Source organism: Blastococcus sp. SYSU DS0539, assembly GCF_054050855.1.
In genome coordinates this window covers 1-112163 of the sequence record NZ_JBJHAF010000009.1, presented here as the reverse complement: position 1 = coordinate 112163, position 112163 = coordinate 1, and the positions used below count along the sequence as shown (strand labels likewise).

Annotated in this window: 113 protein-coding genes, 4 tRNA genes and 4 pseudogenes (1 of these 121 running past the window's edge); 62 read left to right on the top strand and 59 right to left on the bottom strand. The window is 74.4% G+C overall.

Translation table 11 applies throughout. From position 1 onward, the window contains the following. The 19 genes from atpA to argS form a co-directional block, all read right to left on the bottom strand. A protein-coding gene (gene atpA, locus ACI790_RS12905) for a F0F1 ATP synthase subunit alpha (protein ID WP_456570168.1) crosses the window boundary here: on the bottom strand, window positions 1-1217 show its 5' portion. The gene continues 421 nt to the left of window position 1, outside the view; 1217 of the gene's 1638 nt are visible here — the first part of the coding sequence; it begins with the start codon at window positions 1215-1217; its stop codon lies off the left edge, out of view. 50 nt (window positions 1218-1267) lie between these two features. Further along, complete coding sequence (locus tag ACI790_RS12900) at window positions 1268-2140, bottom strand: F0F1 ATP synthase subunit delta (RefSeq protein WP_456570167.1); 873 nt, start codon at window positions 2138-2140, stop codon at window positions 1268-1270. Beyond that, on the bottom strand, window positions 2140-2712 hold the full coding sequence (locus ACI790_RS12895; RefSeq protein WP_456570166.1) for a F0F1 ATP synthase subunit B: 573 nt from the start codon (window positions 2710-2712) through the stop codon (window positions 2140-2142). The genes ACI790_RS12900 and ACI790_RS12895 overlap by 1 nt, the downstream gene beginning before the upstream one ends. 48 nt (window positions 2713-2760) lie before the next feature. After that, complete coding sequence (gene atpE, locus ACI790_RS12890) at window positions 2761-2985, bottom strand: ATP synthase F0 subunit C (RefSeq protein ID WP_456570165.1); 225 nt, start codon at window positions 2983-2985, stop codon at window positions 2761-2763. 98 nt (window positions 2986-3083) lie between these two features. Next, the gene (gene atpB, locus ACI790_RS12885; protein ID WP_456570164.1) at window positions 3084-3911 is read right to left on the bottom strand and encodes a F0F1 ATP synthase subunit A; all 828 of its coding nucleotides are present in this window, start codon (window positions 3909-3911) and stop codon (window positions 3084-3086) included. Next, on the bottom strand, window positions 3908-4237 hold the full coding sequence (locus ACI790_RS12880; RefSeq protein ID WP_456570163.1) for an AtpZ/AtpI family protein: 330 nt from the start codon (window positions 4235-4237) through the stop codon (window positions 3908-3910). Before ACI790_RS12880 ends, atpB begins: the two co-directional genes overlap by 4 nt. Window positions 4238-4251: 14 nt before the next feature. Next, window positions 4252-4743 carry a hypothetical protein gene (locus tag ACI790_RS12875; RefSeq protein ID WP_456570162.1) on the bottom strand — a complete coding sequence of 164 codons (492 nt, stop codon included), beginning with the start codon at window positions 4741-4743 and terminating at the stop codon, window positions 4252-4254. Beyond that, a complete protein-coding gene (locus ACI790_RS12870; RefSeq protein ID WP_456570161.1) occupies window positions 4740-5975 on the bottom strand; it encodes a glycosyltransferase family 4 protein in 1236 nt (411 codons plus the stop codon). Before ACI790_RS12870 ends, ACI790_RS12875 begins: the two co-directional genes overlap by 4 nt. 3 nt (window positions 5976-5978) lie before the next feature. Then, window positions 5979-7256 carry a serine hydroxymethyltransferase gene (locus ACI790_RS12865; RefSeq protein WP_456570160.1) on the bottom strand — a complete coding sequence of 426 codons (1278 nt, stop codon included), beginning with the start codon at window positions 7254-7256 and terminating at the stop codon, window positions 5979-5981. Window positions 7257-7507: 251 nt separating this feature from the next. Further along, window positions 7508-8149, bottom strand: a complete 642-nt coding sequence (locus tag ACI790_RS12860) for an L-threonylcarbamoyladenylate synthase (RefSeq protein ID WP_456570159.1) — start codon at window positions 8147-8149, stop codon at window positions 7508-7510. A gap of 23 nt (window positions 8150-8172) precedes the next feature. Further along, window positions 8173-9015, bottom strand: a complete 843-nt coding sequence (gene prmC, locus ACI790_RS12855; protein ID WP_456570244.1) for a peptide chain release factor N(5)-glutamine methyltransferase — start codon at window positions 9013-9015, stop codon at window positions 8173-8175. A gap of 11 nt (window positions 9016-9026) precedes the next feature. Further along, the gene (gene prfA, locus ACI790_RS12850; RefSeq protein ID WP_456570158.1) at window positions 9027-10106 is read right to left on the bottom strand and encodes a peptide chain release factor 1; all 1080 of its coding nucleotides are present in this window, start codon (window positions 10104-10106) and stop codon (window positions 9027-9029) included. 114 nt (window positions 10107-10220) lie between these two features. Beyond that, window positions 10221-10457 carry a 50S ribosomal protein L31 gene (gene rpmE / locus ACI790_RS12845; protein ID WP_456570157.1) on the bottom strand — a complete coding sequence of 79 codons (237 nt, stop codon included), beginning with the start codon at window positions 10455-10457 and terminating at the stop codon, window positions 10221-10223. Window positions 10458-10592: 135 nt separating this feature from the next. After that, complete coding sequence (gene rho, locus ACI790_RS12840; RefSeq protein WP_456570156.1) at window positions 10593-12830, bottom strand: transcription termination factor Rho; 2238 nt, start codon at window positions 12828-12830, stop codon at window positions 10593-10595. A 248-nt stretch (window positions 12831-13078) separates the two neighbouring features. Further along, window positions 13079-14032 (bottom strand): homoserine kinase, encoded by a 954-nt coding sequence (thrB, locus tag ACI790_RS12835; protein WP_456570155.1) that lies wholly within the window; start codon window positions 14030-14032, stop codon window positions 13079-13081. Beyond that, window positions 14033-15118 (bottom strand): threonine synthase, encoded by a 1086-nt coding sequence (gene thrC / locus ACI790_RS12830; protein WP_456570154.1) that lies wholly within the window; start codon window positions 15116-15118, stop codon window positions 14033-14035. Further along, window positions 15115-16407, bottom strand: coding sequence for a homoserine dehydrogenase (locus tag ACI790_RS12825; RefSeq protein ID WP_456570153.1), 1293 nt, complete (start codon window positions 16405-16407; stop codon window positions 15115-15117). The genes thrC and ACI790_RS12825 overlap by 4 nt, the downstream gene beginning before the upstream one ends. Continuing rightward, the gene (lysA, locus tag ACI790_RS12820) at window positions 16404-17897 is read right to left on the bottom strand and encodes a diaminopimelate decarboxylase (protein WP_456570152.1); all 1494 of its coding nucleotides are present in this window, start codon (window positions 17895-17897) and stop codon (window positions 16404-16406) included. The genes ACI790_RS12825 and lysA overlap by 4 nt, the downstream gene beginning before the upstream one ends. Window positions 17898-17955: 58 nt before the next feature. Beyond that, window positions 17956-19617 (bottom strand): arginine--tRNA ligase, encoded by a 1662-nt coding sequence (gene argS / locus ACI790_RS12815; protein ID WP_456570151.1) that lies wholly within the window; start codon window positions 19615-19617, stop codon window positions 17956-17958. A 300-nt stretch (window positions 19618-19917) separates the two neighbouring features. Between argS and ACI790_RS12810 the strand changes: the two genes are divergently transcribed. From ACI790_RS12810 to ACI790_RS12785, 6 genes are all read left to right on the top strand, one after another. After that, window positions 19918-20571 carry a DUF3105 domain-containing protein gene (locus ACI790_RS12810; protein WP_456570150.1) on the top strand — a complete coding sequence of 218 codons (654 nt, stop codon included), beginning with the start codon at window positions 19918-19920 and terminating at the stop codon, window positions 20569-20571. A 104-nt stretch (window positions 20572-20675) separates the two neighbouring features. Then, complete coding sequence (locus ACI790_RS12805; protein WP_456570149.1) at window positions 20676-21284, top strand: DUF305 domain-containing protein; 609 nt, start codon at window positions 20676-20678, stop codon at window positions 21282-21284. Between the two features lie 70 nt (window positions 21285-21354). Beyond that, window positions 21355-21426: transfer RNA gene (locus ACI790_RS12800), tRNA-Arg, on the top strand. A 191-nt stretch (window positions 21427-21617) separates the two neighbouring features. After that, a complete protein-coding gene (locus tag ACI790_RS12795) occupies window positions 21618-23252 on the top strand; it encodes a sodium-dependent transporter (protein ID WP_456570148.1) in 1635 nt (544 codons plus the stop codon). Next, on the top strand, window positions 23249-23383 hold the full coding sequence (locus tag ACI790_RS12790) for a methionine/alanine import family NSS transporter small subunit (RefSeq protein WP_456570147.1): 135 nt from the start codon (window positions 23249-23251) through the stop codon (window positions 23381-23383). Before ACI790_RS12795 ends, ACI790_RS12790 begins: the two co-directional genes overlap by 4 nt. 48 nt (window positions 23384-23431) lie before the next feature. Beyond that, window positions 23432-24328, top strand: a complete 897-nt coding sequence (locus ACI790_RS12785) for an alpha/beta fold hydrolase (RefSeq protein WP_456570146.1) — start codon at window positions 23432-23434, stop codon at window positions 24326-24328. 67 nt (window positions 24329-24395) lie between these two features. Here the strand turns inward: ACI790_RS12785 and ACI790_RS12780 are convergent, their stop codons facing one another. Further along, entirely contained in the window at window positions 24396-25166 is a 771-nt protein-coding gene (locus tag ACI790_RS12780; RefSeq protein ID WP_456570145.1) for an SDR family NAD(P)-dependent oxidoreductase, read from the bottom strand. 125 nt (window positions 25167-25291) lie between these two features. On the opposite strand from ACI790_RS12780, the gene ACI790_RS12775 reads away from it, so the two are divergent. The 4 genes from ACI790_RS12775 to ACI790_RS12760 are packed head-to-tail and all read left to right on the top strand — an operon-like array spanning window position 25292 to window position 28859. Beyond that, on the top strand, window positions 25292-26794 hold the full coding sequence (locus ACI790_RS12775; RefSeq protein WP_456570144.1) for a long-chain-fatty-acid--CoA ligase: 1503 nt from the start codon (window positions 25292-25294) through the stop codon (window positions 26792-26794). Continuing rightward, a complete protein-coding gene (locus ACI790_RS12770; protein ID WP_456570143.1) occupies window positions 26791-27243 on the top strand; it encodes a hypothetical protein in 453 nt (150 codons plus the stop codon). The genes ACI790_RS12775 and ACI790_RS12770 overlap by 4 nt, the downstream gene beginning before the upstream one ends. Beyond that, complete coding sequence (locus ACI790_RS12765; RefSeq protein WP_456570142.1) at window positions 27164-28300, top strand: alpha/beta fold hydrolase; 1137 nt, start codon at window positions 27164-27166, stop codon at window positions 28298-28300. The genes ACI790_RS12770 and ACI790_RS12765 overlap by 80 nt, the downstream gene beginning before the upstream one ends. A gap of 1 nt (window position 28301) precedes the next feature. Continuing rightward, entirely contained in the window at window positions 28302-28859 is a 558-nt protein-coding gene (locus ACI790_RS12760) for an N-acetyltransferase family protein (protein ID WP_456570141.1), read from the top strand. A gap of 5 nt (window positions 28860-28864) precedes the next feature. Here the strand turns inward: ACI790_RS12760 and ACI790_RS12755 are convergent, their stop codons facing one another. The 4 genes from ACI790_RS12755 to ACI790_RS12740 form a co-directional block, all read right to left on the bottom strand. Further along, the gene (locus ACI790_RS12755) at window positions 28865-30502 is read right to left on the bottom strand and encodes an ABC-F family ATP-binding cassette domain-containing protein (protein ID WP_456570140.1); all 1638 of its coding nucleotides are present in this window, start codon (window positions 30500-30502) and stop codon (window positions 28865-28867) included. 70 nt (window positions 30503-30572) lie between these two features. Further along, window positions 30573-31664 carry an adenylate/guanylate cyclase domain-containing protein gene (locus tag ACI790_RS12750; RefSeq protein ID WP_456570139.1) on the bottom strand — a complete coding sequence of 364 codons (1092 nt, stop codon included), beginning with the start codon at window positions 31662-31664 and terminating at the stop codon, window positions 30573-30575. Window positions 31665-31678: 14 nt separating this feature from the next. Continuing rightward, window positions 31679-32149 carry a universal stress protein gene (locus tag ACI790_RS12745; RefSeq protein WP_456570138.1) on the bottom strand — a complete coding sequence of 157 codons (471 nt, stop codon included), beginning with the start codon at window positions 32147-32149 and terminating at the stop codon, window positions 31679-31681. A gap of 10 nt (window positions 32150-32159) precedes the next feature. Further along, the gene (locus tag ACI790_RS12740) at window positions 32160-33326 is read right to left on the bottom strand and encodes an MFS transporter (RefSeq protein ID WP_456570137.1); all 1167 of its coding nucleotides are present in this window, start codon (window positions 33324-33326) and stop codon (window positions 32160-32162) included. Between the two features lie 199 nt (window positions 33327-33525). Between ACI790_RS12740 and ACI790_RS12735 the strand changes: the two genes are divergently transcribed. The 7 genes from ACI790_RS12735 to ACI790_RS12705 all read left to right on the top strand — a co-directional run bounded on the left by ACI790_RS12735 (window position 33526) and on the right by ACI790_RS12705 (window position 41838). Next, a complete protein-coding gene (locus ACI790_RS12735; RefSeq protein ID WP_456570136.1) occupies window positions 33526-34464 on the top strand; it encodes an ABC transporter ATP-binding protein in 939 nt (312 codons plus the stop codon). Then, a complete protein-coding gene (locus tag ACI790_RS12730) occupies window positions 34461-35216 on the top strand; it encodes an ABC transporter permease (RefSeq protein WP_456570135.1) in 756 nt (251 codons plus the stop codon). The genes ACI790_RS12735 and ACI790_RS12730 overlap by 4 nt, the downstream gene beginning before the upstream one ends. Window positions 35217-35292: 76 nt before the next feature. Then, the gene (locus ACI790_RS12725; protein ID WP_456570134.1) at window positions 35293-36102 is read left to right on the top strand and encodes an ankyrin repeat domain-containing protein; all 810 of its coding nucleotides are present in this window, start codon (window positions 35293-35295) and stop codon (window positions 36100-36102) included. Between the two features lie 139 nt (window positions 36103-36241). Then, window positions 36242-40039 carry a multifunctional oxoglutarate decarboxylase/oxoglutarate dehydrogenase thiamine pyrophosphate-binding subunit/dihydrolipoyllysine-residue succinyltransferase subunit gene (locus ACI790_RS12720; RefSeq protein ID WP_456570133.1) on the top strand — a complete coding sequence of 1266 codons (3798 nt, stop codon included), beginning with the start codon at window positions 36242-36244 and terminating at the stop codon, window positions 40037-40039. Window positions 40040-40122: 83 nt separating this feature from the next. Next, window positions 40123-40311 (top strand): DUF6104 family protein, encoded by a 189-nt coding sequence (locus ACI790_RS12715; RefSeq protein WP_456570132.1) that lies wholly within the window; start codon window positions 40123-40125, stop codon window positions 40309-40311. 10 nt (window positions 40312-40321) lie between these two features. Beyond that, window positions 40322-41062, top strand: a complete 741-nt coding sequence (locus ACI790_RS12710) for an AAA family ATPase (protein ID WP_456570131.1) — start codon at window positions 40322-40324, stop codon at window positions 41060-41062. A 62-nt stretch (window positions 41063-41124) separates the two neighbouring features. Continuing rightward, complete coding sequence (locus ACI790_RS12705; RefSeq protein WP_456570130.1) at window positions 41125-41838, top strand: metal-dependent hydrolase; 714 nt, start codon at window positions 41125-41127, stop codon at window positions 41836-41838. 12 nt (window positions 41839-41850) lie between these two features. Here ACI790_RS12705 and ACI790_RS12700 read toward each other — a convergent pair whose 3' ends face one another. Further along, the gene (locus ACI790_RS12700; RefSeq protein ID WP_456570129.1) at window positions 41851-42147 is read right to left on the bottom strand and encodes a hypothetical protein; all 297 of its coding nucleotides are present in this window, start codon (window positions 42145-42147) and stop codon (window positions 41851-41853) included. Window positions 42148-42223: 76 nt separating this feature from the next. On the opposite strand from ACI790_RS12700, the gene ACI790_RS12695 reads away from it, so the two are divergent. From ACI790_RS12695 to ACI790_RS12685, 3 genes are read left to right on the top strand one after another with little or no spacing between them, the layout of a single operon-like run. Beyond that, window positions 42224-43411, top strand: coding sequence for an RtcB family protein (locus ACI790_RS12695; protein ID WP_456570128.1), 1188 nt, complete (start codon window positions 42224-42226; stop codon window positions 43409-43411). Window positions 43412-43436: 25 nt separating this feature from the next. Then, entirely contained in the window at window positions 43437-44780 is a 1344-nt protein-coding gene (locus ACI790_RS12690) for an MFS transporter (RefSeq protein WP_456570127.1), read from the top strand. Then, complete coding sequence (locus tag ACI790_RS12685; protein WP_456570126.1) at window positions 44777-46231, top strand: pyridoxal phosphate-dependent decarboxylase family protein; 1455 nt, start codon at window positions 44777-44779, stop codon at window positions 46229-46231. The genes ACI790_RS12690 and ACI790_RS12685 overlap by 4 nt, the downstream gene beginning before the upstream one ends. On the opposite strand, the gene ACI790_RS12680 is transcribed toward ACI790_RS12685, so the two are convergent. Then, window positions 46221-47417: an NAD(P)-dependent malic enzyme gene (locus tag ACI790_RS12680; protein ID WP_456570125.1), complete on the bottom strand. Its 1197-nt coding sequence runs from the start codon at window positions 47415-47417 to the stop codon at window positions 46221-46223. The two genes, ACI790_RS12685 and ACI790_RS12680, sit on opposite strands and share 11 nt — an antisense overlap. 53 nt (window positions 47418-47470) lie before the next feature. Here ACI790_RS12680 and ACI790_RS12675 point away from each other — a divergent pair, with 53 nt between their 5' ends. After that, entirely contained in the window at window positions 47471-48073 is a 603-nt protein-coding gene (locus ACI790_RS12675; RefSeq protein ID WP_456570124.1) for a dTDP-4-dehydrorhamnose 3,5-epimerase family protein, read from the top strand. On the opposite strand, the gene ACI790_RS12670 is transcribed toward ACI790_RS12675, so the two are convergent. Then, window positions 48059-48433, bottom strand: a complete 375-nt coding sequence (locus ACI790_RS12670) for a S26 family signal peptidase (RefSeq protein ID WP_456570123.1) — start codon at window positions 48431-48433, stop codon at window positions 48059-48061. The two genes, ACI790_RS12675 and ACI790_RS12670, sit on opposite strands and share 15 nt — an antisense overlap. A gap of 51 nt (window positions 48434-48484) precedes the next feature. Between ACI790_RS12670 and sodN the strand changes: the two genes are divergently transcribed. From sodN to ACI790_RS12640, 6 genes are all read left to right on the top strand, one after another. Next, on the top strand, window positions 48485-48889 hold the full coding sequence (sodN, locus tag ACI790_RS12665) for a superoxide dismutase, Ni (RefSeq protein WP_179709562.1): 405 nt from the start codon (window positions 48485-48487) through the stop codon (window positions 48887-48889). 199 nt (window positions 48890-49088) lie between these two features. Continuing rightward, window positions 49089-50315 carry a PP2C family protein-serine/threonine phosphatase gene (locus tag ACI790_RS12660; RefSeq protein ID WP_456570122.1) on the top strand — a complete coding sequence of 409 codons (1227 nt, stop codon included), beginning with the start codon at window positions 49089-49091 and terminating at the stop codon, window positions 50313-50315. 50 nt (window positions 50316-50365) lie between these two features. Then, window positions 50366-51010, top strand: coding sequence for a phosphatidylserine decarboxylase (locus ACI790_RS12655; protein WP_456570121.1), 645 nt, complete (start codon window positions 50366-50368; stop codon window positions 51008-51010). A 12-nt stretch (window positions 51011-51022) separates the two neighbouring features. After that, on the top strand, window positions 51023-51850 hold the full coding sequence (gene pssA, locus ACI790_RS12650; protein ID WP_456570120.1) for a CDP-diacylglycerol--serine O-phosphatidyltransferase: 828 nt from the start codon (window positions 51023-51025) through the stop codon (window positions 51848-51850). Beyond that, window positions 51847-52329 carry an N-acetyltransferase family protein gene (locus ACI790_RS12645; RefSeq protein WP_456570119.1) on the top strand — a complete coding sequence of 161 codons (483 nt, stop codon included), beginning with the start codon at window positions 51847-51849 and terminating at the stop codon, window positions 52327-52329. The genes pssA and ACI790_RS12645 overlap by 4 nt, the downstream gene beginning before the upstream one ends. A gap of 24 nt (window positions 52330-52353) precedes the next feature. Then, complete coding sequence (locus ACI790_RS12640) at window positions 52354-53136, top strand: HAD-IIA family hydrolase (RefSeq protein WP_456570118.1); 783 nt, start codon at window positions 52354-52356, stop codon at window positions 53134-53136. 22 nt (window positions 53137-53158) lie between these two features. Here ACI790_RS12640 and ACI790_RS12635 read toward each other — a convergent pair whose 3' ends face one another. Further along, window positions 53159-53641: a hypothetical protein gene (locus tag ACI790_RS12635; RefSeq protein WP_456570117.1), complete on the bottom strand. Its 483-nt coding sequence runs from the start codon at window positions 53639-53641 to the stop codon at window positions 53159-53161. 90 nt (window positions 53642-53731) lie between these two features. Between ACI790_RS12635 and ACI790_RS12630 the strand changes: the two genes are divergently transcribed. After that, window positions 53732-54757: a diacylglycerol/lipid kinase family protein gene (locus ACI790_RS12630; protein ID WP_456570116.1), complete on the top strand. Its 1026-nt coding sequence runs from the start codon at window positions 53732-53734 to the stop codon at window positions 54755-54757. Window positions 54758-55035: 278 nt separating this feature from the next. Beyond that, window positions 55036-55287 (top strand): WhiB family transcriptional regulator, encoded by a 252-nt coding sequence (locus tag ACI790_RS12625; RefSeq protein WP_269193302.1) that lies wholly within the window; start codon window positions 55036-55038, stop codon window positions 55285-55287. Between the two features lie 124 nt (window positions 55288-55411). Here ACI790_RS12625 and ACI790_RS12620 read toward each other — a convergent pair whose 3' ends face one another. Beyond that, window positions 55412-56893, bottom strand: coding sequence for a sensor histidine kinase (locus ACI790_RS12620; RefSeq protein WP_456570115.1), 1482 nt, complete (start codon window positions 56891-56893; stop codon window positions 55412-55414). A gap of 42 nt (window positions 56894-56935) precedes the next feature. Between ACI790_RS12620 and ACI790_RS12615 the strand changes: the two genes are divergently transcribed. Then, window positions 56936-57433: a GNAT family N-acetyltransferase gene (locus ACI790_RS12615; RefSeq protein ID WP_456570114.1), complete on the top strand. Its 498-nt coding sequence runs from the start codon at window positions 56936-56938 to the stop codon at window positions 57431-57433. A 37-nt stretch (window positions 57434-57470) separates the two neighbouring features. Here ACI790_RS12615 and ACI790_RS12610 read toward each other — a convergent pair whose 3' ends face one another. After that, on the bottom strand, window positions 57471-57695 hold the full coding sequence (locus tag ACI790_RS12610) for a biotin/lipoyl-binding carrier protein (protein WP_456570113.1): 225 nt from the start codon (window positions 57693-57695) through the stop codon (window positions 57471-57473). Window positions 57696-57751: 56 nt separating this feature from the next. Further along, the gene (locus ACI790_RS12605; RefSeq protein ID WP_456570112.1) at window positions 57752-58801 is read right to left on the bottom strand and encodes a biotin carboxylase N-terminal domain-containing protein; all 1050 of its coding nucleotides are present in this window, start codon (window positions 58799-58801) and stop codon (window positions 57752-57754) included. Window positions 58802-58972: 171 nt separating this feature from the next. Here ACI790_RS12605 and ACI790_RS12600 point away from each other — a divergent pair, with 171 nt between their 5' ends. Continuing rightward, window positions 58973-59047 carry a 50S ribosomal protein bL37 gene (locus tag ACI790_RS12600; RefSeq protein ID WP_014377707.1) on the top strand — a complete coding sequence of 25 codons (75 nt, stop codon included), beginning with the start codon at window positions 58973-58975 and terminating at the stop codon, window positions 59045-59047. Window positions 59048-59129: 82 nt separating this feature from the next. Here the strand turns inward: ACI790_RS12600 and rsrA are convergent, their stop codons facing one another. Both rsrA and ACI790_RS12590 read right to left on the bottom strand, forming a co-directional pair. Beyond that, window positions 59130-59468 (bottom strand): mycothiol system anti-sigma-R factor, encoded by a 339-nt coding sequence (rsrA, locus tag ACI790_RS12595; protein ID WP_456570111.1) that lies wholly within the window; start codon window positions 59466-59468, stop codon window positions 59130-59132. Further along, the gene (locus ACI790_RS12590) at window positions 59465-60160 is read right to left on the bottom strand and encodes a sigma-70 family RNA polymerase sigma factor (protein ID WP_456570110.1); all 696 of its coding nucleotides are present in this window, start codon (window positions 60158-60160) and stop codon (window positions 59465-59467) included. Before ACI790_RS12590 ends, rsrA begins: the two co-directional genes overlap by 4 nt. A 196-nt stretch (window positions 60161-60356) precedes the next feature. Here ACI790_RS12590 and ybaK point away from each other — a divergent pair, with 196 nt between their 5' ends. Beyond that, window positions 60357-60830 (top strand): Cys-tRNA(Pro) deacylase, encoded by a 474-nt coding sequence (gene ybaK, locus ACI790_RS12585; protein ID WP_456570109.1) that lies wholly within the window; start codon window positions 60357-60359, stop codon window positions 60828-60830. A 2-nt stretch (window positions 60831-60832) separates the two neighbouring features. Here the strand turns inward: ybaK and ACI790_RS12580 are convergent, their stop codons facing one another. Continuing rightward, window positions 60833-62386, bottom strand: coding sequence for a fused MFS/spermidine synthase (locus ACI790_RS12580; protein ID WP_456570108.1), 1554 nt, complete (start codon window positions 62384-62386; stop codon window positions 60833-60835). 1 nt (window position 62387) lies between these two features. Then, a complete protein-coding gene (locus tag ACI790_RS12575) occupies window positions 62388-63134 on the bottom strand; it encodes an SOS response-associated peptidase (RefSeq protein WP_456570107.1) in 747 nt (248 codons plus the stop codon). Between the two features lie 137 nt (window positions 63135-63271). Between ACI790_RS12575 and ACI790_RS12570 the strand changes: the two genes are divergently transcribed. From ACI790_RS12570 to rsgA, 3 genes are read left to right on the top strand one after another with little or no spacing between them, the layout of a single operon-like run. Continuing rightward, entirely contained in the window at window positions 63272-64735 is a 1464-nt protein-coding gene (locus tag ACI790_RS12570) for an NAD-dependent succinate-semialdehyde dehydrogenase (protein WP_456570106.1), read from the top strand. Window positions 64736-64782: 47 nt separating this feature from the next. Then, window positions 64783-66066 carry a 3-phosphoshikimate 1-carboxyvinyltransferase gene (gene aroA / locus ACI790_RS12565; protein WP_456570105.1) on the top strand — a complete coding sequence of 428 codons (1284 nt, stop codon included), beginning with the start codon at window positions 64783-64785 and terminating at the stop codon, window positions 66064-66066. Between the two features lie 26 nt (window positions 66067-66092). After that, the gene (gene rsgA / locus ACI790_RS12560) at window positions 66093-67082 is read left to right on the top strand and encodes a ribosome small subunit-dependent GTPase A (protein ID WP_456570104.1); all 990 of its coding nucleotides are present in this window, start codon (window positions 66093-66095) and stop codon (window positions 67080-67082) included. Here rsgA and ACI790_RS12555 read toward each other — a convergent pair. Then, window positions 67076-67798, bottom strand: a complete 723-nt coding sequence (locus ACI790_RS12555; protein ID WP_456570103.1) for a hypothetical protein — start codon at window positions 67796-67798, stop codon at window positions 67076-67078. The genes rsgA and ACI790_RS12555 overlap by 7 nt on opposite strands. A gap of 86 nt (window positions 67799-67884) precedes the next feature. Then, a complete protein-coding gene (locus tag ACI790_RS12550; RefSeq protein ID WP_456570102.1) occupies window positions 67885-68421 on the bottom strand; it encodes a DUF2087 domain-containing protein in 537 nt (178 codons plus the stop codon). Window positions 68422-68475: 54 nt separating this feature from the next. On the opposite strand from ACI790_RS12550, the gene ACI790_RS12545 reads away from it, so the two are divergent. Both ACI790_RS12545 and hisN read left to right on the top strand, forming a co-directional pair. After that, window positions 68476-68658 (top strand): DUF2795 domain-containing protein, encoded by a 183-nt coding sequence (locus ACI790_RS12545; RefSeq protein WP_456570101.1) that lies wholly within the window; start codon window positions 68476-68478, stop codon window positions 68656-68658. A gap of 52 nt (window positions 68659-68710) precedes the next feature. After that, window positions 68711-69493, top strand: coding sequence for a histidinol-phosphatase (hisN, locus tag ACI790_RS12540; protein WP_456570100.1), 783 nt, complete (start codon window positions 68711-68713; stop codon window positions 69491-69493). 46 nt (window positions 69494-69539) lie between these two features. On the opposite strand, the gene ACI790_RS12535 is transcribed toward hisN, so the two are convergent. Then, window positions 69540-70604 carry an aldo/keto reductase gene (locus ACI790_RS12535; protein ID WP_456570099.1) on the bottom strand — a complete coding sequence of 355 codons (1065 nt, stop codon included), beginning with the start codon at window positions 70602-70604 and terminating at the stop codon, window positions 69540-69542. A 102-nt stretch (window positions 70605-70706) separates the two neighbouring features. On the opposite strand from ACI790_RS12535, the gene ACI790_RS12530 reads away from it, so the two are divergent. The 4 genes from ACI790_RS12530 to ACI790_RS12515 all read left to right on the top strand — a co-directional run bounded on the left by ACI790_RS12530 (window position 70707) and on the right by ACI790_RS12515 (window position 75471). Further along, entirely contained in the window at window positions 70707-71657 is a 951-nt protein-coding gene (locus ACI790_RS12530; RefSeq protein WP_456570098.1) for an SRPBCC family protein, read from the top strand. Between the two features lie 28 nt (window positions 71658-71685). Beyond that, entirely contained in the window at window positions 71686-72858 is a 1173-nt protein-coding gene (locus ACI790_RS12525) for a zinc-dependent alcohol dehydrogenase (RefSeq protein WP_456570097.1), read from the top strand. Window positions 72859-72934: 76 nt separating this feature from the next. Then, a complete protein-coding gene (locus ACI790_RS12520; protein WP_456570096.1) occupies window positions 72935-74329 on the top strand; it encodes a cystathionine beta-synthase in 1395 nt (464 codons plus the stop codon). Beyond that, complete coding sequence (locus ACI790_RS12515) at window positions 74326-75471, top strand: cystathionine gamma-synthase (RefSeq protein ID WP_456570095.1); 1146 nt, start codon at window positions 74326-74328, stop codon at window positions 75469-75471. Before ACI790_RS12520 ends, ACI790_RS12515 begins: the two co-directional genes overlap by 4 nt. Here the strand turns inward: ACI790_RS12515 and map are convergent. Further along, complete coding sequence (gene map, locus ACI790_RS12510) at window positions 75455-76225, bottom strand: type I methionyl aminopeptidase (protein WP_456570094.1); 771 nt, start codon at window positions 76223-76225, stop codon at window positions 75455-75457. The two genes, ACI790_RS12515 and map, sit on opposite strands and share 17 nt — an antisense overlap. A 46-nt stretch (window positions 76226-76271) precedes the next feature. Between map and ACI790_RS12505 the strand changes: the two genes are divergently transcribed. Continuing rightward, window positions 76272-76541: a helix-turn-helix domain-containing protein gene (locus ACI790_RS12505; RefSeq protein WP_456570093.1), complete on the top strand. Its 270-nt coding sequence runs from the start codon at window positions 76272-76274 to the stop codon at window positions 76539-76541. 12 nt (window positions 76542-76553) lie between these two features. Continuing rightward, complete coding sequence (locus ACI790_RS12500) at window positions 76554-77435, top strand: glycosyltransferase family 2 protein (protein ID WP_456570092.1); 882 nt, start codon at window positions 76554-76556, stop codon at window positions 77433-77435. Here the strand turns inward: ACI790_RS12500 and ACI790_RS12495 are convergent. Next, complete coding sequence (locus ACI790_RS12495) at window positions 77413-78282, bottom strand: polysaccharide pyruvyl transferase family protein (protein WP_456570091.1); 870 nt, start codon at window positions 78280-78282, stop codon at window positions 77413-77415. The genes ACI790_RS12500 and ACI790_RS12495 overlap by 23 nt on opposite strands. 104 nt (window positions 78283-78386) lie before the next feature. On the opposite strand from ACI790_RS12495, the gene ACI790_RS12490 reads away from it, so the two are divergent. After that, a complete protein-coding gene (locus ACI790_RS12490) occupies window positions 78387-78896 on the top strand; it encodes a VOC family protein (RefSeq protein WP_456570090.1) in 510 nt (169 codons plus the stop codon). Between the two features lie 94 nt (window positions 78897-78990). Here ACI790_RS12490 and ACI790_RS12485 read toward each other — a convergent pair whose 3' ends face one another. The 4 genes from ACI790_RS12485 to ACI790_RS12470 form a co-directional block, all read right to left on the bottom strand. Beyond that, window positions 78991-79281, bottom strand: coding sequence for a GNAT family N-acetyltransferase (locus ACI790_RS12485; protein ID WP_456570089.1), 291 nt, complete (start codon window positions 79279-79281; stop codon window positions 78991-78993). 8 nt (window positions 79282-79289) lie between these two features. Then, a complete protein-coding gene (locus tag ACI790_RS12480; RefSeq protein ID WP_456570088.1) occupies window positions 79290-79508 on the bottom strand; it encodes a ferredoxin in 219 nt (72 codons plus the stop codon). Next, window positions 79505-80821 carry a cytochrome P450 gene (locus tag ACI790_RS12475; protein ID WP_456570087.1) on the bottom strand — a complete coding sequence of 439 codons (1317 nt, stop codon included), beginning with the start codon at window positions 80819-80821 and terminating at the stop codon, window positions 79505-79507. The genes ACI790_RS12480 and ACI790_RS12475 overlap by 4 nt, the downstream gene beginning before the upstream one ends. A gap of 137 nt (window positions 80822-80958) precedes the next feature. Beyond that, a tRNA-Met gene (locus ACI790_RS12470) sits at window positions 80959-81032 on the bottom strand. Between the two features lie 115 nt (window positions 81033-81147). Here ACI790_RS12470 and ACI790_RS12465 point away from each other — a divergent pair. The 5 genes and pseudogenes from ACI790_RS12465 to ACI790_RS12445 form a co-directional block, all read left to right on the top strand. After that, on the top strand, window positions 81148-81681 hold the full coding sequence (locus tag ACI790_RS12465; RefSeq protein ID WP_456570086.1) for a hypothetical protein: 534 nt from the start codon (window positions 81148-81150) through the stop codon (window positions 81679-81681). A 165-nt stretch (window positions 81682-81846) separates the two neighbouring features. Continuing rightward, window positions 81847-82872 (top strand): SDR family oxidoreductase, encoded by a 1026-nt coding sequence (locus ACI790_RS12460; RefSeq protein ID WP_456570085.1) that lies wholly within the window; start codon window positions 81847-81849, stop codon window positions 82870-82872. Window positions 82873-82875: 3 nt separating this feature from the next. Further along, window positions 82876-83268, top strand: a pseudogene (locus ACI790_RS12455) (trehalase-like domain-containing protein); the annotation flags it as partial. Window positions 83269-83443: 175 nt separating this feature from the next. Next, window positions 83444-84403 (top strand): annotated as a pseudogene (locus ACI790_RS12450) (glycoside hydrolase family 15 protein); the annotation flags it as partial. A 97-nt stretch (window positions 84404-84500) separates the two neighbouring features. Further along, a pseudogene (locus tag ACI790_RS12445) lies at window positions 84501-84569 on the top strand (hypothetical protein); the annotation flags it as partial. A 212-nt stretch (window positions 84570-84781) separates the two neighbouring features. Here ACI790_RS12445 and nrfD read toward each other — a convergent pair. The 3 genes and pseudogenes from nrfD to fdh form a co-directional block, all read right to left on the bottom strand. Beyond that, window positions 84782-85825 carry an NrfD/PsrC family molybdoenzyme membrane anchor subunit gene (gene nrfD, locus ACI790_RS12440; RefSeq protein ID WP_456570084.1) on the bottom strand — a complete coding sequence of 348 codons (1044 nt, stop codon included), beginning with the start codon at window positions 85823-85825 and terminating at the stop codon, window positions 84782-84784. Beyond that, window positions 85822-86859, bottom strand: a complete 1038-nt coding sequence (locus ACI790_RS12435; RefSeq protein ID WP_456570083.1) for a 4Fe-4S dicluster domain-containing protein — start codon at window positions 86857-86859, stop codon at window positions 85822-85824. Before ACI790_RS12435 ends, nrfD begins: the two co-directional genes overlap by 4 nt. After that, window positions 86856-90152, bottom strand: a pseudogene (gene fdh, locus ACI790_RS12430) (formate dehydrogenase). The gene ACI790_RS12435 and the pseudogene fdh overlap by 4 nt, the downstream one beginning before the upstream one ends. Before the next feature lie 191 nt (window positions 90153-90343). On the opposite strand from fdh, the gene ACI790_RS12425 reads away from it, so the two are divergent. Together ACI790_RS12425 and ACI790_RS12420 are read left to right on the top strand one after the other, a co-directional pair. Next, a complete protein-coding gene (locus tag ACI790_RS12425; protein ID WP_456570082.1) occupies window positions 90344-91813 on the top strand; it encodes a phytoene desaturase family protein in 1470 nt (489 codons plus the stop codon). 98 nt (window positions 91814-91911) lie between these two features. Beyond that, a complete protein-coding gene (locus ACI790_RS12420) occupies window positions 91912-92322 on the top strand; it encodes a phage holin family protein (RefSeq protein ID WP_456570081.1) in 411 nt (136 codons plus the stop codon). Window positions 92323-92335: 13 nt separating this feature from the next. On the opposite strand, the gene ACI790_RS12415 is transcribed toward ACI790_RS12420, so the two are convergent. From ACI790_RS12415 to ACI790_RS12375, 9 genes are all read right to left on the bottom strand, one after another. After that, window positions 92336-93244 carry a cytochrome c oxidase assembly protein gene (locus ACI790_RS12415; RefSeq protein WP_456570080.1) on the bottom strand — a complete coding sequence of 303 codons (909 nt, stop codon included), beginning with the start codon at window positions 93242-93244 and terminating at the stop codon, window positions 92336-92338. Beyond that, window positions 93241-93639 (bottom strand): hypothetical protein, encoded by a 399-nt coding sequence (locus ACI790_RS12410; RefSeq protein ID WP_456570079.1) that lies wholly within the window; start codon window positions 93637-93639, stop codon window positions 93241-93243. Before ACI790_RS12410 ends, ACI790_RS12415 begins: the two co-directional genes overlap by 4 nt. Next, window positions 93636-94874 carry a cytochrome c-type biogenesis protein CcmH gene (locus ACI790_RS12405; RefSeq protein ID WP_456570078.1) on the bottom strand — a complete coding sequence of 413 codons (1239 nt, stop codon included), beginning with the start codon at window positions 94872-94874 and terminating at the stop codon, window positions 93636-93638. The genes ACI790_RS12410 and ACI790_RS12405 overlap by 4 nt, the downstream gene beginning before the upstream one ends. Next, window positions 94871-95410: a TlpA family protein disulfide reductase gene (locus ACI790_RS12400; protein ID WP_456570077.1), complete on the bottom strand. Its 540-nt coding sequence runs from the start codon at window positions 95408-95410 to the stop codon at window positions 94871-94873. The genes ACI790_RS12405 and ACI790_RS12400 overlap by 4 nt, the downstream gene beginning before the upstream one ends. After that, a complete protein-coding gene (locus ACI790_RS12395) occupies window positions 95407-97404 on the bottom strand; it encodes a heme lyase CcmF/NrfE family subunit (protein ID WP_456570076.1) in 1998 nt (665 codons plus the stop codon). Before ACI790_RS12395 ends, ACI790_RS12400 begins: the two co-directional genes overlap by 4 nt. Beyond that, window positions 97401-97811: a cytochrome c maturation protein CcmE domain-containing protein gene (locus tag ACI790_RS12390; RefSeq protein WP_456570075.1), complete on the bottom strand. Its 411-nt coding sequence runs from the start codon at window positions 97809-97811 to the stop codon at window positions 97401-97403. The genes ACI790_RS12395 and ACI790_RS12390 overlap by 4 nt, the downstream gene beginning before the upstream one ends. An 82-nt stretch (window positions 97812-97893) precedes the next feature. After that, complete coding sequence (gene ccsA / locus ACI790_RS12385; protein WP_456570074.1) at window positions 97894-98637, bottom strand: cytochrome c biogenesis protein CcsA; 744 nt, start codon at window positions 98635-98637, stop codon at window positions 97894-97896. 79 nt (window positions 98638-98716) lie between these two features. Then, the gene (locus ACI790_RS12380) at window positions 98717-99400 is read right to left on the bottom strand and encodes a heme exporter protein CcmB (RefSeq protein WP_456570073.1); all 684 of its coding nucleotides are present in this window, start codon (window positions 99398-99400) and stop codon (window positions 98717-98719) included. Further along, window positions 99397-100047, bottom strand: coding sequence for an ABC transporter ATP-binding protein (locus ACI790_RS12375; RefSeq protein ID WP_456570072.1), 651 nt, complete (start codon window positions 100045-100047; stop codon window positions 99397-99399). The genes ACI790_RS12380 and ACI790_RS12375 overlap by 4 nt, the downstream gene beginning before the upstream one ends. Window positions 100048-100192: 145 nt before the next feature. On the opposite strand from ACI790_RS12375, the gene coxB reads away from it, so the two are divergent. From coxB to ACI790_RS12330, 9 genes are all read left to right on the top strand, one after another. Continuing rightward, complete coding sequence (gene coxB / locus ACI790_RS12370; protein WP_456570071.1) at window positions 100193-101149, top strand: cytochrome c oxidase subunit II; 957 nt, start codon at window positions 100193-100195, stop codon at window positions 101147-101149. After that, window positions 101146-103050: a cytochrome c oxidase subunit I gene (gene ctaD / locus ACI790_RS12365; protein WP_456570070.1), complete on the top strand. Its 1905-nt coding sequence runs from the start codon at window positions 101146-101148 to the stop codon at window positions 103048-103050. Before coxB ends, ctaD begins: the two co-directional genes overlap by 4 nt. Beyond that, the gene (locus ACI790_RS12360) at window positions 103047-103655 is read left to right on the top strand and encodes a cytochrome c oxidase subunit 3 (protein WP_456570069.1); all 609 of its coding nucleotides are present in this window, start codon (window positions 103047-103049) and stop codon (window positions 103653-103655) included. Before ctaD ends, ACI790_RS12360 begins: the two co-directional genes overlap by 4 nt. Further along, a complete protein-coding gene (locus ACI790_RS12355) occupies window positions 103652-104122 on the top strand; it encodes a hypothetical protein (RefSeq protein WP_456570068.1) in 471 nt (156 codons plus the stop codon). Before ACI790_RS12360 ends, ACI790_RS12355 begins: the two co-directional genes overlap by 4 nt. After that, window positions 104119-104499: a c-type cytochrome gene (locus ACI790_RS12350; RefSeq protein ID WP_456570067.1), complete on the top strand. Its 381-nt coding sequence runs from the start codon at window positions 104119-104121 to the stop codon at window positions 104497-104499. The genes ACI790_RS12355 and ACI790_RS12350 overlap by 4 nt, the downstream gene beginning before the upstream one ends. Continuing rightward, window positions 104496-105326 (top strand): c-type cytochrome, encoded by an 831-nt coding sequence (locus tag ACI790_RS12345; RefSeq protein WP_456570066.1) that lies wholly within the window; start codon window positions 104496-104498, stop codon window positions 105324-105326. The genes ACI790_RS12350 and ACI790_RS12345 overlap by 4 nt, the downstream gene beginning before the upstream one ends. Next, window positions 105323-106147: a QcrA and Rieske domain-containing protein gene (locus ACI790_RS12340; RefSeq protein ID WP_456570065.1), complete on the top strand. Its 825-nt coding sequence runs from the start codon at window positions 105323-105325 to the stop codon at window positions 106145-106147. Before ACI790_RS12345 ends, ACI790_RS12340 begins: the two co-directional genes overlap by 4 nt. Continuing rightward, window positions 106144-107418 (top strand): cytochrome b N-terminal domain-containing protein, encoded by a 1275-nt coding sequence (locus ACI790_RS12335; protein WP_456570064.1) that lies wholly within the window; start codon window positions 106144-106146, stop codon window positions 107416-107418. The genes ACI790_RS12340 and ACI790_RS12335 overlap by 4 nt, the downstream gene beginning before the upstream one ends. A 164-nt stretch (window positions 107419-107582) precedes the next feature. Then, window positions 107583-107873, top strand: a complete 291-nt coding sequence (locus ACI790_RS12330; protein ID WP_456570063.1) for a hypothetical protein — start codon at window positions 107583-107585, stop codon at window positions 107871-107873. A gap of 109 nt (window positions 107874-107982) precedes the next feature. Here ACI790_RS12330 and ACI790_RS12325 read toward each other — a convergent pair. Together ACI790_RS12325 and ACI790_RS12320 are read right to left on the bottom strand one after the other, a co-directional pair. Next, window positions 107983-108059: transfer RNA gene (locus ACI790_RS12325), tRNA-Met, on the bottom strand. An 81-nt stretch (window positions 108060-108140) separates the two neighbouring features. After that, on the bottom strand, window positions 108141-109730 hold the full coding sequence (locus ACI790_RS12320; RefSeq protein ID WP_456570062.1) for a BCCT family transporter: 1590 nt from the start codon (window positions 109728-109730) through the stop codon (window positions 108141-108143). Window positions 109731-109909: 179 nt separating this feature from the next. On the opposite strand from ACI790_RS12320, the gene ACI790_RS12315 reads away from it, so the two are divergent. Continuing rightward, window positions 109910-111247 (top strand): threonine/serine ThrE exporter family protein, encoded by a 1338-nt coding sequence (locus ACI790_RS12315; RefSeq protein WP_456570061.1) that lies wholly within the window; start codon window positions 109910-109912, stop codon window positions 111245-111247. A gap of 114 nt (window positions 111248-111361) precedes the next feature. After that, a complete protein-coding gene (locus ACI790_RS12310) occupies window positions 111362-111886 on the top strand; it encodes a hypothetical protein (RefSeq protein ID WP_456570060.1) in 525 nt (174 codons plus the stop codon). Window positions 111887-111968: 82 nt separating this feature from the next. Here ACI790_RS12310 and ACI790_RS12305 read toward each other — a convergent pair. Further along, window positions 111969-112045, bottom strand: a tRNA-Met gene (locus ACI790_RS12305). Between the last annotated feature and the right edge of the window lie 118 nt (window positions 112046-112163).

The following is a 112163-nucleotide window of genomic DNA, read 5'->3' as shown; positions in this document are numbered from 1 at the left end:
AAGGCCTCGAGCTCGCGGTACTGGGCGAGGTCCAGGCGCAGCCGGCCGGCGACCGACTTCATCGCCTTGATCTGCGCCGAGCCACCCACGCGGGACACCGAGATGCCGACGTTGATGGCCGGGCGGACACCGGAGTTGAACAGACCCGTCTCGAGGAAGATCTGCCCGTCGGTGATCGAGATGACGTTGGTCGGGATGTAGGCCGAGACGTCGTTGCCCTTGGTCTCGATGAGCGGCAGGCCGGTCATCGAACCCGCACCCAGCTCGTCGTTGAGCTTCGCGCAACGCTCCAGCAGCCGGGAGTGCAGGTAGAAGACGTCGCCCGGGTAGGCCTCGCGGCCCGGCGGGCGGCGCAGCAGCAGCGAGACGGCGCGGTAGGCCTCGGCCTGCTTCGAGAGGTCGTCGAAGACGATGAGGACGTGCTTGCCCTCGTACATCCAGTGCTGGCCGATGGCCGAGCCGGTGTAGGGCGAGATGTACTTGAAGCCGGCGGCCTCGGAGGCGGGCGCGGCGACGATGGTCGTGTACTCCATCGCGCCGGCGTCCTCGAGCGCGGCCTTGGTCGCCGCGATCGTGGAGCCCTTCTGGCCGACGGCGACGTAGATGCAGCGGACCTGCTGCGTCGGGTCGCCGGTCGCCCAGGCCTGCTTCTGGTTGATGATCGTGTCCAGCGCGATCGCCGACTTGCCGGTCTGCCGGTCGCCGATGATCAGCTGGCGCTGGCCGCGGCCGATCGGGGTCATGGCGTCGATCGCCTTGATCCCGGTCTGCATCGGCTCGTGCACCGACTGCCGCTGCACCACGGTGGGCGCCTGCAGCTCGAGGGCGCGACGGCCGGTCGTGGCGATCGGGCCGCCGCCGTCGATCGGGTTGCCCAGCGGGTCGACGACGCGGCCGAGGTACCCGTCACCGACGGCGACGGAGAGCACCTCGCCGGTGCGGCGGACCTGCTGGCCCTCCTCGATGCCGGAGTAGTCGCCCAGGACGACGACACCGACCTCGCGGACGTCGAGGTTCAGCGCCAGACCGCGCACGCCGCTCTCGAACTCGAGCAGCTCGTTGGTCATGACCGAGGGCAGGCCCTCGACCCGGGCGATGCCGTCGCCGGCCTCGGTGACGATCCCGACCTCTTCGCGGGAGACGTCAGGCGAGTACTCGGTGACGTAGTTCTGGATGGCACTGCGGATCTCGTCTGCGGAGATCGTCAGCTCGGCCATGGCTCTGAGTCCTCTTCCCTGCGGGGTCGTGATCTGTGGTGGTGGGCGGGTCAGCCGGCGAGCTGCCGTCGGGCGGCTTCCAGCCGATGGGCGATGCTGCCGTCGATGACCTCGTCGCCCACCTGGACGAGGAGGCCGCCGAGCACCGTCGGGTCGACGGTGACCTGCAGCCCTATGGTCCGCCCGTAGAGGCGACCGAGCACGTCGGCGAGCCGCTGTTCCTGGGCGGGGGTGAGCGGCACCGCCGTCGTCACCCGGGCCACGGACTGACCGCGGCGGCGGCTGGCGACGTCCGAGAGCCGCTCGAGCGCGGCACCCGCCGTACCGACGTGCGACGTGGTGAGCACGTTCCGCAGCAGCAGCTCGGTGACCGGGCTGACCCGGCCGGACAGCAGCTGGTCCAGCAGCGCCGACTTGCCCGCTGCCGGAGCGCTCCGGTCGCTGAGGATCCGGGACAGTTCCCGGTCACCGGCGACGATCCGGCCGAAGCGGAAGAGGTCGTCCTCCACGCCGTCCAGCTCACCGCGGGCGTCCGCCGCGTCCAGCGCCGCCTCGGTCGCGAGGCTCGTCGCGGCCTCGACGAGGTCGAACGGCCGCGACCAGCGCTGCCGGACGCTGACCTCGAGCACGTCGAGGGCGACCGGCGACAGCCGGCTGGCGAACAGCCGCTGGGCCAGCGCCGCCCGCTCCTCGGGCTTGCCCGAGGGGTCGGAGAGCGCCCGGCGCAGCGAGGGCTGACCCTCCAGCAGCCGGGCCACCGCGAACAGCTCCTCGGCCAGCGCGAGCTGGTCCTCGGCGGCGGTGGCGCGGGCCTGGCCGGTGAGCCGGTCCCGGGCCTTGCCCAGGAACCCCGTGGGGTCGTGGGTCAGCTCGTCCAGCCGCTCCCGTGCGGCGGCCAGCGCCGCGCGGCTCGAGGCATCCATCAGCGCGCGCCCCCGGCGACGGTGCTGCCGCTCCGGCCGTCGGAGCTGCCGGCGGCCATCCCGTCGAGCTGGTCGAGGAACCGGTCGACGGTGCCCTGCCGGCGCGCGTCGTCGGCGAGCGACTCGCCCACCACCCGGCCGGCGAGCTCGACGGCGAGCGCACCGATCTGGCCGCGCAGCTCGTTGACCACCTGCTGGCGGGAAGCAGCGATCTGCTCCTCGCCGCGGGCGACGATCCGCGCCGACTCCTCCTGCGCCTGGACCCGCAGCTCCTCGAGGATCTGCTGCCCCTCGGCGCGTGCCTGGTCCCGGATCTGGGCGGCCTCGTTACGGGCCTCGGCGAGCTGGGCCCGGTACTGCTCCAGCGACGCCTTCGCCTCGGCCTGCATGGCCTCGGCGCGCTCGATCCCGCCCTCGATCGCCTCGCGGCGGGCCCGGAAGACCTGCTCGAAGCGGGGCGCGACGAACTTGGCGAACACCAGGAAGAGAACGCCGAAGGCGATCAGGCCGATGATGATCTCGCCCCATGGCGGGATCAGCGGGTTGTTGCTCTCCGCCGCGAGGATGCTCATGCGATCAGTGTCCCTGTCTCACTCGTGGTTGCCGTCCGGCCACACGGATCAGTAGATGAAGGGGACGACGAAGCCGATCAGCGCCAGCGCCTCGGAGAGCGCGAAGCCGAGGAAGGCGTAGGTACGGGTCAGACCAGCCGACTCGGGCTGCCGGGCGGTCGCCTGGATGTAGGCGGCCCAGACGATGCCCACGCCGATGCCGGGGCCGATGGCGGCCAGGCCGTAGCCCATCGTGTTGACGTTGCCCTCGAGCGCGGCGAAGAGCTCCAACATGGGGTGTTCCTCCTGTGTCGTCGCCCGGCTTGTGCCGGGCGGCTGTCGGGGGTGGTGCGGTGGTGCGGTCCTCGGTGGTGCTGGTCAGTCCCTGCCGGTCAGTGCTCGGCCTCGATGGAGCCGTTGAGGTACGTCCCCATCAGGATCGTGAACACGTAGGCCTGCAGGAAGATGACCAGCAGCTCGAAGAAGGTCATCACGATCGCCATGAGCGCGGAGACCGGCCCGAAGATGATCGAGTAGTTGTCCCGGCTGAACAGGTAGACCGCGCCCAGCGAGAAGACCACGAGCAGCATGTGGCCGGCGAACATGTTCGCGAAGAGTCGCACCGCGAGGGTGAACGGCCGCACGACGAAGTTCTGCAGGATCTCGATCGGCGTGATCAGGATGTACGCCGCCTTGGGGACCCCGGGCAGGAACAGGATGTCCTTGAAGTACTTGCCCGCGCCCTGCTCCCGGATGCCGACCCAGATGTAGATGACCCAGCAGATCATCGCCAGCACGAGCGGGAAGGCGAACTTCGACATCGGCGAGATCTGGGCGAACGGGATGATCGCCATCAGGTTGTTCGCCAGGATGAAGAAGAAGAGGGAGAAGAGGAACGGCGCGAACGGCAGGCCCCGCGGGCCGACGACGTCGCGGGCGATCCCGTCCCGGACCAGCGAGTAACCGCTCTCCCCGATGAACTGCATCTTGCCGGGCACGATCTGCGGCTTGCGCACCGCGGCCACCATGATGGCGATCATCGCCGCGGTCGCGATCCAGAGGATCAGCGTGATGCGGGTGATCTCGAACTCGACACCCAGCAGGGAGAACGAGAACAGCGACTCGGGGAAGAACTCACCGAGGCCGGGAGCCTGGAAGCCGTCGCCGGTTCCTTCTTCGGCGGCGAGCACGCCGCCGAGCGCGAGGGCGCTGGAGGTCACCGTTGTCCCTTCTGCGTCCTGGGCCGGCTCCGTCGTCCGCCCGGGGTGTTGCTGGTGCGCTTCCCCCCGGCAGTCGGAGGAGCCGCGCCGTACCGTACGACCACCAGGTAGATGGCCACCGAGATACCGAAGATGATCCCTACCGGCACGAACACGGTCGTGTCCAGCCACCGGTCGAGCAGCCAGCCGGCCCCGCCCCACACGGCCATCCCGGAGAGCATGGTCCCGATGACGGCGTAACCCGTCTCGGCGCCACTGCCCTGCCGGGCCGGACTCGCAGCTGGACGAGACCGCGGCTCCCCGGAGTAGGGGTCGTCCTCGGCCATCGCGCTGGACCCTATCAGCCGGGCTGCGCCGGGTTTTCCGGGTCCGCCCGCCGCGGCCCCGTGCCGGGCCCCGACGGCGGTGCGGGAGGCGGGACGTAGTACAGGTCACGGGTCCAGACCCACCGGAGCTGGACGCCGCTCCAGAGCAGCGCGCCGACCACGACGGTCCAGGCCAGGGTGAGGCGGTCGAGCCAACCGTCCTCGGGCAGCGCGTGCAGGATCCCGAAGAGGACGACGGCCTTCACGAAGAAGGCTCCGAGGGCGGCCGGCAGCGTGAAGGTGTCGTCGATGCGGCCGGCCCAGGCGACCACGAGCCCGGAGAGGCAGAAGAACGCCGTCACGACGGCGGCGCCGAGGAGCACGCCGACCGCCTGGTCCCACCCGCCGATCAGCCCGCTGACGAGGGCAGCGACCCCCGCGACGGCACCGGCCACCAGCGTGCCCACGCGGAGGAAGGACAGGTCCCACGGGGCGTCGCTGCGCGGCCGGGCGGGCCCGCCGGTCACAGGGACACCCGCTCGGCGCCGCCGGCCGGCGGGGCCGGCTCGGGTCCCCCGACACGGGTCGCCCGCGCCGTCGGGTGGTCGGCCCGGCTGCGGCGGCGCTGGGCCGCCAGCTCGGCTGCGCGGGCCTCGCGGGCCGCTCGGCGCGCCCGGGGGCTCAGCACGACCACCACACCGACGACGAGCAGGACGGCGATGGCCACGAGCAGCTCCACCCGCCCCCCGGTGACCGACAGGCCGACCGCGCCGAAGGAGAGCAGCGCCGCCCAGAAGTACATGACCAGCACCGCGCGGGTGTGCGAGTGGCCGATGGACAGCAACCGGTGGTGCAGGTGCATCTTGTCCGGCGAGAACGGCGACTGGCCCTTGCGGGTGCGCCGCACCACCGCCAGGACCAGGTCGGTGAACGGGATGAACAGGATCGCGATCGGCACGAGCAGCGGCAGGGTGAGCGGCAGCAGGCTGGCCGCCGAGCCGAAGGTCTGGGCGTCCACTCCCCCGGTCGCCGTGACCGCGGCCGCCGAGAGCATCAGGCCGACCAGCATCGACCCCGAGTCACCCATGAAGATGCGCGCCGGGCTGAAGTTGTGCGGGAGGAAGCCCAGGCAGACGCCGGCCAGCACCGCGGTGATCAGCGCCGGCGCGCTCGCCGCCTCCTCGTACCGCATCTGGCCGAGGTTGTAGCTGTAGGCGAAGAACGCCAGCGCGGCGATCGCCGAGACCCCGGCGGCCAGGCCGTCGAGCCCGTCGATGAAGTTCAGCGCGTTCACGGCGAAGACGGTCAGCAGGATGGTCAGCGGGACACCGACGTCCGGGCCGAGGGACACCGTGCCGATGTCGGCGACCGGGAGGAAGAGGAACGCCAGCTGCACGCCGAGCAGCACCATCACGCCGGCCGCGGCGATCTGCCCGGTGAGTTTCGTCAGTGCGTCCAGGCCCCACTTGTCGTCGAGCACCCCCAGCAGGCAGATGAGCCCGCCGGCGACGAGCACCGCGTAGACCTGGGTGTCGTCGAACGTCCGCTGCAGCCCCGGCAGCCGCGAGGCCACCAGCACCGCGGCCACCACGCCGAGGTACATGGCCACGCCGCCGCCCCGCGGGGTCGGGATCACGTGCACGTCACGCTCCCGCGGGGCGGCCATCATGCGCAGCCGGATCGCCATCATCCGCACCACCGGCGTGGCCAGGAAGGTGACCAGCGCGGCGATGAGGAGGACGACGACGTACTCGCGCACGGCTCAGACGGTCTTCGCCGGCTCGGGGTACGCGGGGTGGGCACCGACCAGCTCGCGGACGCCCGCGGCGACCTCGGCCGTGCGGCTGCCGTCGGCGTCGCGGATCGCGGCGCCGATCAGCGAGGCGATCGACTTCATGTCCGGCTCGGTCATGCCCTGGGTGGTGACCGCCGGGCTGCCGACCCGGATGCCCGAGGCGACCGAGGCCGGCTGCGGGTCGAACGGGATCGCGTTCTTGTTCAGCACGATCCCCGCGGCGCCGCACCGGGCCTCGGCGTCGGCACCGGTCACCCCGGTCTCCTGCAGGTCCAGCAGCGCCAGGTGGGTGTCGGTGCCGCCGGCCACCGGCCGGAGCCCCTCGACCGCCAGGCCCTCGGTGAGCGCCTGCGCGTTGGCGATGACCTGGCGGGCGTAGGCCTGGTACTCGGGCTGCAGGCACTCCTTGAAGTTCACCGCCTTGGCGGCGACGGCGTGCATCAGCGGCCCGCCCTGCATCATCGGGAAGGCCGCCTTGTCGATGGCCTTGGCGTGCTCGGCCTTGCACACGATGGCGCCGCCGCGGGGGCCGCGCAGCACCTTGTGGGTGGTGAAGGTGACGACGTCGGCGTAGGGCACCGGGCTCGGGATCGCCTTGCCCGCGACCAGGCCGATGAAGTGCGCGGCGTCGACCATGAGGATCGCGCCGACCTCGTCGGCGATCTCCCGGAACAGCGGGAAGTCGATCAGCCGCGGGATGGCCGAGCCACCGCAGATGATCATCTTCGGCCGGTGCTCGCGGGCCAGGTCGCGCACCTGGTCGTAGTCGATGTGCTCGGTCTCCGGGTTCACGCCGTACTGCACGGCGTTGAACCACTTCCCCGAGAAGGAGACCTTCGCGCCGTGGGTCAGGTGACCACCGTGCGGCAGCGCCATGGCCAGCAGGGTGTCCCCCGGCTTGAGGAACGCGCCGTACGCCGCCAGGTTGGCGTTGGCCCCCGAGTGCGGCTGGAGGTTGGCGTGCTCGGCGCCGAAGAGCTCCTTGGCGCGCGCGATGCCGATCTCCTCGGCGCGGTCGACCACCTCGCACCCGCCGTAGTACCGCCGGCCGGGATAGCCCTCGGCGTACTTGTTGGACAGCGTGCTGCCCAGTGCGGCCAGGACGGCGGGGCTGGTGAAGTTCTCGCTGGCGATCAGCTGCAGCCCTCCGCGCAGCCGGTCCAGCTCACCGGTGACCACGTCGGCGATGTCGGGGTCGAAGGCGGCCAGGGCGTCGAAGTCCGGGCCCCAGTAGGGGGTGCTCATCTCAGCGCACTCCAGAAGTCGGTGCGGGCGCCCGCGATGCCCGGGCTCGGGCGGCGCGGCGGTCGCTTAACTATGACACTGCGACATTGCGACGCTCCGCGTCGCACCGCGGCCAATCACCGTGCCCCTGGTGCGCTGAGCGGCTCCGCACACTCCTCGCCGGACCCTCCGGGCCCGACTCGTCGGCGCCCTGCACCGTGGCCTGCGGTCGCACCCTCCTCGCGGACCCCTCCGGGGCCCACTCGTCGGTGTCAGTCGGTGAGCTCGGGGACGAGCTCCTGGAGGCGGTCGACCGGGATCGCGCCGACGCGCAGCACCCGCGGGGCCGGCCCGGTGCAGTCGACGATCGTGCTCGCCGCGGAGCTCGCCCGCGGCCCGTCGTCCAGGACGACGGCGGCGTGCGCGCCGAGCTGCATGTCGGCCTCCTGCGCCGAGGTGGCCGCCGGCCGGCCGGACCGGTTCGCGCTGGACACCGCCAGGGGCCCGGTGCGGCGCAGCAGGTCCCGGGTCAGCTCGTCGCCGGGCAGCCGGACGGCCACGGTCCCCTCGGCGTCGCCGAGGTCCCAGGCCAGGGACGGGGCGTGCTCCAGCACCAGGGTGAGCCCGCCGGGCCAGAACTCCTGGGCCAGCCGGGTCGCGACCTCCGGCGTGCGCACGACCAGCCCGGCCAGCGTGGAGGCCTCCCCGATCAGCACGGGCACGGGCATGGCCCGGCCCCGGTTCTTGGCAGCGAGCAGCCGGGCGACCGCCGCCGGGGTGAACGCGTCGGCGGCGACGCCGTAGACGGTGTCGGTGGGCAGCAGCACCAGCTCGCCACGCCCGATCGCCGCGACGGCGGCGTCCAGGCCGGTCGCGCGGGTCCCGGGGTCGGAGCAGTCGTAGATGTCGGCCACGGGACCGCAGTCTTCCGCAGTGCTCAGCCGGCGCGGCGGGCGGTGGTGTAGCGGGGGCGGCCGGCCAGGTCGGGGTGGTCGTCCACCGCGGCGAACCCGCCGTGGGCGCGCACCAGGGCCGGCAGGGAGCCGCCCTGCTGGTCGGCGTGCTCGATGCCCAGCCCCCCGCCGGGGCGGAGCAGCCGGGCGGCGGTGCCGAGCAGCCCCCGGACGACGTCGAGGCCGTCGGGACCACCCCACAGCGCCAGCGGCGGGTCGTGGTCGGCCACCTCGCGCGGCACCCGTGCGCCGTCGGGCACGTAGGGCGGGTTGCTCACGACCAGGTCCACCCGGCCGTCGAGCCCGCGGAGCAGCTGCGGATCGGTCATGTCACCGGCCAGCACCTCGACCGGGGTGTCCCCCGCCGCGGCGCAGGCGCGCGCGTTGTGCCGGGTCCACTCGATCGCGCCGGGGTCGCGCTCCACCGCCGTCACCCGGGCGCCGGGGTGCTCGCGGGCGATCGACAGCGCGATGGCGCCCGAGCCCGAGCCGAGGTCGACGACGAGCGGTTCGGCGATCCCGGCCAGCCGCTCCAGCGCCCAGCCCACCAGCTGCTCGGTCTCCGGCCGCGGCACGAAGACCCCGGGGCCGACCGCCAGCTCCAGGTAGCGGAAGGGTGCCCGGCCGGTCAGGTGCTGCAGCGGCACCCGGTCGGCCCGCTGCCCGAGCAGCGCCTCGAACCGGGCGGCCGCCTCGCCGTCGACGTCGTCGAGGGTGAGCAGCCGGGTCCGGGGCACGTCGAGCACGTGGGCGAGCAGCAGCTCGGCGTCCACCCGGGGCGAGGCCACGCCTCCCTCGGCCAGCCGGCGGGCCGCCGCGGTGAGCAGGGCGCGGGTGTTCAGGAGCCGGCCGCCAGCAGCTCGGCGGTGTGCGCGGCGACCAGCGCGTCGATGACCCCGTCGAGGTCGCCGTCGACCACCTGGTCGAGGTTGTGCGCCTTGTAGCCGACCCGGTGGTCGGAGATCCGGTTCTCCGGGAAGTTGTAGGTGCGCACCCGCTCGCTGCGGTCGACGGTGCGCACCTGGCTGCGCCGCTGGTCGCTCGCGGTGGCGGCGGCCTCCTCCCGGGCGGCGGCCAGCAGCCGGGAGCGCAGCACGCGTAGCGCCGACTCCCGGTTCTGCAGCTGGCTCTTCTCGTTCTGCGAGCTGACCACGATGCCGCTGGGCAGGTGCGTGATCCGGACGGCGGAGTCGGTGGTGTTGACGCTCTGCCCGCCGGGCCCCGACGAGCGGAAGACGTCGATGCGCAGGTCGTTCGGGTCCACGGTGACGTCGACCTCCTCGGCCTCCGGGAGCACGAGCACGCCGGCCGCGGAGGTGTGGATGCGGCCCTGGCTCTCGGTGGCCGGCACGCGCTGGACGCGGTGCACGCCGCCCTCGAACTTCAGCCGGGACCAGATCCCCTCGTCGGTGCGCGACTTGATGGCCACCGCGACGTCCTTGTAGCCACCGAGCTCGGCGTCGACGGCGTCCAGGACCTCCGTGGCCCAGCCGCGGCGCTCGGCGTAGCGCAGGTACATGCGGAGCAGGTCGCCGGCGAACAGCGCCGACTCCGCACCGCCCTCCCCCGCCTTGATCTCGAGGATGACGTCCTTGTCGTCGTCGGGGTCCTTGGGCAGCAGCTGCTCGCGCAACCGGTCGGTGAGCTCGGCGATCCGCTGCTCGAGCGCCGTGGCCTCCGCGGCGAAGGACGCGTCCTCCGCGGCCAGCTCCCGCGCGGCGCTCAGGTCGTCGCGCGCCTGCTCCAGCCCGCGCGCGGTCTCCACCAGCGGCGCCAGCTGCGCGTAGCGGCGGCCCATCCGGCGGGCCCGCGACTGGTCGGCGTGCACTGCCGGGTCGGCCAGCTCCTGCTCCAGGCGTGCGTGCTCCGCCAGCAGCCCGGCGAGACGGTCCGGTGCCGACGTCTCGGTGCTGCTCATCGGTCTCTCCTGGGGCGTTGTGTGCACACACCGCCGCGGCGACGGGCGGTGGGGTCCGGACATGACGACGGCGCCCGCCCCACCGCGAGGTGGGAGCGGGCGCCGTCGGGGGTGCTACTGGGCGGCGTCGGCCGTGGCGCCGGCGTTGCGCTTGCCGAAGCGCTTCTCGAACCGGGCCACGCGACCACCGGTGTCGAGGATCTTCTGCTTGCCGGTGTAGAAGGGGTGGCACGCCGAGCAGACCTCGACGGTCAGCTGACCGCTGGGCGCCGTGCTGCGCGTGGTGAAGGTGTTCCCGCAACCACAGGTCACGGTGGTCTCGTGGTACGTGGGGTGGATGTCGGGCTTCATGCCTGTTGCCTCTTCCGAGAAGTCTGTGCGGTTCACGTGGTGGAACGCCGGCCGGCGGGAGGTATTCCGCGCCGCCGGCGGGGCTCGGTCGACCAGTATCCCTGATGCCCCGGCCCCGCCGACCGGCGGCCTGTTCTACTCCTGGCCGGGGCCCAGCGTCGTCTTCTGGATCTGCATGAGGAACTCGACGTTGTTGCGCGTCTTCTTCAGCTTGTCGAGCAGCAGCTCCAGCGCCTGCTGCGGCTCGAGCGCGGCGAGCACCCGGCGCAGCTTGATGACGATGGCCAGCTCGTCGGGCGACATGAGGATCTCCTCCTTGCGCGTGCCCGACGCGTTGACGTCGACGGCCGGGAAGACCCGCTTGTCCGCCAGCCGGCGGTCGAGCTTGATCTCCGCGTTACCGGTGCCCTTGAACTCCTCGAAGATGACCGTGTCCATCGTGGAGCCGGTCTCGACCAGCGCCGAGGCGATGATCGTCAGCGACCCGCCGTTCTCGATGTTGCGGGCCGCGCCGAGGAAGCGCTTGGGCGGGTACAGCGCCGTGGAGTCGACACCACCGGAGAGGATGCGCCCGCTGGCGGGGGCCGCCAGGTTGTAGGCGCGGCCCAGGCGGGTGATCGAGTCCAGCAGGACGACGACGTCGTGGCCCATCTCGACCAGGCGCTTGGCCCGCTCGATGGAGAGCTCGGCGACCGTGGTGTGGTCGGCCGGCGGCCGGTCGAAGGTCGAGGCGATGACCTCGCCCTTCACCGAGCGCTGCATGTCGGTGACCTCTTCCGGACGCTCGTCGACGAGGACGACCATCAGGTGGCACTCGGGGTTGTTCGTCGTGATGGCGTTGGCCAGCGACTGCAGCACCATCGTCTTGCCGGCCTTCGGCGGCGACACGATCAGCGCGCGCTGCCCCTTGCCGATCGGCATGACGAGGTCGATGACCCGGGTGGTGAGCAGGTGCGGCTCGGTCTCGAGCCGCAGGCGGTCCTGCGGGTAGAGCGGGGTCAGCTTGGTGAACTCGGGCCGGTTCCGGGCCTGCTCGGGGTCCAGCCCGTTGACGGTGTCCAGCCGGACCAGCGCGTTGTACTTGTCCTTGCGCTCGCCCTCGCGCGGCTGCCGGACCGCGCCGGTGATGGCGTCGCCGCGGCGCAGGCCGTAGCGGCGCACCTGGGACAGCGAGACGTAGACGTCGTTGGGGCCGGTCAGGTAGCCCGAGGTGCGGACGAACGCGTAGTTGTCGAGCACGTCGAGGATGCCGGCGACGGGCAGCAGGACGTCGTCCTCGCTGACGGTCGGCTCGCCCTGGTCGAAGCGCTCCCGGCTGTTGCCGCGCTTGTTGCGGTCGCGGTAGCGGCGACCGCGACGGCCGCGGCCCTCGAAGTCGTCGTCGTCGTCCTCGCCGACCCGGTCGTTGCCCCGGTCGTTGCGGCTCTCGTTGCGGTTGTCGTTCCGGTTGTCCGGACGGCCGCCCCGGTCGTTGCGGTCGCGGTCGGGACCGCGGTTGCCGTCGCGGTTCGCGCCGTCGCGGCCGGCACCGTCACGGTTGGCGTTCCGCTCGCTGCGGTCGCCACCGTCGCGGTTGCCGCCGTCGCGGTTGGCGCGGTCGTCGGCCTCCCGGCCAGCCTCGCGGTTGGCCTCCCGGTCCCCGCGGCTGCGGTTGCGGTCGCGGTTGCGCTGCGGACGGCCGCCCTCGCGCTGCTCGCCGTCGCGCTGGTCGTCCTCGCGGGGCTCGGCCGGGGCGGCCTCTGCCGTCGCGGGCTCGGCCGTGGCGGACTCGGCCGCGGCGGGCTCGGCCTTGGCGGCCTCTGCCGTGGCGGACTCGGCCGCGGTGGACTCGGGGGCGGAGGGCTCAGCCGTGGCGGGCCGAGAAGTGGCGGCCGGCGTCTCCGCGGCGGCGGGGGCCTCGGGGGTGGCGTCGGCCGCGGGGGCCGGGGCGGCGGTCCCGGGGGAACCGGCGGGACGGCTGGCGCCACGGCGGGTGCGGGCCGGCGCGGGCGTCGCCTCGCCGGTCAGGGGGCCACCGTTGGCGCCACCGCTGACGGGGGCCTCGAGGGGGGCGGCGGTCGCCGCGACACCGCGTGCGGTGCCGGCCCCCTCGGTGGTCGGGCTCTCCGTGCTCGGCGCGGGAGCGCCGTCCGCGGGGTCACCGCCGCCCACCTGACGGGCGGAGATGGCGGCGACCAGGTCGCTCTTGCGCATCCGGCCGGTGCCGGGGATGCCCAGCTCACCGGCCAGGCGCTGCAGCTCGGGCAGGAGCATGCCCGACAGTCCGTTGCCGCGGCGGCGGGGGCGGCCCGCCGTCCCAGAAGCGGCAGTGCCCTCGGCGGAGGCGGCGGCGTCGGGCGCGCCGGTCACGCCGAGGTCGGTGGTTTCGCTCACGTACAGGTCCTTCCCTGCGGTGACCTGCGCCGTCTCAGCGCAGGGGGTGCCCCGGTCCCCGGCGGACCGGCCCGGAGGCGGGTGCGCGACTGGAGAACGGGTTGAGAGGTGCGAGGCGGATGAGCGGCGACGAGAATCGATCGTCTGCTTCGGCCCCGCGCGAGGCTCGCCCGAGTGGGCGGCTACGCCGTGAGCCTAGTCGCAGCTCACGGGCAGGACAACACCGGATGATCTCAGTGTGTTCCTCGTTACCGAGACGATACCTCAGCCGTGTCGTGGAGCACCCGGGCCCCGCGCACGTCCACGCCCAGCGGGAGCACCCGCCACCCCTCGGGCACCAGCGCGGCGATGTCCTCGATCTCCTCCGCCCCGGGCTCCCGGTCCGCGCTGCGCACCGTGCGCCGGGCCAGCACCAGGACCGACGGTCCCGCGCCCGAGACGACGGCCGCGTGCCCGGCCCCCCGCAGCCGCTCGATCAGCGCGAGCGACGCCGGCATCGCCGCCGCGCGCTGGCGCTGGTGCAGCCGGTCCTCGGTGGCCTCGAGCAGCAGGCCGCCCGACGTGAGGGCGTGCACCAGGAGCGCGGACCGGCCGGCGTTGAAGGCAGCGTCGGCGTGCGGCACGACCTCCGGCAGCAGCGACCGGGCCCGCTCGGTGGACAGGGTCGCGTCGGGCACCAGGACGACGGGCAGCACGTCGCCGTGCACCTCCAGGCTGTCGGCACCCACTCCCCCGTCGCCGGTCCAGGACAGCGTCAGCCCGCCGAGCAGGCAGGCGGCGACGTTGTCGGGGTGGCCCTCCAGCGCGGTGGTGAGCCGGAGGACGGAGTTCAGGTCGATGCCCTCGACGTCCGGGCACAGCGCCCAGGCGCCCATGACCCCGGCGACGACGGCCGCGGCCGACGAGCCCATCCCCCGGCCCTGCGGGATGGCGTTCTCCGCCACCACCCGCAGGCCGGACGGCGTCCAGCCCAGCTCGGCGCACGCGGCACGGAAGGCGCGCACGACCAGGTGCGACTCGTCGGTGGGCAGTTCACCGGCGCCCACGCCGGTCACCTCGACGGACAGGCCATCGGGCTGCACCGAGAACTCGAGGACGTCGTGGTGCTCCAGGGCCAGACCCGCGCAGTCGAAGGCCGGCCCCAGGTTCGCGCTGGTGGCGGGCACGCGGACGCGGACCCGGCCGGGGTCGGGGCGGGACACCTACAGACCCAGCTGCGCGGCCGCCGCGGCCGCGTCGACCGGGACGGTCACCGGCGCCGGAGCGCCCGAGATGGCCCACTCCGGGTCCTTGAGGCCGTTGCCGGTGACGGTGCAGACGATCCGCTGGCCGGGCTCGAGCTCCCCGGCGGCGGCCACCTGCAGCAGGCCGGCGACCGACGCCGCGGAGGCCGGCTCGACGAAGACGGCCTCGCTGCGGGCCAGCAGCCGGTACGCGGACAGGATCGCGCGGTCGGTGACGGCGTCGATGCGGCCGCCGGACTCGTCGCGGGCGGCCAGCGCCTTGGTCCAGGAGGCGGGGTTGCCGATCCGGATCGCGGTGGCGATCGTGCTCGGGTTCTCCACCACCTGCCCGCTGACGATCGGAGCGGCACCGGCGGCCTGGAAGCCCCACATCCTCGGGGTGCGCGTCGCGGGGCCGGGGGTGGCGGAGTCGGTGCAGTACTCCCGGTAGCCCTGCCAGTAGGCGGTGATGTTGCCGGCGTTGCCCACCGGGAGGCAGTGGATGTCCGGGGCGTCACCCAGCACGTCGACGATCTCGAAGGACGCGGTCTTCTGGCCCTCGATGCGGAACTGGTTGACGCTGTTGACCAGGCTCACCGGGTAGTCGATGGCCAGCTTGCTGGCCAGCGCCAGGCAGTCGTCGAAGTTGCCGTCGACCTGCAGCAGCTTGGCACCGTGCACCAGCGCCTGGGCCAGCTTGCCCATCGCGATCTTGCCCTGCGGCACGAGGACGGCGCAGACCAGACCGGCCCGCACCGCGTAGGCCGCGGCGCTCGCGCTGGTGTTCCCGGTGGAGGCGCAGATGACCGCGCGGGCGCCCTCCTCCGCGGCCTTGGTGATGGCCATCGTCATCCCGCGGTCCTTGAAGGAGCCGGTCGGGTTGGCGCCCTCGACCTTGAGGTAGACCTCGCAGCCGGTGCGCCGGGACAGCTCGCGTGCGTGCACCAGTGGGGTGGCGCCCTCGTGCAGGGTCACCACCGGGGTGGAGTCGCTGACCGGCAGGCGGGAGCGGTAGGCCTCGATCAGGCCCGGCCAGCCCGGGGAGACGATCGGGGAGACGGTCATGACAGCCCTTCCACGCGCAGCACGCTGGTGACCCCACGGACCGCGGGCATCTCCCGCAGCGCGGCAATGGTGGCCGACAGCGCCGCGTCGGGGGCGCTGTGGGTCACGATGACCAGCGTCGCGGCGTCGCCGCGGCCGGTCTGACGGACGGTGGAGATGCTCACCTCGTGCCGCGCGAACTCCTGCGCGACGGCGGCGAGCACGCCCGGCTTGTCGGCCACGTCGAGGCTGACGTGGTACCGCGTCGGCGTCTCGGCCATCGGCCGGACGGCCAGGTTGGCGTAGCCGGTGACCCCCGGGCCGGGGCCGCCGGTGACCCGGTTCCGGGCGACCGCGACCAGGTCGCCCAGGACGGCGCTGGCCGTCGGCTCCCCGCCGGCCCCCTGCCCGTAGAACATCAGCTGACCGGCCGCCTCGGCCTCGACGAACACGGCGTTGAACGCCCCGCCCACCGAGGCCAGCGGGTGCGCGGTCGGGATCATCGCCGGGTGCACCCGGACGGCGACCGAGTCCCCGTCGGGGCCGCTCACCCGCTCGCAGATGGCCAGCAGCTTGACGGTGCAGCCGATCTCCGCGGCGCGGGCGACGTCGGTGGCGGTGACCGTCGAGATGCCCTCGCGGTGCACGTCGACCGCAGCCACCGGGGTGTGGAACGCCAGCGACGCCAGGATCGCGGCCTTGGCAGCGGCGTCGAAGCCGTCGACGTCGGCGGTCGGGTCGGCCTCGGCGTAGCCCAGCTCGGTGGCCTCGGCCAGCGCCTCGCCGAAGCCGGCGCCGGTCTCGGCCATCCGCGACAGGATGTAGTTCGTCGTCCCGTTGACGATGCCCACGATGCGGGAGAGCTGGTCACCGACCAGCGACTCGCGCAGCGGCCGCAGGATCGGGATGGCGCCGGCGACCGCGGCCTCGTAGTAGAGGTCCACGCCGGCCTTGGCGGCCGCGGCGTGCAGGGCGACGCCGTCCTCGGCGAGCAGCGCCTTGTTGGCGCTCACCACCGACTTGCCCGCCTCGAACGCCGCCAGCATCAGCGAGCGCGCCGGCTCGATGCCGCCGATCACCTCGACGACGAGGTCGACGTCGTCGCGGGTGACCAGGCCGTGGGCGTCGGTCGTGAGCAGGTGCGCCGGGACGTCGGGGTGGTGCGCGGGGCGGCGCACGGCGACGCCCGCCACCTCGACCGGGTGGCCGATGCGGGCGCCGAGGTCGTCGGCCTGCTCCTGCAGTGCCCGGAGCACCGCGCTGCCGACGGTGCCGCAGCCGAGCAGCGCCACCTTGAGGGGTCCGTTCACGAGGTCGCTCCCGCGGGGTGCTCGGGCGCCGGCTGGTCGATGGCCGGCGAGGGGGCGGGGTGGTCGGCGAGGACCGCGTCGAGGGCGAACACGTCGGACAGTGTCTGACGTCGCACGATCTCCGTGGCGGCACCGTCCCGGACGGCGACCACCGGAGGCTTGAGCAGGTAGTTGTAGTTGCTCGCCATCGACCAGCAGTAGGCCCCGGTGGCGGCGACGGCGAGCAGGTCGCCGGGCACGACGTCCGAGGGCAGCCACAGGTCGCGGACGAGGATGTCGCCGCTCTCGCAGTGCTTGCCCACCACCCGGCACAGCGCCGGCGGGGCGTCGGAGGTGCGGTTGGCCAGCACGCACGTGTAGCTGGCGTCGTACAGCGCGGTGCGGATGTTGTCGCTCATCCCGCCGTCGACGGAGACGTAGTTGCGCACCAGTGGGGTGCCCGGCGCGCCGCTGGCCCCCAGCCGCACCGGCTTGATGGTGCCGATCTCGTACAGCGTCACCGTGCCGGGGCCGGCGATGGCCCGGCCCGGCTCCACGGCCAGCCGCGGGACCGGCAGGCCGAGCTCGGCGCACTCCGCGGCGACGACGCTGCGCAGCCTGGCCGCGACGTCGGCCGGGCTGATCGGGTCGTCGTCGGGGATGTAGGCGATGCCGAACCCGCCGCCGAGGTTCAGCTCGCCGAGCACCTCACCGGTGGCGTCCCGGACGGCGCCGAGCAGCCCCACGACGCGGTGCGCCGCGGCCTCGAAGCCGGCCGTGTCGAAGATCTGCGAGCCGATGTGACTGTGCAGGCCGGCCAGGTGCAGCGCCGGCTCGGCGAGGACCCGGCGGGCGGCCTCCAGCGCGTCACCGGTGGCGAGGGAGAAGCCGAACTTCTGGTCCTCGTGCGCGGTGGCGATGAACTCGTGGGTGTGCGCCTCGATGCCGACGGTGGTGCGGATCAGCACCCCCACCGGCTCGCCGCCGGCGGCGACCCGGGCCTCGGCCAGCGGGACCAGCCGGTCGATCTCGTCGAAGGAGTCGAGCACGACGTGCCCGACGCCGGAGTCGACGGCCAGCCGCAGCTCCACCAGCGACTTGTTGTTGCCGTGCAGCGCGATCCGCCCGGCCGGGAACCCGGCAGCCAGCGCCACGGCGAGCTCGTTGCCGCTGCAGGCGTCCAGGTGCAGCCCGTCCTCGGCGATCCAGCGGGCCACCTGCCCGCAGAGGAACGCCTTGGAGGCGTAGTGCACGTCGGCGTCGGCGAAAGCCGTCGCGAAGTCGGCGGCGCGGCCGCGGAAGTCCGTCTCGTCGAGCACGAACAGCGGCGTGCCGTGCTCGCGGGCCAGGTCGGTGACGGCCCGGCCGGCCAGGTGCAGCTCGCCGTCGATCCGCTCCGCCGAACGCGGCCACACCTGGGGGTCGAGGGCATCCAGCTCGGCCGGCGGGGCACCGGCGGCCGACGGCGGGCTGATGTTTCCGTGCAGCGGCCCTGCGGGGTGCGCTCTCATGTCCACTTCCTGGAGGTGCCGTCCGTTCCCGCGAGCGGCCCCGCGGGGTGCGCCCGCATCACATCCGCTCCGGCGCGGAGACCCCGAGGACGGCCAGGCCGTTGCGCAGCACGACCGCGGTGGCGGAGCAGACCCACAGCCGGGCCGTGGTCAGCGCGGTGGCCTCCTCGTCCCCACGGGGCAGCACGCGGCAGGAGTCGTAGAAGCGGTGGTACGTGCCGGCCAGCTCCTCGAGGTAGCGGGCGACCCGGTGCGGGGCCCGGAGCTCGGCGGCGCTGATCAGGACGCGCGGGAACTCGCCCAGGGCACGCAGCAGGTCGTTCTCCCGGTCGTGCGCCAGTAGGGCGACGTCGACGTCCCCGGCCTCGCCGAGGGAGAGCCCGAGGTCGGCGGCGTTGCGCAGGACCGACGAGATCCGGGCGTGCGCGTACTGGACGTAGAAGACCGGGTTGTCGTTGGTCTGCCGGGTCCACAGGTCGATGTCGATGTCGATCTGCTGGTCCACCGACGCCCGGGCGAGCGCGTACCGGGCGGCGTCGGCACCGATGGCGTCGACCAGGTCCTCCAGGTTGACCACGGTCCCGGCCCGTTTGCTCATCCGGACCGGCTCGCCGTCGCGCAGCAGGTTCACCAGCTGGCCCAGCAGGATCTCCAGGTGGACGGCGGGGTCGTCGCCGGCCGCGGCCACCAGTGCCTTGTACCGACCGACGTACCCCGAGTGGTCCGCGCCGAGCATGATCACGACCTTGTCGAAGCCGCGCTCGCGCTTGTTCAGGTAGTAGGCGCAGTCGGCGGCGAAGTAGGTCGGCTCGCCGTCGGCCTTGACCAGGACGCGGTCCTTGTCGTCGCCGAAGGTCGTCGTGCGCAGCCAGACCGCGCCGTCGGACTCGTAGACGTGGCCCTGCTCGCGCAGCCGGGCCACCGCCTTCTCCAGAGCGCCGGCCTCGTGCAGCGACGTCTCGGAGAACCAGACGTCGAAGTGGACGCCGAACCCCTCCATGGTGGTGCGGATCTCGGCCACCATGAGCTCCACACCGCGGGCGCGGAAGACCGCGAACTGGTCGTCCTCCGGGCGGTCGAGCAGCCCGGGCTCGGCCGCGACCACCTCGCGGGCGATGTCACCGATGTAGCTGCCCGCATAACCGTCCTCGGGCACCCCCCGGCCGTTCGCCACGGCCTGCAGGCTCCGGGCGAACCGGTCGATCTGCGCCCCGGCGTCGTTCAGGTAGTACTCGCGCGTGACGTCCGCTCCGCTGGCCTGGATCAGCCGGGCGATCGCGTCGCCGACGGCGGCCCAGCGGGTGCCGCCGATGTGCACGGGCCCGGTCGGGTTGGCCGAGACGAACTCCAGGTTCAGCCGCTGGCCGGCGAGCGTGGTGGTGCGGCCGTAGGCCTCCCCCGCCGTCACCGCGTCGACGGCGATCCGGCCGAGCGCGCCCCGGGCGAGGGTGATGTTGAGGAAGCCGGGGCCGGCGATGTCGACGGTGGCGATGCCGTCGTGCGCGCGCAGCTCCGCGGCCAGCAGCTCGGCCACCTCGCGCGGCGGCCGGCCGGCCGGCTTGGCCAGCCGCAGGGCCGTGTTGGTGGCGTAGTCGCCGTGCTCGGGGTTCTTCGGCCGCTCGACGACGACGCCGGCGGGCACCTCGACGGGCAGCGCACCTCGCTCGACGACCGCGCCCACGGCGGTACGAACGACGTCCTGCAGCTGCTCCGGTGTCACCCGGCGAGCGTACTGATCGCCCACCCGCGCCCTGCGGCTCCACCCACCGGGAGCAGGCACGTCCAGCCGGCCGCCCCGCCGCACCGCCCGGCTCCCAGCTCCCGCACAGGTCGCCGACCTAGACTCGCGCGCGGTGGAGGGGGCCGTCCGGGCCCCGGCCAGCGGCGCGGACGCGCCCCGTAACGAGGAGAGGCCTTGGCCAAGGACCGCACGCCCGACAGAAGCCGAGCGACCGGCGGTGGGGCCTCCCGGTCCGGCGGGCGCGGCACGGGCGGGCGCACCCGGCCGCCGACGCAGGTCGTGGCCCAGCAGCGCCCATGGGGCCTGATCGCGGGCGCCGTGGCCGTCGTGGTGTTCGCCGCCGCCGTCATCACCTACGCCGTGGTGCAGGTGAACGAGGCCGACGCCCTGAGGGTGGAGTCCATCGACGAGATCAGCGGGGCGGAGGTCTACGAGTACGAGGGCGGCAACCACGTCACCACGTCGGTGGACTACGAGCAGTCCCCGCCGGTCGGCGGCGAGCACGACCCGTACTGGGCCGACTGCACGGGCACCGTCTACGACGTCGACGTCCGGCACGAGAACGCGGTGCACAGCCTCGAGCACGGCGCCGTCTGGATCACCTACAACCCCGACGAGGTGACCGACGCCGACATCGCGACGCTCGCCGAGCTGGTCGACGGCGAGTCCTACCGGATGATGTCGCCCTACGCGGGCCTGGACTCCCCCATCAGCCTGCAGTCCTGGGGCGAGCAGCTGAAGGTCGACCGCGCCGACGACGAGCGGATCAAGCAGTTCGCCGACCTGATGACGGCCAAGGCCGGGGACTTCCCCGAGCCCGGTGCCACCTGCGAGAACCCGCAGTTCCTCGCCGACCCGCTGCTCGCGGGCGCCCCGAGCAGCGCCGCGGGGGCCGGGACCGACAGCGACGCCGGCACGTCTCCCGCGCCCTGAACCGGCCCGGCCCGCCGATCCACGCCCGTCCTCCGGAGGCGATCCCCATCCCCAGCAGCACCGGTTCCCGGCGCGGCGGCGCGCTGCGCACCGCCCTGCTCGCCGTGATAGCCGTGGGGCTGGTGCTGCTGGGCGGCGGGCTGGCCGTCGCGCTGGGCATCGGCCGGGACGCCGCTCCGACGCCGTCGGCCGACTCGGTCGACGCGGGTTTCTCCCGCGACATGTCCCGCCACCACCTGCAGGGCGTGGAGATGGCCAACCTCGTCGCGGAGCGCAGCGAGGACCCGGAGGTGGAGCAGCTGGCCTTCGACATCTCCGCCACCCAGACCAACCAGGCCGGGCGCATGCAGGGCTGGCTGGCGCTGTGGGGCCTCCCCCTGTCCGGCGACACCATGGCCTGGATGGGCGGGGACGCGCACAGCGGGCACGACATGGGGACGGGCGCGGGTGCGCTCATGCCGGGCATGGCCACCGAGGAGGAGCTGGCGGAGCTGCGGAGCCTGTCGGGCGCCGCGTTCGACGTCGAGTTCCTCCGGCTGATGATCCGGCACCACCAGGGCGGCTTCGAGATGGCCCGCTACGCCGCCGAGAACGCCGAGGTCGAGGCCGTGCGGGACCTCGCGCGGTCGATCGAGCAGTCCCAGGGCGTGGAGACGACGACGATGACCCGGATGCTCACGGCCCGGGGCGGGACGCCGCTGCCGGAACCGTGACCGGCGGCCGGGGAGCCGCTTCCCGGGCCGGTGCGCGGGGCTGGTAACTTCTCTCCTGCCCCACCACCGAGCCCCCGTAGCTCAGGGGATAGAGCACCGCCCTCCGGAGGCGGGTGCGCAGGTTCGAATCCTGCCGGGGGCACCCTTCGACCGGCCGCTTCCCGCGCGTCCCGCGGGGCGGCCCGGCGTCCCCCTCCCGATCGAGGCCGGACCGCAGCCTGACCGTTCCTGTTCCGCGCAGTTGACGTGGGCCCGAGTTCTGGCACCCTTCCTCCGACGGCTCTTCGAGGGTCGGTGCTCGAGGTGCTTGCAGGCTCGGCGCGTGGAGGTCGGATGAGCACGTCAGAGGGGTCCGCCACCGTGCAGGCCGACGAGGAACGCCGGCGCGGGGCATTCAGCTCCCGGCGCGTCTTCATCCTGGCGGCGATCGGCTCGGCGGTCGGGCTGGGCAACATCTGGCGGTTCCCCTACGTCGCCTACGAGAACGGCGGCGGCGCCTTCCTGCTGCCCTACCTGGTCGCGCTGCTGACCGCCGGCATCCCCTTCCTGCTGCTCGACTACGCGATCGGCCACCGCCACCGCGGCTCCGCACCGCTCTCCTTCGCCCGGCTGCGCCGCGGCACCGAGGGGCTCGGCTGGTGGCAGGTGGGCATCTGCTTCGTCATCGCCGTCTACTACGCCGCGGTGCTGGCCTGGGCGCTGCGCTACACCTTCTTCTCGCTCGACCAGGCATGGGGCACCGACCCCGAGGCGTTCTTCTTCGGGGAGTTCCTCCAGGCCGGTGACGTCGAGGTCACCGCCGACGTGGTGCCCGGGGTGCTCGTGCCGCTCGCCCTGGTCTGGTCGGCCGTCCTGGTGATCATGGCCCTCGGCGTGCAGCGGGGGATCGGGATGGTCTCGCTGGTCTTCATCCCGCTGCTGGTGCTCACCTTCGTCGCCCTCGTCGTGCAGGCGCTGCTGCTGCCGGGCGCCGGGGCCGGCCTCGACGCGTTCTTCGCGCCCGACTGGTCGGCGCTCACCTCGGCCCCCGTCTGGGCCGCGGCGTTCGGCCAGATCTTCTTCTCGCTGTCGGTCGGCTTCGGCATCATGATCACGTACGCCTCGTACGTGAGCCGCCGCGAGGACATGGTCGGCTCCGGCCTCGTCGTGGGCTTCTCGAACTCCGGCTTCGAGCTGCTCGCCGGCATCGGCGTGTTCGCCGCCCTGGGGTTCATGGCTCAGGCCAGCGGGGTCGCGGTCGGCGAGGTCGCCAGCGGTGGGATCGGCCTGGCCTTCATCGCCTTCCCGGCGATCATCAGCGAGGCCCCGGCCGGCGCCCTCCTCGGCGTGCTGTTCTTCGGGTCGCTGGTCATCGCCGGCATCACGTCGCTGATCAGCGTGATCGAAGTCGTGATCTCCGCGGTCCGCGACAAGCTCGACACCAGCCGCCTCACCGCGACCCTCGCCGTCGGCGTGCCCGCCGCGGTGCTGAGCCTGGTCCTCTTCAGCACGACGAGCGGCATCTACGTGCTCGACGTCGTCGACCACTTCGTCAACCAGTACGGCATCCTCGTCGTGGCGCTGGTCAGCATGCTGGTCATCGCCTGGGCGCTCCGGGCACTGCCCGCTCTCGGTGCGCACCTGAACGTCCACGGCCGTCCCCGGGTCGGCACCGGCTGGCGCCTGCTGACCAGCGTCGTCGCCCCGGTCGGCCTGGCCCTGGTGCTCGTCTTCGCGCTGCGCGACGACCTCACCGCACCCTACGAGGACTACCCCGCCTGGCTCCTGCTTGTTCTCGGCTGGGCGCTGGTCGTGGCGCTGCCGCTCGTCGGCTTCCTCGTCGCCCGGTTGCCGTGGCGCGCTGGGACCCACCTCGACGGGCCGCCACCCGGCTCGGATCCGGCGGATCCGCTGCACGCGCCCGCCACGACGGACCGGGCCCCCGACGAGCGCCGGGTCACCGGGCAGGACGACGGAGGACGCCGATGAGCACGGCCGCGATCGTGATGATGGTGGTGGCGATGCTGGTGATCTGGGGCGGCCTCGCGCTGGCCATCGCCAACCTGCTGCGCCACGGCGCCGTCGAGGACCGCACCGAGAACGTGCGCCGGGACCGCTGACCCGGACCGGTGATCCCGGTCTCGCCGCGCTGGACTAGCGTCCGCCGCATGGAGACCAGCGGCATCCGCACGGCACCGGTCGGCGACCTCGAGCTCGCCTACGAGACCTTCGGCGACGCGGCGAACCCGCCGGTCCTGCTGGTCATGGGCCTGGCCACGCAGATGATCGGCTGGCCCGACGACTTCTGCCGCGGCCTCGCCGAGCGGGGGCTGTTCGTCATCCGGTTCGACAACCGCGACATCGGGCTGTCCACCCACGTCACCGACGGCGGCGCGCCCGACGTCATGGCGGTCCTGGGCGGCGACCGGTCCTCGGTCGCCTACGGGCTGACCGACCTCGCGGAGGACACCGTCGGGTTGCTCGACGCGCTCGGCCTCGACAGCGCGCACGTGGTCGGCGCCTCGATGGGCGGGATGATCGCCCAGCTGGTCGCCATCACCCACCCCGAGCGGGTGCGCAGCCTCACCTCGATCATGTCGACCACCGGCGACCCGGCGGTGGGGGCACCGAACGACGCCGCGATGGGCGTGCTGCTGGCCGCGCCGGCGGCCGACCGGGAGGGCGCCGTCCAGCGCGTCGTCGACACCTACCGGGTGATCGGCTCGCCCGGCTTCGAGTTCGACGAGGCCGCCGTCCGCGAACGCGCCGGGCTCTCCTTCGACCGCGCCCACGACCCTGCCGGGGTCGCCCGGCAGCTCGCCGCGATCCTCACCGCGCACGACCGCACGGCCGACCTCAGCCGGGTCGCGGTGCCCACGCTCGTCATCCACGGCGAGCAGGACGCGCTCGTCGCCGTCTCCGGCGGCCGGGCCACGGCCGCGGCCGTCCCCGGCGCCGAGCTGCTCGTGGTCGACGGCATGGGCCACGACCTGCCGCGCGAGGTGTGGCCGCAGCTCGTCGACCGGATCACCGCGCTGGTCCAGCGCGCCGAACGCACCGCGTGACCGCCGCTCCGCCGGGGCTCCCGGCGGAGCGGCGACGCGCGTGGCGTCCGCTGCCCGGCGGGGCCGCTCAGCTGGTGAGCATCCCGCCCTCGACCGGGATGGTGGTGCCGGTGACGTACCCGCCGGCGTCGCTCACCAGGAAGACCAGCGCGGCAGCCAGCTCCTCGGGCTCGCCCTTGCGCCCGACGAGCACCCGGGACAGCTGCGAGTCCAGGTAGCCCTCGGGGTACTGGTCGGTCATCTCCGAGGTGAAGAAGCCCGGCGCCAGCGCGTTGACCCGGATGCCCTTGCGCCCGGTCCACTGCTGGGCCAGGTCCCGGGTGAGCCCGATGAGCCCGGCCTTGCTGGCCGCGTAGGCGGCCTGCGGCAGCCCGGCCGTGGTGAGCCCCAGGACGCTGGAGATGTTGACGATGGAGCTGCCGGGCTGCATCACCCGGCCGCAGGCCTGGGCCATCCAGTAGCAGCCGTTGAGGTTGACGTCGATGACCTGCCGGAACTGGTCGGGGCTCTCCCGCGTCGCCGGCGCGGCCGTGCCGACGCCCGCGTTGTTGACCAGGATGTCGACCTTGCCGAACTCGGCCATGGCGGCGTCGACCAGGGCCTGGCAGTCCTCAGGCCGGGAGACGTCGGTGGCGACGCTGATCGCGCGCCGGCCGGCCGCCTCCACCGCGCGCTGGGTGTCGGCGAGCCGGTCGGCCCGGCGGGCGCCGAGGACGACGTCGCAGCCGGCCTCCGCCAGCGTCCGGGCGAAGACCGCACCCAGCCCGGAGGACGCACCGGTCACGACGGCGACGCGGTCGTCGAGGCGGAAGAGGTCGAGGATCGAGCGGTCGGGCATGAGCGGGGTTCTCCCTCGGGGGACGGCGGGCGGTCGTCGTCACCGTATCCGGCCTGTGCGGTAGATCACCGGGTGAGCCGGGTAGGGGGCCTGCGGCCAGCCACCGGGCACTGAGGGGAACGACCGTGACGAACCTCGCGCAGAACCTGCTCGACTCCGCCGCCGAGGGAGCCGCCCGGCCCGCGCTGCGGATGGACGACGCCGAGCTGACCTACGGCCAGTTCCGCGACGCCGCCCTCCGCGTCGCCGCCTCGCTGACCGCGCGCGGCGTGCGACCCGGCGACCGCGTCGGGCTCGTGCTGCCCAACGTGCTGGCCTTCCCGGTCGTCTTCTACGGAGCGCTGCTCGCCGGCGCCGCGGTCGTGCCGATGAACCCGCTGCTCAAGGCGCGCGAGGTGCAGTACTTCCTCGAGGACTCCGGCGCGCGGGTCGTCGTCACCCTGGAGACCACCGCCGGGCCGGTGCGCGAGGCGGCGGACGTCGTCGGCGTGGAGGCCGTCGTGGTCGGCCCCGCGTCGCCGTCCGAGCTGATGGCCGAGGAGCCGCTGGACGCGCCGGTGGAACGCTCCGACGACAACCTGGCCGTCATCCTCTACACGTCGGGGACGACCGGTCAGCCGAAGGGCGCCGAGCTCACCCACGCCAACCTCGGCCGCAACGCGCTGACCACCGCCGAAACGCTGGCCGAGAACACCCCCGACGACGTGATCATGGGCTGCCTGCCGCTGTTCCACGTCTTCGGGCTCACCTGCGGCCTCAACACCGCCGTCCTGCGCGGCTCGCTGCTCACGCTGATCCCCCGCTTCGACGGCGCCAAGGCGCTGCAGGTGATCGAGCGCGACGGGGTGACGATCTTCGAGGGCGTCCCGACGATGTTCGCGGCGATGCTGCACTCCCCCGACGCCGGGCAGCACGACGTCTCCAGCCTGCGGCTGTGCGTCTCCGGCGGATCGGCGATGCCGGTGGAGATCATGCGCTCGTTCGAGGAGCGCTTCGGCTGCATGATCCTCGAGGGCTACGGCCTGTCGGAGACCTCGCCGGTCGCGTCCTTCAACCACCCGCACGCCGAGCGCAAGCCGGGTTCGATCGGGACACCGATCCGCGGCGTGGAGATGCGGCTGGTCGACGACGACGGCAACGAGGTGGGCGCCGGCGAGGTCGGCGAGATCGCCATCCGCGGCGAGAACGTGATGCGCGGCTACTGGGAGCGGCCCGAGGAGACGGCGAAGTCGATCCCCGACGGCTGGTTCCGCACCGGTGACCTCGCCCGCACCGACGACGACGGGTACTTCTTCATCGTCGACCGCAAGAAGGAGATGATCATCCGCGGCGGCTACAACGTCTACCCGCGGGAGATCGAGGAGGCGCTGTACGAGCACCCGGCGGTGGCCGAGGTCGCCGTCGTCGGCATCACGCACCCCGAGCTGGGCGAGGAGGTGGCCGCCGCGGTCGCCCTGAAGCCCGGGGCGACCGCCGAGGCCGACGAGCTGCGCGAGTTCGTCAAGGCGCGGGTGGCCGCCTACAAGTACCCGCGGCACCTCTGGCTGGTCGACACCCTGCCCAAGGGGCCGACCGGGAAGATCCTCCGCCGCGCCGTCGAGGTCCCGCAGGAGGTGGGCACCCGATGACCCCCCCTGCGCCCCGCACGCCGCCGCCGTCGCCACCGCTGTGGCGGCAGGCCTTCGACGCGGCCGAGCGGGCCGTGGCCCCGCACGCGGAGAGCCTCGTCCGCTCGGAGAACTTCGCCCTCGGCACCGCGCTGGTGCGGCGCGCGCAGACCCTGGCCGGCCGCTCGGTGCAGGGCCTCAGCGCCCGCGCCTGGCACCTGCTCAACCTGCCCGCGGGAAGCGACATCAGCCGGCTGCGCGCGCAGATCGGCTCCCTGGACCGGGAGGTCCGCCGGCTGACCCTGCAGCTGGAGTCCGAGCGACGCCGGGCCGCGGGTTCCGCGCGCAGCCGGCCCCCCGAGACGACGACCCCGACCACGGAGGACCACGATGCCGACGGTGCCCAGCCCGCAGACCGTGCTCGACCGCGTCCGGCGGGACGTCGAACGCAACACCCTGCGGGCCCGTAACGGCATCAAGCTCGTCGCCGGCGTCGACCGCCCCGGCGTCGGACAGACGCCCAAGGACGTCGTCTGGCAGCGGGGCCGCACCCAGCTCTGGCACTACCGCAACGACCCCGACACCTACGGCGGCGTCCGCTACGGACCTCCGCTGCTGATCGTGTTCAGCCTGGTCAGCCGCAGCTACATCCTCGATCTGACGCCGGGCAACAGCTTCGTCGAGCAGCTGCTGAAGGCCGGCTTCGACGTGTACATGCTCGACTGGGGCGAGCCCGACGAGCGCGACGCGGGCAACGGGCTCGAGGACTACGCCGACGACTACATCCCCGCCGGGATCGACCGCGTCCTCGAGCTCTCCGGTGCCGACGAGGTCAACCTGTTCGGCTACTGCTTCGGCGGTGACCTCGCCCTGCTCTACGCCGCGCACCACCCCGACGCCCCGCTGCGCAGCCTCACCGTGCTGGCCACCCCGGTCGACTTCCGGCACATGGGGCCGCTCGCCGACATCTTCGCGGTCGGCGGCATGGACGTCGACTCCGTGCTCGACGCGGACGGCAACGTCCCGCCCTCGGTCGTCGTCCAGGGCTTCCGGGCACTCACCCCGACCGCGGAGGTGACCCGCTACGTCACCCTCTGGGAGCGGCTCTGGAACGACGAGTACGTCTCCTCCTACCAGGCCATGACGGGGTGGTCGGACGACCACGTGCCCTTCCCCGGCGCCGCCGCGCGGCAGACGGCGGAGATGCTGGTGCGGGACAACGGCATGCTGAACGACCGGCTCGCGGTGGGCGGGGACCCGGTGCACCTCTCCGACATCCAGGTGCCGTTCCTCACCGTGCGGGCCAACCGCGACCACATCGTGCCGCCGGACGCGACGGCGCCCCTCATCGACCTCGTCGGCTCACCCGACAAGCACGAGCTCTGCCTGGACGCCGGCCACATGGGGCTGGTCGTCGGGCGCACCGCGGCCAAGACGACGGTGCCCACCATCATCGACTTCGTCCGCCGGCGCAGCGATCCGCTGGTCGCCGACGACGCGACCGACACCGCGGCACGGGAGGCCTGACATGACGGTGGTCGAACTCGGACCGGAGCGCTGCGACGCGCTGCTGCGCTTCTTCGGCGACCTCCCCGAGGGGGACCTGACCTTCATCAAGGAGGAGGTCACCGACCCGGACACCGTCCGCTCGTGGGCGACCGGCGACGCACCCGGCGGCCGCTGGGTGGCCGTCGACACCGGGGACGACGGCAGCGACACGGTCACCGGGTACGTCGCGGTCCGGCCGCTGCCGGGCTGGTCCGACCACGTCGGCGAGCTGCGCCTGGTCGTCGCGCCGTCGAGCCGGGGCAGCGGGCTGGGCCGGGAGCTGGCCCGCCGCGCCCTCGTCGAAGGGGTCCGGTCGGGGCTGCGGAAGATCGTCGTCGAGGTGGTCGCCGAGCAGGGCTCGGCGCTGGCGCTCTTCAGCGACCTCGGTTTCAGCGGCGAGGCCCTGCTGCGCGACCACATCCGCGACCGCAACGGCGAGCTGCGCGACCTGATGGTGCTGGCCCACCACGTCTCCGACACCTGGTCGGGCATGGACACCGTCGGCATCGCCGACGAGCTGGGCGCGCCGGCCGGCTGAGCGCGTCAGCGCTCGGTGACCCGCCCACCGTCGACCTCGAGCCGGCGGTCGGTGGCCACCACCTCGAGCATCCGGCGGTCGTGGGTGACCAGCAGCAGGGTGCCGGTGTAGCCGGCCAGCGCCTGCTCCAGCTGCTCGATGGCCGGCAGGTCCAGGTGGTTGGTCGGCTCGTCGAGCACGAGCACGTTGATGCCGCGTGCCTGCAGCAGGGCGAGCGCCGCCCGGGTGCGCTCCCCCGGTGACAGCGTGAGGGCCGGGCGCAGCACGTGGTCGGCGGTGAGGCCGAACTTGGCCAGCAGCGTCCGCACCTCGGCCGTCGGCCAGTCGGGCACCTCGGCGCCGAACGCGTCGAGCAGCTGCTCGGGACCGAGGAAGCGGCCCCGCGCCTGGTCGATCTCGCCGATCCGGACCGACGGGCCCAGCGACGCCGCGCCCTCGTCCAGCGGCACCCGCCCGAGCAGCGCCGCCAGCAGGGTCGACTTCCCCGATCCGTTGGCGCCGGTGATGGCGACCCGGTCGCCCCAGTCCACCTGCAGGTCCACCGGGCCGAGGGTGAACCCGCCGCGGCGGACGACGGCGCCGCGCAGCGTGGCCACGACGGCGCCGGCCCGCGGCGCGGCGGCGATCTCCATCCGGAGCTCCCACTCCTTGCGGGGCTCCTCCACGACGTCGAGCCGCTCGATCATCCGCTCGGTCTGCTTGGCCTTGGCGGCCTGCTTCTCCGCCGAGGCCCGGTTGTGCGCCTTGATGAACTTGTCGGGGTCCTTCTGCTTCTTGACCGCGTCGCGGACGCCCTTGGCCATCCAGTTGCGCTGCATGCGGGCCCGCGCCTCGAGCCCGGCCTTGGTGTCGGCGAACTCCTCGTACTCCTCGCGCGCGTGCCGGCGGGCGACCTCCCGCTCCGCGAGGTACGCCTCGTAGCCGCCGTCGTGCACCCGGACCAGCTGCTGGGCGAGGTCCAGCTCGACGATCCGGTTCACCGTCCGGGACAGGAACTCGCGGTCGTGGCTGACGACGACGACACCGGCCCGCGCGCCGGTCACGAACCGCTCCAGCTGGTCGAGCCCGGCCAGGTCGAGGTCGTTGGTCGGCTCGTCGAGCAGCAGGACGTCGTAGCGCGAGAGCAGCAGCGAGGCCAGGCCCACCCGGGCGGCCTGCCCGCCGGAGAGCCCCGTCATCGGCGCCTCGAGCGCGACGCCGGGCGCCACCTGGGCCACCACCTCCGCGGCCCGCTCGTCGAGGTCGGCGCCACCGAGGGCCAGCCAGCGCTCGAGGGCGTCGCCGTAGCCGTCGTCGGCGCCCGGCCGGCCGGCGGTGAGCGCCTCCGTGGCGGCGTCCAGCGCCGCCTGCGCGGCCGCGACACCGGTGCGCCGGGCCAGCGCCGCGAGGACCGTCTCCCCCTCGCGCCGCTCGTGCTCCTGCGGCAGGTAGCCCAAGGTGGCCGTCGGCGGGCTGAGCACGATGCTCCCGGCCTCGGCCGGGACCTCCCCGGCCAGCGTGCGCAGCAGCGTGGACTTGCCCGCGCCGTTCACCCCGACCAGGCCGACGACGTCGCCCGGGGCGACGACGAGATCGAGGTCGGAGAAGAGCACGCGGGCGCCGTGACCGGCTGCCAGTCCGCGGGCGACGAGGGTGGCGCTCACCCCTACAGCCTGCCAAGCCGATCCGGCGGACCGACAGCGCATTCCGCTCCGGCGCGCCGCCGCGCGTCGATCAGCCCTCCGCGTCGCTGCCGTCGGCGTCGTCCCCGCCCGGGTCGAAGGCGTCCTCGTCGTAACCGCTGTCGGCGTCCGGGCCCGGTCCGGCGTCCGCCGTCCGGCTGCGGCGGACCAGCCACGGCTGCAGGTGCTCGTAGCCGCGCACCGAGACCCGGCGCAGCGGCCGCGCCCGGTAACCGGGCAGCCCGCGGATCCGGTCGGCCAGCTCCCGGTCGACCAACAGCGCGCCCGGGCGGGCGAGCGAGGTCAGCCGGCTGGCCAGGTTCACGACCGGCGAGTAGACGTCGCCGAGGCGGGTGAGCACCGCACCGTAGGCCGCCCCCACGCGCAGCGGCGGCCGGTCGGCGGCCGCCCAGGCGTGCGGGAGCTCCAGCCCGATCTCCGCGGCCGCGGTGGCCGACCCGGCGGTGAACAGCACGCCGTCCCCGACGGTCTTCACCACCCGGCCGGAGTGCCGGGCGATCACCTCGGCGGCGATGCTCTCGAAGTCCTCGACCATCGCGCCCAGCTCGCGGCCGCCCATGCCGCGGCTGCGCGAGGTGTAGCCCACCAGGTCGGCGAACCCCACCGCGAGCTCCCGCCGGTCGCCGGGGCCGGTGGCGGCGAGCAGCCGGTCGACGTTGGCAGCGAGGTGGCGGCGCCACACGTAGTCCTGCACCTCGCGCAGCCGGGGCAGCAGCGCCTGCGCCGTCTGGACCGCGCGATCCGTGGTGACCGCGGGGCCCTCCCCCTCGGGGGCGTCGCGGAGCAGGGCGTCGGCGAGCATGTCGGCCTGCCAGTCGGCCAGCCGGGACAGGGACTGCCCCATCGCCCGGGCGATGGAGGCCTCGCTGTCGGGGGCGACGAAGCCGGCGTCGATGAGCGTGGAGAGCACGTCGAGAGCGGCCACGTCGGCGTCGGTGAAGGCCGGGTCGTCGTCGGCGGCGTCGGGGAAGCCGAGGGCCCGCCAGAGCCGCTGCGTCCGCTCCGGCGGCATGCCCGCCAGCCGGCCCACCTGCAGCCGGGTGTACTGCCGGGGGCCACCGAGCAGCAGCCGCTCCAGCGCCTCCCTGGCGCCGGGGCCCGGGCCGTCGCCGGGATCGTCCATGCCCGTCGCGGACCTCAGCCGGTGGTGTGCACGACGAGCACGTCGCACTGCGCGCGGCGCGTGGCGTCGGCCGGCACGGAGCCGAGCAGCCGGCCCTTGATGCTGCTCAGCCCGCGGTTGCCGACGACCAGCAGGTCGGCGTTCTCCCGGCGGACGACGTCCAGCAACGTCTCGACCGGCGACCCCATGACCGCGACGGTGCGCACCTTCTCCGCACCTGCCGCACCGGCGCGCTCGGCGGCGGTCCGCACGGTCTCCTCCGCCGGGTGCGACCCGACGACCTGGTAGGCCTCGTCGCCCAGGACGTCCTGCGCGCGGGCCAGCTCGCGGTCGTCGTCCTCAGTGGGGAGGTAGGCGCAGACGACGACCAGCGTCGCCCCGCAGGCGCCGGCCAGGGCGCCGGCGCGGGCGACCGCACGCAGGGACGATTCCGACCCGTCGGTTCCGACGACGACCGTGGAGTAGGCGCTCGCGGGCTCGCTCACGGCGCGCACTCTATGGGACGCCGGCCTGCCGTGTGCCCGGGGTCACGCGAACGGGCGCCGTGCGGCCGGCCAGCAGCGCCACCCCCGCCAGCAGCACCGGCAGCAGCGCGAGAGCCGCCGAGAGGCCGACGAGCTCGGCCAGCCCACCGATGACGGGCGGCCCGAGGAGGAAGCCGAGGTACCCGGGGGTGCTCACCGCGGCGAGGGCCGGGCCGGCCTCGGCCTCGCCCTCGGCCGCCGCGGAGAAGACCAGCGGAACGGTGCAGGCCAGGCCGATGCCAAGGGCGGCGAAGCCGGCCAGCGCGAGGGCGATGGTCGGGCCGGCGACGACCAGCACCCCGCCCGCCGTGGCGACCAGCGCCGAGATGCGCACCGTCCGCACCCGGCCCCACGCCGCGACGACCCGGTCACCCGCGAGCCGGCCGGCCACCATCGTGACGCTGAACGCCGTGAACGCCAGGCCCGCCACCCCGGCCGAGGAACCCAGCTCGTCCCGGAGGTGGACGGCGCTCCAGTCCCCGACCGCCCCCTCGGCGAGGAGGACCACCAGCGCGATGAGCGCCAGGGGCAGCAGCCGCCCCCGGGGCCAGGCGAACAGCGGCCCCGCCGGCCCGGTGGCGCGCTCCTCCCGGAGCAGGGCGGGGAACAGGGGCGCGGTCGCCAGGAAGAGGACCAGGCCGGTGCCGCCCAGGTGCCAGGACAGCCCGAGGTGCGCGGCCGCGGCGAGCGACCCGGTCAGCGACCCCACCAGCGCTCCGGCCGAGAACGCCGCGTGGAACGAGGACATCACCGGGCGGGCGAGCGCCCGCTCCACCGTCACCGCCTGCGCGTTCATGGCGACGTCCAGGCCGCCGAACGCCAGCCCGAAGACGAGCAGGACCGGCACGAGCCAGGGCAGCGACGTGGCCAGCCCGAGCAGCACCGGGACGGCGAAGAAGAGCAGCGCCGCGGCGATCGTCGTCGTCCGGCTGCCGTACCGGGCGCTCAGCGCGCCGATCAACGGCATCGCGACCAGGGCGCCGACCGCCGGGACCAGCAGCGCGCCGCCGAGCGCCGCGTCGGAGAGGCCGAGGTCGCTCTTGACGGTGGGGATGCGCACGGCCCAGTTGCCGAACAGCGCGCCGTTCGCCGCGAAGACGACGGTCACGGCCAGCCGCGCCCGCCCCGGTGCACCCACGGGAACAGTCGACCACGCAGGTCCGACCGTCCGGCGGGTGGTTCCCCGACGACCGGCAGGTGACAGCCCGGTGACCGGGGCACGACGCCCCGCGCGGGGGTCCCACGGGAGCCCCGCGGTGCGCCAGGATGACGAGGTCACTGCGCACGGACGACGGGAGAGCGCCATTTCCAGCGGCCCGACCGCGAGGGTCGACCCGGTGGGGGTCGAGATCCGCGGGCTCACGAAGTCCTTCACGAACGTCCGGGCCGTCTCGGACCTGAGCTTCACCGTGGAGCCGGGGACGGTCACCGGGTTCCTCGGCCCCAACGGGGCGGGCAAGACCACCACGCTGCGGATGGTCCTGGGGCTGATGCGGCCCGACGCCGGGACGGCCACCTTCGACGGCACCCCGTACGCGTCGCTGTCCGCGCCGCTGCGCACCGTCGGGGCCGTGCTCGAGACCGCGTTCCACCCCGCGCGCACCGGCCGCAACCACCTCCGCGTGTACTGCCGCGCCGCCGGGCTGCCCCTGCGGCGCGCCGACGAGGTGCTCGTCCAGGTCGGGCTCGGCGAGGCCGGGCGGCGGCGGGCGGGCGGCTACTCCCTGGGCATGCGGCAGCGGCTCGGGCTGGCGACGGCGCTGCTCGGCGACCCCTCCGTGCTGGTGCTCGACGAGCCGGCCAACGGGCTGGACCCCGAGGGGATCCAGTGGCTGCGCGGGTTCCTCCGCCACCTCGCCCACGACCAGGGCCGCACCGTGCTCGTCTCCAGCCACCTGCTCTCCGAGGTGGAGCAGACCGTCGACCGCGTCGTCATCGTGGGCGCCGGGCACCTGGTGCGCGAGGGCTCGATGGCGGAGCTCCGGTCGGGGGCGGACGGCGCCGGGACGGTGCTCGTGCGCAGCCCGCAGACCGACCGGCTGGCCGAGGCGCTGCGGGGCGACGGCACGGGGATCACCCGGGACGGCGACACGCTCACCGTCACCGGACGGACGACCGCGGAGATCGGCAGCCGCGCCTTCGCCGCGGGCGTGGAACTGCACGAACTGCGGTCCCGCACCAGCGGACTCGAGGAGATCTACTTCCAGCTCACCGCCGGCCGGGAGCAGTACCGCGCCCCGTCCGCCGACGTGCCGTCCCCGGAGGCCTCCCGATGACCCGCCTGATCCGCGCGGAGTGGACCAAGCTCTTCACGACGAGGGTCTGGCTCGGCCTGCTGCTCGGCGCCTGCGTCATGGTCGCCGGGTTCGCCGTCTTCTTCACCGCGTTCGCCGGCAACCCCGAGGCCGGCATCCCGGCGGTGGGCACGCCCCAGTACGAGGACCTCGCGCTGTCCACGGCCGCGAACGCGAACATCCTGTTCCTCATCCTCGGCATCATCGGGATGACGCAGGAGTACCGGCACCGCACCGCCACGCCGACGTTCCTGACCACTCCCCGACGCGGCCGGGTGGTCACCGCCAAGCTCGTCGCCTACGCCCTGGCCGCGGCGCTGTTCTCGCTCGCCGTCGTCGCCGTCAACTACGTCACCGTCGCCATCCACGCCGGGGTCCGGGGCGCGGCACCCGCGCTGGACGGCGACAACCTGGTGACCATGGCCGGCTCCGCGATCGCGCTCACCATCTACGCGGTGATCGGCGTGGGCCTCGGCGCGCTGCTGCGCAACCAGGTCGGCGCCATCGTCGGCGGCCTGGTCTACCTGTTCGTGATCGAGCCGATCATCCGCTCGATCCCGGCCACCTCGGGGGCGTACAAGTGGATGCCGGGCGGCGCCCTGGAGGCGCTCACGGCCACCTTCGAGGGCCCGGACCTGCTCGACGCCTGGCAGGGAGGTGTCCTCCTGCTCGGTTACGGTCTGGTGGCCGCCGTGCTCGGCACCTTCCTGGCCGTCCGCCGCGACATCGTCTGAGGCGCCGGCACGAACCGCAGGACCTCGCCCCGCCGGACCACCTGGCGGGCGGGCCCGAACGGAGAACGGAGAACGCGTGACGACTCGCATGACCGTCCAGCGGCTGGGCCGCCTGATCGTCGACGGTGACGTGGACGGTGTCCGCTCGGCCGTCACCGAGGCCCCGCGCCTGCTCGCCGGCGCCGTGGAGCGTGCGGACGAGGGCGGCTGGACCCCGTTGCACCTGGCGGTGGCCTGCGACCGGGTCGACGTCGTCCGGGTGCTGGTGGAGGCGGGAGCCGACCTCGGGGCCCGCACCGACCACCACCGCACCCCGCTGCACGTGGCGCTGGAGCACGCCCCCGACCTGGTCCCGGTCCTGGTGGAGCTGGGGGCCGTCGTCGACGCGCCCAGCGCGGCCTACCTCGACGACGTCGACCGGCTCACCGCGGAGCTCGACGGCGGCGCGGCCCTCACCGACCCGACCACCGGGGTGGACCTGCTCACCTGGGCGGCCCTCGGTGGCGCGGCCGGCGCCGCCCGGCTGCTGCTGTCCCGCGGGGCCGAGGCCGACGGCGGAGCGCTGCACGCGGCGATCGCCGGCGGCAGCGCGGAGCTCGTCCGGCTGCTGCTGGACGCCGGGGCCGACGTCGACCGCCGCGATCCGGACACCGGGCGCACCCCGCTGCACGCCGCGGTGGCGGTCGGCGCGACCGGCGATGCACCGGAGATCGTGCGGATGCTCCTCGACGCTGGGGCCGACGTCGACGCCACCACCCATGACGGGGCCAGCGCGCTCGACATCAGCCGCGTGGCGGCGGCGCGACACCGGCGCGCCGACGAGGACCGGGCCATCGGCAACGACGCCCTGGTCGAACTGCTCGTGGCGCACGGCGCGAGCCACTGACTCCCATGCCCGGCGGGCGCGCGGTTCCCGCTCCGCGCCGGGTCAGCAGCCCGGCACGGGCGTAGACTCGATACCCGGTCCAGCGACGCCCCTCAGACGCAGCCCCAAGACGAAGAAGGCACTCGACCCCGTGTCAAGCGTGAACTCATCCCGCCCGTCGTCCACCTCGTCCCCGGTTGCCGGTTTCGGCACCAACGAGTGGCTGGTCGAGGAGATGTACCAGCAGTTCCTCGCCGACCCGTCCAGCGTCGATCAGGCGTGGCACGAGTTCTTCGCCGACTACCGGCCCGGCACCCCCGCGGGTGGCGACCGGGAGCAGGCGTCGGGTGGCGACGGACCGCCCGCAGCGGCCTCCGGGCAGGCGGCCCTGGCCGCTCCTGCCCAGGAGGCGCCTGCCCCCGCGAAGAAGGAGGCGCCCGCCCCCGCCAAGAAGCCCGACGTCCAGCGCCCGGCCGCCGGGTCCCAGCCGACGGGGAGCTCGCCCGTGCAGAAGACAAGCCAGCCCGCCGCCGAAGCCGCCCCCGCCGCGAAGGCCGCGCCCGCCGCCAAGGCCGCACCCAAGCTCCCGGTCGCGGACGGCGCGCAGTCGCCGCTGCGCGGCGCCGCCGCGGCGGTGGTCAAGAACATGAACGCGTCGCTGACCGTGCCGACGGCGACCAGCGTGCGCGCGGTGCCGGCCAAGCTCCTGGCCGACAACCGCATCGTCATCAACAACCACCTCAAGCGGGCCCGCGGCGGGAAGATCTCCTTCACCCACCTGATCGGCTACGCGCTGGTCCGGGCGCTGGACGCGTTCCCGAACATGAACAGCGCCTTCGCCGAGGTCGACGGCAAGCCGGTGCACGTGCAGCCCGAGCACGTCAACTTCGGCCTGGCCATCGACCTGCCCAAGCCCGACGGCTCGCGGTCGCTGGTGGTCGCCTCGATCAAGGCCGCCGAGGAGATGGACTTCGCCCAGTTCTGGGCCGCCTACGAGGACATCATCCGTCGGGCGCGGAACAACAAGCTGACGATGGAGGACTTCTCCGGCACCACGATCAGCCTGACCAACCCGGGCACGATCGGCACCAACCACTCGGTGCCGCGGCTCACCGCCGGCCAGGGCGCGATCATCGGCGTGGGCGCCATGGAGTACCCCGCCGAGTTCCAGGGGATGAGCCCCGACGTGCTCACCGAGATGGGCGTCTCGAAGATCATCACGCTCACCTCGACCTACGACCACCGGATCATCCAGGGCGCGGAGTCCGGCGACTTCCTGCGCACGCTGCACTCGCTCCTGTTGGGCGAGGAGGGCTTCTACGACGAGGTCTTCCGCTCGCTGCGGATCCCCTACGAGCCGGTGCGCTGGATGCCGGACGTGCGGGTCACGCGCGAGGGGCAGATCGACAAGCAGGCCCGGGTCATCGAGGTCATCGAGGCCTACCGGCGCAACGGCCACCTGATGGCCGACACCGACCCGCTCGAGTTCAAGGTCCGCACCCACCCCGACCTGGACATCACCCAGCACGGGCTGACCCTGTGGGACCTCGACCGGACGTTCCCGGTGGGCGGGTTCGCCGGTGAGCGCCTCATGGCCCTGCGGGACATCCTCGGCGTGCTGCGCAACTCCTACTGCCGCACGGTCGGCGTGGAGTACATGCACATCACCGATCCCGAGGAGCGCGAGTGGCTCCAGCAGCGGATCGAGGTCAAGCACGAGCAGCCCGACCGCGAGAAGCAGAAGCACGTGCTCGGCCGGCTCAACGCCGCCGAGGCGTTCGAGACCTTCCTGCAGACGAAGTACGTCGGGCAGAAGCGGTTCAGCCTGGAGGGCGGGGAGTCGGTCATCCCGATCCTCGACGAGGTGCTCATCGCCGGCACCGACCACGGGCTCGACGAGGTCGCGATCGGCATGGCCCACCGCGGCCGGCTCAACATCCTGGCCAACGTGCTCGGCAAGAGCTACGCCAAGATCTTCGGCGAGTTCGAGGGCAACATCGACCCGGGCACGGTCCAGGGCTCCGGCGACGTCAAGTACCACCTCGGGGCCACCGGGAAGTTCCGCAACCCGTTCCGCACCGACGCCGAGATCGCCGTCTCCCTCGCCAGCAACCCCAGCCACCTGGAGACGGTGAACCCCGTCCTCGAGGGCATCGTCCGCGCCAAGCAGGACATGATCGACAAGGGCGAGCAGGGCTTCACGGTCCTTCCCGTCCTGCTGCACGGCGACTCCGCGTTCGCCGGCCAGGGCGTGGTGCAGGAGACGCTGAACCTCTCCCAGCTGCGCGGCTACCGCACCGGCGGCACCGTGCACGTCGTCATCAACAACCAGGTCGGCTTCACCACGAGCCCCGGCTCGGCGCGCTCGACGCTCTACTCGACCGACGTCGCGCGGATGGTCAACGCCCCGATCTTCCACGTGAACGGCGACGACCCGGAGGCCTGCGTCCGCGTGGCCCGGCTGGCGGTCGAGTACCGGCAGACGTTCAAGAAGGACGTCGTGATCGACCTCGTCTGCTACCGCCGCCGCGGGCACAACGAGGGCGACGACCCGTCGATGACCCAGCCGCTGATGTACGACATCATCGACCGCAAGCGCTCGGTCCGGAAGCTGTACACCGAGGCGCTGGTCGGCCGCGGCGACATCACCCTCGAGGAGGCCGAGGAGGCCCTCAAGGACTACCGCGGCCAGCTGGAGCGCGCCTTCGCCGAGACGCACGACGCGCAGGACTCCTCCAAGCCCGAGCCCGTCATGGACCCGCGCACGGCGCAGGAGTCGACCGTGCGGACGGCGATCACGCAGGAGGTCCTCAAGACCATCGGCGACGCGCACGTCTCGTTCCCGCCGGACTTCACCCCGCACCCCAAGCTGCAGAAGATGCTCGAGAAGCGGGCCGCGATGGCCAGCGAGGGCGCCATCGACTGGGCCATGGGCGAGCTGCTGGCCTTCGGCTCGCTGCTCATGCAGGGCGTGCCGGTCCGCCTGGCCGGCCAGGACTCCCGCCGCGGCACGTTCGTGCAGCGCCACTCGGTGCTCATCGACCGGGAGACCGGCGCGGAGTACACCCCGCTGGCCAACCTCAACGAGGAGCAGGCGAAGTTCTTCGTCTACGACTCGCTGCTCAGCGAGTACGCCGCACTGGGCTTCGAGTACGGCTACTCGGTGGCCAACCCCGACGCCCTGGTGCTGTGGGAGGCCCAGTTCGGTGACTTCGTCGACGGGGCCCAGATGGTCATCGACGAGTTCATCAGCTCCGGCGAGGCCAAGTGGGGTCAGCGCTCCGGCGTCGTCCTGCTGCTGCCCCACGGCATGGAGGGGCAGGGCCCCGACCACTCCAGCGGCCGGATCGAGCGGTTCCTGCAGCTGTCGGCGGAGAACAACATGACCGTCGCCAACTGCACGACCCCCGGCAACTACTTCCACCTGCTCCGCCGCCAGGCGCTCTCGGACGTGCACCGGCCGCTGGTCGTCTTCACGCCGAAGTCCCTGCTGCGGGCGAAGGCGGCGGTCAGCCCGGTCGCGGACTTCACCGAGCAGGACTTCCGCCCGGTGCTGCCCGACACGGGGGTCGGCGGGGAGCCGCTGGACGCCGCCGCGGTGAAGCGCGTGCTGCTCTGCAGCGGCAAGGTCGCCTACGACCTCATGGCGCAGCGGGAGTCCGAGGGCACCACCGACACCGCGATCGTGCGGGTCGAGCAGCTGTACCCGCTGCCGGCCGAGCAGATCCGCGCCGAGCTCGAGCGGTACTCGAACGCCACCGACGTGGTGTGGGTGCAGGAGGAGCCGGCGAACATGGGCGCCTGGCAGTTCATGGCCGTCAACCTGCCCGAGGAGCTGCCGGAGGGCCGGAAGCTGCGGCGGGTCAGCCGCCGCGCGTCGGCCAGCCCGGCGGTCGGCTCGGCGAAGGTGCACGAGGTCGAGCAGCGCAAGCTGGTCGCCGAGGCGTTCGCGAGCTGACCCCGGCCGCCCGACGGCGGATCCACCGACCGACGCCCGGCCCCCGACCACCTCGGGGGACCGGGCGTCGTAGGTTCTCCGGCATGTACTTCACCGACCGGGGCCTGGAAGAGCTGGCCGAGCGCCGGGGCGAGGAGCAGGTCACCCTCGCCTGGCTGGCCGACCAGATGCAGGCGTTCGTCGACCAGCACCCCGACTTCGAGGTGCCCGTCGAACGGCTGGCCACCTGGCTGGCCCGCGGCGGCACGGACGACGACGACCTCGACGACTGACGCAGGAGACGTGCGCCCACCCGCGGTGGCGGACCTGCCGCTGTCGCGGGTGCACGTCCGCGCCGACGTCACCGATCCCGGCGCCTGGTTCTGGGCGCTGCCGGGCGTCGCGCAGCTGCGCTCCGGCGGGATGGGGCTCGCCCCGCTCACGGTGGTCGTCGGGGAGAACGGCTCCGGCAAGTCCACGCTCGTCGAGGCGGTCGCGCACGCCTGGCGCGCCTCGCTGACCGCTGCGGTGAAGCACTGGGGCCCGATGCCCTCCACCGAGGACGCCGACCTGTGGCGGGACCTGGAGCTCACCGGCGAACGCCCCCGACCGCAGGGCGGCGTCTGGCTGCGCGGCGAGGCCATGCACGGCGTCTTCACCGGCATCGACAGCACCGCCCACGAACTGCGCGCCTTCGACGGCGTCCCGCTCAACGCCCGCTCCCACGGCGAGGGCTTCCTCGCCCTGCTGGAGTCGCGGACCACCGAGCGCGGGCTGTGGGTGCTCGACGAGCCGGAATCGGCGCTGTCGTTCCGGTCCTCGCTGCGGCTGATGGCGCTGCTGCACGGCGTCGCGTCCACCGGCTCCCAGGTCCTGCTGGCCACCCACTCCCCCGTGCTCGCCGCGCTCCCGGGTGCCCGTGTGTACGAGCTCGACGGATCGGGGTTCGCCGAGCGCTCCTGGGCGGAGCTGGACCTGGTCCGCGACTGGCAGGCCTTCTTCGACGCGCCCGAGCGGCTGCTGCGCCACCTGCTCGGCGACTGAAGGTCGCGGACACGCCGCAGCGCCTGCCCGGGCCGGCCGCGGCGCGGCGGCACGCTGGGCACGTGCTCGGTCACTCCCACGCGCTCTCCGGCCTCGCCGCCGGCGCCGCCACGCTGCCGTGGGCGCCCGTGCAGGGAGCGATCGGGCAGGCGGCCTGGGTAGCCGCCGTCGGCGGATTCGCGATGCTCCCCGACCTCGACCACCGCAACTCCACCGTCTCGGACATGTGGGGTCCGGTCACCGACGTGCCCGCGGGCGCGATCGGGACGCTCTCCGGCGGGCACCGCTGGGGCACCCACGACGCCGTGCTCGCCCCGCTCGCCTTCGGCGCGCTGGCCGTGGCGGCCTCCGGCGCGTTCTGGTCCAGCCTGCTGGTGCTCGCGCTGGCCATCGGGCTCGCGCTGCGCGCCCTGCACTTCGTCATCCCCGGGCGCACCGAGACGACGATCCTGGGCAACCTGGTGCTGTCGTGGGGCGGCTCCTGGCTGCTGCTGGACCACACGACCACGCCCTCCTGGCTGCCCTGGGCGGTCGCCGCCGGCGTGCTGACCCACATCGCCGGCGACGCGATCACCACCGCCGGCGTGCCGGTGCCGCTGCTCTGGCTGGTCCGGCGCAAGCGCCTGGCCCTCTCCCCCATCCGCACCGGCGCCACCGTGGAGAAGGTGGCCCTGGTGCCGCTGTTCGTGGCCGCCACCGTCGCGTTCGCCTACACGAACACCGAGCTGCACCTCGCCGTCGACCCGATCGTGGACCGGCTGCTCAGCTCGGGCTGATGCCGCGCGACGTCACGGGCGGGGGTTGGTCCGGGTCCAGCCGCGGTCGTCCCGGCGCGCCCCCTGGGCCGCCCGGCAGCGACGGCAGACCTCCTGCACCTCCTCGGCGTGCCGGCCGGACTCCGGCTGCACGTCGGGCCAGCCGACGTGCGGGAAGCGGGTCAGCCGGGAGCGGTGCAGCGACAGGCCGCACGCCGTCTCGTTGCGCCCGCGCTCCCACGCGTGGACCTCCCCCGCCGGGTACCGGATCCCGTCGTCGGGATCGACCCACTGCCCTGAGGCGGCGACCGCCGCCCTGCTGGTTCCCATGCGCGGCCCCGTACCCGCGAGCCCCCGGTGGGACAAACCGTTCGCCGCAACCGCTCCGGAGCGGCAGACTCCGGGAGTGGAAAGACTGTCGGACAAACTCCTGAACTGGGCGAGCATCCTCGACGACGAGACGCTGCGGCAGGCCGAGCGCACCGCCTCCCTCGACATCGTCGACCCGCACGTGGCACTCATGCCGGACGCGCACCTCGGCAAGGGCGCGACCGTCGGCTCCGTGCTGCCGACCCGGGCCGCGATCATCCCGGCGGCGGTCGGCGTCGACATCGGCTGCGGCATGATCGCCGTCCGGACGCCGTGGTCGGTGGACGAGGTGCGGGCGCGTGGCCCGCTGGCGCCCCTGCGCGGGGACATCGAGCGCGCGGTGCCCCTCTCGGCCGGGAGGTACAACAAGAAGCTGACCGGGACCGCGCGGACGCGCGTCGCCGAGCTGGAGGCGAAGGCCGACGAGCTCGGCGAGCGGGTGCTGCACTCGGTGACGACGACGGCGCCGAACTGGGCGATGCAGCTGGGCAGCCTCGGCTCGGGCAACCACTTCATCGAGGTCACCGCCGACGAGCAGCAGCGGGTGTGGCTGTTCCTGCACTCCGGCAGCCGCGGGGTGGGCAACAGGATCGCCCAGAAGCACATAGCGATCGCGCAGGAGCGGGCCCGCCGCGACGGCCTGGACCTGCCCGACCGCGACCTCGCCTGGCTCGACGAGGGCACCCCCGAGTTCGACCGGTACATCGCCGAGCTGCGGTGGGCGCAGCACTTCGCGCTGCTCAACCGCGAGGAGATGATGGACCGGGTGGCCGACTGCCTGGCCCGGCACATGCGCGCCGACGCGACACCGGAGCTGGAGCGGGTGAACTGCCATCACAACTTCACCCAGCACGAGAAGCACTTCGGGACCGAGCTCTGGGTGTCCCGCAAGGGCGCCATCCAGGCGGAACGCGGGCAGGCCGGGCTCATCCCCGGCTCGATGGGCACCGCCAGCTACGTGGTCGCCGGCCTCGGCAACCCGGAGTCGCTGAACAGCTCGCCGCACGGCGCGGGGCGGGTGTTCTCCCGGACGAAGGCGCGCAGGACCTTCACCCGGGCCCAGCTGGAGGAGTCGATGCGCGGGATCGAGTGGCGGCACAGCGACGCCTTCCTCGACGAGATCCCCGCTGCCTACAAGGACGTGGACCGGGTCATGGCCGACGCCGCCGATCTCGTGGAGGTCCGGCACACGCTGCGGCAGCTGGTCAACGTGAAGGGGGATTGACCCGACCCACTACGGTGCGGGAACTGTGACGCCCGTCTCCCCCGCGCCCCGGCTCGGCCGCGGCACCCACCTGGGTTACGCGGCGGGCTCGATCGGGACGGCGGCGTTCGGGACGGTGCCCGGGCTGCTCCTCCTGTACTACCTGACCGACGTGCTCGGCGTCGCCGCAGGGATCGCGGGCCTGGTGGTCTTCCTCCCCAAGGCGTGGGACGTCTGGCTCAACCCGTGGATCGGCAGCCGCTCGGACCGCACCGCGAGCCGCTGGGGCCCCCGCCGGCCCTGGATGCTCGCGGGCGGCCTGGCCCTGCCCCCGCTGTTCGTGCTCGTGTTCGCCGGCCCGAGCGCTCCTCCGGCGCTCGCCGCCGCCTGGGTGGCGGCCACCTTCCTGCTGGCCGCCACCGCCTACGGCTGCTTCCAGGTGCCCTACGTCGCCCAGCCGGCGGAGATCACCGACGACCCCGACGAGCGCTCGACGCTCATGTCGTGGCGGGTCGCCGCGCTGGCGCTGGGCATCCTGCTGGCGGGGGCCGGCGCACCGGCCGTCGTCGACCTCGCCGGCGGTGGGCGCGGCGGCTACCTGGCGATGGCGGTGTTCGTGGCGGTGCTGCTGGCGGCCGGGATGCTCGGCGCGGTCGCCGGCACCCGGCGGGCACCGACCCTGACGCGGGTGCGCAGCGAGGGCCGGCTGGGCGCCACCCTGGCGCTGGCCTGGCGGTCAGGCCCGTTCCGGGTGCTGCTGACCGGCTTCGTGGTCCAGGCGCTGGGCATCGGCGTGATGCTGGCCGGGGTGCCCTACTTCTCCGAGCAGGTGCTGGGCGATCCGGCGGCCGGCACGGTGCTGTTCGCCGCCCTCGTCGCCCCGGCCATCCTGGTCATGCCGCTGTGGCTGCGGGTCAGCCGCCGCCTGGGCAAGCGGCAGGGGCTGGTGCTCTCCTCGGCCCTGTTCGGCACCGGCGCCGCGCTGCTCGCCGCGGTCCCCGCGGGCGGCACCGCCGTCGCGCTGCCGCTCGTGGTGCTCGTCGGGGTGGGGTACGCCGGCATGCAGATGTTCCCGCTGGCGATGCTCCCGGACGTGATCGCCGCCGACGAGGCGGCGTCCGGGGAGCGCCGGGCCGGCGTGTTCACCGGCGTCTGGACGGCTGCGGAGACCCTCGGCCTCGCCATCGGGCCCGGCCTGCTCGGCGCCCTGCTGGCCCTGGCCGGCTACGTCTCCACGACCGGCGACGAGGTCGTCACCCAGTCCGGCACCGCCGTGCTCGCCGTCCGCCTCGGGTTCACGGTCGTCCCGGCCCTGTTCGTGCTGGCCAGCATCCCCGTCCTCATCCGGTACCGGCTCGATCCCACCCCCGCCCAGGAGGTCCCCGCGTGAACCCGCAGGACGTGCTCGCAGAGCTCACCGCGCTGCAGGCCGGCGACGTGCCCACGCACGGTGGCGCCACCATGGCCTACGTCTACGACTCCGGCAGAACCGACGTCGACGCGCTGGCCGGCGCGGCCCAGGTGGCGTTCCAGTGGACCAACGCCCTGGACCCGACCGCCTTCCCCAGCGTGGCGCGGATCGAGAACGACCTCGTCGGGGCGGCCCTGGCACTGCTCGGGGGCGGCCCGGACGCCGTCGGCACGCTGACCAGCGGCGGCACCGAGAGCTGCCAGCTGGCCGTCCTCGCCGCCCGGGAGCGCTGGCGGGCGGCGGGCGGCACCGGTCGCCCGGTGCTGCTGCTGCCGGTGACCGCGCACGCGGCGTTCCGGAAGGCGGCGCACCTGTTCGACGTCGAGGTGCGCGACGTGCCGGTCGATCCGGTCACCTGCCGGGCCGACCCGTCGGCGGTGGTGCGGTTGCTGGACGAGCGGACGGTGCTGGTGGTGGTCAGCGCCCCGTCCTACCCGCACGGCGTCCTCGACCCGATCGGTGAGATCGCCGGGCTGGCGGCCGCCGCCGGGGTGCCCTGCCACGTCGACGCCTGCATCGGGGGCTGGGTGCTGCCCTTCCTCGACGACGTCCCCGAGCCGTTCGACCTCTCCGTGCCGGGGGTGACCTCGCTGTCGGTGGACCTGCACAAGTACGGCTACGCCCCCAAGGGCGTCTCGGTGCTGCTCACGGCCACCCCCGAGCTGCGGCACGCGCACTGGTTCACCACGGCGGGCTGGCCGGGGTACCCGGTGGTCAACCCGACGCTGGCCGGCACCCGCCCGGCCGGCGCCATGGCCGCCGCCTGGGCGGTGCACCGGTGGCTGGGCACGGAGGGCTACCGGGAGTTGGCCCTCGGAGCCCGGGACGCCACCGTGCGGCTGGCCGACGGGATCGCGGCCGTCCCCGGGCTGCGGGTGGTCGGCCGGCCGGTGGCCACGTTGGTGGCGCTGGCCGAGGAGGGGCCGGACGGGGTCGACGTGCTGAACCTGGCCGACGAGATGACGGCCCGCGGCTGGCTGATCCAGCCGCAGCCGCCGTTCCCCCAGGACGGCGGCGACCTGCCCGCCACGGTCCACCTGACCGTCACGGCCGCGACCGCCGGGCGGGTGGACGCGCTGCTGGCCGACCTCCGCGACGCGACCCGCGCGGCCGCCGGGCTGCCGCGCCCGGTGCCCGACCCGGACCTGGTGGCCGCGGCCGCCACGATCGACCCGTCGGCGCTGACCGTCGCCGAGGTCGAGGCGCTCCTGGAGCTCGCCGGGGTCTCCGGCGGAGCGCTCCCCGAGCGGATGGCGCCGGTGCACGCGCTGGTCGCCGCGCTCCCCCGGCCGGTCGCCGAGCGGCTGCTCGCCGGCGTCCTCGGCCGGGTCTACCGGCCGACCGTCGCGGCGGCGCCGGTCAGCGGGTGACGCCCTGCTCCCGGGCGCAGGCCCCGACGGCCTCGGCGACGGCGGCGGCGACCCGGCGGTCCAGCGGGCTCGGGACGATGTAGTCGGCCCGCAGGTCGTCCCCGACCACGTCGGCGATCGCGGTGGCCGCCGCCAGCTTCATCTCCTCGGTGATGCCGGTGGCCCCGGCGTCGATGGCGCCGCGGAAGACGCCCGGGAAGGCGAGCACGTTGTTGATCTGGTTGGGCAGGTCGCTGCGCCCGGTGGCGACGACGGCGGCGTACTTCGCCGCCATCTGCGGGTCCACCTCGGGGATGGGGTTGGCCAGCGAGAAGACGATGCAGCTCTCCGCCATCGAGGCGATCGCCGCCTCGGGCACCGAGCCGCCGGAGACACCCAGGTAGACGTCGGCCCCCGCCAGGGCCGACACCATCGAGCCGGCGAACCCCGACTCGTTGGTGTTGTCCACCAGCCACTGCTTGCTGCCGGTCAGCGCCTCGCGGCCGGCGTGCAGGATGCCCTGCGAGTCGGCGACGGCGATGTCGCGGACGCCCGCCTCGAGCAGGATCTTGGTGCACGCGACCCCCGCGGCCCCGGCGCCGGAGACCACGACCCGCAGGTCGCCCAGCTCGCGGCCGACCACCTTCGCGGCGTTGCGCAGCGCGGCGAGCACGACGATCGCCGTCCCGTGCTGGTCGTCGTGCATCACCGGGATGTCCAGCCGCTCGCGCAGCCGGGCCTCGATCTCGAAGCAGCGCGGGGCGCTGATGTCCTCGAGGTTGATGCCCCCGAAGGACGGGGCCATCGCGGCGACGGTCTCCACGATCGCGTCGACGTCGGTCGTGGACAGCACGATCGGCACCGAGGAGAGGCCGGCGAACTCGCTGAACAGGCAGGCCTTGCCCTCCATCACCGGCAGCGCGGCGGCGGGCCCGATGTCGCCCAGCCCCAGCACGGCGGTGCCGTCGGAGACGACGGCCACGACCCGGGGCGCCCAGGTGAACCGGCGGGCCAGCTCGGGCTCGGCGGCGATGGCGCTCGACACCCGGGCGACGCCCGGGGTGTAGGTGAGCGCGAGGTCGGCGATCGAGTTGATCGAGCGGGTGGACGCCACGGAGAGCTTGCCGCCCTCGTGCACCGCGAACGCCGGGTCGGCGGCGAAGCGGTCGGTGCTGACGTGGTTCCCGGGCGCCGCATTTCCGCTCATGGGCACAGCAGCGTAACCGGGGGCGACGGCCCCCGATCGCTACGGTGTGGCTCGTGGAGATCCGCGAGCTCGCCGTGCCCGACAGCTACGTGCTCGACCTGGTGCCGCACGGCGACACGCGTGGTCGTTTCACGGAGTGGTACCGGGCCGACCTGCTTTCCCAGACAGTGGGACACGCCCTTCCCCTCGCCCAGGCCAACCACAGCGTCTCCGCGCGGGGCGTCCTCCGCGGGGTGCACTTCGCGCTCGTGCCCCCCGGCCAGGCCAAGTACGTCTACTGCCCGGCCGGCCGGGTGCTCGACGTCGTCGTCGACGTGCGGGTCGACTCCCCCACGTTCGGCGTGCACGACGCGGTGCTGCTCGACAGCGACCAGCCGCGCGCTGTCTACCTCGCCGAGGGGCTCGGCCACGCCTTCGTCGCCCTGGAGGACCGCAGCTCCGTCACCTACCTGGTCTCCTCGGGCTACGACCCGGGGCGGGAGTTCGGCGTCTCCCCGCTGGACCCCGACCTGGACCTGCCCTGGCCGCCGGACGTCGAGCTCGAGCTGTCGGCCAAGGACCGGGCGGCGCCGACCCTGGCCGAGGCGCGCGAGCAGGGCCTGCTGCCGACGATGGCCGAGTGCGCGGCGCGGTACGCCCAGCTACGCCAGGTCTGACGGCGGCGCGGCCGGCAGCCGGCCGGGGCGGGGCCACAGCCGGCCGACCACCCGGCCCACGACGACGGCGGCACCGAAGGACCGGCTGTCGTCGGTGACGAACCGGTTGTCGCCCTCGACCCAGTGCCCGCCGTCGACTGCCCGGCGCACCCGCTTGACCACCAGCAGCTCCGGCCGCGCCGGGAACCGGGCCAGGACGACGTCGCCGGGGCTTACCCGGCCGCCGGGGCGGAGGCGCCGGGCCAGCAGCCGGTCACCGGAGCGCACGGTCGGGGACATCGACGGACCGCTGACGCGCACCAGGGTCCACGCGCTGGGCAGCGGATCCGCGCGCTCTCCCGCACTGTCGCCGTCGGTCACCGCGAGTAGGGTCGCAGACGACACAACCCCACGATCATCGGAGGCACATCCATGCGTCTCACCCGCATGTTCTCCGCCGTGGAGGCCACCGCGCACTGCGACCTCCCCTGCGGCGTCTACGACCCGGCCCAGGCCCGCATCGAGGCGGAGTCGGTCAAGGCCATCCAGGAGAAGTACCAGGGCAACGAGGACCCGGTCTTCCGCACCCGCGCCATCCTGATCAAGGAGCAGCGGGCGGACCTCGTCAAGCACCACCTGTGGGTGCTGTGGACCGACTACTTCAAGCCCCCGCACTTCGAGAAGTACCCGCAGCTGCACGAGCTGTTCAACAAGGCCACCAAGCAGGCCGGCGCGGCCGGCGGCAAGGGCAGCATGGACCCCGCCGAGGGCCAGAAGCTGCTCGACTACATCGCCGAGATCGACAAGATCTTCTGGGAGACGAAGGCCGCCGCCTGACCCTCTCCACCGCGCCCCGGACGGCGCCGGTCGACGCTCGTCGGCCGGCGCCGTCCGGCGTCCGCGGTCCGTCACCGGCCGGCTCCGCGAACGCCGGGACACCGGTGGTGAACAGCACGTTCACCTCCGGCGCCGCCCGGGCACACAGCACCGACCGTGGACGTCCCGCGACGTCTCGCTGCCCGAGTCAGGAGTCCCCGTGATCGACGTCGGCGCCGTGCTGCAGGAGGTGGAGGCGGCAGCCCCCATCGAGGCCGTCGAGGTGGTCGCCGCGGAGCTGGGCGACATGGTCGACGCGACCGCGGTGACGCTGCTGCTGGCGGACTTCAGCGGGCGGGCGGTCGTCCGCCTCACCTCCGCGGGCCGGGTCCCGGGCGCACGCGGCCACGGCGTGGAGCAGGCCGAGACGCTCCCACTGCCCGGGACGCGGTACGAGCAGGTCCTGCGCACCCAGCAGCCCGACGTGCGACCGCTCGGCGACGGCGCCCGGGTGGTCGTCCCGGTCACCGACCGCGGCGACGCCATCGGCCTGCTCGAGCTCGACCTCCCCCGCTACCCGTCGAACGACGAGATCGCCGACATCGGCAGCGCCGCCCACGCCCTGGCCTACGTCGTCATCGCCGCGCGCCGGCACACCGACGTCTTCGAGTGGGGCCAGCGCTCCACGCCCTTCGCGCTCGCCGCGGAGATCCAGCGCCGGCTGCTGCCACCGTCCTACACCTGCGAGGCGGGACAGTTCACCCTCGCCGGGTGGCTGGAGCCGGCCAGCTCGGTGGGTGGCGACACCTTCGACTACACGCTGGACCGCGACTGCCTGCAGCTGTCGATCACCGACGCGGTCGGGCACCAGGTGGAGGCGGCGCTCCTGGCCACGCTGCTGGTCGGTGCCCTGCGGAACGGGCGCCGCCAGGGCCACGACCTCGGCAACCAGGCGCGGTACGCCAACGACTCGCTCGCCGAGAACAGCGTGCCCGGCCAGTTCGTGACCGGGCAGCTGCTCCGGGTGGAGCTGCACTCCGGCATCGCGCAGATCGTGAACGCCGGGCACACGCTCCCGCTGCGCCTCCGGGACGGGAAGGTCGAGGAGGTCGAGCTCGCCGTCGAGGCGCCGTTCGGCGTCCTGCCGGGCAAGTCGTTCTCCGTGCAGCCCTTCCCGCTCGAACCCGGCGACCGGATCGTCTTCCTGACCGACGGCATGCTGGAGCGCAACGCCGCCTCCCTCGACGTCGCGGCCGCCCTGGCCGACAGCGCGGCCCTGCACCCCCGGGAGGTCGTCCACGAGCTGGGCGCGGCGGTCCTGCGGGCCACGGGCGGCGACCTGCGGGACGACGCCACGATGGTGTGCCTGGACTGGTACGGCGGCCGCCCCCGCGGGCGCACCAGCGAGTTCGGCGCCGACCCCGGACGCGCCTCGGCGCCCGCCTGACCCCGGACGTCCGGGCCGCCCCGCGGGTGGGCCGGTACCGTTCGGGCACCATGCGCATCGACCGGGCCGGGTGGCCTTTCATCACCGGACCCCTCCTCCCCGCCGCTGCCCTCGGCGTGGCCGGACGCCGCTGGGCCGTCTGGCCGTTCCTGGGGCTGTCGGCCTACATGGCCCTGTTCTTCCGGGACCCCGACCGGCGGTGCGACTCGGTGCCGCCCGGGCCGGACGACGTCCTGTCCCCCGCCGACGGCGTGGTGATGGTCGCCGGGACACCGCAGGACGGCGTCGCCCCCGAGGGCGACTGGCAGCAGGTGAGCGTCTTCCTGTCCGTCGTGGACGTGCACGTCAACCGCTCGCCGTACCGCGGGGAGGTCGTGGAGAGCTCCTACCGCCCGGGCAGCTTCCTGGCCGCCTACCGCAAGGAGTCGGCGCACCGGAACGAGCGCAGCGAGATCCGGCTGCGCGACGGCGACCGCACCGTGGTCTTCCGGCAGATCGTCGGCGTGCTGGCCCGCCGGATCGTCACCCGCACCGGGGTCGGCCGGACGCTGGCGACCGGCGAGCGGATGGGGCTGATGAAGTTCGGCTCGCGCATGGACGTGTTCGTGCCGCCCGAGTGCGAGATCACCGTGGCGACGGGGCAGCGGCTGCGGGGCGGCGAGACCGTCATCGCCCGCTGGCCCGCAGCCCGCTGAGGGGGGCGCCGCATGCCCAGCTCCGCGTCGGGCCAGCGCCCACCCCAGACGCGTCGCACGGCCACCGTCGAGTTCGTCCGCGGCTCGGTGCGGGGCAGCCGGCGGCGCGCGCTCGCCACCCTGCCCAGCCTCTTCACCCTCGGCAACATGCTGTGCGGCTTCGCCGCCATCCTGGTGTCCATCCGCGGCGACCACACCCTCGCCGCGGTCCTCATCGGCCTGTCGGTGCTGTTCGACATCACCGACGGCGCCGTCGCCCGCCTGGTCGGTGCCGTGACGCCGTTCGGCCTGCAGTTCGACTCGCTGGCCGACCTGGTCTCCTTCGGCCTCGCGCCGGCGCTGCTGGCGTTCACGCTCTTCTCCGAGGGCCGCGACGAGTGGGACCCGCTCGGCTGGGTGGTCTGCTTCCTGTGGGTGGCGTGCGCCGCCATCCGGCTGGCCCGCTTCAACGTCACGATCGACCCCACCGCGGACAAGCGGTACTTCATCGGCATGCCGAGCCCCGGCGCGGCCGGCGTCGTGCTGGCCTCGGTCTTCGCCTTCGGCGACGACATGCAGGGCCGCGACCGGCTGTGGGTGCTGCTGGTGGTGGCGGTCCCGGCGGTGCTGATGGTGACCAACGTCCGGTTCCGGTCGTTCCGGTCGCTGGTCAGCCCGAAGAGCGGCCGGCCCTACGGGCTGGTCGCCACGGCGGTGCTGCTGGTGATCGGCTTCGCCCTGTTCCCGGTGGTCACCGGCTGCGTGCTGGCCTACGGCTACCTCTTCGCCCCGGTGCTCGTGCCGGTGCTCTCCCCGCTGAGCCGGCTGGTACCGGCTCGCCTCAAGGAGGTCCTGTCATGAGCGTCCGGCCGATCCGTCCCGAGGACGTCCCCGCGGTGGTGGGGCTGGTCCGGGAGCTGGCCGACTACGAGAAGGCGCTGCCCGAGGTGCGGCTCACCGAGGAGCAGCTCACCGCCTGCCTGTTCGGCGACTCCCCCGCCCTGTACGGCCACGTCGCGGAGTCCGGGGGACGCGTGGTCGGCATGGCTCTGTGGTTCCTCAACTTCTCCACCTGGCGCGGCACCCACGGCGTCTACCTCGAGGACCTCTACGTCCAGCCGCAGCACCGCGGCACGGGCCTCGGCCGGGAGCTGCTCCGCACGCTCGCGCAGGTGTGCGTGGACCGCGGCTACTCCCGGCTCGAGTGGTCGGTGCTGGACTGGAACATCCCGTCGATCGACTTCTACCGGGCCGCCGGAGCCGTCCCCATGGACGAGTGGACGGTGTTCCGGCTGACCGACGACGCGCTCGCGTCGTTCGCCTCGGCCGTCCGCGGCTGACCGACCGGCGCTAGCGTTCGGCCCGTGACCACCGACCGCGGACCGATCGAGTGCTGGCTGACCGACATGGACGGCGTCCTCGTCCACGAGGGGCACGCCCTCCCCGGGGCGAAGGACTTCCTCGACCGCCTGGTCGAGCTGCGCCGCCGGTTCCTCGTCCTCACCAACAACTCCATCTTCACGCCCCGCGACCTCGCGGCCCGGCTGAGCCGCACGGGGCTGCTCGTGCCGGAGGAGGCGATCTGGACCTCCGCGCTGGCGACGGCGGACTTCCTCACCACCCAGCTGCCCGGCGGATCGGCCTACGTCATCGGCGAGGCCGGGCTGACCACGGCCCTCTACGAAGCCGGCTACACCCTCACCGACACCGATCCGGACTACGTCGTCCTCGGGGAGACCCGCACGTACTCGTTCGAGGCGATCACCCGGGCCATCCGCCTGGTGGGCGGCGGCGCCCGCTTCATCGCCACGAACCCCGACGTCACCGGCCCCTCCCCCGAGGGCCCGCTGCCGGCGACCGGGTCGGTGGCCGCGATGATCACCGCGGCGACCGGCGCGAAGCCCTACTTCGTCGGCAAGCCCAACCCGATGATGTTCCGCAGCGCCATGAACCGGATCCAGGCGCACTCCGAGTCCACGATCATGGTCGGCGACCGCATGGACACCGACGTCGTCGCCGGGATCGAGGCCGGCCTGGAGACGGTGCTCGTGCTGTCCGGGTCCACGGCGGCCGACGAGGTGGCGCGCTTCCCCTTCCGGCCCAGCCGGGTGCTCGACTCCATCGCCGACGTGATCGAGCTGATCTGAGCGGGGGCCCGGCCGGGGCCGGTCAGCGGTCCAGGTAGGCCAGCCGGGACTCGGGGGTGGCCAGCAGGTAGAGCACGGTGACCACCAGCGCCAGGATGGGCAGGCCGATCAGCGGCTGCTGGGCCGTGAAGGCGAAGGTGAAGCCGGTCAGCCCCAGGAACAGCTGCAGGGCCACCACCGGGCCGCGGGCCCAGCCCGCCACCCGCCACAGGCCGCGCGCGGCGGCACCGAGGACGCCGGCGGCCAGCGCGGCCAGCACCACCTCGGCCAGGGCGCGGGGCACGCTCTCCGGGTCACCGGTCAGCGTGAGGAACAGCAGCGCGAGCGCACCGAGGGCGAAGAGCGCCGCCTCGACCCCCACCGCGAGCGCGGCCCGGCGCAGCGACGGCGGCGCCTCGGTCCGCGGCGCCGCGGGACGGGGAGCCGGCTGGGCCGCCGTGGGGCCGAACAGCCGGTCGGCCAGGCGACGGGGCGGCGGAGCGGGCGCGCCGCGGTCCTCGGTCACGACGGCGAGGATACGCGGCACCCGCCTCCGGCCAGGCCCGTCGCCCGCGCCGTCCGACGGCTCCGCGGACCCGCTGGATAGCCTGGCCGCATGCGCGCGCTCGTGGTCGTCAACCCGGCGGCGACCACCACCACCGCGAAGATGCGGAACGTGCTGGTGGGCGCTCTGGCCAGCGAGTTGAAGGTCGACGTCGCCGAGACCGGCCACCGCGGCCACGCCCGGGAGTTGGGCGCCCGTGCCGTCGCTGAGGGGATCGACGTGGTCGTCGCCCTCGGTGGCGACGGCACGGTGAACGAGGTGGTCAACGGGCTCCTGACCGACGGCCCCGGAGCGGGCGTGCCCACGCTGGCGGTCGTCCCGGGTGGCTCGACCAACGTGTTCTCCCGGGCCCTGGGCCGGTCCCGCGACCCGGTGGAGGCGACCGCGGAGATCCTGGCCTCGCTGCGCGCGGGCCGCACCCGGTCGGTGTCGCTGGGCACCGCGAGCGCCACCGGGACCAGCACGGCGGCGGTGACCGGTGTGGCGCCGTCCGCGGCGGAGGCGGTCGCTCGCGCCGACGCCGACGCCGACGGGCCCGGGTGGACCGATCCGCGGTGGTTCGTGTTCGCCGCCGGCTTCGGTTTCGACGCCGAGGTGATCGCCCGGGTGGAGGCCCGCCGCGCGCAGGGCCGCCGGTCGACCGGCGCGCTCTACGTCCGGGAGGGCACCACCGCCTTCCTCGTCGGCCGGGAGCGCCGGCGGCCGGCCATGACCCTGCAGGTGCCCGGGGAACCGCCCCTCGAGGAGCTCTTCCTCTGCCTGGTGTCCAACGTCAGCCCCTGGACCTACCTGGGGGCCCGGCCGGTGAACCCCACGCCCCAGGCCTCCTTCGACACCGGTCTCGACGTCTTCGCCCTGGGCCGCGTGACCACCGCGCGGATGCTGCGCGCCCTGCGGCAGACCATGCGGCCCGAGCCCGATCTGCGCGGGCGTGGCCTGCACCGGTGGCACGACCTCCAGGAGCTCACCGTCACAGCCGTGCGCCCCCAGGGCTGGCAGGTCGACGGCGACCACCTCGGCACCGCCACCGGGGTGCGCATCCGGAACGTCCCGGACGCGCTGCGCGTCATCGCCTGACAGGTTTCCCGGGCGGGGCGCAAGGGCAGTCCCTCCGCCGAGTGGCGGGCCTACCACGCCCGTGGTGAGGTTGCTCACGCGGGGGTCAGCGTGGACCCTCATTCGCTTGACTTGCGTCCGGCACGTGAAAACATCGCTGCTGGAAAGCAACCTGCCGGTAACAAAGCAGGCAGTCGCTGCCGCCATGGCGCTGGGTACCCCGGTGTCGGCCCGGCGATGGCAGACCGAGCAAGGCGACTGACGCACCGACCGTAGACGACATCGAGGAGTACAACGCCATGGACTGGCGCCACCGCGCGCTCTGCCGGGACGAGGATCCGGAGCTGTTCTTCCCGATCGGGACGACAGGTCCGGCCGTGGTCCAGATCGAGCAGGCGAAGGCCGTGTGCCAGCGCTGCCCGGTGGTCTCGTCGTGCCTGGACTGGGCCCTGCGCTCCGGTCAGGACTCCGGTGTCTGGGGTGGGCTCTCCGAGGACGAGCGACGCGCGCTGAAGCGGCGCCAGGCTCGCACCCGGGTGCACACCGCCTGACCAGGGGCACCACGACGGCTGCCGGGCTTCCCGGCGGCCCACCGCACCACCGCGATCGCACCGACCGCCACGAGGCCGGTCCGGGGACTCCCCGGACCGGCCTCGGCGTCTTCCGGCGGCGCGCTCAGCGACGCGGCCAGGCACCTCCCGGCAGGTGCAGCACCACCTCGGTGCCGGACCGGCCTTCCGGTGCCCCCATCGTGAGGCTGCCGCCCAGCTCGCTGGTCACCAGCGTGCGCACGATCTGCAGGCCGAGCCCGTCGCTGGCGGCCGGGTCGAAGTCCGGCGGCAGGCCCCGGCCGTCGTCCCGGACGCGGACCCGCAGGCCCTCGCCGTCCCGCTCGGCGATCAGCTCGATGACGCCGGGCTCCGCCTCGGGGAAGGCGTGCTCCGCGGCGTTGTGCAGCAGCTCGGTCACCGCCAGGACCAGCGGTGTCGCGGCCGCCGCCGGGAGCTCGCCGAACGAGCCGGTCCGCCGGGTCCGGGCCGCCGGCCCCACCGAGGTGAGGTCACCGAGCATCGGCAGCACCTGGTCCAGGACGTCGTCGACGTCGACGACGTCCTCCCGGCTACCGGCCAGCGTCTCGTGCACGACGGCGATCGAGGCGACCCGGCGCACCGACTCCTCGAGCGCCGCCCGGGCCGCCGGCTCGGTCATCCGGCGGGCCTGCAGGCGCAGCAGGGCGGCCACCGTCTGCAGGTTGTTCTTCACCCGGTGGTGGATCTCCCGGATGGTCGCGTCCTTGGTGAGCAGCGCCCGGTCCCGCCGCCGGACGTCGGTCACGTCGCGCACCAGCACCAGCGCGCCGGGGGCGGCGCCGGGAGCCTGGAGCGGCAGCGCCCGCAGCAGCAGGGTGGCGCTGGCCGCCTCGACGTCCATGGGATGTCGGTAGCGCCCCGCGACCGCCGCCGTGATGCCGGCCGCGACCGCCTCGCCCGCCACCCGGTCGGTCACCGCCCGGCAGGTCACCTCCGCGAGGGTCGCGCCGGCCAGGTCACCGGCCACCCCGATCCGCCGGTAGGCCGAGAGCGCGTTGGGGCTGGCGTAGCTGACCCGTCCGGCGCCGTCCAGGCGCACCAGCCCGTCGCCCACCCGCGGGCTCATCTCCGCGTCCTCGAGCGTGCCCGGCGGGAACGTGCCGGCCGAGATCATGAGGCAGAGGTCGGCGGCGATGTCGAGGTAGGTCAGCTCCAGCGTCGACGGCGAGCGGGTGACCGCGAGGTTGGTGTCCTTGGCCAGGACGGCGATACCCACGCCCTCGTGCCGGACCGGGATCACCTCCCGGCGGCGCGGGGTGTGCCCCGTCCAGTCGGGCTCCCCCTCGGTGACCGGCCGGCCGTCGCGCTGGGCCACTGCGAACGGCCGGGCCTCCTCCGGGCCGACCTCGGCGCCGACCATGTCCTCCGGCCGGCTGGTCGGCGCGGTGAGCGGCCGCACCTGGGCGACGCACCACCACGAGCCCGAGGGCAGCGGCACCCACAGCGTCAGGTCGGCGAACGCCAGGTCGGCCAGCAGCTGCCAGTCGGCGACCAGGCGCCGGGCGTGGTCGATCTGGGCGGCGCTGGACGCCGTGCCGCGGGTGAGGCGCTCGGAGAGGCTGCTCATGGTGCGCCGAGCCTAGGACCCGGCCCCTCCTAGGCTTCCACCGTGGCGTCCCTCCCCGCCCTGCACGTCGAGGTCGCCGGCCCCGGCGACCACGCGCGCGTCGCGCAGCTCACCGTGGACGTCTACGTGGGTGGTGACCTCGCCTCCATCGGGTACGCCGCGGAGCTCGCCGACGTCGACGGCCGCGCCCGCCGGGCGCAGCTGCTCGTGGCCCGGGACGGCACCGGCCGGATCGTCGGCAGCGTCGCCTTCGTGCCGGACGGCGAGTTCGGCGAGGTGCTGGAGTCCGCCGACGAGGCGGGCTTCCGGATGCTCGTGGTCGATCCGGAGGCGCAGGGGCGCGGCATCGGGGCGGCGCTGGTGTCGGCGTGCCTGGACCGCGCCCGGACGGTGGGCAAGCGGCGGGTGGTCATCTCCACCGGCACGCGCATGACCGCGGCGCACCGGCTGTACGAGCGGCTGGGCTTCACCCGCCTGCCCGAGCGGGACTGGAGCCCGGTGCCGGGCATCGATCTGCTGGTCTACGCCCGGGAGGTCTGAGGAGGCGACCCGCCCCGCGCGGCCCCGGGAGGGCGGCTCAGGCGTCGGAGACGGTGGCGATCAGGTCGCCCTCCTGGAGGACCTCGCCCTCCACGACGTGCAGCTCCTGCACGGTGCCCGACCGCTCGGTGAGCACCGGGATCTCCATCTTCATCGACTCCAGGATGACCAGCGTGTCACCGGCGGACACCTGCGCCCCCGGCGCGACGAGCACCTTCCAGACGCTGGAGACCATCTCAGCGTGGATCTCCTCGACCGCCACCGGTACCTCCCGCGCTCACCGTCCGGACGACCTCATCCAAGCACGTGACCAGCCCGTCAGGTCTCCGGAACGGCCCGCCCCTCGGCGAGTCGGGCCACCACGGCGCAGACCTCGGAGCCGTCGTGCGGCACGCCGGTCTCGGGCAGCCCGGTCAGCGTCAGGCGGGCGGCGCGGGCGGCCGTCGCGACGTCCGCCGCGCCGGCGCTGACCGTGGCGAGCAGCGCGTCGTACCAGCCGTCGAGCCGGTCGCCGGGGTCGTAGCCGGTCACCGCCACCAGGTCGATGTCGGCCTCGGCCGTCAGCCGGCGGCCCGAGCCGGGCAGCCGCCCGCTGATCCGCCCCGCGCTGCCCGGGGGCAGCGTGGACCGCAGCTGGACGGCGACCGCGGCACGGGCGTCCGGGCGGGCCGCCGGGTCCGGGCCGGGCACCCGCGGCCCGACGGCGCTGCGCAGGGCCAGCTCGACGGCGTCCACGCCGTGCGAGCGCTCCAGCACCGCCATGTCCAGGGAGAACCCGGCGGCCACCTCGGCCAGCTCGCCGTCCGGGGCGATGCCCACGGTCACCAGGCCGCGCCAGCCCACCTCGGCGAGCCGGTGCGCCGCCTGCGGCAGGTCCTCCGGCGCAGCGGGCGTCCAGGACACCCGCGCGATGCCGGCCGCGCGGTCCCGGGCCACCGGCGTGGTGAAGCGCAGCCCCTCGGCGGTCACCCAGGCCAGGAAGCCCCGTTCGCTGGCCGGCTCCACGCCGTCGCCACCCAGCCGCTCCAGGACCTCGGGGGCCGGCCCGGCCCAGCGCAGCCCCGCGGCGAGGACCGCGCTCGCCAGCCGGGCGTTCCCCGCCAGCGCGGGAGGGACCGGCAGCACGGTGTCGGCCCCGCTGCGCCGGGCGGCCTCCACGATCCGGTCGACCGCGAGGTAGGACTCCGTGGCCGGCGCCGGCCCCAGCAGGACGGCGTCGTCGGCCAGGCGGACGTGCCGTGCCGCGCGCTCGGTCTCGCTGTGCACGGCGACGGCCTTGAGGCCCAGCCGCTGGCATGCGCCCACCGTGGCGCAGCCCGCGGGACCCCGTCCTGCGACCAGGACGGTCTCGATCCCCAGCTGCGGCACTGCTGTTCCTCCTGCGTCGCCCGGCCCGGCACACGGCCGGGCGCCTCCGTGAGAGGCTTGTCTGGTCAGCTTGGCGGGTCCGTCGGCGTCGTGCACCCTACGTGGGCCGCGCCGGGGCCCCGCGGGATCCAGGGGCCGAGCGGCCCACCGGGAAGTGAGAGGAGGGCAGCGATGTCCAAGCGCGGACGCAAGCGTCGCTCCCGCAAGGGGAACAAGGCCAACCACGGCAAGCGCCCCAACGCCTGAGAGCGGGCCCTCTGCACGCAGAGGGGTCATGCGCCAGAGGCCCAGAACCCATCGGGTTCTGGGCCTCTGGCGTGGACCGGTCCTACCCGGTGGGGCGCTCCCCCGACCGCTCGACCGTCAGCCGCTCGACGCTGACCTGGGTGCCGTCCTCCTCGAAGGAGACACTGGTCAGCTGCACCTTGATGCGCTCGCGCAGGCCCGACGGCGGCTTGTCGCCCCCGCAACGCCGGCGCACGAGCGCCTTGAACTCCTGCTCGATGCCGAACTCGCGCAGGCAGGAGGAACAGTCCTCGAGGTGCTCGGCGATCAGGCCGCGCCGTTCGTCGGTGGTCTCGTGGTCGAGGAACTCGAAGACGTGCGTCAGGACGTCGTCGCACGAGTTGATGTCGAGGGGTTCGCCGACCCCGTGCTCGCTGCTCACGACCGGGTCGCCTCCTCACCGGCTCCGGCGCGGACGAAGCCGCGCTCGCGGGCGTAGTCGGCCAGCAGCTTCTGCAGCCCGCGTCGCCCGCGGTGCAGCCGGGACATCACCGTGCCGATGGGCGTGCCCATGATCTCGGCGATCTCCTTGTAGGCGAAGCCCTCGACGTCGGCCAGGTAGACGGCGAGCCGGAAGTCCTCCGGCAGCTGCTGAAGCGCGTCCTTGATGTCGGAGTCCGGCAGGTGGTCCAGCGCCTCGATCTCGGCCGAGCGCAGCCCCGTGGAGCTGTGCTCCTCCGCGGCGTAGAGCTGCCAGTCCTGCACCTGCTCGGTGGGGTACTGCTGCGGCTGCCGCTGCTTCTTGCGGTAGCTGTTGATGTAGGTGTTGGTCAGGATCCGGTACAGCCAGGCCTTGAGGTTGGTGCCCTCGGCGAACTGGTGGAACGCGGAGTAGGCCTTCACGAACGTCTCCTGCACCAGGTCCTCGGCGTCGGCCGGGTTGCGGGTCATCCGCAGCGCCGCGGGATAGAGCTGGTCCAGGAAGGGCAGCGCGTCGCGCTCGAACCGGGCATCCCGCTCGGCGCGGGTCTCGGCGAGCTCCGTGCGACTCCCGCCCTCACGGGCCTCCGGCACCTCCACCGGAGCGCCCTCGGGCAGCTGACCGGCGTTGTCTACCGCGGAATCCTCAGGCACCGACCGTCCTCTCCGGGGCCCCCGGACGCGGGGCACCACGTCGGTCGATCCTAGCCGTGCGGCGTCCGGACGGCCCGGGGGACGCCGGTGCACGGCCCGCGTGCGGGTGGTCGAGACGGTGCTGCTCACGGCCGGTGCAACGGCACCGCCCGCCGTGGCCATTCCCGCCGGGCCGGTGATCGCTACGCTCCCGTGCGTGGCGGCAACCCCGGCGGTGCGGGTCCTGGAGCAGGCGAAGGTGAGCCACACGCTGCACCCGTACGACCCCGAGCACCCGGCCGAGCAGGGGCACGGCGAGGCCGCCGTCGCCGCCCTCGGGGCCGATCCGCGGCAGGTGTTCAAGACCCTGGTCACCCGCGTCGACGGCGCCCTCACCGTCGCCGTGGTGCCGGTCAGCGGCGCCCTCGACCTCAAGGCCCTGGCCACGGCCGCCGGAGGGCGCAGGGCGGCGATGGCCGAGCCGGCCGACGCCGAGCGCGCGACCGGCTACGTGCTCGGCGGGATCAGCCCGCTGGGCCAGCGGAAGGGCCTGCCGACCGTCGTGGACGACTCCGCGCTGGAGTTCCCCACCGTCCTGGTCAGCGCCGGGAAGCGCGGGCTCCAGCTGGAGCTGCCGCCCGGCGACCTGGTGCGGCTGACCCGGGCCCGGACCGCGCCGATCGGCCGCTGAGCTCAGGGCGCCCCGTACGGGGTCAGCAGCTGGTCGACCGGCGCGAAGTCGTCGGTCAGCACGTCGGCCCCGCCCACGAACCGGTCCAGCTCGTCGCCCTCGGCCACCCGCCAGGCCAGGTCCCGCTCGGTCAGCGCGGCGGCGATCTCGCCGGCCGGCAGGGGCCGCTGGGACGCGACGGCGATGACGTTGCCGCCGTCCTCCCCCGCGAGCACGGGCCCGCGGGCCAGCAGCAGCACGTGGCCGAACACCGATCGCATCGTGGCCAGCTCGGCGCGCACGAACGACAGCGGCGGGTGGTCGATGAGGTTCACCGCGTACACACCGTCGTCGTCGAGCGCCCGGTCGACCAGCTCCAGCGCCTCGCGGGTCGTGAGCTGCCAGGGCACCGACAGCCCGCCGAAGGCGTCACCGACGACGAGGTCGCGCCCGCCCGCCGGCTCCTCGGCCAGCCCGACCCGGCCGTCGGCCACCCGCACCCGCAGGTCCGCGGAGGTCTCCAGGCCCAGCTGCTCGCGGTCCATGGCGACGACGCCGGGGTCGACCTCCACCACGAGGCTCTCCGTGCTCGGGCGCACCTCGGCGAGGTAGCGCGGCAGCGTCAGCCCGCCGCCGCCGATGTGCAGCGCCGAGACCGGCGCACCGGTGGGGAACGACGCGTCGGTGACGGCGGCGATCGCCCGCACGTACTCGAACTCCAGGTGGGTGGGGTCGTCGAGGTCGACGTAGGAGTGCCGGAGCGTGTCGAGCAGCAGCACCCGGCCCGAGTCCCGCTCGGGATCGGCCGCCACGCGCGCGCAGTGGTAGGCCGTCTCCTCCTCGCACGGCGTGGGCGCCACGGCGGCCAGCCCGCCGCCGACCACCGCCAGCACCAGCAGCCCGGTGGGCACCGGGCTGGGCGCCGGCCCGCGCCGGAGCAGCAGGGCCACCGCCAGACCGGTGAGGACGGTGACCGCGCCGGTGGCGACGAGGATGACGCTGCTGGGCAGCACCGCCACCAGGACGAAGCCGGTGGCGAACGTCGCGGCGATGCCGCCGATCGTGCCGATGCCGGAGAGCCGGCCGACCACGGCGCCGGTCTCGTCGAGGTCGGCCAGCTGGAGCTTCACGACCATCGGCGGCACCGCCGACAGCAGCGCCGCCGGCACGACGACGGCCACCGCGGCCAGCAGCAGCACGCCGCCGGCGTCGGCGCCGGTGAGCAGCGCGCCGGTGAACCGGACCAGCGGCAGCACGGCGACGATCAGCGCACCGCCGGCCACGAGCAGCGGGGCCAGCAGCCGGCGCGGATCGGTGCGGTCGGCCGTCGCGCCGCCGAACCAGGCCCCGGCCGCGATCGCCGCCAGCGCGAACCCGATCACGGCGGTGCTGGTCTGCACGGTGACGCCGACGTAGGGCGCGATCAGCCGCAGCCCGACGATCTCCAGCACCAGGACCGCGCCGGAGCTGAGGAAGGTCAGCCCCGCCGCGATCCAGGGCGGCAGCGCGCCGCCGGGGGGCGGTGGGTGCGGGGCCGGGTGCGCGGTGGTCCGGGCCGGAGCCTCGTCCGTCGCCACGTCAGAAGAGCGCCGGCTGGTCGGCCGGCGCCTCGACGGAGTCCGCCCGGGCCAGCAGCTGGGGACCGTTGTTGCGCACGTTGCCCACCGCCGGGCCGACCGGCCGCAGCTCCAGGGCGGCGACCACCTCCGGCGGGGTCGGCTCCGCCAGCTCCGCGACGTCCTCGCGGGACGGGTCCAGCCACCCGGCCCAGCGGTCGCGCGGCAGCACCAGCGGCATCCGGTCGTGGATCTCGGTCAGGGCGCCGGTGGCCGGCGCGGTGACGACCGTGCAGGTGTACAGCCGGTCCTCTCCCGTGCCCCAGACCTCCCACAGGCCGGCCAGGGCGAGCACCGACCCGTTCTCCGGGGTGATGTAGTACGGCTGCTTCGCCGGTGAGTCGAGCCGCTTCGCCCACTCGTACCAGCCGTCGGCCGGCACCAGGCAGCGCCGCGACCGGGCGGCGGTCCGGAAGGCCGGCTTCTCGGTCAGCGACTCCACCCGGGCGTTCAGCAGCCGGTTGCCGACCGAGACGTCCTTCGCCCACGACGGGACGAGGCCCCACCGGACCGCACGCACCTCCCGGTGGCCGCCGCCCGTGGGCCGGCCCTCGGCATCCCGCTCCTTGGCGTGCCGCACGACGTAGACGTCCTTGGTCGGGGCGACGTTGTAGTCGGCGGGCAGCGCCGGTTGGCCCTCGGCGGGCACCGCCTCGAACTCGACCGCGAGGTCGTCGGGGCTGCGGCTGGCGGCGTAGCGACCGCACACGGGCGCCTCCTCGGGGACGGGTGGGCCTGACCGTTCGAACTGTAGGTGGCACCGCCGACCGGGCGGCTCGTGCGTGCGCCGGAGCACCGCGGGTAGGCCCCTGGTGGGAACAGCCGACGAGAGACGAGGATCACCGCGTGACCGCTACGCAGAACCCCACGACCGAGCACCCCAAGACCGCCAGCGACAGCGCCGAGCGGCGCTACGCCACGGTCAACCCCTTCACCGGCGAGACGGAGAAGCAGTTCGACTTCACCCCCACCGAGGCCATCGACGGCATCGTCGAGCGGGCGCATGCCGCGTACCTGGAGTGGGCGCAGCGTCCCGTCGAGGAGCGCGCCGCCGTCGTCGGCCGGGCCGCCGAGCTGATGGACGAGCGCCGGGACGAGCTCGCCGCCCTCATCACCACCGAGATGGGCAAGCGCCGGGACGAGGCCGCCGGCGAGCTCTTCCTCTGCTCGATGATCCTGAAGTACTACGCCGAGAACGGTCCCGGCTTCCTCGAGCCGACGCCGATCCAGCCGCTGATGGGCAAGGGCGAGGCCCTGGTCGAGACGCGCCCCGTGGGCGCGCTGCTGGCCATCGAGCCGTGGAACTACCCCTTCTACCAGGTGGTCCGCGTGGCCGGCCCGAACCTGGTGCTCGGGAACACCGTCGTCCTCAAGCACGCCGAGATCGTCCCCCAGTGCGCGGAGGCGATCGAGCAGCTCTTCCGCGACGCGGGCGCTCCGGAGGGTGTGCTCACCAACACCTTCCTGCGCATCGCCGACGTCGAGCAGGTCATCGCCGACCCGCGCATCGCCGGCGTCACCCTGACCGGCAGCGAGCGCGCCGGCAGTGCGGTCGGCGCCCTGGCCGGCAAGCACCTGAAGAAGTCGGTGCTCGAGCTCGGCGGGAGCGACCCCTTCATCGTGCTCGACGCCGACGACCTCGGCGCCACCGTCAAGGCCGCGACCTCGGGGCGCATGCAGAACACCGGCCAGGCGTGCATCGCGGCCAAGCGGATCATCCTCACGGAGGACGTCTACGAGCCGGTCGTCGCCGGCCTCCAGCAGGCCTTCTCGACGTTCGCCCCGGGCGACCCGACCGACCCGGGCACGACGCTGGCGCCGCTGTCGTCGGAGCAGGCCGCGAAGGACCTGCACGCCCAAATCCAGGACGCCGTCGACAAGGGCGCCACGGTGCTCGCCGGCGGTGGGCGCCCCGACCTGCCGGGCGCCTTCGTCGAGGCGACGCTGCTGGCCGACGTCACGCCGGACATGCGGGCGTACCACGAGGAGCTGTTCGGCCCCGCCGCGGTGGTCTACAAGGTGAAGGACGCCGACGAGGCGGTCGCGCTGGCCAACGACAGCGTCTACGGCCTCGGCGCCACCGTGATGAGCAGCGACCTCGACCGCGCCCGCGAGGTCGCCGAGCGGATCGAGGCCGGGATGGTCTGGATCAACCAGCCCACCGGTTCCTCCCCCGAGCTGCCCTTCGGCGGGATCAAGCGGTCCGGCTACGGCCGGGAGCTCTCCGAGCTGGCGATGTTCGAGTTCGCCAACCGGCGGCTGCTGCGCACCGTGCCGGCGAAGAAGGCCGACAAGCCGCAGGCCGGCTAGAACGGGTGCGGGGCGGCGCGGCGCGGGTGACCGGGCAGACTGATCACGTGTCAGAGGTCTGGTCCGCGCCGCGCTCCCCGGCTCCCGTCGCCGCCGTCGTCACCCTGCCCGGCTCCAAGTCGCTCACCGCGCGGGCGCTGGTGCTGGCGGCGCTGGCCGACGGCCCGAGCCGGCTGGTCCGCCCGCTCCGGGCACGGGACACCGACCTCATGGCCGGGGCCCTGCGGGCCCTCGGCGTGCGGATCGACGACGACGGCGACGACGTGGTCGTCACCCCCGGCCCGCTGCGCGGTCCCGCCACGGTCGACGCCGGGCTGGCCGGGACGATCCTCCGCTTCCTCCCCCCGGTCGCGGCGCTGGCCGACGGCCCGGTGCGGCTCGACGGCGACCCCCGGCTGCACGAGCGGCCCAACGCGGGGCTGATCGCGGCGCTGCGGGCCCTCGGGGTCGGGGTGGACGACGACGGCCGGGGCCGGGCGCCGTTCACCGTCCACGGCACCGGGCGGGTGCGCGGCGGCGCGGTGACCGTCGACGCGAGCGAGTCCTCGCAGATCCTCTCGGGGCTGCTGCTGGCCGCCGCCCGGTTCGACGAGGGCCTGGATCTCGCGCTGGCCGGGGGCGTCCCGTCCCTCCCGCACGTCGACATGACGGTCACGACCCTGCGCGAGCACGGGGTGGAGGTGCGCGCCACCGACCAGGGCTGGCGCGTCTCCCCCGGCCCGATCGCCGCGCTCGACCGCGTGGTGGAGCCCGACCTCTCCAACGCGGCCCCCTTCCTCGCGGCGGCGCTGGTCACCGGCGGACGGGTGACGGTGCGGGACTGGCCGGAGGTCACCACCCAGCCGGGCGCCCAGCTGGACCGGCTGCTGGCGGAGATGGGCGCCGACGTCGCCCGCACCCCCGACGGCGGGCTTCGGGTCGCGGGCACCGGCGCCGTCCGCCCCCTGGTCGCGGACCTCGGCGAGGTGGGCGAGCTGACCCCGGTGCTGGCCGCGCTGTGCGCGCTGGCCGACGGCACGTCCCGGCTGACCGGGATCGCACACCTGCGCGGGCACGAGACCGACCGGCTGCAGGCCCTCGACGAGGTGCTCACCGCCGTCGGGGCCCGGGTGCGCCAGCTGCCCGACGGGCTGGAGATCGAGCCCGGCCCCCGACGCCCGGCGCTGCTGGACTCCTACGCCGACCACCGCATGGTCATGGCCGCCGCGGTCCTCGGGCTGGCGATCGACGGCGTGCGGGTGGCCGGTCCCGGAGCGGTCACCAAGACGCTGCCCGACTTCCGGGAGCGCTGGGCCGGGATGCTGGGCGAGCGGATCGGGGCACGGCCCTGAGCGGCAACCAGCGCGACGCCCGGCGGATGGACGAGGACGACGTCCGCGTCCGCCCCGGCCGGCGGGGGTCCCGCCCGCGCACCCGCACCCGTCCCGCGCACGACGACGCCGTCCCCGGCCTGGTGGTCGCCGTCGACCGCGGGCGGATGACCGTCCGGGTCGCCGGCCCGGACGGCGCGGTCGACGTCACCGCGATGCGCGCCCGGGAACTCGGCAGGCACGGCGTGGTCGTCGGCGACCGGGTGCGCCTGGTGGGCGACACCAGCGGCCGCACGGACACCCTCGCCCGGATCGTGGTCATCGAGGAGCGCGCGACGTCGCTGCGCCGCACCGCCGACGACACCGACCCCACCGAGCGGGTCGTGGTGGCCAACGCCGACCTGCTCGTCATCGTCACCTCGGTCACCGACCCCGAGCCCGCGTTCGGGTTCCTCGACCGGTGCCTGGTCGCCGCCTACGCCGGTGGGCTCGAGCCGCTGCTGTGCCTCACCAAGACCGACCTCGCGTCGGCGCAGCCGCTGCTGGACCGCTACGCCGGGCTGAGCCTGGACGCGGTGCCCATGTCGCGGGAGCTCCCCCTGGCGGACCTGGTGGGCCGGCTGCGCGACCGGATGAGCGTCTTCGTCGGCCAGTCCGGCGTCGGCAAGTCCACGCTGGTCAACCGGCTGGTGCCCGACGCGCTCCGGGCCACCGGCGACGTCAGCAAGATCGGCAAGGGCCGGCACACGTCGTCGTCGGCGGTGCTCTTCGACCTCCCCGGCGGCGGCACGGTCATCGACACCCCCGGCATCCGGTCCTTCGGCCTGGCGCACGTCACCGCCGACGACGTCCTCTCCGCGTTCGAGGACATCGCCGAGGCCGCCACCGACTGCCCGCCCGGCTGCGGGCACACCACCGAGGACCCGGACTGCGCCCTCGACGCGTGGGCGGCCGCCGGCCCGCCGCGGCGGCGCGAGCAGCTGACCGCCCTGCGGGTCCTGCTCGGTGCCGTCGGTCAGGTCGGCCCCGGCTACTGACGGCGGAGCGAGCGCCGCCGCGGCACGGTGAACAGCTCGTCCCCCATCGGTTCGTCGACCGCCTCGATGCGCAGGTCGTGCCCCCGTCCCGACACGTCGCCGCCGATGGCCTCGGTCAGCACGCAGACACCGGTCCGCACGTCCAGCCGCACCCGGAAGGCGTCGGGGTACGTAGCGAGCAGGTGCCGGTCATCGGCGCCGAACTCGGCCAGGTCGACGACCCGGGTACGCAGCAGGGGGCAGCAGCCGCAGCGCGGCTCGTAGGCGTCGGTCGGCCGGACCAGGGCCTCCCATGCGGGCCGCCCGGCGTGCTCGACCTCCGCCACGGACTCCACGTCCAGCGCGGTCACCGGCACCCCGGTGTCCGGATCGCGTCCGTCGCCCAGCTCCACCGGGTCGAGCATCGCCACCCAGTGGTAGTCCTGGTGCATCGGGTCGTCGAGGGAGTGGTCCCACGACCGGCGCCGCTCCGCGACCAGGCCGTCCGGCCGCGATCCGGGCTCCGGTGCCGCACTCCTCGGCGGCTCCCGGACCACCTGCAGCAGCGCGCCGTCGGTCGTCTCCACCCGCAGCAGGTCCGGACGGCGCAGCCACGCACGCACCCGGCCGGTCTTCCCCGGGTCGCCGGGCCAGGAGACCGTGCAGCGCAGGGTCGTCCACCGCCACGGCGAGGAGCGCGCGAGGGCGGCGAAGGCGTCGGCCGACGGGCTGGGCACCCGACGAGTGTGCGAGCGCACCGGGCGCCCGTCGAGCGACGTGTCGACATCACCACCTGTCGACACGTCGAGATGCGGCGCCCCGCCTACACCTCCACGTAGCCGCCGCTGCGCCAGTAGATCCCGGCGTCACGGCTGAGCAGCGCCTCGTCGACCAGGTAGCGCCGCAGCGCCGCGACGTCGGGGTGCCAGACGGCCAGCAGCGCGTTCACCTCGCGCTCGGGATAGCGGACGCCGGGCTCGAACACCCGGACCAGGTGGTCGAGCACCACGAGGCGCTTGCTGCGCTGGGCGGGGATCGACACCAGCCGGCCGTCGCGGACGAAGGCGGACAGGACGGCGTCGGCGGCCGGGTCGTCCGACAGCGGCTCCGGTGCCGGCGCGGCCTCCGCGGCCGCGCGGGCAGCCGCGCCGAACCGGTCGGTGTGCAGCGCCAGGTGGTGGCCGTCGCGCTCGACCAGCCCGGCACGGGCCAGCCGCCGGGCGGCGAGCGCGACCTCCTTGAGCGACAGCCGCGACGCCGCGGCGACCTCCTCGATCGTCGCGGCGCCCAGCGCCAGCGCGGCCACGACCTTCAGCCGCACCGGGTCGGCGAGCAGCCCCGCGATCGTCGCTGCGTCCACGCACCCGACGGTATCCGTGCATCGACGCACGGGTGCCGGGTAGGGATCCCGACCATGGTGAGCCCCATCGACATCCAGAAGGCCCTGTCCGGCATGGACTACCCCGCGAGCAAGGCGGACATCGTCGAGCACGCCGAGTCGCACGGCGGCGACAAGGAGGTCGTCGACGCCCTGAAGAAGATCGAGGACCGCGAGTACGAGGGCCCGAGCGGGGTCAGTTCCGCCGTCTTCGACTGACTCCCCACTAGGTTGGGTGCCCATGACGTCGGGTCGGGGCTACTCAGAGGACATGCGGCTGGCACACGTGCTGGCCGATCAGGCCGACTCGATCAGCATGGATCGGTTCAAGGCCCAGGACCTGACGGTCGAGACCAAGCCCGACCTGACGCCGGTCACCGACGCCGACCGCGCGGTCGAGGAGATGCTGCGCATCACCTTGAGCCGGGCCCGCACCCGGGACGCGGTGCTGGGCGAGGAGTTCGGGACGACCGGTCACGGGTCCCGCCGCTGGGTGCTCGACCCGATCGACGGCACGAAGAACTTCGTGCGCGGCGTGCCGGTGTGGGCCACGCTGATCGCGCTGTTCGACGGCGACGAGCCCGTGGTCGGCCTGGTGTCCGCGCCGGCGCTGAACAAGCGGTGGTGGGCGGCGAAGGACGTCGGCGCCTGGACCGGGCGCCGGCTGGAGTCGGCGACCCGCTGCCGGGTGTCGGAGGTCGCGCAGCTCGGTGACGCCAGCCTCAGCTACTCCAGCCTCTCCGGCTGGGAGGAGCGCGGCGGGCTCGACGGGTTCCTCGGCCTCACCCGCTCGGTGTGGCGCACCCGTGCCTACGGCGACTTCTGGAGCTACGTGCTCCTCGCCGAGGGCGCGGTGGACATCGCCTGCGAGCCCGAGGTGTCCCTCTGGGACCTCGCCGCCCTGGACGTGATCGTGCGCGAGGCCGGCGGCCGGTTCACCGACGTCAGCGGCGCCCCGGGGCCGTCCGGCGGCAGCGCCCTGGCCACCAACGGCAAGCTGCACGACGCCGCCCTCGAGCGGCTGCGGACCGGGGGCCGGCCCACCCCCGCCTGACGGGCCGGCCCGCCGGACGATCGCGCGTCCGGGACCGGGGTCGCACTCACGCGGACCGCTCCGGGCTGTCGCCGTAGGCGTAGGAGCTGTCGGCGTACCGGCCGCCCACGGCGACGCCGGGAGGGGCGATCAGGTCCAGCCGGGCCAGCTCGTCGGCGGTCAGCTCGACGGCGGCGGCGCCGACGTTCTCCTCCAGGTAGCCGCGGCGCTTGGTGCCCGGGATGGGGACGACGTCGTCGCCCCGGGCCAGGACCCACGCCAGCGCCAGCTGCCCGGGCGAGACGCCCTTGCCGGCGGCGAGGTCGCGGACGGCGTCGACGAGCCGGAGGTTGGCCGCGAACGCCTCCCCGGTGAACCGGGGGTGGGTGCGCCGCCAGTCGTCCGCGGCGAAGTCGTCGGGGCTGCGGACGGCGCCGGTGAGGAAGCCGCGGCCGAGCGGGCTGAACGGCACGATGCCGATCCCGTGCTCGCGGGCCACCCCGAGCACCGTGTCGCCGCCCGCTGCACCACCCCCGGCCATCTCCAGGTCCCGCGTCCACAGCGACCACTCGCTCTGCAGCGCGGCGATGGGGTGCACGGCGACGGCGCGGCGGACCGAGGCGGCGCTCGCCTCCGACAGCCCGAGGTACCGCACCTTGCCCTGTGCGACCAGCTCCACCATGGCGCCGACGGTGTCCTCGATCGGCACCCGCGGATCGACCCGGTGCTGGTAGTAGAGGTCGATGGTGTCCACGCCGAGCCGGCGCAGGCTCGCCTCGGCGCAGGCGCGCACGTTCTCCGGCCGACCGTCGATGTCCATGCCGCCGGAGTCGTTGCGGGACAGCGTGAACTTGGTGGCCAGCACCACCTCGTCGCGCCGGCCGGCGATCGCCTCGCCGACGAGCTCCTCGTTGTGCCCGCTGCCGTAGACGTCGGCGGTGTCGAGGAACGTGACGCCGAGGTCGACGGCGCGGTGGACGGTGGCGATCGACTCCGCGCGGTCGGCGGCGCCGTACATCTGGCTCATGCCCATGCAGCCCAGGCCGAGGGCGGAGACGACCGGGCCGTCGCGGCCGAGGCGGCGGGTCCCGACGGGCGGGGGTGCGGACGGTGCGCTGGGGGTCGGTGGCATGCCCCGCATCCTGGCCCGCCCGCGGTCGGACCCGCCACCGCCCCGTTTCCGCACCGGGCGCCCGGGTAGCCGCTCGGGGCACCGATCCGACCGGAGGACCTGATGAGCTCCAGCCGCAACCGTCCCCGCCTGCGCCGCACCGCCCGCCTCCTGGGCCTGGCCAGCACCGGCCTCGGGGTGGCCATGCTGCGCGACCCGAGGGGCGTCGCCCGGTTCTCCGGCGTCGACGACTCGGCCACCGCGCTCTCGGTGATCCCCCTCGTCGGCGCCCGCGAACTGGTGCACGCCCTGCCGCTGCTCGCGGGCCGCCCCGGCTGGGCCTGGACCCGGGTGGCCGGGGACGCCGTGGACCTGACCGCCCTGGGCGTCGCCCTCTCCTCCCGGAGCGGGGAGCGCGGACGCCGGGTGCGCAACGCCACGGTCGCCGTCGCGGGCCTGGCCGCCCTGGACCTCGTCACCGCCGCCCGCTCCCGCCGCTCCGCCGGCCGCGGGCCCGCCCGGGAGCTGCTGCCCTCCTCGGCCCCGTGGACGAGCGCGATCGACGTCTCGTCGGCCACCACGGTGAACAAGAGCCCGCAGGAGGTCTACGACCACTGGCGGGACTTCTCCCGGCTGCCGGAGTTCATGGCCCACGTGCGCGAGGTGCGGACCGTCGACGGCGGCACGCGCTCGCACTGGATCGCCGAGGCGCCGGGCCGGCGCACCGTCGAGTGGGACGCCGAGGTGGTCGAGGACGCCCCGGCCGAGCGCATCCGGTGGCGGTCGCTGCCCGGCGCCGGCATCGAGAACGCCGGCTCGGTGGAGTTCCGCCCCGCTCCGGGGAACCGGGGCACCGAGGTGCGGGTGCGGCTGGCCTACGCCCAGCCCGGTGGCCGCCTGGGCAAGGCAGTGGCCGGCATGTTCGGCCAGTCGCCGGAGCAGCAGGTGCGCGACGACCTGACCCGCTTCAAGCAGGTGCTCGAGACCGGGCAGGTCGTCCGGTCCGAAGGCAGCCCCGAGGGACTGCGGGCAGGGCGGCTCGCCGCCCAGCGCCCCGCGGCTCCCCGCTCCTGACCCGCCCCGTCTCCGGAAGGACACCCCCGTGCGCGCCACCCAGTGGATGGGCAAGAACCACATCGAGGTCAACGAGGTCCCCGACCCGCAGCTCCTGAACGACCGCGACGCCATCGTGAAGGTCACCTCGACCGCGATCTGCGGCTCCGACCTGCACCTCTACGACGGCTTCATCCCGACGATGCGCAAGGGCGACATCCTCGGCCACGAGTTCATGGGCGAGGTGGTCGAGGTCGGCAAGGGCGTCGGGAACCTCCGCGTCGGCGACCGCGTCGTCGTCCCCTTCCCGATCGCCTGCGGCAACTGCGACGCGTGCCAGAAGGGGCTGTTCTCCGTCTGCGAGAACTCCAACCCGAACGCCCGGATCGCCGAGAAGTTCATGGGCCACTCCCCGTGCGGCATCTTCGGCTACTCGCACATGATGGGCGGCTACCCCGGCGGTCAGGCGGAGTACGCCCGGGTGCCCTTCGCCGACGTCGGCCCGCTGAAGGTCGACGACGACCTCACCGACGAGCAGGTCCTCTTCCTCACCGACGTCTTCCCCACCGGCTTCATGGGCGCCGACGCCTGCGACATCTCCCCCGGTGACGTCGTCGCCGTCTGGGGCGCCGGCGCGGTGGGCCAGTTCGCCGTGGCGAGCGCGAAGATGCTCGGCGCCGAGCGGGTCGTCGCCATCGACCGCTTCGACTACCGGCTGGACAAGGCGCGGGAGGCCGGCGCCACCGACGTCCTCAACTACGAGGAGGTCGACGTCCTCGACGCCCTCCAGGAGCTGACCGCCGGGCGCGGGCCGGACGCCGCCATCGACTGCGTCGGCATGGAGGCGCACCACCCGAACACCGCGATCCACGCCTACGACCGCGCCAAGCAGGCCACGATGAGCGAGACCGAGCGGCCGCACGCCCTGCGCGAGGCGATCCTCGCCGTGAAGAACGGCGGGACGGTCTCCATCGTCGGCGTCTACGGCGGGCTGATGGACAAGTTCCCGATCGGCTCGCTGATGAACCGGTCGGTGACGGTCAAGACCGGCCAGGCCCACGTGCACCGGTACCTGCGGCCGCTGTACGAGCGGATCCGCAACGGCGAGATCGACCCCAGCTTCGTCGTCTCGCACACCCTGCCGCTGGAGCAGGCTCCGCAGGGCTACCGGATGTTCCGCGACAAGGAGGACCGGAGCAACAAGGTGGTCCTCAAGCCCTGACCCGCTCGTCCGGTGGGATGAGCAGCAACCGGGCGCCGGCGACGAGGCCGGCTCCGGGTCCGAGGAGGACGCCACCGTGCAGTACGCCGAGTCCGTCGTCGACCTGGTCGGGAACACCCCGCTGGTGAAGCTGTCGTCGGTGACCCGCGAGCTGGGTCCCGACGCGCCGCTCGTGCTGGCCAAGGTCGAGTACCTCAACCCGGGAGGCTCGGTGAAGGACCGGATCGCCGTGCGCATGGTCGACGCCGCGGAGGCCGGCGGTGAGCTGCAGCCCGGCGGCACCATCGTGGAGCCGACCAGCGGCAACACCGGCATCGGCCTGGCCCTGGTCGCCCAGCAGCGCGGCTACCGCTGCATCTTCGTCTGCCCCGACAAGGTCGGGCAGGAGAAGATCAACGTGCTCAAGGCCTACGGCGCCGAGGTGGTCGTCTGCCCGACGGCGGTCGACCCCGCCGATCCGCGGTCCTACTACTCGGTCTCCGACCGGCTGACCCGCGAGACCCCCGGCGCCTGGAAGCCCGACCAGTACTCCAACCCCAACAACCCGCGCTCGCACTACGAGACGACCGGCCCCGAGATCTGGGCGCAGACCGACGGCCGGATCACCCACTTCGTCACCGGGGCCGGCACCGGCGGGACGATCAGCGGGGTCGGCCGGTACCTCAAGGAGGCCTCCGGCGGCCGGGTCCAGGTCATCGGCGCCGACCCGGAGGGCTCGGTCTACTCCGGCGGCACCGGCCGCCCCTACCTGGTCGAGGGCGTCGGCGAGGACTTCTGGCCCAGCACCTACGACCGGGACGTCGCCGACGAGATCGTGGCGGTCTCCGACGGCGACTCCTTCGCCATGACCCGGCGGCTGGCCCGCGAGGAGGGGCTGCTGGTCGGCGGCTCCTGCGGCATGGCGGTGGTGGCGGCGCTGCGCGTGGCCGAGCGGCTGACCAAGGACGACGTCCTCGTGGTGCTGCTGCCCGACGGCGGCCGCGGCTACCTGAACAAGATCTTCAACGACACGTGGATGGCCGACTACGGCTTCCTCGACTCCGCGGCCGGGGAGACCGTCGGCGAGCTGCTGCAGGCCAAGGGGGGGAGCACCCCGACGCTGGTGCACACCCATCCGAACGAGACCGTCCGCGACGCCATCGACATCCTCCGCGAGTACGGCGTCAGCCAGCTCCCGGTCGTCCGGGCCGAGCCGCCGGTCACCGCCGGCGAGGTGGTCGGCTCGGTGGACGAGAAGGCGCTGCTCGACGCGCTGTTCGCCGGCCGCGCCGCGCTGTCGGACCGGGTGGAGAAGCACATGTCGCCGCCGCTGCCCATCGTGGGCTCCGGGGAGGACGTGCGCGCCGCCGTCGCCCAGCTCGGCGCCGCCGACGCGCTGCTCGTGCACGTCGACGGCAAGCCGGCCGGCGTCGTCACCCGGCAGGACGTGCTGGGACACCTGGCGGGGCTCACGCCTACGGTCGGCCCATGACCGGCTTCAACACCCGCGCGATCCACGCGGGCCAGGACCCCGACCCGGCGACCGGCGCGGTCATCCCGCCGCTGCACCTGACGACGACGTACAAGCAGGACGGCGTCGGGGGCCTGCGCGGCGGCTACGAGTACAGCCGCAGCGGCAACCCGACCCGCGACACGCTGCACGCCGCGCTGGCCGCGCTGGAGGAGGGCACGACGGCGCTGGCGTTCGCATCGGGGCTCGCCGCCGAGGACACCCTGCTGCGCACCGCCTGCCGGTCGGGCGACCACGTCGTCCTGGGCGGCGACGCGTACGGCGGCACGTTCCGGTTGATCTCCCGCGTGCTGTCGGAGTGGGGCCTGGCGCACACCCCGGTCGACCTGGACGACCCCGACGCGCTCCGCGCCGCGATCCGCCCGACGACCCGGGTGGTCTGGTGCGAGACGCCCAGCAACCCCCTGCTCAACATCACCGACATCGAGCGGACCGCGGCGGTGGCCCACGAGGCCGGCGCGCTGCTGGTCGTGGACAACACCTTCGCCTCGCCCTACCTGCAGCGGCCGCTGACGCTCGGGGCCGACGTCGTCGTGCACTCGACGACGAAGTACCTCGGCGGGCACTCCGACGTCGTCGGGGGCGCGCTGGTCACCCGGGACGCCGCCCTCGGCGAGCAACTGGCCTACAACCACAACGCGATGGGCGCGGTCGCGGGCCCGTTCGACTCGTGGATGGTGCTGCGCAGCCTCAAGACGCTCGGCGTCCGGATGGACCGTCACTGCGCCAACGCGGCGCGGGTCGCCGAGTTCCTGCTCGGGCACGACGCCGTGGCCTCGGTGCTCTACCCCGGGCTGCCCGAGCACCCCGGCCACCCGACCGCGGCGAGGCAGATGTCCGGCTTCGGCGGGATGGTGTCCGTCCGGCTCCGGGACGGCGAGGCGGCCGCCCTGCGGGTCTGCGAGCGGACGCAGCTGTTCACCCTGGCGGAGTCGCTGGGCGGCGTCGAGTCGCTGATCGAGCACCCGGGGCGGATGACCCACGCCAGCGCCGCCGGCTCGCCGCTGGAGGTGCCGGCCGACCTGGTGCGGCTGTCGGTGGGCATCGAGGACGCCGACGACCTGCTCGCCGACCTGGACCGGGCGCTCAGCGAGGCAGGGTGAGGATGCGCGGGCCGTCCGCGGTGACCGCGACCGTGTGCTCGACGTGCGCGGCGCGGCTGCCGTCGGCGCTGCGCAGCGTCCAGCCGTCGGCGTCGACCGTGTAGTCGTCGGAGCCGCCGGCCAGGAACCAGGGCTCGATCGCGATGACCAGCCCGGCGCGCAGCGGCACCCCGCGCCCGGGGCGGCCCTCGTTGGGGACCGACGGCGCCTCGTGCATCGTGCGGCCCACCCCGTGACCGCCCTGGTCGGTGTTGATGCCGCAGCCACCGGCCCGGCCGACCGCACCGATGGCGGCGGAGATGTCGCCCACGCGGTTGCCGACGACGGCCGCCGCGATGCCCGCCGCCAGCGCCCGCTCGGTGGTCGCCACCAGCTCGAGGTCCTCCGGCCGGGGCGTGCCCACCGCGAAGGTGATCGCGCTGTCGCCGACCCAGCCGTCGAGGACCGCGCCGGCGTCCACGCTGAGCAGGTCCCCGTCGGCGAGCACGTCGGGGGTCGGGATGCCGTGCAGCGCGACGTCGTTCACCGACAGGCAGACGACGCCCGGGAAGGGCGGGGTGGTCGCGAGGGGCGCGTAGCCGAGGAACGGCGAGGTGGCGCCGGCGTCGGCCAGGACGTCGCGGGCCACGGCGTCGAGCTGGGTCAGCCGGACGCCCGGGGCCGCCGTCGCCCGCACGGCGGCCAGCATGTCGGCGACCACGGCGCCGGCCGCCCGCATGGCGTCGACCTCACCGGGGGTGCGCAGTTCGATCACGGGTCCGTCCTTCCGGTATGACAATCCCGGTATTACTATCACGGCCATGGTCCGACCGCCGCTGACGCCCGCCGAGCGCGACCGCGGCCGGCGTCTGGGGTCCCTGCTGCGCTCGGCCCGGGGCGAGCGCGCGCCCGCCGAGGTCGCCGCGACCTCCGGGGTGAGCCTCGAGGCCTTGCGCAAGATCGAGTCCGGGCGGGTGCCCACGCCGGCGTTCTTCACCGTCGCCGCCCTGGCCCGCGCCCTCGACCTGCCGCTCGACGAGCTGGCCCGAGCCCTCGACGACGCCCCCACCGGCACCGCGCTCTCCGCCTGACCCGACCGAGCTGTGCGGACCGAGCAGCGCGTCACCGTCGTCGTCGCCACCCGCGACCGCCGCGAGTCGCTGCTCCGCTCGCTGGCGCACCTGGCCGGCGGCCCTGCGGTGATCGTGGTGGACAACGCCTCGGCCGACGGCACGGCCGACGCCGTCCGCGCCGGGCACCCCGACGTGACGGTGGTGGAGCTGCCGGCCAACCGCGGCGCGGTGGCCCGGACGGTCGGCGTGCAGCGGGCCGGCACGCCCTACGTCGCCTTCGCCGACGACGACTCGTGGTGGGAGCCCGGAGCGCTGGACCGCGCCGCCGACCTGCTGGACGCCCACCCCCGGGTCGCGCTGCTGGCCGGCCGGGTGCGGATGGCCGCCGACGGGTCGATCGACGCGGTCACCCGCAAGCACCGGGCCGCCGTGCTCGGGACGACGCCCGGGAGCCCGGGGCCGGACGTGCTGAGCTACCCGGCGTTCGCCACGGTCCTCCGCCGCGACGCCTACCTGGCGGTCGGCGGGTTCTCGCCGCTGCTGTTCTTCGGCGGCGAGGAGCACCTGCTGGCGCTCGACCTCGCGGCGGCCGGCCGGCAGCAGTGCTACGCCGACGACGTCGTCGCCTGGCACGACCCGGCCGGTCCGCCGACCGTCTCCGCGTCGCGCTGGGCGCTGCAGACCCGCAACGACCTGCTGGTCGACTGGCTGCGCCGGCCGCTCCCGGTCGCGCTGGCGGCCACCGGCCGCCTGGCCCGCAGGGCAGCGACCGATCCGGCCGCCCGGGCGGCGCTGCGCGGCTGGGCCCGCCGGTTGCCGGCCGCGCTGCGGCAGCGGCGGCCGGTTCCGGCGGAGGTCGAGCGGCGGTTCGCGGCGGCGCAGCGGCCGCTCAGCGACCCAGCTGCCGGGTGAGCCACTCGCGCGCGCGGTCGTTGCCTGCCGCGCCCAGCACCCGGGACCGGCCGACCGCGCCGGCCAGCTCACCGCCGAGGCAGCGGGCCAGGGCGTCGTCGAGCGCCTGCGGCGTCACCTCCTCGGCGGAGAGCACCAGCGGCCACTCCAGCGCCTTCGCCTGACCGCTGACCTTCGCCCCGCCCTCCACCGGGTCGCAGGCGATGACCGGTCGGTCGTGCTTGAGGCCGAGCACCATCCCGTGCAGCCGCATGCTCACCACGACGTCGCACCGGCGCAGGAGCGCCTCGACCTGCGCCGGGCGGCGCGGGTGGGGCTTCTCGAACAGGTCGGTGTCGATCGGGAACCAGGGCAGGGCCCGCGCGGCGAGCCACTCCTCGATCACGCCGCGGACCCGATCGGCCCGGCTGCGGTCGCCGTACTCGCCCTGTACCGGCGCGAAGGCCACCGCCAGGACCGGCGCCTCGGGCGCGGGGCCCGCGATCGCCAGGTCCGGCCGCGTCACGCCCGGCGCGTCCCGCTCCCAGAGGGCGTCGAACATCGTGCGGGCGGCGTCGTCGACGACGGAGACGTTCACCGCCCAGCGCTGCGCGCCGACGAACGCGGCCGTCAGCTCCGGCAGCGGGGGCAGGTCGCCGACCGGTCCGGTGGTGAACACCAGGTGCGTGTAGCCGGCGGGATCGACGTCTCGCCAGTGCACGCCCCGGCCCAGGTAGGGCGCCCAGGCGACGTCGTGGTCGATGCCCAGCTCGGTGAGCCAGCCGACCACCGCGTCGGCCCCCAGCTCGTCGCCGACGGTGGCGATCACCTCGTCGAAGCTGAACCACCCGGCCACGAGAACCCGCATGATCCCCACCCTCGCAGGAGGACCGGCGGCGGGCACGGGCGGGGAACGAGATCACCGTCTTCCCGGTTGTCGCCGGTAGCCGTCCCGAGCCAGGAGGAACAACCGTGCGCACCCCCGAGAACGACCGCGACCTGACCGCGCTGGAGAACGCGCGGGCCCGGATCCGGGAGGCCCACCTGCGCCCCGCCGGGCAGCGGCCGGCGTCGACCGCGCGGGGGCTGCACCACACCGCGCTGATCAGCAGCGACGTCGAGCGGACGGTGCGCTTCTACCAGGACGTGCTCGGCTTCCCGCTGACGGAGCTGATCGAGAACCGCGACTACCCCGGTTCGTCGCACTTCTTCTTCGACATCGGCAACGGCAACCTGCTGGCCTTCTTCGACTTCCCGGGCCTGGACGTCGGCCCGTACGCCGAGGTACTGGGTGGCCTGCACCACCTGGCGATCAGCGTCGAGCCGCAGCGGTGGGAGGAGCTCGTACGGCGGCTCACCGAGGCCGGCGTCGCGCACGAGGTGCACAGCGGCGTCTCGGTGTACTTCCGCGACCCCGACGGCGCCCGCATCGAGCTGATCGCCGACCCGCTCGGCGAGATGTACGGCTCGAGGGTGCTGTGAACTCGAAGGTGCTGTGAGCTCTAAGGTGCTGTGAGCTCGAAGGTGCTGTGAGCGGGACCGGTGGGGCGGGCGGACCGCCCCACCGGTGCCGGGGTCAGCGCTCCGGGTCGGCGACGAGGTCGGCGTAGTCGGGGTGCCGCTCGATCCAGCCGGCCACGAACGAGCAGCGCGGCACCACGGACCCGCCGCGGGACCGCACCTCGTCGAGGGCGGCCCGCACCAGCGTGCTGCCGAGGCCGGACTCCCCGGCGCCGGGGTCGACCTCCGTGTGGGTGAACACCAGGGTCTCGCCGCGACGCTCGTAGGCGGCCACCCCCAGCACGCGGTCGCCGTCGCGGATCTCGAAGCGGTCGGACTCGGGGACGTCGGTGACGGTGGTCTCCATGGAACGGGTCAACCGGCCGCGGGGGCCGGCTGTTCCGCCACCAGCCGCAGCGCCTGCGTCGGGCACTGCCGCACCGCCTCCTCGGCGTCGCGGACGTCGGCGCCCTCCGGGTGCGCGCGCAGCACCACGACCGTCCCCTCGTCGCCCACCTCGAACAGGTCGGGTGCCAGCGCCTCGCAGGCCCCGGCGCCCACGCAACGCTCGAGATCCGCCTCCAGCCGGGTCACCGGGCACCCGTCAGCCGGGCCGGGAGCCGCTTGAGCCCGTTGACGAACGACGAGCGCAGGCGGGCCGGCGGGCCGGTCACCTCCAGGTCGGGCAGCTGCTCGAACACCTTGGTGAAGGTGACCGCCAGCTCCCGGCGGGCCAGGTGCGCACCCAGGCAGAAGTGCGGCCCCTTGGACCCGAAGCCGACGTGCGGGTTGGGGTCGCGCGCCAGGTCGAACCGGTGCGGCTCGGCGAACACCTCGGGGTCGCGGTTGGCGGCGGCGTAGAAGAGCAGGAACTTGTCGCCGGCGGCGAACCGGTAGCCGTTCACCTCGCCGTCCCGGGTGGCGGTGCGGCGCATCCAGGTCACCGGGCTGGTCCAGCGGACGACCTCCTCGACCGCCGTCCGGGTCAGGCCGGGATCGGCCATCCAGCGGGCCCGCTGGTCAGGGTGCTCCTGCAGCGCCAGCAGGCCCTGCGAGAGAGCGTTGCGGGTGGTCTCGTTGCCGGCCACCAGCAGCAGGATGAAGAAGGACGCGATCTCCTGGTGGCTGAGCCGCTCGCCGTCGACCTCGGTGGTGACCAGGGCGGTGGTGAGGTCGTCGGTGGGCTGCTCCACCCGCTCGGCGGCCAGCCGCTCCATGAGCGCGGCCAGCTCGATCCCCGCCATGAGGACGGCGGTGAGCGGGTCCTCCTCGTCCTCCAGCAGCTCCGGGTCGCCGCCGGAGAGGATGACGTTGGACTTGGCCAGCACCATGGCCCGGTCCTCCTCCGGCACGCCCATCATGTCGCAGATGACCCGCAGCGGGATGGGCGCGGCGAGGTCGGCGACGACGTCGAAGGTGCCGTCCCCCCCGGTCGCCTTCCGCCGCACCTCGGCGAGGACGTCGTCGGCGATCGCGGCGACGGAGTCCACCACGCGCTCGAGCATCCGCGGGGTGAACGTCTTCGCCACGATCCGCCGGATCTTGGCGTGCCGCGGGTCGTCCATGCTGATCAGCGAGCCGTAGAACTCGTTGAGGTCGGCCGGGATGTCCTGGATGGACACCGCGCCCTCACCCGAGCAGAAGACGGCGGGCTGGCAGCTGATCGCCTCCAGGTCCGCGTAGCGGGTCACCGCGTGGTAGCCGGGGCCGGTCGCCATGTTCGGGATCTCGGGTTCGGCGAAGAACGCGAAGGGGCGCTCCTGGCGCAGCCGGTCGAAGACGGCGTGCCGCTCGGCCGGGGGGCGCACCCAGAAGTCCCGGTCGGACAGGTCGATGCCGAGATCGGCGGCGTCCACCTTGCGCGGCGGCGGAACGGTTCCCGGTGCTGGTGCGGCGTCGACGGACACGAGTGGTCCTCTCCTGAGCGGCGGTCGTCCCACCGCACGTTAGAGAGAATCGGGGTGACACACAACACACCACGGCGGGCGGGCCGGTGCGGATGCACGAAGGCCCGGTCACCTGCGGAACCGGGCCTTCGTCGGAGTAGCGGGGACAGGATTCGAACCTGCGACCTCTGGGTTATGAGCCCAGCGAGCTACCGAGCTGCTCCACCCCGCGTCGGCGCGTCCGACCCTACACCCACCGTCCCGTGCCCCGTCTGCCGCAGCGACCGCGCGCTCCGCCCGATCGGCGACGAGACTGTCGCCAACCGTGCCCGACCCCTGGAGGTCCCGTGTCCCAACCGTCCGGACTGCACAACGTCGATCTGCTGGCCATCTACTGCAACGACCACCTGGCCGCCTCCACCGGGGGCATCGAGCTGGTGCGGCGGATGCTGGACGTCCACCGGGGCACGGCCTACGCGCCGAAGCTCGAGCAGCTCCTGGCCGAGCTCCACGAGGAGAAGGCCGCGCTGCGCTCGACGATGGACGCCCTCGGCCTGCCGGTCCAGCGGTACAAGCAACTGGCGCTGTGGGTGGGCGAGAAGGCCTCCCGGCTGAAGCTCAACGGCCGGCTGCTGAGCCGCTCCCCGCTGAGCGACCTGGTGGAGTTCGAGTTCCTCGCCTCCGCCGTCCGGGCCAAGCGCAGCGGCTTCGAGAGCCTCCGGGAGGTGGCCGACGCCGACGGTCGGCTGGACAAGGAGCAGCTCGACGGGCTGGTCGAGCAGGCCAACCGGCAGCACGAGTGGCTCACCACCGCACGCCGCGAGGTCGCCGCCCGGGTCTTCGGCGGGAACGACCACGCTCCGGAGAAGGCCGCCGACTGACGCCTCCGCGCCGCCCGGGCCCGATCCGTCCACCGGATCGGGTTTGCTCCCCGCGCCCACCGTGCACACCGTGAGGAGCCGGCGGTGCGTGCCCGGGGTGGCAGCGCCGAGTCCGGGCGGCCGGCTGTGCGCCTGGCCGTGACGACCACCACGGAAGGGTCTGCCGTGCGCGGAAGGGAACGAGCCGGGACGGGGCGGGTCGTCGTCGTCACCGGGGCCAGCGGCGGGATCGGACGGGCGAGCGCGGTCGCCTTCGCCCGCAGAGGGGACCGCGTCGCCCTGCTGGCCCGCGGTGAGACCGGTCTCGCCGCCGCCGCGGCGGAGGTCCGGGACGCCGGGGGGACGCCGCTGGTGATCCCCGTCGACGTCGCCGACGCGGCGGCCGTCGACGCCGCGGCGAGCCGGGTGGAGGACGAGCTCGGGCCGATCGACGTCTGGTGCAACGTCGCCTTCAGCACGGTGTTCGCGCCCTTCGACCGGATCACCCCCGCGGAGTGGGAGCGGGTCACCCAGGTCACCTACCTGGGCTTCGTGCACGGCACCATGTCCGCGCTGCGGCGGATGAAGCCGCGCGACCGCGGGGTGATCGTGCAGACCGGCTCCGCGCTGGCCTACCGGGGCATCCCGCTGCAGAGCGTCTACTGCGGCGCCAAGCACGCCATCAAGGGGTTCACCGAGTCGTTACTGACCGAGCTGCGGCACGACGGCAGCAACGTCCACGTGACGATGGTGAACCTGCCCGGGGTCAACACCCCGCAGTTCGACTGGGTGCTCAACAAGCTCCCCGAGCGGCCGCAGCCGGTGCCGCCGATCTACCCGGTGGACCTGATGGCCGAGGCGCTGGTGCACGCCAGCGAGCACCCGCGCCGCCGCGCGTGGTGGGTCGGCAACCCGACGGTGTGGACGATCCTGGGCAACAAGGTCTGGCCGCAGTTCCTCGACCGGTACCTCGCCCGGAACGGCTACGAGGGCCAGCAGCGGGGCGAGCCGGCCTCCCCCGACGACCCGGTCAACCTCTGGGAGCCGGCCGACGGACCCGACGGCCGCGACTTCGGCGCCCGGGGCAGCTTCCGCCACCGCACCCGCACCTGGGATCCGCAGATCTGGGCCTCGCGCCACCACGGCGCGCTGGCCGCGGCCGGCGCCGGGGCGGTCGCCTCCGGCCTCGCCGCGTGGCGCCGCGCTCGGTGACCGATGGCGCGGCGGATCGAGGACTACGCGCTGATCGGTGATCTGCAGACCGCCGCCCTCGTGGGCCGCGACGGGTCGATCGACTGGCTGTGCCTACCCCGCTTCGACTCCCCCGCCTGCTTCGCCGCGCTCCTGGACGACGACCGCGCGGGTCGCTGGCTGCTGGCGCCCAGCGGGGCGGCCACGTGCACCCGACGCCGGTACCGCGGGGACTCGCTGGTGCTGGAGACGACGTGGGAGACCCCCGAGGGCTCGGTCGACGTCATCGACCTGATGCCCCTACGCGGCGAGGCCGCCGACGTCGTCCGGATCGTCGCGGGACGGTCCGGCCGGGTGCGGATGCGGACGGTCCTGCGGCCGCGGTTCGACTACGGCCACCTCCGGCCGTGGACCTACACCGACGGCGACGACGTCGTCGCCGTCGCGGGACCGGACGCGCTGTGGCTGCGCACGCCGGTCCCCCTCGAGCAGCACGACGGCACCGCGCGGGCGGAGTTCGGCGTCGGCGCCGGGGAACGCGTTCCGTTCGTGCTCAGCCACGGGGCCGTCCTACCGGCCGCGTCCCCGGGCACTGGACCCCGAGGCGGCGCTCGCCGACGCCGAGACGTTCTGGGCCGACTGGATCGGCCGGTGCGACTACACCGGGCGGTGGGACGACGCCGTCCGCCGCTCGCTGATCACCCTCAAGGCGCTGACCTACGCACCCACCGGGGGGATCGTCGCCGCGGCGACGACCTCCCTGCCCGAGCAGCTGGGCGGGGTGCGCAACTGGGACTACCGCTACACCTGGCTCCGGGACGCCACGTTCACCCTGCAGGCCCTGCTCGGCACCGGTTACGTGCACGAGGCGCGGGCGTGGCGCGACTGGTTGCTGCGCGCGGTGGCCGGGGATCCGGCGGATCTGCGGATCATGTACGGCGTCGACGGGGCCCGGCGCCTGCCGGAGCACGAGCTGCCCTGGCTGGCCGGCTACGAGGGCTCGGCACCGGTACGGATCGGCAACGGCGCGGCCGACCAGTTCCAGCTCGACGTCTGGGGCGAGGTGCTCGACGGCCTGCACCTGGCCCGCGAGGCCGGCATGCCGCACAGTGCCGACGCGTGGGCCCTGCAGCGGGAGCTCCTGGACTACCTCGAGGGCGCGTGGGACGAGCCCGACAACGGCCTGTGGGAGGTCCGCACCTCGCGACGGCACTTCGTGCACAGCAAGGTCATGGCCTGGGCCGGGGTCGACAGCGCGGTCCGGGCGGTCGAGCAGCAGGGCCTCGACGGTCCGGTGGACCGCTGGCGGGCGCTGCGCAGCGAGATCCACGCCGACGTCTGCGCGAAGGGCTACGACGCCGAGCGAGGCACCTTCACCCAGTTCTACGGCGGCCGCGGGCTCGACGCCGCCCTGCTGCTCATCCCGCGGTTCGGGTTCCTCGGCTGGGACGACCCCCGGGTGACCGGCACCGTCGACGCCGTCCGCCGCGAACTGGCCGAGGACGGTCTCCTGCTCCGGTGCCGGCCGGAGGCCGAGGACACCGACGACGGGCTGCCCGGCCCCGAGGGCGCCTTCCTCGCCTGCAGCTTCTGGCTGGTCGACGCGCTGAACGGGACCGGGCGCCGGGCGCCGGGCCGAGGCGACGCGGTTGTTCGAGCGGCTGCTGGACCTGCGCAACGACCTGGGGCTGCTCAGCGAGGAGTACGACACCCGGCTCGGTCGCCAGCTCGGCAACGTCCCGCAGGCGTTCAGCCACGTCGGCCTGGTCAACGCCGCCGTCACCTCAGCGGCACGCACCCGGCCGAGCAGACCGCACCGGGTGCCGCCGGCCGCTCGTGAGGCGAGCCACCGCGATGCGCATGGATGCGGGTATCGAGCGCGGATGACCGCAGTCGTGCGCATGAGCGCGGCGATCGCGCCCTCCCGATGTCAGGCGCCGCTCGACACTCCGTGGTCCGCCGCCGCGGCGTCCCGGTCGGCCGACCGGGCCCGCTGCGGCTCGACGGTGTACCTCGGGTCCGCCGCGCTGGCCATGCCGGCCTCGAAGACGCCGAACCGGGTGAGCGCCGAGCCGGCCGCGAGGAGCGCACCGCCGAGCGCCGCCGGCACCCGCCGCCGGCCGGCGGCGAGGGCCAGCGCCGTCCCCGTCGCGGTGCAGGCGCGCGCGGCCTTCAGCAGCCGCCCCGCACGACCGGTGCGGTAGGGCTCGCTGACCAGCCCGTGGCCGTGCTCGACCCGGTGCATCGTCCCCAGCTCGATCGCCGCCCCCGCCACGGCGACCCGCCGAGCCGGGCCGGCCTCGTCGACCGGCGTGCAGGCGAGGGCGATGCCGCCGCCCGCGGCCATGGCCGAGCCGGCGAAGACGAAGGGGAGCTCGCGGTGCGCCACGTGCCAGGACGGCACCGCGGTGTCGGCGATCAGCGCCGCGGTGTAGGTCGTCATCGGCCCGCCGAGCACCGCCGCGCCCGCCCCGGTGAGCAGGCGCAGCAGCGGGAACCGGCCCAGCAGGTGCGCCCCCGCGGTGGCCGTGGCCAGCGCGCTGAACGGCGCCAGGATCCAGGACCCCACCGACAGCGGCGAGCTCGGCTTGAACACCCGCAGCATGTAGAGGAACCGCTCCGGCCGGCCGAGGTCGTGGATGAGGAAGGCCACCGACGTCAGCGCCCCGCCCCCTGCGGACAGGTGCGCGACCCGCGCCAGGGCCGGCCGGCCGGTCAGCTCGGCCATCGCGCCCAGCAGCGCCGACGACCCCGCCGCGCCGCCCAGGAAGAGGTACAGCGGCACGTCCGGGGTCTTCCACACCGGCGGCTTGATCACCGGCCGCCCGTAGTAGGAGGTGAACTCCGCCTCCCCCACCACCGACTCGCCGGGCCGCGGCCGGCCGCCGGAGCGGCGGCGCCGTTCCCGGTCCTGTGCCGGCGGCCCGTCCGCCCGGCGCCAGCCCACCCCGGGAAGCCCCTCCCCCGCGGTCACCGGCGTCGCCCCACGAACGCCGACGCCACCAGGCCGACCACCATCGCCGCGCCCGCGGCGACGTGCCGCCACATCGAGGGCAGGTCGCGGGTGGTCACCACCGGATCCGGCGGGAGCCCGTAGACCTCCGGCTCGTCGAGCAGCAGGAAGAACGCCCCGGCACCGCCGACCCCGTCGGTCTCGTCGTGCCCGTACAGCCGGGCGCCCTCGACCCCCTTCTCCTGGAGCGCCGCCAGCCGGGCGTCGGCGCGGGCGCGGAGCTCGTCGAGGTCGCCGAACTGGATCGACTCGGTCGGGCAGGCGCTCGCGCACGCGGGCTGCAGCCCGTCGGTGAGCCGGTCGTAGCAGAGGGTGCACTTGAACACCCGGCCGTCGTCCTGCCGCTGGTCGATCACGCCGTAGGGGCAGGCCGGCACGCAGTAGCCGCAGCCGTTGCAGATGTCCTCCTGCACCACGACGGTGCCGAACTCGGTGCGGAACAGCGAACCGGTCGGGCAGACGTCCAGGCAGGCGGCGTGGGTGCAGTGCTTGCAGACGTCGGAGCTCATCAGCCACCGGATCTCCCGGTCCGCCGACGGCGTCTGCTGCGGTGCGCTCTGCTCCGCCGTGGTCGCCGACGCCGGCACCTGCGAGTGGACGACGGGCGGGTCCTCCAGCGGCCGCTGACCACCGACCGCCCCCGGCGCCCCCACGGTCGGCATCGGGAGGTCGACCGCGCGGCTCTGCTCGACGAAGGCCACGTGCCGCCAGCTGTTGGCGCCGAGCAGGCCGGTGTTGTCGTACGACGCCCCGGTCAGCCCGATCTGCGCGCGGTTGCCCTCGGCGTCGTCCATCGGCAGCGTGTTCCACTCCTTGCACGCCACCTCGCACGCCTTGCACCCGATGCACACCGACGTGTCGGTGAAGAAGCCGACCCGCGGCGGGTGGTCGTCGGCGTAGCCGCGTTCGCCGGCGACGTCGGGGACCGGCCCGAACAACCGGTTGTGCGGGTCGTCCCCGGAGAAGGCGGTGCTCGCCGAGCTGATCGTCGTCATGAGCGCTCCTCGATCGGGGCTCGTCCGTTGGGGCCGAGCCGCCCGCTGGCGACGCCGGCCCGGCGGCGGTGGTCCTCGACGAACTCGACCAGCGCCGGACCGCGGGGCCGGCGGCCGGGCCGGATGTCGCAGGTGGCCACCTTGGACTCCTGGATGTGCACGTTCGGGTCCATCACGACGCCGAGCAGCTCGTTCGCCGAGTCGCCGGTCGTGATGCCGTTCTGGCCCCAGTGGTAGGGGATGCCGATCTGGTGCACCTCGCGGCCGGCGACCCGCAGCGGGCGCATCCGCTCGGTGACCAGCACCCGTGCCTCGATGGCGTTGCGCGTGCTGACCAGCGTCGCCCAGCCCATGTGCTCCAGCCCTCGCTCCTCGGCCAGCTGGGGGCTGACCTCGCAGAAGAACTCGGGCTGCAGCTCGGCCAGGTACTCCAGGGTGCGGCTCATCCCGCCGGCGGTGTGGTGCTCGGTGAGCCGGTAGGTGGTGACGACGAACGGGAAGACCTCGTTCATCGCGGGGTTGGCCCGGTTCCACGCTCCCCGGAGCTCCTTGCGTGCCGGGTTGGCCTGCCGCGCGTACAGCGGGTTGGGCACCGGCGACTCGGCCGGCTCGTAGTGGGTCGGCATCGGACCGTCGGCCAGCCCGGCCGGCACGAAGAGCCATGCCTTGCCGTCGCCCTGCATGATGAACGGGTCGGTGCCGGCGAGCGCGTCCTCGGCGGTGGCGCCCTCGGCAGGTGTGAAGTCCGGCCGCTTGGTGGGCTCGAAGTCCGGGACGTCGGGGCCGGCCCACTTCCCGGCGTCCTCGTCCCAGTAGACGTACTTCTTCCGCTCGCTCCAGGGCCGGCCCTCGGGGTCGGCCGAGGCGCGGTTGTAGAGCACCCGGCGGTTCATGGGCCACGCCCAGCCCCACTCCGGCGCCACCAGGTCCTGCTCGGTGTGCGGCTTCTTGCGGTTGGCCTGGTTGACCTCGTCGGCGAAGACCCCGGAGTAGATCCAGCAGCCGCAGCTGGTGGATCCGTCGTCCTCGAGCTCGGTGTAGCCGGAGACCGCCGTGCCGTCCGGCCCCGTCCCGCTGATCTCGCGGAGCACCGCGTGGGCGCTCGGCTCGGCCAGGGGCCCGTGGGTCGGGTAGTCCCAGGTGAGGTCGAGGACGGGCCGGTCCCGCGGATCGGTGGACCCGGCGAGCTTCTCGCGGACGATGCGGCCGAGGTGGAAGTAGAACCACAGGTCGCTGCGGCAGTCCCCCTGCGGCTCCACGGCCTGGGAGTGCCACTGCAGCAGTCGCTGGGTGTTGGTGAACGAGCCGTCCTTCTCCACGTGCGCCGCCGCGGGCAGGAAGAACACCTCGGTGGGGATCTGCTCGGTCACCAGCTCACCGGTCTCGATCTCCGGACCGTTCTGCCAGAACGTCGCCGACTCGATCATCTGGAGGTCACGGACGACGAGCCACTCGAGGTTGGCCAGCCCGAGCCGGGACATCTTCCCGTTGGCGTTGCCGACGACGGGGTTCTCCCCGACGAGGAAATAGCCGGGCACGTTGCCCTGGATCTGCTCGGCGATCGTCTGGTAGTTGCTGTGGTCGCCGGTCAGCCGCGGCAGGTGGTCGAAGCAGAAGTCGTTCTCCGGCTGCGCGGCGTCTCCCCACCAGGCCTTCAGCAGGCTCACCGCGTACTTCCGCATGTTGCCCCAGTAGCCGACCGAACCCGAGGCCTCGGCGACGAAGTCGTCCAGGTCGCGGTCCTCGCGGGCGTGCGGCATGGGGATGTAGCCGGGAAGGATGTTGTAGAGGGTGGGGATGTCGGTCGAGCCCTGGATGCTGGCGTGTCCGCGCAGCGCCAGGATGCCGCCACCCGGGCGGCCCATGTTCCCGAGCAGCGCCTGCAGCACGCTGGCCGCGCGGATGTACTGGACGCCGACGGTGTGCTGGGTCCAGCCCACGGAGTAGACGAACGCGCTGGTGCGCTCGCGGCCGGAGTTCCTGGTCAGCGCATCGGCGACCTTCGCGAACACCGCCGGCTCGATGCCGCAGACCTCGTGGACCAGCTCCGGGGTGTAGCGCGCGTAGTGGCGCTTGAGCACCTGGTAGACGCACCGCGGGTGCTCGAGCGTCTCGTCCCGACGGGGCTTGCCGCCGATGGGCACGCCGCCGCTGCCCGACTCCTCCGAGCCGCCCTCGGCGTGCTCCTCCGGGTCCGGCGCCGCGGGCCGCCCTCCACCGGGGACGCCGGACGCCCCCGGCTTCGGCGACTGGCGCTGCCCGGCCGCGGCGGTGACCTCCGTGCCCTCGTACTGCCAGGACGTCTCGTCGTACTGCCCCTTCTCGGGGTCGTAGCCGGAGAACAGGCCGTCGAGGTCCTCGGTGTCCTGGAAGTCCTCCCGCAGGATCGCCGCCGCGTTGGTGTAGGCGGCCACGTACTCCCGGAAGTCCAGCCCGTTGGACAGGACGTGGTTGATCAGACCGCCGAGGAAGGCGATGTCGCTGCCCGCGCGCAGCGGCACGTGCAGGTCGGCCAGCGCGCTGGTGCGGGTGAACCGCGGGTCGACGTGGATGACCGTCGCGCCCCGGGCCTTGGCCTCCATCACCCACTGGAAGCCCACCGGGTGGGCCTCGGCCATGTTGGAGCCCTGGATGACGATGCAGTCGGCGTTGGCCAGGTCCTGCTGCGGCATCGTCGCGCCGCCGCGACCGAACGAGGTCCCCAGACCGGGGACCGTGGAGGAGTGCTATATGCGCGCCTGGTTCTCGACCTGCACCGCGCCCAGCGCGGTGTAGAGCTTCTTCATGAGGTAGTTCTCCTCGTTGTCGAGGGTCGCCCCTCCGAGGCTCGCTATCCCCATCGTGCGGTTGACCCGCTTGCCGTCGACCTCGTCCTGCCAGGTCTCGCGGCGGGTGCGGATCACCCGGTCGGCGATCATGTCCATCGCCGTGTCGAGGTCGAGGTCCTCCCACTCCGTGCCGTGGGGACGGCGGTACCGGACCTTCGTCTGGCGGGTGGGGCTGGTGACCAGGTTCTTGCTGGCCGCCCCCTTGGGGCACAGCCGTCCGCGGCTGATCGGCGAGTCCGGGTCGCCCTCGATCTGGGTGACCTTCTCGTCCTGCACGAACACCCGCTGGGAACAGCCGACGGCGCAGTACGGGCACACGCTCTGCACGACCCGGTCGGCGGTGGCCGTGCGCGGGACCAGTGCGTCCGTCCGCCTGCTGCGCACCGCCTCGCCGCGGCCGGAGGGATCGTCCCCGGTGAGCTGCCGGAACACCGGCCAGGCATCGAGCCAGGTCTTCATGAACACCCCCTGCAGAGCCCGACCGCCGGCGAGGGCGGACGGGTCGCTGGGCGTGCAGGCACGGTCTCGGTCGCACGCCTCGGTCCGTTCAGCTGCCGGCTCCGACCCTAGCGACAGCCGGGGCCACCTGCACCCCTGCGCGAGCCACGGCGACCGCCGGCTGGCCGGCGCGGGAGTCGTCGCCGAGCATGGGACCGATGAGCGGGAAGCCGGATGCCGTCGTCGTCGGTTCGGGGCCCAACGGGCTGGCGGCGGCGCTGCGGCTGGCCGCCGCCGGGCTGCGGGTGCAGGTCCTCGAGTGCGCGCAGACGCCCGGCGGAGGCATCCGGTCGGCGGGGTACACCCGGCCGGGCTTCGTCCACGACGTGTGCGCCGCGGTGCACCCCATGGCGGCCGCAGCACCGTTCTTCCGCGAGTTCGACCTGCCCGCCCGCGGGGTCCGGTTCGTCCAGCCGGAGATCGCGTACGCCCACCCGCTCGACGGCGGGCGGGCCGCGCTCGCGCGACGGTCGCTCGACGAGACGGCCGACGCCTTCGGGGCCGACGGCACCGCCTACCGGCGCCTGCTGGGCCCGCTGGTCGAGCACGGCGACGCCCTCGTGGACTACTTCCTGTCCAGCGCCCTGCGCCGGGTCCCCACGCGAGGGCTCCCGGCGCTCGCCGCGTTCGCCCTGGCGGGACTGCCCAGCATCCGGGGGCTGGTGCAGCGCCGGTTCCGGACGCCCGAGCCACAGGCCCTCCTCGCCGGCGCAGCCGCCCACGGGACGCTGGAGCTCACCCGGCCGATCACCGCCGGTCTCGGGCTGCTGCAGGGCATGCTCGCCCACCACGTCGGGTGGCCGCTGGTGGAGGGCGGGTCCCAGCGGCTGGCCGACGCGATGGTGACCGCGCTGGAGGAGCAGGGCGGCGAGGTGGTCACCGGGCACCTGGTCACCGATCTGCGCGAGTTCGAGGGGGTCCCCGCCGTCCTCCTGGACACCACGCCGGAGGCGTTCGTCCGCATGGCCGGCGACCGCACCCCCGAGGGCTACCGGCGCTGGGTGGCCCGCTACCGGCACGGCCCGGGCGTCTTCAAGATCGACTGGGCGCTCTCCGAGCCGGTGCCGTGGGCGGACCCGGAGGTCCGCCGGGCGGGCACCGTGCACCTGGCCGGCACCCTGGAGGAGACCGTCGCCGCGGAGTCCGCGCCGGCCGCCGGGCAGATCCCGGACCGGCCGTTCGTGCTGGCCGTGCAGCCGACCGTGGTCGACCCGACGCGGGCGCCGTCCGGGGGGCACGTGCTCTGGGCCTACGTGCACGTGCCCCGCGGGTCGGACGTCGACATGACCGGGCGGATCGAGGCGCAGATCGAGCGGTTCGCCCCGGGCTTCCGGGACACCGTCCTGGCGCGGCACACCCTCAGCGCCCCGCAGATGGAGGCCGGCAACCCCAACGAGGTGGGCGGCGAGATCTCCAACGGCGAGGCGTCGCTGTGGCAGATGCTCGCCCGCCCGGTGCCCCGGTGGAACCCGTACCGGACGCCCCTGCCCGGCACCTACCTCGCCTCGGCGGCCACCCCGCCGGGGCCCGCCGTCCACGGGATGTGCGGGGACAACGCGGCCCGGGTGGCGCTGCGGGAGGTCTTCGGCGTTCGGACGGCACCCCCGCTGCGGCCGCCGGCCCGGTGATCCCCGGTCCGGCAGCGGCAAACCCGGTTCGGCCGCAGGCCTCGGGGTAGCCGAGCTGAGGCGGACGCGGACCACCTGCCGAGCACGAGGAGCCCCTCATGACCGACCCGGCCCCGAGCAGTTCCACCAGCGACCTGCTCCAGTCACTGACCGCCGATCTCTCGGCCCTGGTGCGCCAGGAGATCCAGCACGCCCAGGTCGAGCTGGCCGGCAAGGCCCGGCAGGCCGGCCGCGCCGGCGCGCTCCTCGGCGCCGCCGGTGCCCTCGGTGCGATGGCGGTCGGCAGCTCGACCGCCCTCCTCCTCCGGGCCCTGGACCGCCGGCTGAGCCCGCCCGCCGCGGCCGCCGTGGCGACCGGTCTCTACGCCGCCGGCGCCGGGGCTCTCGTGGCCGGGGCGCTGGCGGAGCTGCGCCGTGCGTGGCCGCTGGTCCCGGACGAGACGGTGGCCAGCCTGCGCGAGGACGTCCGGGCCGCCGCGGGCACCGATCGGCCCGCGCCCGCGGGGTGAGCCGCCGGGCCGCTCAGCGCGGTACGGCGCCCAGGACCTGGTTAGGGGACGACGCCCGGTCCGGCATGGGCGGCACCGGGAGCGGGGGCCGGTCGTCCACCGGTGCGGACCGGACCAGGCGGAAGACGAGCACGACGGCGGCCAGGAGGTAGACCGGTGTGCCGGCGGCCCACAGGACGGCGCCGGCCACCTGCTGGTCGGCCGTCGGGTCGAAGCCGTGGTCGGCCGCCGTCTCCACGTACACCCCGTACCAGGGCGTGGACGAGAGCATCATGACCCCACCCAGCACCGCCTCGCCGAACGCCGGGACGAGCACGGCGACCAGCCCGGCCACCAGCTGGCCCAGCCGTCGGCGCGGGATCCGCAGCACGCACCACCAGAAGACCACCGCCGCGCCGAGGAAGGTGAGGTGCTCGGCGACGTGCACCGCCTCCGAGCGCACCGCCGCCTCGTAGGCCCCGGGGAGGTGCCAGACGACGACCACCGCCAGGTAGCCGACGGCGACGCCGAGGACGACGACCGGACGGCGGGCGTGCCGGACCACCGCCGACCACGGTGGCGCCACGACCTCGCGGACCCGGGGCGGCAGCACGGTCAGCACACGCGGGACCGGGTCGGCGAGCACGAGCAGCGGGGCCGCCACGATGGTCAGCAGCAGGTGCTGGACCATGTGCGCGGTGAGCGAGTCCTCCGCCAGCCGCTCCAGCGGCGAGGCGAGGGCGGCGCCGAGCGCGATCAGGCCGAGCACCCAGGCCGCCCCGGGGCCGGCCGCGGCCCACGGCGACCGCCGGCGGGGCGCCGTCCAGGCCAGCAGGCACACGTAGCCGAGGGCGGCCGACGCGAGGAAGGCGATCGTCGGGTAGGACCACTGCGCGTCCCCGCCCAGCGGATGGGCGAGCGTGGTCACCGGGGAGCCGCTCACCGCCCCGCCTCCCCCGCGACCACGTCGAGGACCGTGTGCATCCCCGCGGCGTGGTGCCCGGTCACCGTGCACCACAGCTCGACGCGCTCGTCCGCCGCCACCGCGAAGCTCACCTCGTGCGCCTCGCCGGAGTCGAGCACCGGCGTGACGGCGCGCTGCTCCCCGTCGACGCGGACGGCCAGATCGTGCGGAGCGGCGCCGGCGTTGGTCACGATGAGCCGGACGCTGCCCGCGGCCAGCGGACGACCTTCGGTGACGATCTCCCACTCGGTCAGCCCGACCCGCTGGTCGGCGGCCGGCGGCGCCGGTGCGGTCGGCACGGCCTCGGTGGCGCACCCACCGAGGACGACCGCCAGACCGAGCGCCGCCGGCAGTCTCGCGAAGCGTCCCGTCACGGCTCCTCCAGCAGGGCGCGGACCGCGTCCGCGGCCGGGTGGTCCGGGGCCAGCGCCAGGAACCGACGCAGCGTGGTGCCCGCCGCGGGGTCCCCGAGCGTGTGCTCGGCGGTGCCCATCAGGAGCAGCGCCTGCGGATGCTCGGGATCGACGGCCAGGATGGTCTCCATCAGCGGGACGGCCTCGCCGGGCCGGTCGTCCCGGAGCAGGGCGAACGCCAGCGACAGCATCACCGCCGGTTCCTGCGGCCGTTCCTCGAGGACCGCGCGGTAGGCGGTCACCGCCTCGGTGAAGCGGCCGGCGTCGTCGAGGGCGCGCGCCTGCCGGAGCAGCTCGTCGGCCACGTCGGTCCCCCGGTCCGCCGGGGTGCCCACCGTCGCCGCCGTTCCGCCCGAGGCCGCGGCGGGCTCCAGGACGCGGGGAACGGCGACCAGGGCGAGCGCGCCGACCGCGGCCACCGCGACCACCGGCACGACGACCGCCGGCCGCGACAGCCGCCTCCGACGTCCCGGCGCCGCCTCCCGGTCCGCGGCCGGGCGGTCCACCTCGGCCGGGCGGTCCACCTGGGCCGGGCGGTCCGCCCCGGCCGGGCGGTCCACCTCGGCCGGGACGGGCGCCCGGCCGGACGTGAGCCGGAGGACCTCGGCCAGCAGCTCGTCCTCCGTGGCGCGCGAACGCGCGGTCCGCCGGGGCTCGGACCGGACGTCCTCCAGCAGCTGCAGGGCTGCCTCCAGACGCTCGTCGTCGCCCGATCCGGTCAGCCGTCCGGGCCGGCCGGCCACCGCGCGCACCGCGGCCTCGGCGGCCGCGCGGTCGGCATCGCTCAGCGCCGACCGCGAGGCGGGCCGCCGGCGGGAGACGAGGACACCGACGGCGAGCGCGCCGCCGAGCAGCGCCGCCCCCGGCAGGACGACCAGCAGCCAGCCCACCCCCTCCCGCGGCGGGTCCAGCAGGATCCACTCGCCGTACCGCCCGACGAACCAGTCGCGGATCTCCTCGGGGCTCTCCCCGGCCGCCACCTGGTCGGCGATGACCGCCCGCATCCCGCGCGCCGCCGGCGCCGCCGAGTCCGCCGCCGACTCCCCGGCGCACGTGGGGCACCGCAGCCCGGCCGCGATCTCGCGCGCGGCCGCCGCCGGGTCGGTCGGCCCGCTGGGCTCCTGGCGCCACCAGAGCGCAGCGACGAGCGCGAGGACCGCCAGCACGACGGCCAGGACCCGCGTCCGGCCGCTCACCCCGCCTCCAGCCGCGGGAGCACTTCCTCCGCCAGCCACGCGGCGGAGACGGGGCCCACCCGGCGGGCGACGACCGTGCCGTCCCGGTCGATCACGAAGGTCTCGGGTACGCCCGTCGTCCCCCACTCGACGGCCAGCCGGTTGTCGGGGTCGGCCACGCTGGGGAACGGCGTCCCACCGAGGCCGGCGAGGAACTCCCGCGCGGCCGCGTCGTCGTCGTTCACGTCGATGCCGACGATCCGCAGGCCCTGCGGCCCCCACTGCCGCGCCGTCTCGACCAGCAGCGGCATCTCCTCCCGGCAGGGAGCACACCAGGATGCCCAGACGTTCACCAGCACCACCGAGCCGCGCAGGTCCGCGAGGTCGACGTGGCCACCGTCGAGCGTGCGTCCCGACAGCGCCGGGGCCGGGCCGTCCAGGATCGCCGCGGCGGCCCCCCGCCGGGGTCCGTCGAGCGCCAGGGCCAGCGGCACGGTCAGTGCCAGCCCGACGAGCAGCGCCGGGACCAGGAGCAGCCACCGCCGCCGGCGGCTCACCGCTCCCCCTCCGCGAGGATCGGTACCGGGGCCTCCGCCGCGCCCGCCCCCCGCGCGGAGCGGCGCGCGGGCCACCCGGCCACCGCCGCCCCCAGCGCCATGACGCCTCCCGCGATCCAGAGCCAGGACACCAGGGGGTTCACCGCGATCCGGAGGAGCGCCCACCCGCCGTCCGGGTCGACCTCGGTGACGGTCAGGTAGACGTCGCCCGCGAGCGTGGACCGCACGGCCGGTGAGGCCACCGTGATCCCGTGCGCCGGAAAGGTCCGCAGCTCCGGGGCCGCCGTGCCGCGCACCTGCCCCGCCTCCGCCAGCGCCACCCGCGCGACCACCCGCATCTCCTGCGCCGTCCGCTCGCGCTCGACCGACTCCAGCTGCGCCGTCCAGTCCTCCGCGGCCACCCGTTCCCCCACCGCGACCCGCTGCTCCGTCGCCGTCGCGAAGGACGAGGACGCCGCGACGGCGACCGCGGCGAGCGCCACCCCGACGTGCACGATCAGCCCGCCGTACAGGCGCCGCCGGCGCCGGCCGGCCTCCAGCAGCGATCCCGGCCACGACTGCCCGGTGGCCCGCCGGACGACCCCGGCACCCTGTCCGGCCAGCTGGAGCGAGGTGGCGAGGACCAGCGCGGCCAGCCCGAACGCGGTGAGCGCCGCGGCCCCGTGCACGCCGAGCACCACCAGCACCGCCACCAGGGCGACGGCGACGGTGACCGGCACCGCGACCCGGCGGGCGAGCGCCGGCACGGAGTCGCCGCCCCAGGACACCAGCGGCCCCAGGGCCATGAGCAGCAGCACGACCAGCGCGACCGGCACCGCCATCTGGTTGAAGTACGGCGGGCCCACCGACACCTGCCGCCCGTCGGCCAGCTGGGCGAACACCGGGAACAGCGTGCCCAGGAGGACGGTGAAGGCCAGCCCGACCAGCAGGACGTTGTTGCCGAGGAAGACCGTCTCCCGCGACAGGCGGGCCTGCAGGGTGCCGTCGGGTCCCAGCCGGTCGGCGCGCCACACCAGCAGCCCCGCGACGGTGACCAGGACGACGGCGACGAACCCCAGGAGCAACGCGCCGAGCGTCGACCGGCTGAAGGCGTGGACGCTGTCCACGATGCCGCTGCGGGTGAGGAACGTGCCGACCAGCACGAGCACGAAACCGGCCACCGCCAGGCAGACGTTCCACACCCGGAGGGTCGCCCGCCGCTCCTGCACCATGGCCGAGTGCAGCAGGGCCGTGGCGGTCAGCCAGGGCAGCAGGGAGGCGTTCTCCACCGGGTCCCAGGCCCAGTAGCCGCCCCAGCCCAGGACCGCGTAGGACCACCAGGCGCCGAGCACGATGCCCAGGGTGAGGAAGGACCACGCCACGAGCGTCCAGCGGCGGACGGCCCGCAGCCAGCCGCGCCCGGTGTCCCCGGTGACGAGGGCGGCGACGGCGTAGGCGAACGGCACCGCGAGGCCGACGTAGCCCAGGTACAGCAGCGGGGGGTGCGCCCCCATGAGCGGGTTGTCCTGCAGCAGCGGGTTGGGGCCCGGGCCGTCGGCGGGAACCGGGGAGATCCGCTCGAACGCGTTGCCGCCGAACGACGCCAGCGCGAAGAAGAAGGCGGCGACGACCGACAGCGTCACGAGCACCCAGGGGTGGTGCGGCGCGGCCCGGGCGTCCGGGCGCCGGGCGACGGCGGCGGCGTAGCCGCAGAGCACGACCAGCCAGAGCAGCAGCGAGCCCTCCAGCGCCGCCCACAGGCTCGTCACCGTGTAGTACAGCGGCACGGCGCGGCCGCCGTTCTCCGCGACGTAGCGCACGCTGAAGTCGTCGGTGAGCAGCGCCCACTCGAGCACGGCGGCGGCGGCCAGCGCCGCGCCGAGGACGGCGTAGGTCAGCCGCCGCGCCGAGCCGGCCGTCCCGCGGCCGGTGGCGACGCCGGCCCAGACCGCGACGGACGTGAGCGCCAGGACGAGCCCCGAGGCCAGCGCGGCGGTCCCGAGCAGCGACGTCACCCGGCCTCCCCGATCGGCCGGTACTCGTTGGAGTGCTTGACCAGCACGAGGTCACCGACGAAGACGCCGTCGGATCGCAGCGATCCCTCGACCACGGCGCCCTGCCCCTCGGCGAACACCGCCGGCAGGGCGCCGACGTAGACGACGGGGAGGCTCCCGACGCCGTCCGTGACGGTGAACCGGGCCTCCGGGCCGACGCGGTCCAGCGATCCGGCCTGCACCAGACCACCCAGGCGCAGCCGCTCGTCCTCCGGCGGCTGCTCGGCGAGGACCTCCGTCGGCGTGCGGTAGTAGACGAGCGTGTCGGCCAGCCCGCTCACCCCCAGCAGCCCGAGGGCGGCCGCCACCGCCCCGACCACCACCAGGAGCCGCAGCGACAGGGTGCGCCGCCGCGCCGGCCGGCTCACCGGCCGCCCCGCGTCGACCACAGGTACCCCGCCCAGACCAGCAGCGTGAGCAGGTAGCCGAGGACCACCGCCAGCTGCCCGCTCACCGGCCGGCCCTCGGGACGACGGTGATGACCGGCGCCGCCGCACCCCCGCCGGCGGGACCGGGGGACACGGCCGCCGGATCGGACGCGTCCGCCCGCAGCCGGGCCACCCGGCGGCGGACGACCAGGACCGCCAGCACCGTGAAGGCCAGCACGCCCGCCGCCAGGGCCCACGCCATCGTGGGGTGGATGGGCGGGCTCCCCTCGGGGCCGAGCACGGTGGGCGGCTGGTGCAGCGTCCGCCACCACACGACCGAGAAGTGCACGACCGGCACGTTGAGGAAGGCCACGATGCCGACCGCGGCGGACCGGCGGGCGGCGACGTGCGGGTCCTCGGCCGTCCGGCGGACCCCGAGATAGGCGACGTAGACGAGCAGGAGCACCGCCGTCGTGACCAGGCGGGCGTCCCACGTCCACCAGACACCCCAGACCGGGCGGCCCCAGAGCATGCCGAGCGCGATCGCCAGCGCCGTCAGCCCGACGCCCAGCTCGGCGGCGGCCTGCGCGTACCGGTCGAAGCCGAGCTCGCGGCGCACCAGGTAGGCCACGCTGCACACCAGGACCGCCGCGAACGCCAGGTAGGCGACCCAGGCGGCGGGGACGTGCACGTACATCAACCGCTGCGCGGGGCCCTGCACGGCGTCCTCGGGAGCGACGACGAGCGCCAGGACGAGCGCGACCGCGCTGGTGGCCGCCGCAGCGGTGGCGAGGAGCCCGTCACCGCGCACCGGTGTCCTACGCACGCGCACTCCTCCTGTCGACCGGTCTCCGACCGGGAAAGGCTCGGAAGGACAGCTGGGTCAGCGGGGCGGGGCCAGCCTCTCACTCCTCGAGGAGGTAGGGGAAGACGGCCCAGGCCGCCGCCCCCACGACCAGGTCGTAGGCGACCAGCAGGACCAGCCACGGGAGGGGCTCCGCGGCGAGACCGGCCTGCGTCCCGGCCAGCAGGGCCGGCAGCCCGGTGGGGAGCACCAGCGCGGCGAGCAGCCCCGCCCCGCGGGCCGAGGCCGCCAGCAGCGCACCGAAGACCGTCGTGCTCGCCGCGACCCCGACCAGGCCGAGCACCGCCGCGGCGCCCCCGGCGACGGACAGCGGCCCGTCGAGCAGCAGGACGGCGAGGAAGCTGCCCGTGGCCCAGGTGACCGCCAGCGCGGTCCAGAGGACGGCCGCCTTGGCCAGGAACAGCGCCCCCGGCGGGACGAGGCCGCGCAGCAGGTCCCAGGAGTCCTCGTCCCGCTCGGCCGCGGCGACCAGGCGGGCCAGCGGCACCGCGGCGGTGAGCACCAGCAACCAGACCAGGCCGGGCGCCGCCGCCCGGAGCGCGGCGGGATCGGGCCCGAACACCAGGCCGCCGAGGACGATGCCGGCCGCGACGAACGGCAGCACCGACGGGAGCGCGTCGACCCCGCCCAGGGCGATCCGGACGTCCCGCCGGACGAGCACGGTCACCACGCGGAGGACGCCGACGGGGGGCCCCGCCGTCCCGCCGCGCTCCCGGTCGCTCACCCGAGCACGGTCGCGGCGCCCGCGACCAGTTCCAGGCAGGCGTCCACCGGGCCGAGCTGCCCGGCCACGTCCGAGCCGGCGACGAGCACCGCCGAGCCGGCACCGGCCAGCGCCTCGATCGTCCGGCGCACGGCCTCCCGGCCGGCCGCGTCGAGGTGCTCCAGCGGCTCGTCCAGGCACACGACCGCCGGGGCCACGACCCGCGCCACGGCCAGGGAGACCCGCGCGCGCTGGCCCGCCGAGAGACGCCCGGCCTCGCGCTCCCACAGGTCCTCCGGCAGCCCGCAGGCGGACAGCGCCGCCGCGGCGCCGGCGGCCGGGCGCTCCCGGCCGGCCAGGGAACCGGCGAAGGCGACCGCGTCGAGCGCCCGCTGCCGGCGGCGCGCGGCAGCACCGGGCCGCAGGTACAGCGCCTGCCCGGTCACCGACCGGGATCCCGAGGTCGGCTCCATCAGCCCCGCCGCGATCCGGAGCAGCGTGGTCTTGCCGGCGCCGTTGCCCCCGCTGACGACGCAGACCGCCCCGGCGCCCAGCCGCAGCGTGAGCGGAGCCAGCGCCGTCCGGCGGCCGTAGCAGCGGGCCACCTCGTGCAGGGAGAGCACCGGCGCGTCCACCGCGCGGGAGCCGCCGGTCCTCGACTGGTTCATCGTGCCGAGGATCGTGCCACTGCCGCGCGCATCGGGGGGCTCCGCGTCCGGTTGTGCGGGCGGGTCCAGCCACTAGGGTCGGACGGGACCGCAGGGGATGCGCCCGGGAGGGCGGGTCCGCCCACCCCCACGGAGGTTCGCGATCGTGCCTGCCGAACTGTCCCCGGTGGCGGCGCCGGGGCCGGGGTCGGTGCTCGATCCCGTCGGTCCGGAAGCGGCACAGATCGCCGGGCTCACCTGGTTCATGATGGTCCTGGGCGGCCTGCTGTGGCTGGCCACCGTGGTCTTCCTCGTGCTGGCACTGCGCCACCGCGCGCACCGCGCGCCGCGCGCCTCCGACCGCGGCGCCAAGGCGTTCATCGCGGTCTGGGGCGTGGTCGTCCCGATCGTCGTGCTGCCCGCCGTGTTCGCCTACAGCCTCGTCGTCGGGGTCGACATCTCCCGGCCGGCCCCACCCGGTGAGCTGACGGTCGAGGTCGTGGGCCACCAGTTCTGGTGGGAGGTGCACTACCCCGACGCCGGCATCGTGACGGCGAACGAGATCCACGTCCCGGTCGGGCGCCCGGTCCGGCTGGAGATGACGTCGGCGGACGTGATCCACAGCCTCTGGATCCCGCCGGTCGCCGGCAAGCTGGACCTGCTCCCCGGCCGGACGAACACGCTGTCGTTCCAGGTCGACGAGGCCGGCACCTACCTGGGCGAGTGCGCCGAGTTCTGCGGCATCCAGCACGCCCGCATGCAGTTCGTCCTCGTCGCCCAGCCGGAGGACGAGTTCGCGGAGCACCTGCGCGCACTGCAGGCCGGGAGCGCGGAACCGGACACCGACCTCGAGGAGGCCGGCCGCGCGGTGTACCTGGCCGCGGGCTGCGGTCAGTGCCACCGGATCGAGGACGTCAGCGAGGGCGACGACTTCGCGCCCGACCTCACCCACCTGGCCACCCGCGAGACCATCGCCGCCGGGATGCTCGAGTACACCCGGGGCAACCTGGCCGGCTGGATCCTCGATCCCCAGGGCCTCAAGCCGGGCGTCCGCATGCCCCCGAACAACCTCACCGGCGACGACCTCCAGGCCCTGCTGGCCTACCTGGAGAGCCTGCGATGACCGCGCTGCAGGATCCCCCCGCCACCGAGGACCGGCTGGCCGCGACATGGGCCACGCCACCCGGGCTGGCCGGCTGGTTCACGGCGCTCAACCACAAGCAGGTGGGCCAGCGTTTCCTGATCACCGCGTTCGTCTTCTTCGGCCTGGGCGGCATCCAGTCGGTGCTGATGCGCTGGCAGCTCGGCAGCGCCGAGAGCACCTTCCTCGACGCGCAGACCTACAACGAGCTGTTCACCATGCACGGCACGACGATGATGTTCCTGTTCGCCGTGCCGGTGGGCGAAGCGTTCGCGATGTACTTCCTGCCGCTGCTGCTGGGCACCCGGGACCTGCCCTTCCCCCGGCTGACCGCGTTCGGCTGGTACATCTACGTGCTCGGGGGGATCTTCCTCTACAGCAGCTTCCTGTTCGGCCAGGTGCCCGACGGCGGCTGGTTCGCCTACACCCCGCTGACCGGGCCCGAGTACACCCCCAGCGCCGCCATGGACTTCTGGCTGCTCGGCGTGACCTTCGTGGAGATCGCCACCATCGCCGGGGCGATCGAGCTGGTGGTGCTGATCCTCCGCAACCGCGCCCCCGGCATGAAGATCAGCCAGATGCCCCTGCTGGCGTGGAACGTGCTCGTCACGGGGATCGCCGTCATCTTCGCGTTCCCGCCGCTGGTGGTCGCCAGCGTGCTGCTCGAGCTCGATCGCAAGATCGGCACGCACTTCTACGATCCGGCGGCCGGTGGCGACTCGTTGCTCTGGCAGCACCTCTTCTGGTTCTTCGGCCACCCGGAGGTCTACATCATCCTGCTGCCGGGGCTGGGCATCGTCTCCACGATCGTGCCCGTCTTCGCCCGCAGCCGGATCGTCGGCTACAGCCTGATCGCCGTCTCGACGGTCGCCATCGGCATCCTGTCGTTCGGCGTGTGGGTGCACCACATGTTCGTCACGGGGATCCCGCAGCTCGGGCTGGCCTTCTTCTCCGTGGCGAGCCTGTTCATCCCGATCCCGAGCGCGATCCAGGTCTCGGCGTGGATCGCCACCATCTGGCAGGGCCGGGCGGTGTGGAAGACGCCGTTGATGTACGTGGTCGGCTTCATCGTGATCTTCGTCCTCGGCGGGGTCACCGGGGTGATGGTCGCCTCCGTCCCGTTCGACCAGCAGGCGCACGACAGCTACTTCGTCGTCGCCCACTTCCACTACGTGCTGATCGGCGGGATCCTCTTCCCGGTGCTGGCCGCGGTCCACTTCTGGATGCCGAAGATGACCGGCCGCCTGCTCGACGAGCGCATCGGCAAGGTCGCGTTCTGGCTGACCTTCATCGGCTTCAACGTGACGTTCTTCCCGCTGCACATCACCGGCCTGCAGGGGATGCCGCGCCGCCTCTACACCTACGCCGAGAACACGGGGTGGGAGGTCACGCAGTCCATCGCGACCTGGGGCACCGTCGTCCTCACCCTGGGCCTGCTCATGACGCTGGGGAACGTGGTGCTGTCGGCCCGCTCCGGCGAGCGCGCCGGCGACGACCCGTGGGGCGGGGAGACGCTGGACTGGTACGCGACCTCGCCCCCGCCCGCCTACAACTTCCGCGGCATCCCTGAGGTCGCCAGCCGTTCACCGCTGTGGGACACCCGGCCGTTCCGGCCGAAGTACGACCCGGCCACCTGGCAGGACGAGCTGCGCGAGCCGCGCGCCCCGGTGCGCCAGGTCGTGCTCACCAGCGTCCTCGACGCCGCGCCCGAGGAGCTGGTCACCCTCCCGCAGAAGTCGTGGTGGCCGCTGCTGATGGCCTCCTCGCTCACGCTCGCCCTGATCGGCACGATGATCGACGTCTACCCCGTCGCCCTCACCGGTGTGCTCGTCGCCGTCGTCATCGGCGCGGCGTGGATCTGGGACAGGCAGGACCGGCTGTGAGGACCAGCGGGCACGCCGGGGAGACCGCACCCCGTCCGGCCGCGCACATCGCCCGGGGCACCGGGTGGTGGGGGATGCTGATGCTCCAGCTCGTCCTGGTGTCGATGCTGGCGGCGCTGGAGTTCGCCTACTTCTACCTGCGCGACGGCTTCGACACCTGGCCACCCGATCCGGCGCCCGCCCCCGCGCTGGGGCTCACCGCGGTCGCCACCGGGCTGCTGGTCCTCAGCGCCGTCCCGGTGGCCGCGGCCCACCTGTCGGCACGGGCGGGGCGGGCCACCGGCCGGGACCCGGTCGCGCTCGCCGCCGCCGTCGCCCTGGGGGTGGCGTTCCTCCTCGTGCAGTTCGCCGACTACTCCGCGAACGACGTCGACCCGCAGCGCGACGTCTACGGCTCCCTCTTCCTCGCCCTCGCCGGCTTCCACCACGTCAACGCCGCCCTGGCGCTGCTCGGGCTGGGCATCGTGCTCCTGCGCGTGCGCTCCGGTGGCATGCGGCCGCGCGAGCAGGAGATGACGGTGACCGCCGCGCACTACTGGTACTTCGTCGTGTGGTCCTGGCTCGTCGTCGCCGCCACCCTCTACCTGGTGCCGAGGTTCTGGTGACCGCCGCGACCCCGGAGACCAAGCGACCCGCCGGCCGCCCGATCCTGTTCTGGTTCGGGGTGGGCGGCGGCACCGCGGCCTGGCTGCTGCACCTGCTCGTCGGCTACTGGTCCGTCGAGGTGGCCTGCCCCACCGAGGGCCCGGCGCTCCCCGTCTTCCTCGTCGTGCTCACCGTGCTGCTCACGGCCGTGGCCGCGGCCGCGAGTTGGGCGTCGTGGTGGTCGATGCGGCACCTGCCGCCGCAGGAGGAGTCCGCCGCCGTTCCCGGGCCCGAGCCCCGGCCGCTGCTGCCGTGGCGGCGCCGACGGGACCCGGAGAGCGCCCCCCCGGCCGGCGCCTGGGACCCCGTGCCCAGCCCCGCGCGGAACCGGATGCTGGCACTCTCCGGTCTCACCATGAACCTGCTGGCGGTCGGCCTCATCGTGCTGGCGCTGCCCCCCGTCCTCGTGTACGGACCGTGCTGGTGACCGGCCGCCGGGTGCCGGGCGCGCGGCTCGGGGTGCTCGCGGTGGCCGTCGCCGCGCTGACCGCGTGCACGAGCGCCACCGGGGAGCCCGACGACTCGGTCGAGGCCGGCCGCGTCCTGCTCGACGAGTACGGCTGCGTCGCCTGCCACCAGGTGCCCGGCGTGGCCGGCCCCCAGGGGCGGGTCGGGCCCCCGCTCGGCACGATCGCCGAGCGGCGGACCCTCGCCGGCACCCTCCCCCACACACCGGACAACCTGCGGCGCTGGATCCAGGACCCGCAGGAGATCGACCCCGGCAACCTCATGCCCGACGTCGGGGTGACCGACGACGACGTCGACGCCATCGTCGCCTACCTGTACTCACTGGGTTCCCCGTGAGCCGCCGGAGACCGACCGCCGCGCGCCTGCTGCAGGTCCTGGCGCTGGTCCTGGCCTGCGTGGGCCTGACCCTGGTGACGGCTCCCGTCGAGGCCGCCCCCGCGCCGGCGCCGCCGGCCGAGGAGGTCGTGGCGGGCGGCACGGTCTACCAGCGGTACTGCGGGATCTGCCACAACAACGACGGCAGCGGCATCCCCGGGACCGGCGTGGAAGCGGGGCCCGACCTCCGCGGCCTCCCGGTCGCCTACGTCGACCTGGTCATCCGCACCGGGCGGATGCCGATCCTGCACCGGCCGGTCGGAGCCGTGGAGGAGGAGCTCACCGACGCCGAGCGGGAAGCGGTGGTCGCCTGGATGACCGAGGAGTTCGAGCTCGCGGGCGGGATCCCGGAGGTGGGGGCCGGGGACCCGGGCCGCGGGCAGCCGCTCTGGCTGACCAACTGCGCGCCCTGCCACAGCGCGGCCGGGAACGGCGGCATCTCGGCCGACGGGACGATCGCCCCGGAGGTCACCGGCGTGGACCCCACCGGGATCGTGGAGGCCCTGCGGGTGGGCCCGTTCGAGATGCCCCGCTTCGGTGACGAGGTGCTCAGCGAGCAGGACGCCGCGGACATCGCCGCCTACGTGCAGGACCTCTCGACCGCCGAGACGACGCCGCTGGGCCTGTCGGACATCGGGCGGGTGTACGGCGGGGTCTTCACCGCGCTCCTGGCCCTGGCCGTGCTCGGCGCGCTGGCCGTCGTCGCCCGCAGCGGCCGGCGCCCGGACGTGCGCCCCGAGGGCCCGCGGGCGGGCGTGGCGGAGGAGACGGAGGACCCGCAGCGATGACGGGAACCGGACCTCCTGCCCGCGCCACGGACCGGCTGCGCGGGCCGGTACCCATCGGCGTGGGCGCCGTCGCCGCCGCCCTCCTCGCGGCCTTCGTCGTGGGTCTGGTCCTGGACTGGCCGACCGGCGCGCTGGGCCTGACGCTGACCGGCGCCCTCCTGACCGCCGCCTTCCTCGCCGGCCGGTTCCCGCCCACCGCGCAGGAACTGGTCTGGCCGCACGAGCGCCGGGCGGGCGACGCCCCGGTCGCGGCCGCCGCGGCGGCCGCCGTGAGCACCCCGGTGCGCCGGCGGTGGGTGCTCGGTGGCCTCGGCGGGCTGGGCCTCGGCGCCCTCGGCGGCGCCGGGCTGCTCGCGTGGCTCGGCCGCGACCGCGGCCCGCAGACCGCCTGGCGCCGCGGCGTCCACCTGGTGACCGCGGAGGGGCAGCGGATCCGCGCCGCGGAGGTGCCGGTGGGTGGCTTCGGCACCGTCTGGCCCGAGGACGCGGTCCGCGCCGACCTGGCGGCCGTGGTGCTGGTCCGCCTGGCGACGCAGGAGGCCGAGCCGCCCACGGTGCTGGAGTGGGTGGTCGGTGAGCGCCTCGTCGCCTACTCCAAGATCTGCACCCACGCCGGCTGCCCCGTCGGGCTGTACCAGGAGGACACCGACTCGCTGTTCTGCCCGTGCCACCAGGCCACGTTCGACGCGGCGCGCGGAGCGGTGCCCACCTTCGGCCCGGCGTCCCGTCCGCTCCCCCAGCTGCCGCTCGGGGTGGACCGCGACGGCTTCCTCGTGGCGACGGGCGATTTCCCGACCCCGATCGGGCCGGTGCGCGGATGAGCGTGCAGGAAGGCCCGGCCCGGCCCCGGTGGCTGCGCGAGCTGTTCGTGCCGACGCACTGGTCGTACCTGCTCGGACCGGTCGCGGTCGTCTCCTTCGGAGTGCTGCTGCTGACCGGCCTGGTGCTGACGTTCTTCTACCAGCCCTCCACGGAGCTCGTGGAGTACGACGGCTCCGCCGCCCTGTACGCCGGCCGCGAGCTCCCCGCCGCCTTCTCGTCGGTGGTCACGATCAGCGAGGACGTGCCCGGGGGCCTGCTGCTGCGCCGGGTGCACCGCGCGGCCAGCTACCTGTTCGTGGCCGCGCTGCTGCTGCACGTGCTCCGCGTGCTGCTGGCCGGCGCGTTCCGGGGACGCCGGTTCACCAACTACCTGGTCGGCCTGGTGCTGCTGGCCCTGGCCCTCGCCCTGGGCTGGACCGGTCAGAACCTGGTCTACGACGTCGTCACCGGCAGCAGCGTCCGGATCGGGTACACGATCGCGGCGAGCATCCCCTACGTCGGCGAGGAGCTCGCCGACCTGGTCTTCGCCGGGCCCGACGTGGACGACGTCGTCCCGCGGTTGTTCTGGCTGCACGTCCTGCTCCTGCCAGTGGTCTTCGCCCTCGGCCTGGCCGTCCACCTGTGGCTGGTCGTCCGGCACCGGCACACCGTGCTCCCCCGGCGGAAGCAGGCCGACGGCCGGCTCGTGGTGGCCGTGCCCAGCGGTGCGGGGCTGCGGTCGCGCGCAGGGTTGCTCGCGCTGCTGGTCTGCGGGCTGGTGGTGCTCGCCGGGACGCTGGTGCCCTTCGGCGACGTCACGCACATCGGCCCGTTCCTGCCCGGTGTGGCAGGCAACGACATGTACCCGGACTGGTACCTGTTCCCGATGGAGGGGGCGATCCTGCTGCTGCCCGCCGTCGATTTCACCGTCCTCGGCGCGACGATCACCAACCCGCTGCTCGGCGGGGTGCTGCTGCCCCTGGTCCTGGGCGGTGCGGCCCTGCTCTACCCGCTGCTGGAGTGGCTCTTCCGCCGGCGCCGCCCCGCGGAGCTCGATCTCGACGAGCACCCCTTCCACGCCCCCGCCCGGGTCGCCTTCGTGACGCTGCTGGTGACCGTCACGGTGGTGACCTCCCTCGGCGCGGCCAGCGACGTGATCGCCCAGCTGGCCGGGATGCCGGTCGCCGACGTCATCCGCATCCTGCGGATCGCCTTCGTGACGGCTCCGCCGGTGTTCGCCGTCGCCATGTTCTGGTACGCCCGGCGGCGTTCCCGGCAGCTCGCGGCCTGAGCCGGTCGGCCCACCCGGAGCTCCTCGAGCCCGAGCCCCGCGGTGACCGCGGCCGACCGGCAGGCAGTCCACGGCGCCCCAGAGCGCGGCGAAGTCGCCGATCCGGGCGCCGTACTCTGCGCGCGAGGCACCGCGCCGCCCCACGACGCATCCCGGGAGGACCGATGAGCGCAGGAGCAGACCCCGGCAGCTCCGGTGGGCCGCACGATCCCGAGTTCCGCGTCGGGCGCGGAAAACCGGCCCGGCGGCGGATGATCGCGCTCGCCGCCGGGGTCATCGTGATCATCTTCGCCGTCCTGCTGACCGTATGGCTGCTCGGCAGGTCCGCCGCCGACGCGGAGAGCACAGGCGGGGCCGGTAACGCCGCGCAGCACAGCGCTGGGGCGGAACCGGTCACGGCCGGGCCTGCCCGGACCTCGGTGGACCCTTCTCCCGGGAGCGAGCGGGCCGCCTGACCTGCATCGGCGCGGGCATTTCGCCCGGGCGGCGGATCGGCAGTCGGCCGGCAACGACGAAGGCCCCGCCCGGCCCCGTTTCCGGAGCGGGCGAGGCCTCTGCCTGCGGTGGTAGCGGGGACAGGATTCGAACCTGCGACCTCTGGGTTATGAGCCCAGCGAGCTACCGAGCTGCTCCACCCCGCGTCGGTAGAAACCAGCCTACACCGTCGTCCGGGGTTGCGTCCGCCGGCCCCGCGGTCGAGGCGACCACGGGGCCGATCGGGGTCAGGAGGGGCCGGACGTGCCCCACGGCACGGCGGCCGTCGCTCCGGCGCCGGAAGCCCCGTCGGCCGACGGTGTGGCGACGACGGGGGCCGGCTCGCCGCGCTCCTCCCGGCGGGGGACCCGTGGTTCCTGCCGCAGCGCCTTGATCAGCGAGACCAGCACCATCAGCAGCACGATCGCGAACGGGAACGCGGCGATGATGGAGGCCGTCTGCACCCCACCCAGTCCGCCGCTGACCAGGAGCGCGGCGGCGGAGGCCGAGATCACCAGGCCCCAGACCACGCTCACGACCCGCGCCGGGTCCGCCCCGCCGCGGCTGCTGAGCGAGCCCAGCACGAAGGTGGCGGAGTCGGCGCTGGTCACGAAGAAGGTGACGATGAGGATCATCGCCCCGACACCGGCCACCAGCCCGCCGGGCAGCGTGTCGAGCAGGGCGAACAGCTGCGACTCGGTCGGCTGGCCGGCCAGCTCGGCGCCGTCCTGCTCGGCGAGGATCCCGGCGGTCCCGAACACGGAGAACCACAGGCCACTGACGAGCGTCGGCACCCCCAGCACCCCGATCACGAACTCGCGGATGGTGCGGCCGCGGGAGATGCGCGAGATGAAGGTCGCCACGAACGGCGACCAGGAGATCCACCACGCCCAGTAGAAGACGGTCCAGCCGTTGATCCACTCCGACCGCTGGGGGTCGAACGGGCCGGTCTGCAGGCTCATCGTGGGGAGCTGGGTGAGGTAGCTGCCGACCGTCGTGGTGAACGCGCCCACCAGCCGGCCGGACGACGCGGTGAACAGCACGAAGGCGAACAGCGCCACGGCGAGGACGACGTTGACGGTCGACAGCCACTTGATGCCGCGGTTGATCCCGGAGAGCGCGGAGATCAGGAACAGGACGGTGACCACCGCGATGATGGTCAGCTGCACGCCGGAGCCGATCGCGATCCCGTCGTCGAGCGAGGCCAGGCCACCGTTGATCTGCGCGGCGCCCAGGCCGAGCGACGTCGCGACGCCGAAGACGGTGGCGACCACGGCGACCGTGTCCACCGCGGCGCCCAGCGGGCCGTCGACGCGGTCGCCGAGGATCGGCCGCAGCGCACCGCTGATGGTGGCCTTCCAGCCACGACGGAACCGCGCGTAGGCCAGGGCCAGCGCCAGGACGGCGTAGATGCCCCACGGGTGCAGGCCCCAGTGGAAGAACGAGTACCGCAGCGCGTCGCGGGCGGCCTCCGTGGTCCCCGGGTCGGCCGTCGGCGGGGTGAGGAAGTGCGACACCGGCTCGGCGACGCCCCAGAACACCAGGCCGATGCCCATCCCGGCGCTGAAGAGCATCGCGAACCAGGCCCGGGTGCTGTACTCGGGCCGGTCGTCGTCCGCACCGAGCCGCACCCGTCCCCACCGCGAGGCCGCCACCACGATCACCGCGACGAGCACGATCGTCGCCGCCAGCAGGTAGAACCACCCGAACCGGTCGACGACGAAGGTCCGTGCCGAGCCGGCGGCGGAATCGAGGGCCTCCGGCCACACCGCCCCCCAGAGCACGACGGGGAGCACGATGGCCAACGAGGCCCAGAAGACGACGGATGTTCTGCGCACGGGCGAGGGAGTCCTTCGGTCGGGGACGGGCAGCGGGCGGCCGACTTCGACGCCGCGGCACCTGTAGTGGTGCGCTAGCTCGATCTCCCAGACTCCACGAAGCGGGCGCCAGAGCGCAGCTTACGGCGCGTGAGAAGGCCCACGCCCGCCGACCCGGAGGCATCGGGGATCGTGGACCGGTGCCGCCCCAGCCCTCCGGACAGCCGGACGCGTACCGCGCCGTCGATCTCTCGCTCCGGGTGGGCGAGCTGCTCCTCTCCGCCGGAGCCAGCGCAGCCGAGGTGACGGCCACGTGCACGGTCGTGGCCCGCTCCTGCGGCCTGCAGCGGGTGGAGTGCGACATCACGTTCACCTCGATCACCGTGTCCGGCCATCCGGCCGCCGGCGCCGCCCCCGTCAGCGGCCTGCGCCTGGTCCAGCAGCGCGAGCTGGACTACTCCCGCGCCACCGCTGTCCACAACCTCGTCGGCGACCTGGCCGCCGGACGGGTTCCCCCGGCCGAGGCCGAGCACCGGCTCCGGGTGATCGCCGTCGCCCGGCATCCGTACCGCCGGTGGGTGGTCACGACGGCCCGTGCCGTCCTGGCCGCCGCGGTGGCCCTGCTCCTCGGCGCGGGTGCCGTGGTGACGGTGGCCGCGTTCGGCGCCACGGTGCTCGTCGACCTCGCCATCGACCGCCTGGGCCGCCGCGGGCTGCCCGCCTTCTTCCTCAACGCCGCCGGTGGCCTGATCGCCACGTCGGTCGCGCTGGCCCTGGTGGCCGCCGACATCGGCGTCCGCCCGTCGCTCGTCATCGCCGGCGGCATCGTGCTCCTGCTGCCGGGTGTCACGCTCGTCGGCTCCGTGCACGACGCCATCACCGGCTTCTACGTGACGGCGAGCGCGCGGGCCTTCGAGACGTTCCTGCTCACGGCCGGGATCATCAGCGGGGTCGCGGTCGGCCTGTCGATCGGTGTCCGGCTCGGCGTCCCGGTGGCGATGTGGGACCCGCCGGCCAACGCCCTGGCCGACGTGCCGCTGCAACTCGCGGCCGCGGCCGCGGCCTCGGCCGCCTTCGCCGTCGCCAACCACGCACCCCGGCGGGCCGTGCCGCCCGCGGCGGCCGCGGGCGCGCTCGGCTGGGCCGTCTTCCTGGGCCTGGACCAGCTGCGGCTGTCGGTCACCCTGGCGACGGCGACCGCCGCGATCGTCATCGGCCTCGGGAGCTTCGTGCTGGCCGGCCGTCAGCGCGTGCCCTCGCTGGTGTACGTGGCCGCCGGCATCATCCCCCTGCTGCCCGGGCTCGCCATCTACCGCGGCCTGCGCCGGCTGACCGAGGGCGACACCCTGGGCGGGATCACGCTGCTCGGCACGGCGATCACCGTGGGCCTGGCCCTGGCTGCCGGCTCGCTGCTCGGCGAGTACGTGGCCCAGTCGATGCGGCGCACCCGGCTCCCCGGTGAACGGCGCCTGACGGGCCTCGTCCAGGCCCGCGCGACCCGCGCGAGGAGCGGTGCCGGCCGGGCGGCTCGGGCGTGACCCCGGGCGGTCGGCACAGGCGCGTGTGAACGGTGGGACGGCACCGTCACACCCGCCTCAGGGGCCGTGCGCGCCTTCGGCACCCGCGCCGTCGGCGCACCTAGAGTCCGGCTCGTGGCGGGGGACGGAACGGCGGGCAGGTTCGTCGGTGACCCGCAGCCGGTGGAGATCCACCACCGCGGGATCTGGTACTCCGGCGAGCTGCTCGGCTGGCGGCACACCCCCGAGGGGCGCGTCTCCGCCCGCGTGCGGTGCACGATCGACGGGCTGCGGCACTCGACGTGGAAGGACCTGGCGGAGCTGCGCCTGCCCGACCCGGCGCACCCGCCGCGGCGCGAGCCGTTCCCTGCGGCACCCGCCCTCCCGACGGTCGGCATCGGCCCCGTGGCGGAGGAGGACCGCACGCGGCCGCACACGTTCCTGACCGCGCTGACCAGCCGGCCACGACCGCCCGCGCACGCGGCCACCCCTCCCCCGGCCGCGGGCGTGCGCACCCCGCCCGCGGCGCACACGCACCCCGCCCCGGCGCCGGCGCGGCCGCGCCCGACGCCGTACCGCCGGGCGCCCCGGCAGGGCGACGACCGGTCGCCCGACCGGACCGGCGCCCGCACCGCCGGCGAGCGGCTCAGCACGGTGTGAGCGGTCTCCCCACCGGCGGGACCCCGCTGCTCCGTGGACGAACGACGAAGGCCCGGCCCCTGAGGGGGCCGGGCCTTCGTGGTGGTAGCGGGGACAGGATTCGAACCTGCGACCTCTGGGTTATGAGCCCAGCGAGCTACCGAGCTGCTCCACCCCGCGTCGTGACACCAGCGTACCAGGCCGGGGGGGGGGGGGGGGGGGGGGGGGGGGGGGGGGGGGGGGGGGGGGGGGGGGGGGGGGGGGGGGGGGGGGGGGGGGGGGGGGGGGGGGGGGGGGG

Excerpts from the sequence above, each read along its gene's own strand:
- rsgA (WP_456570104.1), top strand. The coding sequence starts at position 66,093 with ATGGACGAGGACGACGTCCGCGTCCGCCCCGGCCGGCGGGGGTCCCGC.
- ACI790_RS12715 (WP_456570132.1), top strand. The coding sequence starts at position 40,123 with ATGTACTTCACCGACCGGGGCCTGGAAGAGCTGGCCGAGCGCCGGGGC.
- prfA (WP_456570158.1), bottom strand. The coding sequence starts at position 10,106 with ATGAGCAGCACCGAGACGTCGGCACCGGACCGTCTCGCCGGGCTGCTG.
- ACI790_RS12750 (WP_456570139.1), bottom strand. The coding sequence starts at position 31,664 with ATGGACGATCCCGGCGACGGCCCGGGCCCCGGCGCCAGGGAGGCGCTG.
- ACI790_RS12625 (WP_269193302.1), top strand. The coding sequence starts at position 55,036 with ATGGACTGGCGCCACCGCGCGCTCTGCCGGGACGAGGATCCGGAGCTG.
- ACI790_RS12340 (WP_456570065.1), top strand. The coding sequence starts at position 105,323 with ATGACGGGAACCGGACCTCCTGCCCGCGCCACGGACCGGCTGCGCGGG.
- ACI790_RS12895 (WP_456570166.1), bottom strand. The coding sequence starts at position 2,712 with ATGAGCATCCTCGCGGCGGAGAGCAACAACCCGCTGATCCCGCCATGG.
- ACI790_RS12780 (WP_456570145.1), bottom strand. The coding sequence starts at position 25,166 with ATGCCCGACCGCTCGATCCTCGACCTCTTCCGCCTCGACGACCGCGTC.
- ACI790_RS12335 (WP_456570064.1), top strand. The coding sequence starts at position 106,144 with ATGAGCGTGCAGGAAGGCCCGGCCCGGCCCCGGTGGCTGCGCGAGCTG.
- atpE (WP_456570165.1), bottom strand. The coding sequence starts at position 2,985 with ATGTTGGAGCTCTTCGCCGCGCTCGAGGGCAACGTCAACACGATGGGC.
- ACI790_RS12330 (WP_456570063.1), top strand. The coding sequence starts at position 107,583 with ATGAGCGCAGGAGCAGACCCCGGCAGCTCCGGTGGGCCGCACGATCCC.
- ACI790_RS12785 (WP_456570146.1), top strand. The coding sequence starts at position 23,432 with ATGGAGACCAGCGGCATCCGCACGGCACCGGTCGGCGACCTCGAGCTC.
- ACI790_RS12760 (WP_456570141.1), top strand. The coding sequence starts at position 28,302 with ATGACGGTGGTCGAACTCGGACCGGAGCGCTGCGACGCGCTGCTGCGC.
- ACI790_RS12770 (WP_456570143.1), top strand. The coding sequence starts at position 26,791 with ATGACCCCCCCTGCGCCCCGCACGCCGCCGCCGTCGCCACCGCTGTGG.
- ACI790_RS12700 (WP_456570129.1), bottom strand. The coding sequence starts at position 42,147 with ATGGGAACCAGCAGGGCGGCGGTCGCCGCCTCAGGGCAGTGGGTCGAT.
- ACI790_RS12730 (WP_456570135.1), top strand. The coding sequence starts at position 34,461 with ATGACCCGCCTGATCCGCGCGGAGTGGACCAAGCTCTTCACGACGAGG.
- ACI790_RS12795 (WP_456570148.1), top strand. The coding sequence starts at position 21,618 with ATGAGCACGTCAGAGGGGTCCGCCACCGTGCAGGCCGACGAGGAACGC.
- ACI790_RS12630 (WP_456570116.1), top strand. The coding sequence starts at position 53,732 with ATGCGCGCGCTCGTGGTCGTCAACCCGGCGGCGACCACCACCACCGCG.
- hisN (WP_456570100.1), top strand. The coding sequence starts at position 68,711 with ATGCGGCTGGCACACGTGCTGGCCGATCAGGCCGACTCGATCAGCATG.
- ACI790_RS12535 (WP_456570099.1), bottom strand. The coding sequence starts at position 70,604 with ATGCCACCGACCCCCAGCGCACCGTCCGCACCCCCGCCCGTCGGGACC.
- sodN (WP_179709562.1), top strand. The coding sequence starts at position 48,485 with ATGCGTCTCACCCGCATGTTCTCCGCCGTGGAGGCCACCGCGCACTGC.
- ACI790_RS12530 (WP_456570098.1), top strand. The coding sequence starts at position 70,707 with ATGAGCTCCAGCCGCAACCGTCCCCGCCTGCGCCGCACCGCCCGCCTC.
- ACI790_RS12765 (WP_456570142.1), top strand. The coding sequence starts at position 27,164 with ATGCCGACGGTGCCCAGCCCGCAGACCGTGCTCGACCGCGTCCGGCGG.
- ACI790_RS12375 (WP_456570072.1), bottom strand. The coding sequence starts at position 100,047 with ATGAACCAGTCGAGGACCGGCGGCTCCCGCGCGGTGGACGCGCCGGTG.
- ACI790_RS12900 (WP_456570167.1), bottom strand. The coding sequence starts at position 2,140 with ATGGATGCCTCGAGCCGCGCGGCGCTGGCCGCCGCACGGGAGCGGCTG.
- ACI790_RS12495 (WP_456570091.1), bottom strand. The coding sequence starts at position 78,282 with ATGCGGGTTCTCGTGGCCGGGTGGTTCAGCTTCGACGAGGTGATCGCC.
- ctaD (WP_456570070.1), top strand. The coding sequence starts at position 101,146 with ATGACCGCGCTGCAGGATCCCCCCGCCACCGAGGACCGGCTGGCCGCG.
- ACI790_RS12505 (WP_456570093.1), top strand. The coding sequence starts at position 76,272 with ATGGTCCGACCGCCGCTGACGCCCGCCGAGCGCGACCGCGGCCGGCGT.
- ACI790_RS12790 (WP_456570147.1), top strand. The coding sequence starts at position 23,249 with ATGAGCACGGCCGCGATCGTGATGATGGTGGTGGCGATGCTGGTGATC.
- ACI790_RS12620 (WP_456570115.1), bottom strand. The coding sequence starts at position 56,893 with ATGAGCAGCCTCTCCGAGCGCCTCACCCGCGGCACGGCGTCCAGCGCC.
- ACI790_RS12485 (WP_456570089.1), bottom strand. The coding sequence starts at position 79,281 with ATGGAGACCACCGTCACCGACGTCCCCGAGTCCGACCGCTTCGAGATC.
- pssA (WP_456570120.1), top strand. The coding sequence starts at position 51,023 with ATGCCCAGCTCCGCGTCGGGCCAGCGCCCACCCCAGACGCGTCGCACG.
- thrC (WP_456570154.1), bottom strand. The coding sequence starts at position 15,118 with ATGACCGTCTCCCCGATCGTCTCCCCGGGCTGGCCGGGCCTGATCGAG.
- ACI790_RS12425 (WP_456570082.1), top strand. The coding sequence starts at position 90,344 with ATGAGCGGGAAGCCGGATGCCGTCGTCGTCGGTTCGGGGCCCAACGGG.
- ACI790_RS12420 (WP_456570081.1), top strand. The coding sequence starts at position 91,912 with ATGACCGACCCGGCCCCGAGCAGTTCCACCAGCGACCTGCTCCAGTCA.
- lysA (WP_456570152.1), bottom strand. The coding sequence starts at position 17,897 with ATGAGAGCGCACCCCGCAGGGCCGCTGCACGGAAACATCAGCCCGCCG.
- ACI790_RS12865 (WP_456570160.1), bottom strand. The coding sequence starts at position 7,256 with ATGAGCACCCCCTACTGGGGCCCGGACTTCGACGCCCTGGCCGCCTTC.
- ACI790_RS12435 (WP_456570083.1), bottom strand. The coding sequence starts at position 86,859 with ATGACGACGATCAGCTCGGCGAGCACCGCCTTCTCCGGGGACGACCCG.
- ACI790_RS12545 (WP_456570101.1), top strand. The coding sequence starts at position 68,476 with ATGGTGAGCCCCATCGACATCCAGAAGGCCCTGTCCGGCATGGACTAC.
- ACI790_RS12680 (WP_456570125.1), bottom strand. The coding sequence starts at position 47,417 with ATGAGCGGAAATGCGGCGCCCGGGAACCACGTCAGCACCGACCGCTTC.
- rpmE (WP_456570157.1), bottom strand. The coding sequence starts at position 10,457 with ATGAAGCCCGACATCCACCCCACGTACCACGAGACCACCGTGACCTGT.
- ACI790_RS12515 (WP_456570095.1), top strand. The coding sequence starts at position 74,326 with ATGACCGGCTTCAACACCCGCGCGATCCACGCGGGCCAGGACCCCGAC.
- ACI790_RS12645 (WP_456570119.1), top strand. The coding sequence starts at position 51,847 with ATGAGCGTCCGGCCGATCCGTCCCGAGGACGTCCCCGCGGTGGTGGGG.
- ACI790_RS12655 (WP_456570121.1), top strand. The coding sequence starts at position 50,366 with ATGCGCATCGACCGGGCCGGGTGGCCTTTCATCACCGGACCCCTCCTC.
- ACI790_RS12880 (WP_456570163.1), bottom strand. The coding sequence starts at position 4,237 with ATGGCCGAGGACGACCCCTACTCCGGGGAGCCGCGGTCTCGTCCAGCT.